The organism is Bacillus salipaludis (assembly GCF_004358205.1).
Genome location: NZ_SMYO01000009.1, coordinates 57,672 through 173,014, shown reverse-complemented (window position 1 = coordinate 173,014; position 115,343 = coordinate 57,672). Strand labels below are relative to the sequence as shown.

The following is a 115,343-nucleotide window of genomic DNA, read 5'->3' as shown; positions in this document are numbered from 1 at the left end:
TTCCCAAGATCCTAAGGTAATTAACACACTCAAACAGCAAAACTATGAGTTTCATTTGCAATTTTGCAATGCATTTAATGAAGAAATCTCTAATGAACAATTCTACCAAGAGTTTGAAGAATGGGTCATGACTGTTGCAAGGGACGAACAACATTTAAGGACGCCTATCCCATTTATTTTAAGGGAATTTTTTAGAGTCCAAGAGCAATACTTAGACTTAGTTCAAGAATTTATTCAGCTACACGAACATGAATATTCTGATGAAAATATAAATACTTGGAATCGTACCATTGTGAAGAATTTCAATCTGATCATCGCATGGTTTACACAAGAAAGCTATCAATATGCAGAGTTAAAACTGAAATCCCAACAAGAATTAATAAATGAACTTAGTTCTCCAGTCATTTGTTTAAATGACAACGTTGCTTTACTTCCGTTGATCGGTGATATTGATCGTGAAAGGGCAAAGTTTCTCCTTGAAAATACCTTAAAACAATGTACGAAACTTAACATTCATCACCTTTTGATTGATCTATCAGGGGTAGTGAAAGTTGATACCATGGTTGCCTTACAAATTTATCAATTGATTAAAGCACTGAGTTTAATAAACGTTGACAGTACCCTTTCAGGAATTAGACCTGAAATCGCAAAGACTGCTGTTCAACTTGGAATTGATTTTAATAAAATCCCGATTGTTTCTACACTTAAACGAGCCATTAAAGGTTTAGTGTAATCAGATACATTTTTTTTAAAGAACTGACTTAAAAGGTCGTTGAATGACGGCTCGTTTAAGTCAGTTTTTTATGTATAAATCGGCAAAAAGTGTTTAGGTCTCCTGGAAAGGGGTAGTTAAAATACCAAGGGTACCAAAGAAATAAGCAGCTGCAAATTCAGTTGAAAGCTAGAATGGAACAGCACCATTTTTTTAAAAAAGAGGAGGAGAGGAACATGGATAAAAATAAATATGGGCAAAAGAATATGGAAGATGCTGGTCATAGAGTGGGACTAGCCCCTTATTATCTCAATGATAGAGAAGTTGAGAAAGGCAAAAACGATGATGATCCCGCGCAAGATCGCACTGAAAGGGATGTTAAGGATTCGCTAGAACAGAATGGTTCGCGAGAAAGCGAAAAACAAAATGGTACATCTGGTTATAATATCGAATCTTTAAGCAGCGAGCGGAGTTAATGGGCTTGTTCAAATAAATGAGCGAGAGACATGACAAGTCTCTCGCTGTTTTAGTCCATGAAAAAGATAGATACATAGAACAAAAGGGGAGCTGAAGGAGGTAACCGAGAATGGAAAGAAATCATACGATGATGCAATTCTTTGAATGGCATATAAAACCGGAGGGTACTCATTGGAATCAATTAAAAGAAGCTGCACCACAATTAAAAGAGATAGGAATTGATTCGCTGTGAATTCCACCCGTTACAAAAGGGAAATCAGCAGAGGATGTTGGTTATGCTGTATATGACTTATATGATCTTGGTGAATTTAATCAAAAAGGAGCAATCCGTACAAAATATGGAACAAAACAAGAATTAGCAGATGCTGTTGCAGCCTGTCATAATTTAGGAATAAAAATGATTGCAGACATCGTTATGAATCATAAAGCAGGAGCAGATGATACTGAAGTATTTAAAGTCGTTGAAGTCAATCCACAAGATCGAACGAAAGAAATTTCCGAGCCATTTGAGATAGAGGGATGGACAAAATTCACTTTCCCAGGACGAAGGGACAAGTATTCCTCTTTTAAATGGAATTTCGAGCATTTTATTGGGATAGACTATGACGCTAAACAGGATAAATCGGGCATTTACCGAATCGTTGGAGAGAACAAAACGTGGAGTGACAAGGTAGATGATCAATTTGGCAATTATGATTTTTTAATGTTTGCGGATATTGACTATAATCATCCAGATGTAAGAGAAGAAATGATCCATTGGGGGAAATGGCTGGCCAATACCTTACATTGCAACGGTTATAGATTAGACGCGATTAAACATATTAATTATGATTTTATTAAAAGTTTTGTTGAAGAGGTACGTGTGGATCTTGGTAAAAACTTTTATATGGTTGCTGAGTATTGGAACCGTAATCTCTCAGATTGTCAGCAAGTTTTAGAGGATGTCGATTATACGATCGATTTATTTGACGTCCCGCTCCATTATAAATTACATGAAGCGTCAATAGCGGGGGCTGATTTTGATTTAACGACCATTTTCAATGAAACGCTCGTGAGCACCAACCCGACTCATGCAGTAACATTTGTCGATAATCATGATACACAACCAAATCAGTCTCTTGAATCTTGGGTAGATGACTGGTTTAAACAAATCGCTTATGCTCTTATCTTACTCCGAAAGGATGGTTTTCCCTGTGTCTTTTATGGCGATTATTTTGGCATTGGCGGGGAAAATCCGATTGAAGGAAAAAAAGAAGCGATTGATCCTCTTGTATATGCCCGGTACCATAAGGCATATGGAGAACAAGATGATTATTTTGATAACGCAAATCTAATTGGTTGGGTTCGAAGAGGGGTGAAGGAAGTTGAGCGGTCTGGCTGTGCAGTCCTAATCTCCAACAGTGGTGGGGGAGAAAAAAGAATGTTTGTAGGTAAAGAGCGTGCAGGAGAAGTTTGGGTAGACGTTACGGGAACAAGAGATGAAGAGCTTACGATTGAAGAGGATGGATTTGCATCTTTCCCGGTGAATGGAGGAAGTGTATCCGTATGGGCACAGCAGCATGAATGATAGGATGAGAGTTTTTGTATTCTGGTTATATTATTAATCCCCACAAAAAAAAACACCTTCAGCGTATCCTTACGGGTTTCCTTGTGGGGTGCAAAACGGTAATCGCTGACAAAATCAAATAGTAAATCACATAAACCTCACAGTATATTTCATTGTCAAAAATGCTTAGAGGAGAAAAGCATTATTTTAATTTTCCTTTTTTCACGAAACCACCCGTAAGTTATAAAAGTTCATTAGATGTTAAAGCGAGTTTGATAAATAAGCGGAAAAATTTCTGTTAATTAAGAAAAAGCACTGAAAATTCCGTAAATAGGCGGAAAAATTCCGACTATTTACGGAAAAAACGCGAAAATGGGTAATTTTGCTTTGCTTAATCGGAAAATCTCCTCTTATTTTAAAGATCACTGGTTACTAAATGAAGGATAAGACTTCCTATGTTTTAAAAAACAAGTAAACCTCAATTAGATGTGTTGAGGGGGAAGGTTAAAGCATCTGCGAGGTCTGTCTCCTCAGCCCCCTAATCCTGAATGTGTATACGTGCCCGTGTAAGGTACCCAAAAAAACTAAATCCAACATAATCCACACACTAAATCACAAAAAATTCACACACCCTCCATTAATTATTCCATGCCCTGCGGTTATAATAATAAACGATATTAATTTATTGCAAATCGATAAATTATAATTTAAAATGAATTTGTATTTAATTATGTGAGGTGCTTTTATGAAACAAATTCAAGTTACGACACTCTTTTTAAAAGTAACTGTTTTTATTATTGGAATCCTCGTTCTTGCCTTATGTATATTTTTAGTCCCCCATATGGCGAATTTCGCAGCTAAATTGTATCCAAATATTGCCCCAATGAAATCTCTCGTTTTCATCGTGATGTATGGAGCGGCTGTGCCTTTTTACTTTGCTCTCTATCAGGCTTTCAATCTTTTACGGTACATTGACGAGAACACAGCGTTCTCGGAATTATCTGTAAAGGCGTTAAGGAACATAAAGTGCTGTGCGATTACAATCAGTGGTTTGTATGTATTAGGTTTGCCACTCTTTCATTTTATAGCGAAGAAAGTTGACCCTCCTATTGGACTAATGGGACTCATTATCATTTTTGCTTCGTTGATTATCGCCGTTTTTGCTGCTATCCTCCAACGGCTTCTACAAGAAGCGATTAACATAAAATCAGAAAATGATTTGACGGTCTGAGGTGGAGGGATATGCCAATTATTATTAATATTGATGTGATGTTAGCAAAACGGAAAATGAGCGTAACGGAGCTTTCGAATAGGGTTGGAATTACTATGGCGAATCTGTCCATTCTGAAAAATGGGAAAGCAAAAGCGGTTCGTTTTTCAACATTAGAAGCGATATGTAGGACTTTGGATTGTCAGCCAGGTGATATTTTGGAGTACAAAAGCGATGAAGACACTCAATAAAAACAGATAACAAATTTATTTAACTAATGGGAGACGATAATTTAAGGGATAGCCATTAAGCTATCCCTTATTTGCGTTTATTGATGTTTTTAGCTCAGAGAATTCCATCAATTGCAGAAATTAGTGACAAAAAATATGATGTGTAATGTTTGCACCTTAAAAAGGGAACCCGTTAGAGTATTCCAAAAGGTGTTTTTGTTAAGTGTTCTTGTCATTCTTAACTGGTAATAAATTGCCCGACATTAATATGAATGATTTGTCCTGTCATATAGGAGGCATCGTTGGAAGCAAGTAAAACGTAACTTGGAGCCAGTTCTTCCGATTGGCCCGGACGGCCCATTGGAGTGTTTCTTCCAAAGTTTTGAACCTTTTCTTCGGGAAAGGTGGATGGGATAAAAGGGGTCCATATCGGCCCAGGGGCTACACCATTTACTCGTATTCCTTTTTTAACAAGAGATTGGCCAATGAACGAGTAAAGGAGACGATGGCCCCTTTCGTAGATGAATAATCGATTAACTGTTCGTTGCCCTCATAAGCTGTAACCGAATTCTGGGCGGGTAAGCCGGCTTTTCCTCAAAAATCGTAAATAACCGGATCCAGATACTGGAGGAAACTATGGAGTCCTTGATTAAAGATATAATAGAGCAATATGGATATTTTGGAATCTTTTTTTAATTGCATTAGAAAATGTTTTCCCCCCTATACCTTCAGAATTAATCCTTACTTTTGGCGGCTATATGACTTACGGAACAATCTTAGTGTTACAGGTGTTGTTATCTCATCAACGATAGGTTCGATTTTGGGAGCAATTTGTTTATATTGTCTCGGTTTGCTATTAAATGTAAAAAGATTAGAAAAAATCATCGAACGCTATGGACGTATATTACGGTTAACAAAAGAAGATATAAATCGTGCAGATTCGTGGTTTGATCAATATGGAAGTTGGACAGTATTATTCTGTCGGTTAATTCCCCTTATTCAAAACTTAATTTATATACCAGCTGGAATGGCAAAGATGAACTTCTGGTTATTTTTAATATTTTCAACAATTGGGACCCTTGTTTGGAATACCCTTCTAGTTAATCTTGGAGCTAGATTGGGAGCTAATTGGGAAAACGTAGTGTACTTTATGAATAGATTTTCCAATGTGATGTACCTAATTATTATTATTCTGTTTATAGCGCTAGTAGGTTGGTATATTAAGGAAAGAAAAGAAAAATAGTATGTGTTGTACGATTTTTTTCTTTGGAGCATGGAATTTTCCCTGTTAAGGAAGTGGATGGATGGATTTATTAACTTTTACTGAGGAATTTTTTAATTATATAAGGAAATTTTTACTTTTAAGATTTACACTATTTGCTTTGGTTCTTTTGACCTTTTCCTTTGTCACAAACCGTATTTTAGATTGGTTCTTTAGGAAGTCAAATTTTTTTGATGAAGAAGTTGAACAAACGATTCAAAGTGTAATTCGATCAATTTTTAGGTATGGAATTGCGATCAGCCTTTTTATTTATCTAATTAGTCAATTTGTAGACATAAAAGGAATTCTTGCAGGAGCAGGTATTGCCGGAGTCGTCGTCGGTTTTGCTGCACAACAGATGCTAAAAGACGTTATATTAGGGTTCGCGAGATTAACGGACAAAGAGTTTCGTGTCGGTGATTTTGTTACTTTCAACGGAACAATCTCAGGTACCATTGAGGAAATCAGTATTCGTTTTATGCAAATTCGTGAATGGTCGGGAAAACTACTTACAATCCCACATGGAGAGATTAGAACTATACAAAATTTTAATAAAGGCTGGATGCGTGTTATTGAACGGATCACAGTAAGTTATCAGGAAGATCCTAAAAGAATAAAGGAATTATTAGAAAAAGTATGTGAAATCTGCAATGAAAAATTTGAACAAAACTTATTTAGACTAGAGAACGGGGCTGTTGAACCATTTCAATATATTGGTATTACGGACTTAAATCCAAACATCAAATATGTTGGGTACGAATTTTGTATTGTAGGCATGGTGAGACCTGACGAATATTTTGAAACTTCCAGGCAACTTAGGTTTGAACTAATGTCTTTTTTCCATAAGAATCAAGTAGAAATGCCCACTGCGAACATGTTCGTTCATACTGATAAATTACAGGAGATTCTCGAAGAGCAGCCTTCACGAAGCAGGTAGAGAAAACTCGCTGATTGGAAAGCCTAGGTCGGTTTATGCTGCGTGGTCTCAAGCCGATCCGGGTCAGGGCGGGAACCCAGCAGCCATCATTAGTGAAATTGTGTGGGCTATTACATAGAATACAACCGAAATGATTGAATAATAAAACGAAGGCTGACTTAGAAGGTCGTTGAATGACGATGCTTTTAAGTCAGTTTTTTATTTTTTGGTAATTAATTGACCTAAATAACCTTTTATAGCCTTCCTTTTTATATGATGAAATAGGGTTCAATGAGGTAAGATTCATCATAAAAAGTGAAAATAAGGCATGAAAAAATTAGATTATACATAAATATTTTTGGAAAAAGGTTAGCCAAATAATGTTGAAGTAAAGGAAGGGGAAACTGATGAAACTAAACCATCTCAATTTGACCGTGACCGATGTAAAATTGGCAAAAGAGTTCTTGGAGAAATATTTCGATCTGCAAATAAAGCATACACGCAATGATTCGTTTGCTTTACTGAATGACGATCATGGGTTAGTGCTTTCCTTGATGAAAGGCAGTCAAGCAAGCTATCCAAAGACCTTTCATATCGGTTTTATCCAGCCCAATGATGATCAAGTGAACAAGATTTATCAACGGTTGAAGGATGATGGCTTTGATGTTAAACCTCCTCAAAGGGCACACGGGTGGACATTTTATGTTCAAGCACCGGGTGGATTTACTGTTGAGGTACTCTCATTTGAAAATCTTTAATAAAGCATTTATCTACACCCTGACCGATGGCAAGCCTAAGAATAAAATTGTATTTTCAATTGAAACATTCGTTTTGACTATTATGCATGTTTACCTTGGAATACTAAGCATCATATGAGTAAACTAAAGAAGGAAACTAAAAATCCATTTGTAGTTTCCCGGGTGTACAATGTTTCCAAATCAAAGGGGATCGCCTAGTGAGAAATAATCCACCTGAGCCGCTAATAAACCCAAGGATGGATTATTTTTTATGGTTAAATGACAGTATGGGTAGGATTAAAATAGAAAAAGCAATCGTAATCATTAATTTAAAAAACTGTTCATTCAGCATCCCTTTCTGATTAGGAGTGTGCCACCAATTCATTGCGACAATAAGAGATAAATATTCCTCACAATTTATTATTTTTCCCTCACAATGCTGGCCGAGATCCAGCCTTTGATCCCGTTAGCGGTTTGAACTTTTAGCCACTTAATTCCTTTGGAATCTACTTGTTCTTCATTCAAAAAGTGTATGATTTCCCCATTATCAATCGTATATAGCCGATCCGCGGTTAGTGCGGGAGCTACTCGAATATTTCCACCATCTTTATATTTTCTATTTAATATGAATTCTTTTGTTTCAGGAGACGCCGAACTGAATACTTGTTTTTGAACAGGTTCTTGATTTAACCAGGCCTCAGCATTTTTCCATTTTTGTGTATACCATTCATTTGGATTGTTCATGGTTGCTGCAGACAGCAATATCGCTAAAGCTGTGGCAAAATAGAAGGACCATCTTTTAATCCTTGCTTTATTCCTTTTCCGTTTCCTGAAAAGCTGAATCATTTTGTTGAAAAATCGATCGAACAAGGCAAACATTCCTTCAATGATATCAACCCAAAAAGGAATGTCCGTTTTTCTTGCTTCTCTCCGCCTTTTTAGGATTGTGCAAATTCCTGCCATGATGGGATAAGAAAGGAGATATAGCATTTTTTTCAACAACCTGCACATCAAGTTGACCAAGTGAGGAACAATGTACAACAAAATCGTTCTTGCGAGCAGCAGGAGCACAAAGAGAACCAAAAATATACGGAGCCATTCCGGAAGGAGAGAAACCGGTGCCCACAACCAAAACAGCTGATTTATAATGGATTCCACAGTCACTACTCTCCTTTATTTAAATAGGATGGAAGTCCTCTCCTTGGACTAGAAATCTGTTTTTGTCCATTTGCTTTTTCCAGTTCTATGGGAAGATAGGGGAATAGTTTCTTTAGTTTGGCTAATCTTTGTTCTGCCTGGAACTGGTCAATCGTGTGATCGTTGATCAAGTTTAAAAGTTGTTTGTTTACTTCGTATTTAAAGGTTTGATTTTGGATAAACTCTGATTCTACCAACCGCTTAGCCATTTCATTTTTTTCTCCCAGTTTCCCAGCCGTGATAAAATCACCTTCTTCAAGTGCTTCTTTAATCGAGGCAGAAATCCGGCGCGCTTCCTCCAAGTCATGAGCTTCTTGATAGGCAGATAGTTCTGCGTTCCTATCTAAATCAGCGATCGTCTCATCATGGCGCTGATCGCGAATACCTTGCCGGATTAAAACACGAGTATTTCGAACAACGATTCCAGCCTCTTTTAACACCTTGACTAATGGCGAGGTCTGAAAAAATTCTTCAATATGCCGGGCAAATCTCAGTTCCTCTTCAATAGGAAAAAACCTTGCTTCTGATTCTACCCAGAAGGGCAGATTATTATTAATCATGGTGCGAAACTCTCCTGCATTTTGTTGAACCAAGCGTTCCGGATGTTCGACTCCGATATCGATAAATAAATTGACAGAAAACCTTCTTCCTCTTGTTGCCGAAGGGACCTCCTCATTATAAGTGATGGTTTGCTGCTGCATATTGACGGTATAAACCCTATTATATTTACCGATCCGTAATTCACTGCGTGACAAACGTTCACCATTTTTAACGGCATAGTATTCATTGTTCTTATTTACATAAACAAATGCATAAGCCATAGACGACGCCGGCGGTTTATCCCAAAAACTAAATTTCACGTCTTTAACATCTTCAATAAATTGCATTAGGTCATTCCCTCCAATTTCACTATTTTCATTGAGAGATCACTCACCCTTGTCTACATTCTATGCAGACAATCGCAAGAAAAATCCCCATATCTTTTGATAAAGGTTTTTACATATCCCCTCACAGTCTTACTCCTTTTTATTGACATTGACAGTTTCTTAACAAAGGACCTTGGTACGGTTCTTGTGGTATTTTTATATTCTGTGATTTAAGAACTAATTCTTTTAATGTGTATTAATTGTTTTCTATATTTTTACAATTCTACGAACCTTTATTATTAAACTTTTTCATATTTTTTATATAAGACTTAACTAAATTTAAAGGGAATGGTACAATTTTCCTGTAGTTTGGGCTAGAGCCTAAAAAAGACCAGATTATCGGGCCAGTGAAATTAGACGATATTGAAACATATTTTTGTTGGATTACTGGAGATACGAGTTTTTAGAAATTGGAGCGCCGTGAGTTGACTGCCCATATTGCCTATAAACTAGACGTAGAAGCAGCGGGGGAAAAATATATTGAAAATTATCTCCGCGTAGAAGGAAACCTAGTATCCGGTCATGCATGACCAGACCTGCGAGGCTTTATAAGAGAATTCATCAAACAATTAAATCAATCATCTTATTAGCCGGATATTCATAAAGGTCCTAAGAAGCTGAACCCCAATTGTTCGTTACAACTAGCAATTGGAGGTGTATTTTTTTGACCAAATAATAGAATCAAATTAAAAGACAAACAAAGTCAACAAAAGACAAAAAAAACCGTTTTAATATTTTTACATTCAAGGTACAATTTGGTAAAAGGGTATAACGGGGTGATAGGATTGAAAGTAATAAAAAACAAGACAGTATTAATGATAATAACATTTATATTTGTGGCAACATTTGCTTATTTATCTCCAATGGGGAATGCATTCACCAAACCAAAACTTATTGAAGCCCAAACAACATCTAATGCATTAGAAGGAGAATTCCATTTAGATAATATTGTTAAAATCTACATACCGTCTACAAATGGGAGTGACCCGATTTCTACAGACGAGCATAACAAATGGGTAGATAATGCCATGTCTCACTTTTCTATTATGTTTGGAGGTGCTACATCTGTTGATGGAAATGGGGCTTGGGTTGATGATAAGGGAAATCTGATTAAAGAAAAGGTTACGATTGTGTATAGTTTTGCACAAAAATTAAATAACTCAAAAATTGATGATGTTGCAAATTACGCAAAACAAATTAAGGAGGAGTTACATCAATCTACTGTCTCCGTAGAAGTCAATGGAAAAATGTATTTCGTAGAATAATTGAAAAATAGCTCTTCCATTAATGGGAGAGTTATTTATTTGTAAGTTATCTTTCTACTAGAATTAAACTTCAAAATAGTCCATTCAAATTGTATCCTTCATAAAAAATGGAATCTTGAATCTTATGTTAAATAACAATATTACCAAAATATGGGTATATTGTAATTCCTTCTGAAATATATTTTTAATCGGGTTTTTAAGTCCTTCATACCACGTCGTTTCACTAGACATTCATGGGTTTGCTGGATGAGAAATGCCTAAACATTGTTAATCTCAGGAGGAATCACATGACTTCAACACTAGGAACACAATTTATCCCCATTGCAAAACAATCCATTACCATGAGCACTAACACAATCACTTCACTCACAAGTTCAAGCCAGGACCGATTACAGTATCACAAAGCCGTTCTAGAATCGGTGGGAATTACTTCCCTTTCATCCCTTGGAACACTTAACTTATCAGGAAATTTAATACCACAAGCAGGGCTAACAAGGCCTGATCCAAATTTGGCGGCCAGTCAGGTATACTTTCAGTCAGCATATAAATTAACGAACACGGCAACAACACCTGTACTTCAACCTGCTGGGGGCCAGGCTACTATACTTAAAGCCATTCCGTTACCATCGAAAACAGTAAGTGCTGCTTCTGTGTCAAGTCTTACAACCCAGATTAATGTAGATACCGCTTATTGGGTCGCCACCGAAATCAATTTACAGGACAATACGACCATTGTCCTCAAACAACCGCAGCATTATCTTATTTTAATTGCTGAAAAAATAACGGTTGGCCAAAATGTTACGTTTACATGGGAAAGGCCAAGTAAATTTAGTCCTGCTAAACCGATGAAACCACCAACACCTCCTCAAGCGCCAACTTCCACTACGCTTGTGGGCATTACAGGGACAAATGGAACACATGGTGTCAAAGGCGGCAGAGGCCCAGACGGAACGAGTGCTCCTGAATTAGAAGTATGGGTGCTTGATATGACTGGACGTCCTGCTTTTGATTTAAGAGGCCAGGATGGAACGACCGGTGGTGCTGGTCAGGATGGCGGGAATGGCGGCCAAGGAGGAAAAGGAAAACCTGCGCAATTAGATTGGTCAGGATTCTGCAAATCTGGGGCAGGTGCTGGCGGCAACGGAGGAACAGGTGGAAATGCAGGTTTGGGCGGAGATGGAGGAAATGGGGGAACTGGAGGGAAGCTTTCTCTATATGCCCCACAGAATGTGATCAATCAATACCTTCAAGGTTTTTACATAACCGTCGATGGTGGACGTGGAGGAGCAGGAGGTCTGCCTGGCGAAAGGGGTTCTGGTGGAGCTGGAGGACCTGTTGGAGATTCTCTTAAAGCTAACTTTGGAGCTGTTTGCGGGCCTGGATCCAGAACGGCAGGATCCAGAGGCCCCGATGGTGCATCTTCTGCTCAAGGTTATTCAGGCTACGAGGGAGGAAAACTTCCAGATCCGATCAGTATGCGTGCCATCGATCGAGAGGATTTCTTGATAAAACTGCTTGAACCAGTTATTTTTAAAGCAACTCCTGCTTATGCATATGCAGGGGAAAGCATCACATTAGAAGGCAAGCGTTATACGAAAACCGATGTTGTGCTTATCGATGGTTCGCCAGTGCCAACAAATGTATACAGTGATACGTCCCTGCAATTTTCCGCTCCTTTTATTAGAGGTGGGCAGCATACTATTCAGGTCAAACAGTCGGATGGAACATTATCTAACAAAGCCTCTTTGTATATTAAGCCTAAGGTCGATTCTGCCCAGCAGGATAACAAAGAAAATGAACATATGCGAGTGATTCCGGGGCGAAAAGTAACGTTAATCGGCAGTGGATTTTCCGAAAATGCCATCGTCCGGATCAATGATCAGGATATGCCGGATGTTACTTTATTAAGCCCAACCCAGCTTGAGTTCACCTTGATCAGACCTTCCACAGTTGAACAAAATCCATCAGGAGAGCATGTGACAGCACGCGTGATTCTATCAGACGGTACTCCATCTAACACCCTAAATTTGGTGTTGGATACCTTTCATATGCTCGTCCTTGGGGATTCTGTTTCCTGGGGTCAAGGTCTTTTCGAACAGGAAAAGCACTATTCCCTTGTCGGCAATGCTGTTAAAGCTCGGAATGGAAATATCGGATTCTATACCCAAGTACTTGCGCATTCAGGGGCGACCATTGGAGTAGATGATCATACAAACACTCCTGCAGTAGATGGAGAGGTTCCTGTTTCCTATCCGACGATTCTCCAACAGTGTGATTTATTTGTCGGTGATCCAGAGCAGGTAGATCTGATCATTATGGATGGCGGAATCAATGATGTGAATCTTCGAGTTGTCCTGAATCCATTTAATCAAGATGATTTGAGTGAACTTAATCGGACTCAATTCCTTGATAATAGTAAAACTTTATTTACTGAAGTGGGCAAAACCTTTCCAAATGCCAAAGTCATTGTAACGGGATACTATCCTCCTGTTTCTGAGCATAGCAATCTAAGTGCTGTAGAAGTATTACTTGTTGCGTTAGGTATTGCGACAGATGGAATACCAGGTGGTGTTGTGGCTGGGTTTTTGACGGAACATCATCTGCAGATCATACATGAAAGAAGCTTGCTGCTTGCGAACGAGTCCAAATTGTATCTCCAACAGGCTGTGGATGAAACCAATACTACTCCGGAAGGAAAAAACCGGTTTTTCTTTGCCGATCCTAATATTGGTGTAGAACACTCTGCTCTAACCAACGATCCTTATTTATTCGGGATTAATTTGGATATGTCTCCACAGGATTTTATCGCAGCTGAACGGCTGATCTCTTGTACAAAAGCTGGCTGTACGGGAATAGACTTCGAGATCTGCAAACGAGCTTCAATGGGCCATCCTAACCATAAAGGGGCAATTGCTTACGCAAATGCAATCTACCCATTTTTATAAGTAAGCAGAATCCACTGCGTTATAAAGAGAAAAATTTAGACCAAAACCTATCAACTGAAATGATCCCCTTAGGTTGGACTAATAATCCAACTTAGAGGGGTTTTAATTTGTTAAGTTTTCAACTGAATTTAGCAAAATGGTTGTTTTAGAGTATTTGAACTACTACATACCCTATTGATAATTTCAAAAACCCTCACTGAAAAATAACTAAAAAGGAATTAAAAATATGTTTGGGGAAATTGTAATAATATCACTATTACATATTTGAGAGGAAGTAGTATATAAGTGGAGAAAAAATTGTTAAACTTACTTACTGCACTATGCCTTGTTTCCTTACCCTTCCTATTCAGAGGATCAAAAATGAGGGAAAATTTAGTTATTTTTTTCTCAAAGGGAGTACTTGCAACTCTAGTTGATGCTTATGTTGTGGGTACCAAAAGAATTGATTACCCTGTTCGCCCTTTTCCTAAAATTTTTAAAACCAATATTATTTATGACATGTTGTTTTTCCCAATTTTAAGTGTTATCTGGGTTAAAATATCTTATAATGACAATTTGGTTAAAATTCTTTTAAAGAGTTTAATTTTTAGTGTACCAATGAGTATCGGCCAATGGTACTTTGAAAAGAATTCCAGGTTATTCAAATGGAAAAAATGGTCTCCATTCCATACCTTCGGAAGTGTAAACTTCACTTTATTTACAATTAGAGGATTTGTGGGATTAATAAAGAAATTGGATAATTTAAAAAGAACATAGTGGGAAGGTTCTTGTGGCTTTTTTAGTTCAAAAGTGGCCGCAAGAACCTTCCAACCGTCCATGTGGAAATCATTAATCGTTTTTCTCAAATGTCAAATCATGCTTTTTCGCCAATTCCTTTAATGCGTTTTGATAATCTCTCATTAATTTTCTTGCTTCTGTTAATTTATTATTTGCTTCGTTGATTTTATTAAGATCTTGTTCTTCGATCGCACTGACAATCATAATAAAAGCACTGTTTTGTAAATTGACTGCTTTCAGATAGATTTCATGGATATCACGGACTTCTTTTGTTTTAGGCCGGATGCTTTCTACTTCAGCAATATAATCGCGGTATTTGGGGATTACTTCTTTTACCATTGTGTTATAAGTGATATTGTCATTTGTATAATTTGCTCCCGTGACACTTTCATAAAGATTAATCACATCTTTTTCTTTTTTCGCGAGCGGCTTTGTTTGTTTGTTTACATAATTTTGTAAATCATCCTTAACTGGGTCATTTCCACAAGCAGTAAGAAGCGTCCCTATCATTAGAAAGAGTAGAATGATGATTCTCTTTTTGTTCAATCTGATCACCCCCACGGACACTATATGCACGGGAAGAAATGTCCAATAACCATTTTATGGATGAAGCATGGGAGTAACGGTTGAATAAAGAAATGGATATTACAAGGGTAAGTGAGTGGAGTCCAATGAGGGAAATTATTGTGGTTTCATAAAAAAGTGCCAGGTATTCCTTTAGCAGAAAGGTACCTGACACTTTTTTTAGAAGGGGTTTGATGTTTATTTGTCCTAGCAAATTTATTATAGATAAAATAGTTTAACAAAGTATGAACAAAACATTGCAATCGTATTAAAATTTTATTGGAATCACCCATCGATGGAACGTTTGTTCGTGTTTTATATACCATGTTTTTGAAACAAGTTATATGAATGAGGGTGAGGGAGAATCCCCTTCAAGCTTTTGAACTTTGCTATAATGACCACTATATAGATTTAATTTTGGCTATTCTAATGAACAATGTTGATTAGTAAACAAAGATGATTAAAGCGAATTGCCTGAAGCGGAAAGCAACAATCAGGTTTAACAAAGCCATAATTTTTAATATATAGGGGAGAGAAATATGGAAAATAACGTTTTTGAACAGATGGCAAGAAGATATGATACAGAGGAAAGAATTGAATTAGCTAATGTGATCGTTAAGGAAATAAGACCGGAATTACGAAATAATCAATCAAAATCTTTATTAGACTATGGGAGCGGTACTGGACTGGTTAGTTTAGAATTATCAGATTTAGTAGCTGATATTTTGTTGGTAGATTCATCAAAAGAAATGTTGGAGGTTGCGAAAACAAAAATTGCTCAAAAAGGAATCACCAACTCAAAAGTGCTTTATTCCGATTTTACTCAAGAAACCCCTAAACTTAAGGCAGACATCGTTTTAATGTCACTTGTCCTTCTTCATATTCCGGATACTAAAAAAATTTTACAAGAATTGTTCAACATTTTAAATGATGGTGGCAAGTTGATGATTATTGACTTTGACAAAAACGAAAAAATCCATCATCCGAAAGTTCATAACGGTTTTTCACATGACGATCTGAAAAACAGATTATCTGAAGTTGGATTTATATCAACTGAAATTAAGACATTCTATCAAGGCAATCGTATTTTTATGAATCAGGATGCCTCCATGTTTCTATCCAGTAGTATCAAGTGAGTTTATGCTTTTTCATTTCTTGCTTCACAACGTCTTTAAAAAATAACCATTCAAATCAAAGGGGGACTTTGGACCTTGTTAAATGTCATTAGTTCGCAGCTGTCTCTACGAGAGGAAAGAACTCGGTAACGATGTGGGAAACCAAGACATCAATGTTTCAGTCAGTACTTTAGGAAAAAAACCAAGTCTAGAATTTCCTTTTTTATAGGAAACTCAAGCATTCAACCCACTGATAAAGGGAAACCCAAAGGGCATACTAAGATTAGATATAAAGTGGGAGGATATAAATTTGAGTATGAACGAGAATGCATTATCTATCTTCGCCTTGGGCGGCTTGAATGAAATCGGGAAAAATATGTATGCAATCGAATATTCAAACGATATCGTGATTATCGACTGTGGCAATAAGTTTCCAGATGAAAGTTTATTAGGAATTGATCTGATTATTCCTGATATAGCTTACTTAGTAGAAAATAAAGATAAAGTTAGAGCTTTAATTGTCACACATGGACATGAAGATCATATTGGGGGGGTCCCGTTCTTCTTAAAAAAATTGAATGTACCCGTCTATGCCACACGCTTCACACTAGGATTAATTGAAATCAAATTAAAAGAACATAAACTTCTAAGAGAAAGCGATCTTGTTGAAATTAACTCAAACTCAACCTTGAAAATCGGAGAAATGAGTGTAAGTTTTTTCAAAGTGACCCATAGTATTCCTGATTGCTTGGGAATGGTCTTTCACACACCAGAGGGGAATATTGTACATACGGGGGACTTTAAGTTTGATTTAACCCCTGCGAATAATGAGCATTCGGATATTCATAAAATGGCTGAAATCGGCAATGAAGGGGTCTTGCTCCTATTGTCTGAGAGTACTAATGCAGAACGTCCTGGTTTGACCCCATCGGAACAAATAGTAGGTGAACATGTAGAAGCAGCTTTCATGAAAGCCGAAGGAAAAGTTATTTTTTCTACCTTTGCTTCAAATATTAGTCGCGTTCAGCAAGTCGTGAATGCAGCGCAAAAAACAAATCGAAAACTTGTGTTACTTGGACGAAGTATGGTTAAGGTCATAGCGGTTGCTATGGAACGTGGTTATTTAACAGTTCCTGGTGGAATGTTAATTGACCCACATGAAATCAATGAAATGGCTCCTGAAAGGATGGCTATTTTATGCACGGGGAGTCAAGGAGAACCATTGGCTGCTCTTGCCCGCCTGTCCACTGGAAACTTTCGCGGTGTTGACATTTTACCTAAAGATACGGTTATCATTGCAGCAGGTCCAATACCCGGGAATGAACGAAATGTCACAAGTATCGTCGACAACTTTTTTGGACTTGGAGCCAACGTAATTTATGGGTCAGGAAGTACATCCGGAATGCATGTTTCCGGCCATGGTTATCAAGAAGATTTAAAACTAATGCTAACATTAATGAAACCAAAATATTTTATTCCCATTCACGGTGAATTTAGAATGCTACACCATCACCGTTTGTTAGCTGAATCCGTTGGAGTAGAGCAAGGAAACACGTTTATCATCAGTAATGGCGATGTCATCGATATTGAACATACCATTGCCCGTCACACCCGGAGAATACCCGTTGGGAATACTTACGTAGACGGGGGAGATGTCGGTAATGTTGGGGAAATTGTGTTACGAGACCGCAAACAGCTTTCAGAAGATGGAATGCTCATGATTGTTTTAACTATGAGCAAAGCGGAAGGAAAACTGATTTCTGAACCCGATACCTTTTCTCGTGGATTTGTAGATAGAGATTTCTCGGAACTACGAAGTGACGTTAATCGACTTACTTCAAAAATTGTTAACGAGTTATTAGAAGCAAATAGAAACTCATGGAATGTAATGAAAAAACAAATAAAAAAATCAATACGACAATATGTATATACACATACTAAGAAAAAGCCAATGATTGTTCCTATACTTATTGAAATTTAATCGGAGGTAAGTTTTTAAAAAAAATGAATTAATTGATCTTTAACAATCGAGCTCGATTGTAGAAGAAGAATAAATAAATGTCGATTCCTTATTGTCTTAGGAAATCGGCTTTTTTGTGCTAGAGAAGACCTTGCCTTTTTGGAGAACCTCCAAAAGGAATCCTTCCTATAAACTATGTAGAATTCAATTTTAAATTTAATTTGTAAACTATGTAGACTAGTATAGCTAAATCATACGACCTACACTAAGAGAATGCTACATAGTTTACATTATGTTGTATTATTGGGTGGTTGGACATTAAGTCCCTAGCAAGACGGCTGCATCCATGCTGCGTAAGGTTGCAGCATGAAAATCAGTAATTATAGATTTAAAATAAAAGAATTGGTCGAAGAATTAAATGGAGGCAAAATCCGTCTTGTTATTTTATCTTCGAACATATACACAAGGAATTCAAAATGGGGGAAGCTCTTTTTAACTACTATGAGTGCAGTTGCTGAAATGGAACGAAACCTTATCAATGAAAAGCAACGGAATGGAATTGCTATTGCAAAAGAAAAAGGGAAGTACAAAGGAAGAGTTAAGAAATATCATTCTAAACACGCAGGAATGAAACATGCTCTAGACATGTATCACTCCCAGAATTATACTGTTAAGGAGATAACAGAAATAACCAGCGTTTCCAGATCAGCTTTGTATCGTGCTTTAAATGAAGAAAATGAAAATAGAGAGCCGACACAAGGAGGAATTTAAAAATGGCTGTAGACAATCATGCAATAGATTGTCTAAGACATTATTTTGATGCAGCCTACATGGACTTGGAAAACGAAAGGAAAAAATGAATATACAAACCTTTCTGACTGCCTTTCCTTTAAAACATGGATGGGTAACAGGTGCATTACTAGAACAACGGTAATGCTTTTTTCTTCCTTGAAATGAAAAGGTAAAGGAGTAAAAAATGATTATAAGGCAAATGATTGAAGAAGACATACCTCAACTTGAACAATTATATAAACAATTTTGGGGCGAAGAATCTTGTATTGAAACCATGTATAAGCAGTTTAATAAACTACATAAAAAGGATAGCCATATATTTATCAGTGCCATTGAAAATACTAAATTAATCGGTTCTGTTATGGGAGTAATATGTGAGGAACTATATGGGGATTGCAAGCCTTTTTTAGTCCTTGAAAACATGATAGTAGATAAAAACTATAGGGACAAAGGGATAGGGAAAGCTTTAATAACCGAACTTGAGAAAATTGCTGCCAAAAGGGGTTGCTCTCAAGTGATATTGGTAACTGAAAGAAACAGAGTTGACGCTGTAAAGTTCTATGAGTCAGCGGGATATAGTTCCCAAACTCATTTAGGTTTTAAAAAGAAGCTCACTTAAAGGGTTCTTATGTTGCAGAACAAGCTGTCAACAAAGGCAGACTTTATTATTCAGCTAACAGGTGCTTGAGTGAAAGATAGGGTTTTGAAGTGGAGGTAACCGAAAGATTGCTGCGGCGGTCTTTTTTGTTATTGAAGTAACGCGGGGATAGTTGTAGAAGACCTTTCGACGAAAAGGACATTCCTGGTAGTACAGAAATGTCCTTTTACTGCTTTGTTAGAATTTAAAGTCTAGAACCATCTTACTGGTTTCACCTGTAAACTTATAGTTATAAGACCCTTTCAAGCTCTCTAAGTCACCGGTAGCTTTGATGATTGTTGCTGGTGAATCTAAATTTCCTTTATCAAATATTCCTTGCTCTAAAGCAGTAAATGTCCCCTGTTTTCCTTTGTAAGTTCCTTCAAAATGTAGAAATCCGGAAATTTTAGAAGTGGCTAAGTGACCATCATCTATAGTAGAGTCTATATAAAGTAATAAATATTCAACAAAAGCTTTTCCTGTTAATTCACCCTCAATATCATATTCGACATGGGCAATATTTATAGGGAATTCTTTTCTAGTGTCGTCTACTGGTTTTTCATCCCATTTGCTTACTGTAAATGTTACCTCCATGGTAAATCTCCCTTCATCATTAAATAGTAATTCACCTCCAGTATAATATCCAAAAAGCACCATTATCAATAATAGAATAGGATTGCTTTTATTAATTTTCCTGCAAATTGGAAAAAAACACCGAAAATATGCGGAATATTTGATTCAAAGAGCTATAAAAAATGCGTCAATACCGACGCTTTCAAGTATGGAGGAACGAAAAAGTTGTATATCAATCTACACAATTAACTATTTATCTTAAGGTTAGAACATTCGTAACATAAAGGATATTAAGCCTGAAAAAAATGTATAAACTTATTCAAACTTGCAAATTTTAATTATTGTTGAGTTTTATTTTCCATTCCAAACCAAATTCATATACCTGGGAGGTATTTTCATGACACAACAAAACCAACAGCAACAACAGATGCAACAGGCTGTTCAATCTGCTCAACAAGCACAGCAAGCTGCTCAACAAGCGCAACAAGCTGTTCAATCTGCTCAAGCAAGTACAAACACACAACAGATTCAACAAGCTCAACAACAAGTCCAGCAAGCTCAACAAGAAGTTCAACAAGCCCAAGCTACAGCTAAATCGCAACAAAACAATTTACAATAGAACGAAAAAAGGATCTTCAACCGAAGATCCTTTTATGCTATTTAATCTGTCTCGTTTAATATCACGAATGTAAGAAGACATCGAATACCTAGAACAGATTAAGGGAGTTAATTTTTTCGGTTACGTCAAGCGATTGAACTTTAAAAAAGTCCCGATAAAGGGACTTTTTCCTGCTCTATTCATCTTATTACTACTAGTACATCATAAATGATGCACCAACAATGATAAGAAGGATGAACAATACTACGATTAACGCAAAACCAGAAGTAGCTCCGCCACTCATGTTTAAACACCTCCAGCCTAAAGGATTCATTCCGCTAGAACGTGTATTGGTTTATTAATAAAAACAAGCTGCACCAACAATAATTAGAAGGATAAACAATACTACGATTAACACGAAAGTGCTACCTCCGTAAAAGCCACCACCGTAGCCATAGCCTCCAAAGCACATATTTATCACCACCTGTTAAAATGTTCGAAATAAACCTTTCACTATGTATAATATTTCATAAGACAAGAATCGCTTGGACAAATATCATATTGAGTAGGTAAATATATGATTTGCCTAAAAATGCAAAGAAACGTCTGCTTTATAGGCAAACGCTCTTAAAAGAGAAGGTATGTGTAATATGCTGGTTTTACGCTGGTGTAATAATAGTATATGTACAAGATAATGAAATGGAAGGACAAGTGCTGATATATAATGAATTAATTCTTGGGGTTATGTTCTAAAAGATTACTCCAAATTAGGCTTATCCGATTGGGTACTCAAGTTAAACTGATGCATAGTCTAGAGTGTATCCGAAAAGCCTATTCTTGCTTAGCACATAGACTTGTCACAGACAGTCTCAATCACCAAAAGCCCCTTGTAGGGCTTTTTTGTATATATTTATCCATTTGACTAAATAAAGATTTCACTATGCATGGAATAGGGAGACAACCTAGGTGAAGGGGTTCAATTGCAGATAGTGCCCATTCCTTTTTTGATATTTTACATAGTTTATAGGTAACAGCTGAAAGGAGGTTGTGTATATGTCTGATGGTGTAGGTTTCGCAGGTGGTGGCTTTGCCTTACTCGTTGTTTTGTTTATCCTTCTTATTATTATTGGAGCGTCTTTTGTTGGTGGTTTTGTTTAAAAAATAACCTATTCCTTATGTACGTTAGGAAATTATAAAAACCGTTATTCTTCTTAAGGTTAAAGGAGAAAATGGTCTTTTTGCTTAAAAGTTGACATTTTATCTTAAAAATATTGTGATCCATCATTCACTATGATTTAGCCTTCAATAATAAGAACAGGGCTGTCATCAGTCCTGTTCTTATATATTTAAAGGAGATACTTTTATGTATGCAGTTTCCGTCACTCACTTTCTTAGTGCTCAGGGTTGATTATCATCACAAGACAATCCCTTGTTTGATGATTTCAACTTTTACATTCGTTTTAAACTGTACATTTTTAAAATATTCCTTCTTATCTAGCGTTTCCCAAGTTTTGGGGTGAAACGCGATCAATCTCCTCCCAATTCCAAATGCATCACAATTCGCGTCCTGTAATTTTGTAATAACCTTTTTTGCTTCCTCTGTAAACTCCTTTGATAATACCTTATTCAGTCGTTCGATATCTTTGGGGACATCCCCTTTAGGATATTCTTCTACATTTATCTTTAAATGCAATTTTAATTGAACAGAAACCTCACCATTTTTTACATCAACTTTCAATTTTCTTTTTAAGTTGCTGACATTCAAGGAAATATAATTTGATAATGTCTGCGGCTCGTCTTTATTCACTCGTTTGGTAAATCGTGCATATTCTCCTTTTTTATTATTCATTAAAAGAAGGAGGCATGAATCTTGCGGAGATAAATTTTTTCCCGAATATTCTGTATCATCCATTAGTGCTAGGCCGACGACTACTGCGCTTTTCTTTTTATTTATTTTAAGATAGGGGAGGACAATATCTTCTCCCGGATCAAGCAATTCTGAGGCCATTGTCTGGATGGTTTGAAACGGAATGATCGAATTTTCTTCAGCGCTAGTAAGAGCATCTTGTATATATTCACTAACGTTTGGCTCATGTTTTGGATTAATTTCAAGTAATTTCACCGCTTCTCCATCCACTACACCTATTGTGGCCCCCAGTGAATTTCTCGGATCTCTCCAAATGACATCCAATGGTGGATAAATACCTGCAGCCGCCATCCGCTCGCCGAACATAATCAGTTTGTTTTTAGATGTATCTAATATTCCAGATATTTCTCGATCGATTTTACGTCGACAATCCCTTGGTGTATAACCTTTTGAAGAAAATGTTTCACTTTTTACTCGGGCTTGCGGTCCGTTGGAGGACTCATCAATTATTGGAATGGAAACACCTAATAACATTTCGTCGTTATCTGCTACATCATAACTTAATATCTGTACCAATACTGCATTTTTCATGAGGTGCTGGTCCCAGCATCCAGTAAGTAATAAACATAGAAGGAAAATGACAGGCTTTTTGCTTTTCATATCTTTTTCATCACTTCTTTTTTCGATAAAACCCACGAGAGAATGAGTAAAAGTACAGGGATGATGCCGATAAAAATATAGTGCGTCGGCCCAAGGAAGTGATTAAAATTTTCAAAGTCTCTTCCTTGATCAGGTATGAGTGCCAAAATTAAATTAATTCCTGCAACAATGGGCAGCAAGCGGGCATAGTTTTTTTTTCTAAAAAGGCTGGCCAACCCCATTGCTGATAATAATAGCCAGTTCGCAATCGAAGTAGCAACAATTACAAGCCAGAGCGATAAGAAAAATAAATCCGTTCTTTCAAGAACCTGAAACGAATAGGCCTTAATCATATATAATAAGGGCTCTGGGGTTAGTCCGATATCTAAATTGGGCTCGAAATAGACAAGCGCTGCTACCACCAAAAAGGTATAAAAGAAGGTGACAAAAATGTTCGCTGTCGTAATGGCGACCAGTTTCTCATTTCCGGAAGATTCGACATGGGGATGGATAAAAAGAAACAGTTCAAATCCTAACATGGAAAAAGCAGCTTCTTTTGAACCTTTCAATATCGTTAGAATGCTATGGTTCCCTATTGGAAAAATATATAGGAAATTCGCATCCTTCAGGGCATACGCAATCAACACGAATAATACAAACAGAATTGGAGACTCCAGTACATAAAATCTCGCTATACTGGTTAAACTAGCACTGACGATGTAAATGCAGGTGAAGAGGATTAAAACCATTGTAATCCAATTAGGGGTACGGGGTAGAATCCATTTATCCAAGATATCACTATATCTTGCTAAAACTAAGCTACCTGTTATCATAAAATAGAGTGCATAACAGAGAATGAGGATCTTCCCGACCACTTTCCCCAGTAATTTAGGGATTATTTGATACAAAGACAACGATGGAAATCTTCTGCTTAGTCCCCAAAAGGCAAAAATAATACCTTGTGAGATGACTCCGGCTATTAGGGTGGAAATCCAGCCATCCTGTTTGGCTGCTAATGCTACATCATGGGGCAAGGATAATATTCCTACACCAATTTGGGCCTGGATGATCATAAAGACAAGCTGTTTGTTCGTAATTTTATTCTTGTTTTGTTTCATTACTTTCCCAGCCCCTTGCCAAAGATTGCTTTTTCAGGATGTTTGGTTTTGAATCAAGTGGACGTGTATTAAATTTCCAAAGGGGCAAACGGATAAACGTATCTTTAATGTCTTTTAATCGAAAAGGTGCCCAAGGTGCAAAGTAGGCTGTGCCAAATGATTCTAACCTGCATAAATGAGCTAAAGTAAACATAAACCCAAAGGTAATCCCTACAAATCCAAAGGTTGACGCCAAAATCATATGGGGAAAACGCAAAAATCGTACGGCATCACTCATTTCTGTGGTTGGAATACTGTAGGCTGCAATGGCCGTAATCGCTACAACCACAATCATGGTATTCGAAATAAGCCCTGCACGGACAACTGCATCACCAATAACCAAACCTCCAACAATACCGATGGTTTGGCCAATTCTTGATGGAAGGCGTACCCCCGCTTCCCGAATCAATTCAATGGTCAATTCCATTACAAGTGCTTCAATTAACGGAGGAAAAGGGATATTTTTAATAGAACTTTCAATAGGGAGAACTAAATCATCCGGCAGTACTTCAAAATGAAAACCAATCACTGCGATATAAATAGCGGGTAAATTAACCGCTATGAAAATGCTTACGAGTCTCAAGGTCCGGATAAAGGTTCCGATCATCCAGCGTGAATTATAATCATCAGGTGAATGGAAAAAGGCAAAAAAAGTCACAGGAATAATTAAACAAGCAGGGTACCCTTCCATCAACACCGCCACTCTTCCTTCATTCAGATGACCTATTACACGATCAACTCTTTCTGTATTTAAAATCTGGGGGAAGGGAGACCATGTGGAATCTTCGATCAATTCCTGAAGAGCTCCAGTACTAGGGATATGATCCATTGAAATATGCTGGACCCTCCGTTTGAATTCGTTAACCATTTCAAAATTGGCAAGGTCTTTCATATAAACCATGGCTATTTTGGATTGAACCTGGTCACCTAACATTATATGTTCCATAGTAAGATTTGCGGTTCTACACGATTTTCTAATTAAATGAAGATTGGTTGAAAGATTTTCGATAAAACCTTCATGAGATCCTTGAATGACTTGTTCATTACTAGGTTCTATAATGCTCCTGTCTTTGGAGAGGCCGACTTCCACCATATAGAATTCTTTAACACCATCCAAGAACAAAATACAGAATCCATTTAAAAGTGCTTCTTGAGCTTTAAATAAGTTATCTGATTTAAGAAAGTTAGAAAGAATTACAGCTTCGAACTGGGCACTCTCCGCTTCAGTTAAAGGTTTGAAAACATCTCTTTGAATCTTATCCTTATCTGCCATCGTATCTAAGAAAACCAAATTTCCCTGAATATTTCTTTCATTTAATTCCTTAATCACTAAATCAGCTGAATCAGAAAATGTTTGTTTAAAAAAGAAATATTTTCATCGATTGTATGGAATATCTCTTTAAACGATATAGAATCCATACTTGAAGTACCTGGTTGAATATCCCTTTTCATGAACTTTTTTAAGGCAGGGTAAATGAATTTCATTTTTTTACTCCATTATCAAAATGTTTCCATTATCATCCCCAAAATATGGTATACATATGTAATTGTTTGTATTGTTAAAAAAATAATTGGGTGAAATAAATTTCTTCAAAGTATAGAAAAATGGCAATAATTAAGAAGCCCCTGCTCAAAAACTAAGTGACCCTTTCTCTAATGGCCTTTGTTTGTCTCTAGCAATTAATTAATCTATTTTTTTTGAATAGGTAAATAAAAAAATCCGTTATTTTTCTTTTTGTTAAAGTTCGTAAATCATAAATAAAATGCCTATTATGGATAGACTCTTTTTTAGAGTCTGTTTTTATTTTCTTAGAAAAACAAATAACCCTCTCAAAAATGAGTAGGGTACTTGAAAACAGTAAATCAAATGGTTAAACCAATCTAGCATATAAATTGTGGATCTCCGAGAAATAGCCCAAGTGAGCTAAAGGAGCAGGCAAGGTGAAATTTTAACTTTTAATGATTTTATTCATGATAAAATATCATATGGAATATATATCCATATGATCGTCGGACAGATTTCCCTTAATAATACAAGAAAAGGAGTAAGGAAATATGATAATTAATGTCGTACAAGTAATTTTAGCGGTTTTTATTTTAGTAGGAGGTTTCATAAAACTTTTACGTATGCCGTTTCAGGTTGAACATTGGCGGCATTATCAATATCCATTATGGTTCATGTCTGTAATTGGATTGACTGAAATTATTGGTGCAATCGGTATGATTAGTGGTATCTGGATTAGCTACTTAACTGTTGGATTAAGTGTATTATTTGTGCTTCTCATGTTAGGAGCGATACATTCTCATATTTTTCGAGCCCATCAATCAATTGTAATGATTATCCCTGCAACAATCTGTTTAATATTATCTATTGTCTTGATTATTAAGAACATAACGTTTGCTTAATCCTGTTCACAATTTTGAGAAGTTTAATTAAAAACTTACATTTTACTTCCCTATAATAATACTATGTTAATAAAAGGTCTCTAGATAAAGGTGTTTAGTCCAAATCATTGCATCAATGTAATGGCTAATCCCAGATACGAATTCTTGGAACGTCTGCTGTTCTTAAATAATCCAATAACTGACCAGTATGAACGGATTCATGATAGGCAACACGTAAAAGCATGTCACCTAAATCTCTTATGTAACCACAATCGGAACGGTCAATCTTTATATTTTCTAAGTCTTCTTCAGTAAAGGACTTGATGGTATCTATGAATTCATTTCGAAATGGTTCTGTAAATTCCAATTCTGCTTCTACAGTAGTGAATGGTCTATTTTCGAAAGGGGAGTCGAAAACAGATAAACTCCCTCTATTTTTAATTGCCAGGTGGTAATAATATTCGCTTTCAAATACGTGTCTAATCATTTCTATGCAATTCATTGCTTCATCATCCGGCTTCCATTGGAGTTTTTCTTTAGGAATAGATGTCCAAACCTTTATGCTTCTTCTTCTAACTTCATTAAAGTTTAAAATAATTAAATCAATTGAGTTCAAAATAATTCCTCCTTTGGCAGGTAATCTTAATTATACACGAATAAATGTTCGTTCCAATATAAAAGAGGAAAAATTTACATATATATTCTAACAATTAATTTACGTTGCTTATTTAACGGATGCTGTAGCCTGAGGGTTTATGGAAACCTTCTGTTAGAATTATAATCTTTTCTAGATATGTATACTTTATAATTTTTTACTTAACACAAAGAAAAATTAGAAAATATGTTAAAATTTTCTTGTATCATTTATTATTTATAAGGTAAAGGGAGAGTGGAAATTTAGCTATGAGGAGTACAGCATTTATTGATTTAAGTCATACTATTGAAGATGGTCTTATAACTTATAAAGGGTTACCTGCTCCAATAATCTGTGATTATTTAAGTCGGGATGAATCTCGAAAGCATTATGAAAAAGGTACAGAATTTCAAATTGGAAAAATAGAAATGGTCTCTAATACAGGAACTTATGTTGATGTTCCATTCCATAGATATCCTGATGGGAAAGATCTTTCAGAAACGACCATTGATAAAATGGCAGGTTTAGAAGGAGTTATTGTCCATGTTGATGAAAACACCAAAGAAATTGATGAAGAATTATTTACTGACCTTGATGTAAAAGGAAAAGCCGTGTTAATTCATACAGGGTGGGACAAATATTGGAATACGGATCAGTATTTTGAAAATCATCCCTATTTAACTGAAAAAGCAGCCAAATATTTAGCATATAAACAAGCTGCATTAGTTGGAATTGATTCTGTAAATATAGACGACACGTCAGGAAAAGCTCGCCCCGTACATACCGTTTTACTAAGACAAGAAATACTAATTGTTGAACACTTGTGTAATTTAAAGGGACTTTCAAATAAGGACTTCTTATTTTATGCCGTATCTCCCAAAATTAAAGGCTTTGGAACTTTTCCTGTTCGAGCTTTTGCCGAAGTATTAACTAAATAATGTTAGGTGTGTAATAATGTTGTAGAGAATAAATCAATCGTAGTAAATTTTGCTTGTTCTGCAATCGGCACTATTATTGAAAGATATATGCATTGATAGAATAACAGTAGAAACTACCGAATTATTCCATTATAGGCTGCTAGAGTTGCAGATCAAGCTGTCATTTTGGCAGCTTTTATTATTGCATTAAAGGGGTTAGTTCAAAAAAAAGAGGCTGTCAAATAAAGGACTATTTGATGTAGGAATCTAATAGTTTGCAGCTGATATTTAGGTATTCATTTTAATCAAAGGTCAAATACTCCAATGCTTAAACTTCCACAGGTGGGTTAAGGAATCAATTATATAATAGTATTACAGGGGAGGCGTTGTTTATGATGCAGAAAACGATTTTACTTGTCGAAGATGATCCGGATATTAGTAATATGGTAAAAACATATTTAAATAATGAGACCTTTAATGTTAAATGTGTTTTTGATGGTGAGGAAGCAATGAATGCCTTTAAGGATGAGCATTATGATCTGGTTTTGTTAGACTTAATGTTGCCAAAGTTAAATGGTATGAACTTTCTTCAAATGGTACGGACTAGGAGTTACATTCCCGTAATTATTATGTCAGCGAAAGATAGCGAAGTGGATAAAGCATTAGGACTAGGTCTAGGAGCAGATGATTATATCACTAAACCATTTTCAATGGTCGAACTTACGGCAAGAGTGAAAGCGGCCATAAGAAGATCGACACAGTACATAGTCACTCAAATAGAACGAAATACATCAATAATCAAAGTACATGAGATTGAATTGGATACGGAGAATCTTAGTGCGACAAAGAACGGCATTCAGATCAACTTAACATCAAAGGAATGGAAGATTCTTTGTTTGTTTTTTGAAAACCAAAAGAAGGTCTTTACAAAAGAACAGATTTATCGGTCCGTCTGGGGCGACAATTACTATGGTGATGAAAATATTATAAACGTTCACATGAGTCGACTGAGAGAAAAAATTGAGAATACTCCATCGAAACCTGTCTATATAAAAACAATATGGGGGATCGGGTACAAGCTGGGAGAATTTTAAATGATTACTGTATTAAGCTGTATCATAATTTTCCTACTTATTTGTATTATCTATCAAAATCAATCAAATCATGGAAGAAAAAAGAATCTTGCTTATATAGCAAATAAACTAAAAGAGATCAATTCCGCACAATCAAGTGAGAGAATTCTCCTTGTAACGGATGATAAGCAACTCATTGAAATGTTAGATTATTTAAATCAAATTGTCGATGGTTATCAAGAAAATGTACGTCACTATAAAGAAATGAAAGTCTCGATGAAACGGATGTTGGCAAATGTCTCTCATGATCTTAAAACGCCGCTTACAGTGATAGCAGGATATATTGAAATGCTTCAAAATCAACCTAAACTTCATGAACAAGAAAGAATACGTTTGCTACAACAAGTACATAGTAAAACATTAGAACTCATTACGTTAATGAATACATTTTTTGACTTGGCTAAGTTAGAATCCGGTGATAAAGATATTCCGCTTGAAAAAGTTAATTTAACTGAGATCTGTAAAAATAATATTCTATTGTTCTATGAATGGATCCAAAACAAGGGATTTGAGGTGGTTATTGAGATACCAGAAAAGCCCGTTTTTGCACTTGGTAATGAAGAAGCATTAAACCGTGTTTTAAATAATTTGATTTCAAATGGTCTTCGTTATGGTGATGATGGCAAGATGATCGGTTTAAAGGTGTTTTATGATGAAACGAGGGTCTATGTCGAAGTTTTCGATAAAGGAAAAGGAATGAATGAAACCGAACAGGAGCGCGTGTTTGAACGAATGTTCACGCTTGAAGAATCAAGAAATAAAGCCTTCCAGGGTAGTGGTTTAGGTTTAACCATTACAAAAAGACTGGTTGAAGAAATGCAAGGAGACATTTCAATACAATCCATACCATTTGAAAAAACGTCATTTACATTTTCATTGAAACATTTTAATAAGTAGCTCACTTTTATCTTAAGATTTTTGTAAGAATTTAGACAGAAAAAAGCAAGGGTCGCTTGCTAGAATGAAAACAGTTAGAGAACGAGGAGGGTCATCATGAACTATGTTGTACAGACAAGAAATTTAACAAAAACTTTTCAAGGGCACGATGTTGTGTCACATGTAACGATGAATATTAGAAAAGGTGAGATTTATGGATTTCTCGGTCCAAATGGTGCAGGTAAGTCAACAATAATGAAGATGCTAACCAATATGATTAAGCCTTCATATGGCGAAATTACAATCTTCGGAAAGCTGCTTAAACACGACTGTTTCGATTACTTGAAGAGAATAGGCAGTATGATCGAATACCCCATTTTTTACGAGAAAATGACTGTTCTGGAAAATTTTGAACTGCATTGTGCTTATATGGGATACCATAGCAAGCAGGCGATTCGTGATGCTTTGGATCAGGTAGGTCTTGAAAATGTTGAAAATATGCTGCCAAAAGAACTTTCACTTGGGATGAGACAGCGTCTTAGTGTCGCCAGAGCGATTATTACAAAGCCGGAATTCTTAATTTTGGATGAGCCCATTAATGGACTGGATCCTGCTGGGATTAAGGCTATGAGAAAGTTATTCAAAATGCTTAATCAAGAGTACGGTATGACTCTTTTAATTTCCAGCCACATTATCGGTGAAATTGAGCAGATTGCAGACACGATTGGTGTCATTAAAGGAGGAAAACTGATTGAAGAGGCTTCAATAGCTACGATAAAGGCGAGAAATACAGAATATATAGAATTGGTAACACTCAGCCAAAGAAAAGCGACGATGGTACTGCATGATAAATTAGGCATTAATAACTTTAAGGTGGTTGATAACCAAACCATTCGCATCTATGCCACAGAAGTGCCTCAATCGACCATTTCTAAGACATTAATATTGGAAAATATCGATATTGAGTCTATTGATAAAAAACGAACCACATTGGAAGAGTATTTTATAAAAAAAGTTGAGTTAGACCAGGTCGTGAGTTAACTTTTCAACGAAAAGAATAGGCATGAATTAAGTAAGATATTAAAAGTCAAGGAGCCGATCATTTTGTTTCATTTAATAAGACTTGAATTAAATAAGACTAAATTAGGATGGTTTGTAAAAGGTGCTATTCTTGCGAATATTTCCATTCTAGGTTTACTATGTATAATTTCTGTGGTTGAAAAAAGTGAAGGGACCGAAATGTTAAAAGATGTGACAGGCATTTTTACGATAAGTGGAGCATGTGTTAGAGGGGTTTTTATAGTATTTGCAGCTGTACTTATTTCAAAAATGATTATTCAAGAGTTTAAAAATCGAACGATCCTCATCATGTTTTCCTATCCAATCAATCGTAAAAAAATTCTAAGTGCAAAATTGATTCTTATCGTTTGGATGACATTCATTGCAATGACAATTTCGCATACCTTGGTGCTTAGTGGTTTCATAGGAATGAATCAAATCTTTCATATGACTTCTGCAATGAATTTAACGTTAAGCGATTTTTTAGCGGAGGTAATAAAAGTAATCATGTTTGGATTTGCGAGCTCAGTAGCAGCACTCATACCGCTATATTTTGGAATGAGAAAATATTCGACTCCAGCAACGATAATTTCTTCACTTTTAATCGTTAGTGTGACATGCCAATCAATTGGTCCGAATTTCTCATTAGCCAGTATTATATATATTCCGCTTGCCTTGGCATTAATTGCTCTTGGTATTGTTGTGTTAGCAATTCGAAATATTAACCACATTGATTTAGATTAGAATCAAATCTTTCTTAACTTTATGAGTCTTAGAAATGTGCTAAAAGGAAGTTTAAAAGAATTCCTCAATTAGAATGGCTTTCCCAAGCATGTTTCAACAAATAGGTGACTAACAGTCAATCAGAAATATCTGGCTGACTTTATAATACGAACGGATGCAATAGTTAAAGAAGGGAAAGCTTCGGCAATCCCTTTTCTTGTTGTAGTTAAAGGGAGGCTTGTATAACAAGCAAAAGTGATACAATAATAAAATAAGTCTTGTTTTCACAGGAGGTAAAGCATGGACTACATTTCTCCGAAAGAAGCCGCATTAAAGGTTAAACGGTGGCCTAAAGATACCATAGCGGCGGGTCGTCGTCATACCGTTGGTCTTAAATCGGACGGAACGGTTACGGCTGTGGGCGATAATAAATATGGCCAATGTAATGTAAGCGGTTGGCTCGATATTGTGGCAGTCGCTGCTGGTAATGTTCATATGGCGACGAACACGGGTAACGCTCATACAATCGGTCTTAAATCGGATGGTTCGGTGGCGGCTGTAGGTTGGAATAAGCATAACCAATGCGATGTAAAAGACTGGCGCGATATTGTAGCGGTTGCAGCGGGTTGGCGTCGGACCATTGGTCTTAAATCGGACGGAACGGTTACAGCTGTGGGCCGAAATAATGATGGTGAATGCAATGTAAGCGGCTGGAGCGACATAGTGGCGGTTGCGGCTGGTGACTGGCATACCATTGGTCTTAAATTAGATGGCAGAGTGACGGCTGTGGGTAATAATCGGTATCGCCAATGCAATGTAAGCGACTGGCGCGGCATTGTAGCAGTTGCTGCAGGCTATCTTCATACTGTTGGGCTAAAATCGGATGGAACGGCGGTTGCTGTGGGTCATAATAAAGTTGGTCAATGTGATGTAAGCGACTGGCGCGATATTGTGGCGATCACGGCGGGAAGTAATCATACCATCGGTCTTAAATCTGACGGTACTTTGTCGGCTGTGGGCTGGAATAAGTATGGTCAATGCAAGGTAAGTGACTGGCGCGATATTGTAGCAGTAGCGGCGGGTTGCGCTCATACCATCGGCCTTAAATCGGACGGCTCGGTGGTTGCTGCGGGTGATAATGAATATGGCCAATGCGATGTAAGCGGCTGGCATGGCATCGAACTGCTCGGCAATTAGCTTTCGGGTAAAAAGAATACAGTTCCTGCAACGTATAAATCAAGTAAAGGATTAAACATAAAAAGTAAAAAATTCCTTTTTAGCTAAAGTGTGCGTTTGTATTATATGGTTAACTTGGATTTTTAATTTTCAGCTAACGGGCTGTTTGAGTTTAGGATGGATTGCTGATGTGATCCTTTTTTTGTTTCACTACGGGATAGGTAATTTGGAAGAAGGAAATCGACGCATTAATGTAGAAATATTTACCAACATAAAATTTTTAAGGTGTTAAGAATTTGTAGGAAGTATCCAGAATTATTATTAAATAAGAGGAAATAATCCAATAGATTTAATAAAGACATTGAAAGTTTTATAGTGATTTGGGAATTGTAGGATTTTTTTTAGAGGTTTTTTAAAGGCTAAAACCAATGTAGGTAAACACAGAGGTGTAAAATGATACGTGATATACATATATTGAATCAAATGATCCCATTTGAAGAAAAGAGACTTTCTGAATCGTTAATTCGGAGTTTGTACCGTGCAGGAATTACCACCGTTGAACAATTGGAGGAATATGTAGAAAAGGATAAATTTTCACTTCCAAGTCCACAACGCGCATCTCGTCGGTCCGAATGCTAAACCAGAAATCATGCTATTTCTTCAGGCCGCCAAGGATATAAATGACTTGGTTGAAATACCCATTCAAGATGAAGCCGTTCACCAATTTTTAGAAAAGTATAAAACGGTAATTATTGATAAGGTTGCAGAAAAAATTACGGATAAAATCGTAAAAGGTATTAAAATAGAATTATAATTCACCTTCTCCTTTTATTGTGTTTAATATATTAAAAGTTTATTTAGACAATGTTCTATGTACTTTGGGTAACACATTTAAGGGATTAAGTTTATGAGGTGTAGATTCACTCCAAGGGGGACAAAAATGCTTCAAATACTGAAAAAATCAGGTAATTTAATTGTTGTGATACACGAAATCTATGGCATTAATCAACATATAAAGGATTTTTGTGATTTATTATCAGAACAGGATTTTGATGTTATCTGTCCGAATTTATTAGAACGAGAACAACCATTTGATTATTCTGAAGAGGAGACTGCCTATCTCAATTTTATGGAGAATGTAGGGTTCTCTGATGCTGTACATAAAATAAAGAATTTATTATTAGGTGTTAAAAATAAATACCACAAAATATATATTATTGGATTTAGTGTTGGTGCAACTGTTGCTTGGTTGTGTAGTGAAGAAGAGTGCCTTGATGGGGTTGTGGGATACTATGGTTCGAGAATTAGGAATTTCACGCAAATAGTACCACTATGTCCTACACTTTTATTCTTTCCTCAAGAAGAACAATCCTTTAGTGTGGATGAGTTAATTTCAAATTTAGATAATAAGAATTTAGAGATATATAAATGTTTTGGACAACACGGATTTAGTGACCCATACTCTACCAAATTTAATGAAAAATCATCTCAAAACGCTTTCAATGAAATGCTAAACTTCTTAACGAAACATTGATTAAGAAACAAGGGTTTTTATTCAACTAACAGATTTAAGAGTTGAAGATCGAGCGGCCATTTTTGTGGCTTTTTCTTATTCAGCTAACTGGTAAGTTGAAGTAAATTATTTGCATCCAACCATGTAGTATTAAGCTATAAGCTAGAATAGGTAATTCTCATCATGCTTTTTAAACTTAAAACCCCTTCATTCATATCGTCTTTATGATGTTAGAGGTTTATGCCTCATCTAATTTAGAATAGCTTTCAACCGTTGTAACCGCATAAGCGACATAGTAAAGAGTGAAGAAAATAATAAAATCATATAAGGTGGACCAATTTTTAGCGTTATAAAAACCGATTGCCTTAAAGAAATTCATTCCTCCAAAAGCTGCAATTGCAGAGAATATGACTCCTTTTAACAAGGTATTCATTTTTGGCTTTATTTGTAGGGCGAGCATGACTGCAACTGGTGCTAAAGAGAAGTGATAAGGTAAAAATAGAAAGGGGGCTAGAGGAATGATTACCATTGGGTAAGACCACAACCCTAGAGATAAGGCTGCAAGATCTATTGTAAGTGACAATATGATGGTCAATAATCCTCCTAAAAGCAGGCGTCCTGTACTTTCTTTTTTTCTAAATATAATCCAAACAATCCATGGAACAATAAATAAGGCCAGTCCAAACCACCATTGCCATGTTGAGAGAAAATCTTCTCTCACTGTTTTAGCAAATAAAGAACTTACCTCAGTGAACTGGTTATAAGCTTTTTCTGATTGAGCGAGTCCTTCCTTAAATGCCATTTTGATTACATCTCCTTAAAGCCTAGTTATTACATTTTTTTCAGTTAAACAGACTTTTATTCGCTGTTGCCTTCTCCGATGAAGCAATTTCCACATTTCTCCTCTAATGTACTTTAGAAAAAGAGTTATTTAAATATATAATTATTCAAACTCCAATCCTATTTTGTCATTTTTCAATGTTTGTCCATGTCATTAAGGTAATTATTTCCATATACTTCTAGAAAGAATTTTTTCTGGAGTTGATGTTTATTATGAGTAAGAATGTACTAGTGATTGCGGCTCATCCTGATGATGAAATTCTTGGAAGCGGCGGGACGATAAAAAAATTAGTAAATAATGGGTACAGAGTCATTTCCGTCATTGCCGCCAAAGGACGAAAGGAAGAGGAGCATCACATCAAACCTCTTATGTTAAAAGCCAACAAACAAATGGGGGTGGAAGAGGTAATTTTTTTGGAGTTTCCTAATCTATTATTAGAAACCAAACCTCTTCATGAAATCAATAAAGCCATTGAAGCCTTATTGGATGAGTATGATCCATCTATTATTTTTACCCATCATTATGGTGACACCAATCGTGACCATCAAATTTTGTTTCAAGCGGTTTTAACGGCAGCACGGCCGCTGCCTGGAAAAAGGCCAGTGGAAATTTTATGTTTTGAAACCGTATCCTCGAGTGAATGGAGTCAGCATACCAATGACAAAGAATTTAAACCAAATTATTTTGTCGATATAACAGACACAATCGAAGAAAAAATTAAATCTCTAGAGCATTATGACATAGAAATGAGACCATTCCCTCATCCGCGCTCATATGACGGTGTAAAATATTTATCACGTGTACGGGGAATGACCGTCGGTGTAGAATACGCAGAAGCATTTGAAATCATTAGGAGAGTATGGAAATGAGCAAAGCTAAAGTGAGTGATTTGCCCCCATTGCCTGCTCATTTCCCATATCTAATCAAAGCCATGGATCAATATTACGGTGTAGCTTCAAATTTTGTCGATGAACCAATCATAAAGAAAGACAAGGCACCCGAAGGAAAAAAGGAAAACAAAAAGCTTCGAATCCTCATTACCACCTTTTGGGAATATCACGTTATTGGAGGTTTGCAAAACTATATTGCCAATCTTAAAGATGGATTGGAAAAATTAGGGTATCAGGTAGATGTTTTTTCACCAGAGAAGTTTCCAAGCGAAGGAACAAAAGGGATATATTCCGAAATACATGATCAATTCAAAAAATTTTTTCGAGAGCGCTACGGCACTGTAAGCAAAAAAATCCTTCACAATATATGCAATCTTTCTCTTTATAAAATGATGCTAATGGATGTGGATTTCAGTAAATATGATATCATTCATGCTCAGGATCGGTTCACGTGCAATGTATTAGGAACATTAAATGAGGCTTCTCAAAAACCGATTCTATTTACCCCGCATGGATTTATGACTCATTCCAAACTGAAGTTTAATTTAATTGAAAAGGGGTCAATCGAAGAACGTTATTTTACCACTATTGATGAACAAGCTATTAAAAATGCAAATCAACTGATAATTCTTAGTGATGCCTTTCGACCGATTTTAAAAAAATTAGGGGCCGATAACAGCAGCATGACCACGGTTTACACAGGAATCGATTTTGGGGTTAAGAAATTTCAGAATGGACAAAAAAAAATAATTATAACCTGTGTTTCACGCCTTCGCCCGCGTAAAGGGCATAAGTATCTATTCGAAGCGTTATCTCTTCTTAAAGACGATTTATATAATGTAGAGGTGCGGATTGTTGGTGATGGAGAGATGCGAGAAGAGCTTGAAAATCAAATTAAGAAGCTTAAATTAAAGAATGTTTACTTTTTAGGGAGCAGAAACGATATACCCAAATTGCTTAGTCAATCCGACATATTTGTTCAGCCAACCCTTAGTGATACACTACCAATCTCGATTATTGAGGCAATGTTTGCTAGGCAGGCCATTCTGGCAACCAATGTGGGGGGAATCCCGGAAATCATTCAAGACAATTATACCGGACTTATTATTGAACCTGCTAATCCTAAGCAGCTAGCCGAAAAATTGTTATTGCTCGTGCAGAATCAATTGTTAAGAGTAGTACTTGCTAAGCAAGCCAAGAATTTTGCTGATAAACAATTGACGGTCACGAATATGGTTAAAAAAATAGATAAAATCTACCGATCATTATTATGAAAGGAGAAGAATCCATGCGAAATGACATTCCTGCTGTTGTATTAGATTTGAGTGCAACGGGTATTGGTATAGTTCGAAGTCTTGCAAAACAAGGAATTCAGGTTTATGCGTATGATACGGAGGGAAAATATAAAATTGGTAAAACTCGATATGCCAGCTGTGGTATATGTCCAAGTCCTGTTTTGGAGGAAGATGATCTGCTAAAATTTTTAGCGAATTTGTCACGAACTCTGGGCAAAAAAGCGGTCTTGTATGCTGGTTCCGATGATTTTGTCTATTTTATTTCCAAGAATAGATACGTCTTATCACAATACTATAAATTTCTGTTGCCAGAACATTCACTAGTTGAAGCAGTTCTAGATAAACGATTAACGTATGAACTAGCCGTCAAATCAAACCTCCCCTGTCCTAAAACCTTCACTATCCAGGATGAAGAGCAACTTAAGCAAATCATCGACCAAATTACATTCCCTTGTATATTAAAGCCCGTTCATTCTTCCTATTTTCGTTCACAAATTGACAACCGATTGTATAAAAAAGCGATTGTAGTGGAACATGCCTCCAAACTATGGGAGGAGTATCTTTTTTACCGTTCCTTTGGGGAGTTAATGATTCAGGAGATAATTCCTGGAGAGGACAATAGCATTTATTCTATTAAAACGTTTTTTGATGATCAGATGAACTTAATTGGGTTATGGATGAACCAAAAATTACACCAATTTCCTCCGCACTATGGATCCTCCGCTCTTGTTCTAAGTAAACGAAACGAAGAAGTCATTCAGACAGCTATACCTTTTCTCAAAAAAATACAGTTTAAAGGCTTAGCGATTGCTGAATTTAAAAGAGATCCAAGAGATGGCCAATTAAAATTTATTGAAATAAATCCAAGAATTGGACTAACCCAAGCATTATCGAGTTCTGTAGGTGTTAATTTGGCGCATTTGTACTATTTATCGCTTACCGACCAAAATCCATCTCCTGTTCTAGAACAAAAAGAAGGAATTAAGTGGGTTTATTTCGTCCGAGATTTTCTATCCTTCCGTCAAAACAAAAGAAATGGTGAGATGACATTCTTTGGGTGGATGAAAAGTCTGTCCGGAAAGAAGGTAGAGGCGCTATTTTCCTTATATGATCCGCTTCCTTTTATTCGTAGTTTTATTTCCCACATTCGAAACCTATGGGGAAGACGTTGAAAAATCTAATAGTTAAAGGGGTAACGTACCATTGAATCATATAGAAGAAGTTGTGCTCCATTGGCAGCAATTCAAATGGGATAAAAAATTATCAAAAGCATTTGGTAAATCGGTCTATTTAATACATGATCAAATTGAAAACCTAAAAAATTCACGGGAAAAGACAAGTATTTGGAAGTTGGTAATGACAGATGGTTCTAAGTACATTCCAATTGTTCTAAAAATCTTCAAATTGCCGCTAAATGAAAATCATATGGTAGAAATCAATATGTATACAAAGGCTTATCCTGTTTACCATGAATATATGCCTAAATTGTATTGGCTTGAACAAAATGAAAGTAGTAAAGAAATTTGGATGGTTACTGAATTTGTTAAGCCGCTAAGGGGGCAAATAAAACTTGCTCCACATCATCTGGAACTAATTATTCCTACTATCGCAAAATTTCATGCCCAAACCTTTGGAAATCGTTCTTTGCAGCACTCAGACCTTATTGATATATCTCTGCCTCAATTTGATTCGGCAGATAAAAGAAAAGAGACAATGGAATATTTGGAGAAAACTAGAAAGTACCTCGATCAAGCAATGGTCGACCCAATATTAAAAGAATTAGTTGAACCAAAATATGATGCCATTCAAAAAATACTAAATAAAGGTCCTCTTTTCTTCCCAGAAATTATCGAAGCCGGACAGTGTCTTATTCACGGTGATCTCCACGTTCATAATATTTGTTGTAAAAACGCAAGTGACGATGGAGATTGGGATATTCAATTAATAGATTGGGAGTCAGTAAAATACGCGCCATGCTGGTATGATCTGGTGATTCTTGTTGAATTATTAATTGATTTTCGCTGGGATTGGCAAAAAAGGGAGGACGAAATCCGAACTCGTTGCGTGCGATTATATGCTGAGGAAATGGAAAAGCATGGAATCCTTTTTAATGAAGATCCATTAAGTCTTTTAAAAAAGGCGTATTTGCAAAGAACGTTAGAAAAAAAACTGGCAAAACATTTGCAAAGAGCACTAAACGGAAAAAAGAGTGCGCTTTTAAAAAGATATCTGGAGAAAGTAGTGGTTTGGGGAGAAGAACTTGGATTAGTTTAATTGCCCAAATAATACTCTAGTGGAGTTTAATCAACGAAAACGTGTGGATCGTCATAATGGTAATTGAAGATGCTGGATGTAAGTATAGGTGAAGATACTTGTAACAGGAGTAGAAGGATTCATCGGCTCACATGTAGTAGACTTATTAGTCCAATTAGGCTATGAACCGCTGGTAGTGGATAATTTATAATCGGGTAACCGTGAGGTGCTTCCACCTCAAGTCCACTTCTATCGTGTTGACATTACCTCACCACAAATAGAAGCAGTCTTTGAAAAGAAGAGGGGATAAGATTTGAACAATTTTGAGAAAATTGTTTCTAGAAACAATGGGTGGGTTTATCTTGAAGACTTAGTCGATTATAAAAAACTTGGGAAGGGGAGTGACGGGTCTATTTTTCAACTTACCCCTGAGAAATGTATAAAAATCTTTGAGAAGGAAGAAACGTGTCGAACTGAATTATTAGCCTACCAGGCAGGAAAGACGTCTTCCGTTATTCCGACGCTTTATGAGTATGGTCGGAACTATATTGTGATAGAGTATATTAACGGACCATCTCTCAGACATTATCTAAAAAAAGAAAACCAGCTATCCGAATCAACCGCCCAAAAACTTTTAATTATGCTGGATGAATTCAAAAGAATTGGTTTTACTCGACTTGACACGCAAATTCGTCATATTTTCGTCAATGAAGTAAGGGAAATAAAGGTAATTGATCATAAAAGAGCATTTAATAGAAAAACGAATATCCCTGTAAGATTGCTAAAGGATTTAAATAAGATTGGATATTTAGATGAATTTTTGAAGTATGTAAAAATTTTTCGTCCGTCTCTTTACAAAGAATGGAAGGACCTAACCGATTGATTACGTAATCATTTTTTTATCTTAACAGCCCATACAAGTATGTATCAAGGATAGGTGGAATCTAGTATATTGTTTCTTTTACAAAAGCTTATTACCAAAATCCAAGGATTTATTTGAAAATTGCTTAATTGAAGGAAGAAATATAAAGTGCACCTTGTGGTTTAACTACATTTAATATTATATGTTCACTTTTGGCATGGGACTCTAGGCCTTTATAACTTATTGTTAATAATAATAAGTTATAAAAATTCACGAGCCCATCCAGCTGTCACTCAGATTTACAGTTCATATAAAATTAGGGGCTTTTTGTAATTATTGAACCGAAAGCTTATAACTGAGTTTGTAAAGAGATGTACTTAAACTATAGGGTGCAAGAGTTAAGGAAAGTGATCGCTGTGGCGGTCTTTTTCTCGTTCTACTAACTGGCTAGTTTAATAAAACGTTTAATATTTTCTAAAAAGACTTATATTTTAAGTAAAATGAAAAATCCACTCCTATTTAAAGTAGAGTGGATTACATTCAAATAAAAAGTTACTCATTCGGATTTATTATCGCCAACACCTGATGGTCTTCCCATTTTCCATTTATTTTAACGTTACTCTTAGAAATTCCTTCTTTTTCAAAACCTGCCTTTTCTAATACTCTTATTGAACCAACGTTATGTGGCATAACACCAGCTTCAATTCTATGTAATTTAAGAGTTGAAAATGCATATTCTAAAACAAGTTTTAAGGCTTCTGTGGCATATCCTTTACCATTTTGATTCTTGCTTAAACTGTAACCAACGATTGCACTCTGTAATGGACCACGCAAAATGCGGAAAAGCCCAATAGTTCCTATAAGTTCACCATTATCTATTTTAAAAATCCCAAAATTGTATTCAATATCTTTATTTGCCTTTTCTATTTTTTGCTTAATTAGGTCTTTTTGAAATTCTATCGTGTAATAATCAGAAGATCGTTTCATTGTATATATTTGAAAAAATTCTTGATTATTCTTTTCTAACTGAAGTAAATCATTACCGTCATTTAATGTAAGTAACCTTATATATATATTCTGAGCTTTTAGCATAATTTTTCTCTCCATTATCCTGATTTTTCATTAATTTTAATCGTTTCACCTGTTTCATAACCAGATTCTCCATGTCCTGGTCCGAACAAATTCAAGATTATGACTCCTATAAGAATCAATATTATTCCTGTTATGGTGGCCATGTTAATTTTTTCTTTCCAAATTAAAACTGAAATGACCGTAGTCAAAACAAGACCCAAGCCTGACCAAATTGCATAAGCAGTATTTAAGGGAATTGTTTTCAGTGACAATGACAAAAAGAAAAAACAACCAACGAAAGCTATAATTACCCCAATGGTCGGATAGAATTTTGAAAAACCTTCAGATGCTTTTAATAAAGAGGACCCAATAAGTTCTCCCATAATTGCAAGCATTAAATATAGATACGACATTGCTATCCGTCCTCCATAATCTTGTGTATAAGTTAAGCAAAAACTTGCCCCGAATTACCGTTATTAACTAACTCTATCATACTTTCAATTTCATTACTTTTCCAATCTTTTACCTGCAAGTTTGTTAACAAATGAAGAAAGGGTCCAAGAGGTTAAGATGTGGGTTGCTGCGCTGATCTTTTTTTCTAGTTCTGAATTGGCCTGTTTAGTTCAACTAGAAAATCAACTATAATAAAATTAGTACATAAAAATAGGAGGATAAATAATGGAAAAGCTAACACCATTTTTAATGTTTCAAGATGGCAACGCAGAAGAGGCGATGAATTTTTATATTTCCATCTTTGAGGATTCTCGAATTACAAACATTGTTAGATATGGGGCTAATGAAGCTGGACCAGAAGGCACCGTAATGCAGGCCACTTTTACCTTGAAAGATCAAGAATTTATGTGTATTGACAGTTATGTAAAACATCAATTCTCTTTTACACCTTCTTTCTCAATCTTTGTTACTTGTAATACTGAAGAAGAACTTGACAATTTTTATGAGAAACTTAAGTATGGTGGACAAGAACTTATGCCTTTAAACAATTATGGTTTCAGTAAAAAGTTTGGTTGGGTAAATGACCGCTTCGGAGTATCGTGGCAACTAAATCTCCCTTTGTGAATATTTTAGGGGAAATTCTTAAAACTACATTAGGTAATGGGGTATTACTCTTAAAAGGGTAATACCTATTTTTATTTTAGAGCTTTATTTTTTTGAAACAGGAAGTTTTAGTTGAAAGAAAGATAAAGAAAACGCGCCAAAAATTTTGGAGTTTTTTAGATGGAGGAAAAAGTATGACGTAAATGATTCTGCGTAGTCTTTTTATACAAGTCATTAGGGTAATGTAATATTTTCATATAATTCTAAAATTTTAAAAATATCATTTACATAAATTTTCAAGTATGCTATATTCTGTAGAGTGTATAACAGTTTTACGCACAACCGTATTATAAATGTATGATTAGTAGTCATGAAGGGAGGATTAGCAGGAATTATTAAAGATTATATCTCATAAAAAGTATGTATCGTTAAATTAGTGAAACTTTTTAAAACGTTATAAAATGAGGTGATAGGATGGAACAAAAAATTCAAGAACTGCCTGTACAAAAAAATATCTCTTACGAAGAATTAATTCAAACGAAAGAATTCCAAGAATTGGTGCAAAGGAAAAAAACATTTATCCTCCCAACAACAATCTTTTTTCTTATCTTTTATTTTACACTACCTTTATTAGCGGCCTACACGAAGGTCCTGCACACAGAAATTATTGGACCGATTACAGGTGCATGGATTTTTGCCGGATTACAATTCTTACTAGTCTGGGTATGCGGTTTTATTTATGTTAAAAAATCAGAAAAGTATGATAATTTAGCGGAAGCTATTTTACATAAATATCGAGGGGAGCTTAGTGGATGAGTACACTTTCAATCTTGCTATTTATCGGAATTATTGCATTAACATTGGCTATTACTTATTTCTCTTCAAAGAAAACCAAAAGTACCAGTGATTTTTATACAGCTGGAGGAGGACTTACCGCAACACAAAATGGCCTAGCCATAGCTGGTGATTTTATGTCGGCAGCATCCTTTTTAGGAATAACCGGAGCGATTTCCTTAATTGGATTTGATGGGTTTTATATGAGTATTGGAAATTTATTGGGTTTTCTTTTCTTGCTTTATTTAGTTGCGGAACCGATGCGTAATTTAGGAAAATACACATTGGCCGATATGATTACCGCACGTTTTAAATCCAATAAGGTTCGTGGTATGTCAGCAGCTAGTACCCTCGTTATTTCAATTTTTTATATGATTGCCCAATTGGTCGGCGGCGGCGGACTGATTAGTTTAATGCTGGGGATCGATTACTGGCTTGCGGTCGTGATTGTTGGAGTCTTAATGACTATATATGTCATTTTTGGAGGGATGACAGCAACGAGCTGGGTACAAATTACAAAGGCCGTGCTTTTGCTTGGAGGCTCGTTGGTGTTAACCCTATTAGTATTTGCAAAGTTTGACTTCAGCATTATTCAAATGTTCCATCATATTAAATCGGCCAGTCCATTTGGTTCGGAATTGGCGAATCCGGGAAATAAGTACAGTAATGGATTGGACATGATCTCTCTTAACATGGCACTTGTTCTTGGAGTCGCAGGGCTGCCGCATCTGCTGATTCGCTTTTTTACTGTAAAAGATGCAGCAACAGCAAGAAAATCGGTGGTTTATTCCACTTGGATTATCGGAGCGTTCTTTCTAATGGTTGTCTTCCTCGGATTTGGTGCAACAGTTTTTGTCGGCTGGGACAAAATTGTGGCCGCTAATCCTGCGGGGAATTTGGCCGCGCCAATGTTAGCGCTTTCTGTAGGTGGAGACTTTCTATTCGCTTTTATTTCAGCTGTTGCTTTTGCAACCATTCTTGCCGTTGTTTCGGCTCTTGTTTTAACGTCTGCCTCTGCTTTTGCGCATGATATTTATGGGCAAATTATTAAAAAAGGAAAAATTACAGAAAAGCAACAAATGAAAGTAGCCCGTATTTCTTCTATTATTGTAGCCGTTGCCTCCATTCTTTTAGCATTAGTTGCAAAGAATTTAAATGTTGCGTTTTTATCCGTCCTGGCCCTAGGAATTGCGGCAAGCGCCAACCTGCCTGTTATGTTATGTACAATCTACTGGAAGCGATTTAATCAGACAGGTGCCCTAACAGGAATGGTAGTTGGATTAATTAGTTCGGTTGTGCTTGTTTTGTTAAGCCCAAATGTTTGGAACCCCGAAGCGGGTAAGGCGATTTTAACAGGAACGCCGTTATTTCCATTAGCTAACCCCACGATTATTACCGTTCCACTGGGTTTTATTGGTGCATATTTAGGAACCATCCTATCATCTAGGAAGAAAACGGAAAAAGGATCCTTTGAAGAAGTGTTATTTAAATCAAACACTGGATTTGGAATTAGCGTACCAAAAGAACATTAAAGGTAAGATTAACGGGTGCGTGTGTTTAACAAGAAAAATAGTTTAGATGTTCAACAATCGGGCACATAACTTGAACAGCCGGTCTGCTATAGCCGGCTGTTTGATCTTCCAACATAAGGTGCAGGTAAATTATATAAGATCACCAACAAGGTTGAAGGTCTTTAGCATCGTGATTTCTAATGAAGTAAATGCCGTAACTGTTCAGCCTGTCTTCGACTGTCATTAATTGTTTCATCGGCAATTTGTTTACTGCTTGAATCTAAATCACCTTTAATAAGCTCTGCTGAATAGTGGACTCCATATTTGTCTAAACCCTCAATAGCTTCCTCTATGATTCTTCTTTCATTATCAGGGATCATAAATTTATGCATAAAGCTAATCATTGATCCAGAGATACCCTCATCGTCAGCCGGAACTCCACCAAGATTCTGAATTCGTTCTGCTATCTTTTGGGCATTTTGCTTTTGCTCTTGCTGAATTTGTTGAAAGTTTCTTTTTACATCATGATTGTTTAACTTTTGGATATATTGTTCAAAACCATGTATTCCCATATATGTACCTCTTAATAATGTGTTTAATTCTTCTATAACGGTCTTATTTATCATAATCTCACATTCCTTTCTATATAGAGGGAGTTTAGTTTAAGTGTAATCATTCACAATCTGTATTTTTTTGTTTGCTACTGCAATTTTCCTCTACACAATTGAACCACTGCCGTTAGGTAAGGGACGGCATAGTGAACGTTTTAATAAAATTACTTCGTCGGCAGATCAAGTTTAATTTATAATTTTTTCCAAAAAGCGTAAACTACTAAAAATTGATAACCGTTGATAGAGCAGAACTTTTACCGCTGCATTAAAAGAGGGTGATTTGGTTGATCCAAAAGGTGATTCATTCTACACATATTTATATTCTTCTCTTCATGTCGACTGGATTTATGGTCCATGTTTTGCTGCATCCTGTGATTTTAACTTCATCCAAACGGGACTCATGGCTCTCTGTGATCGCTAGCGTGGTCCCTTTAATCCTTTGGACGGCGATGATTTATTATCTAAACAAAAAGTTCGAACAAAAAAACATGTTCTCATTGTTGATTTCATTGCATCCCTTGATTTCCTATCCGATTCGTATTCTGTTTGGTCTTTATTTTTTTCTTACAGCATTTATCACGTTCAAGTATACAGGCTTTTGGGCAAAAACAAATTACGCATTTGACATTCCTGGTTTCATCGTCGTAGTTCCATTTGCATCTCTATGTTATTATGCTTCACTGAAAGGAATTCGAACCATTGGTTCCTTATCAATTTTCTTATTGCCTTTGGTTTTAATGTTTGGATTTTTAGTAGGAATTGGAAATATAAAAAATAAGGATTACAGCATGCTGTTCCCCGTTTTTGAGCATGGAAATCAAGGATTTTTTTTCGGAATCATGTATACATGTGCCAGTTCATTTGAAATCATTTATTTTCTTTTTATCACGCCCTATATAAAAGACCGGATCAAAATCAAGCCGATGATATTTGTTAGTATCGGAATCTTCTTCTTAACACTAGGTCCCCTGGTAGGAGCGATCGCTGAATTTGGTGCGGAGGAGGCAGAAAAGTTGAAGGTTCCTGCCTATGAACAATGGAAATTGCTAACACTTGGCGTCCATATCACCCGCCTTGATTTTCTGTCGATCTTTCAGTGGTTTTCAGGGGCATTCATCCGGATCAGTTTAAGTATGTTTATCGTAAACCAGCTATTGGATCATTACCAAAAAAAGAAATGGATTCTTCCTGTTCTTTACACCCTGCTTATCGTCAGCGTGTTAATACCCTGGGATTTCAGTTCTTTTTTTTCGCATTTATATTCCGTTTATTTTCCTGCTAGCCTGGTGTTTCTGTTTTTTGCTTTTGGGCTGTTGTTTTTTCTTAGCCGAATTAAGGGGGATGCTTTGTGAAAAAAAAGAACCTATCGATACTAGAACTAAAAGAGTGGTTCCAACTTTCTTCCGATATTGTGCTGCAAACCAAATCCTATCAAGGCAGGATTTCTGGCCATTCTCTTGCCTTTTTATATTGTCCCAATTTAGTGGACACTAAGGTGATGAACGAAACCGTTCTCCCCAACATAAATGAAGCGATGGAAAAGGAGCAGACCCTGAAGCTAGAACACCTAAACTGTCTCTTGGGGATCACGAAGCTTGGTGATGCCGAAAATATCAAATATGAAATAGAACAAAGGCTTTTTTCCGGAGAATTGGTCATTTTGAATGAGGATTCAGCAGATGTCTATTTTATTCCCGTCTCCAATCCTCCTAAGAGAAGCCCGGAAGAAACCAATTTGGAACAATCTGTTCGGGGACCAAGAGACGGCTTTGTGGAAAATATCTCCGATAATATGGCGCTGATCCGTCAACGATTGAAAACATCTTCCTTTAAAAACATTGAATATACGATTGGTGAAAGAAGCAAAACAAAAGTTTTACTGCTTTATATAGAGGATATACTCAATCCCTCTATTTTGGATGACGTGCAAAGGCGGTTACAATCTTTTACCATCGATATTTTAAGCAGCAGCAATCAACTGGAAGAAATGCTCTATGACCATCCCTATTCCATTTTTCCGTTAATGGATTACGTCGGGAGACCCGATTTTCTTGTGGACGCCTTGAATCAAGGGAGATTTGCCATTTTGTTAGATGGAAGCCCTAGTGGTTTGATTGGACCGACAGCCCTTATGCAATTATCGTATTCTCCTGAAGATGCGCATACCAGTTTTTTTTACACTAGTTTCGTTCGTTTACTAAGGGTATTCGCTTTAGTCACGACCATTTTATTGCCGGGCTTTTACATTGCCTTAATCACATTTCAGACCGAGCAGATTCCTTATACCCTGCTTGCCACCATCTCCGTGTCAAGATCAGGGCTACCATTATCAGGATCTATGGAAGCGTTTATCATGTTAACCTTGTTTGAACTGTTTAAAGAAGCAGGGCTGAGACTTCCAAAAGCTGTCGGGCAAACCGTTGCCGTTTTAGGCGGGTTGATTATCGGCGATGCGGCAATCCGAGCCGGATTAACGTCTCCGTCCATGCTGGTGGTGATCTCGATTACTGTTATTTCAGGGTATACATTGGTCAACCAAAACTTGGCGGGCAATGTGACCATTCTTCGCTATTTCGTCCTTTTCCTCTCATCTATGCTCGGGATGTATGGATTTTTTCTATCATTTTTTATTATTATAGTCCTTGCTTTTTCGCTTGAAAGTTTCGGGCAACCCTATTTAACCGTATTTGCCTTTCCAAATATGTCAAACATCATAAAAAATTTTATTAAATTACCCTATAAACAGTTAAATAAACGCAATTCTTCTTATGAACCAAAGGACACAACTAGGCAAAAGGAGTAGTTTTCCATGAGGAACCTGATTTCTTTCATCATTGTAACGAGCCTTTTGTTTCTTTTGACAGGTTGTTTTGGGGCAAAGGAAATTGAAGCCGAGACTTATGTAACCGCTATTGGAATTGACTATAACAAGGGAAAATTTAAACTTTATATTCAGGGTCTAAATTTTGGGAATATTGCTAAACAAGAAGGAGCTTCTTTAGAACAACAGCCCATTTTAATAGGGGAAGCGAAAGGAGAAAGTATCTCGGCAGCAGCTGGGTTATTGGAACAAAGGTCCTCTTTGCCATTAAATTATGGACATGTTCATACCTTCATCCTGAGCAAAAATATAATAAAAGAAAAAATGGCGGATGTGATTGATCTTATCAGTCATGCGCCTTTATTGCGATACAACTTCTTCATTTTTGGCACAGAAGAGAATCTAAAATCGTTAATGCAAACTCAAAGCTTTTTTAATTATCCACAATTGTATTCGGTCATCCATCGACCAGAAAGGCTCATCCGATATAACTATTCACTCCCGGTCATGACATATAATCAATTTACTTCCCGTTATTACCGACCGGTTGGAACGATTTTAATCCCGTCGTTAACCATCGACAAAACCCATTTTTCAGAAGGAAAGGAAAAAGCACTCCCTGTGATTAACGGAGAATATTTGATTTCCAAGCAGCGGTTTAAAGGATGGTTGGGTAAAAAGGACTTAAGCGGATTAAGATGGATCAAGACAGGAATCCAAGATACCACTCTCCGGATAGGGACCGAAAGCATATCGGTAAGAGTAAAAAACCCTAAAACAAAAATTATGGTATTAAAAGGAAAGAATCCTACTTATAAGATTGTGGTAAAAGGGGAGGCTGTTCTGGTGCAAAATAGAAATAACAAACAACTCAAAGAAGTGGAAAACGTGTTAAATAAAAAAATAAAAAACGAAATTTTGTCGACTGTGAAGAAGGGTGACCAGCTGAATACAGATGTATTGAATATCAGTGAAAAACCATATAAATATGATTTGAATCATTGGAATATCGAGACAATCAGAAGATTTAACGTGCATTCAGTAAAAGAAGTACAGGTCAAGATACAAGTGGATCCAGGGAATTTCAAATATTAAAAGGTAATTTGGGGGATCGGAAATGTACAATCCGGAAATTGAGGCGATGAGTCGCACGGAATTGGAAGCATTACAATTTTTACGCCTTAAACAGACGATAAGAAAGGTTTATGAAAATGTGGCGCATTATAAGGGGAAATTTGAGGAATTGGGTATCACACCTCAAGATATCCAATCGTTGGACGATGTAAAAAAGCTACCTTTTACAAAAAAACAAGACTTGCGGGAACACTATCCATTTGGATTGTTTGCCGTTTCGATGGACGAAGTAAACCGAATCCACGGATCATCTGGAACGAGCGGAAAACCAACGGTTGTCGGATATACAAAAAATGATATAAAAAATTGGGCATCCATAGTTGCTCGCTCCATTGTTACAGCTGGGGGAAGAAAATCAGATGTTTTTCATAATGCTTATGGATATGGTCTTTTTACAGGCGGGCTTGGACTTCATTATGGGGCGGAAGAACTGGGGGCTGCCACTGTTCCTATTTCAGGGGGAAATACGGAAAGACAAATAACGATTATTAATGATTTTAAACCAAGAGGAATTTGTGGAACCCCATCCTATATTTTAAATATTGTTGAGCAAATGGAACGCATGGGAATGAATCCGCGTGAGACAAGTCTTGAATATGGAATCTTCGGTTCTGAACCGTGGACAGAGGAAATGCGGGCTACACTTGAGAGAAAACTGGACATTAAAGCGATTGATATTTACGGTTTAAGTGAGGTAATGGGCCCTGGGGTGGCCATTGAGTGTTATGAAGCTCAAGATGGTTTGCATATTGCTGAAGATCATTTTTTTGTGGAGGTTCTTAACCCTGAAACATTAGACCCGGTCGAAGATGGCCAAGATGGAGAGCTTGTGTTTACCACCTTAACAAAAGAAGCACTGCCAATTATTCGTTACCGAACGGGAGACATTACTTCCATCACCCGTGAAAAATGTAAATGCGGCAGAACACATACGCGTATGTCCCGGTTAAAAGGAAGGACAGATGACATGCTGATTATTCGCGGTGTAAATGTTTTTCCTTCAGAGATTGAGCGTGTTCTTTTACAAATTAAGGGGCTTGTTCCAAATTATCAAATTCATTTGATTAAAAAAGGGAGTTTAGACAGTGTAGAATTACACGTTGAAATTGAAAAACAGCTTTTTGAGGAAGTTGGAGAAGATTTAGGACATGCGACGATTCAAAAATTAAAAAAGAATATTCAGCATCAAATGAAATCAAGCTGTTTAGTGACAATGGATACGATTATCCAAAAACCAGGAAGCCTGCCTCGATCTGATGGAAAAGCAAAGAGAGTTTTAGACAAAAGAAATCTTGCGCAAGAAGTTTCATAAAGCTTTTACAAATATGGTTAAATGAAAGCCTTGCCCAGACCATTATTTGACAGCAAGCTTAGGTGTAATGGTCGAGAATACACGGTTAAAAACGTTCTATCTTATTCTTAATTTTCAATTATAAATGTGCCAATAAGGCACCAAAGGATTCGCTGGATTTTGGTGCGTTCATATTATGGAATTGTATTGAATTCGTTTACATAAAAATACCCCTCCTTAATGGGGAGGGGACAGGAAATTAGAATCCAAATGGTCCAGGTGGACAGCAAGGATTAACGGGGGCACCACACATCGTATGTGTTTCACAGCATTCATTTACACATGATTCTGTGTGTGGAAAAAAGTGTTGATGATTTACATGAAGCTTGTTGACAGTAGTGGTATGAGAAGGATGAATATGTTGTACGACTTTATTAAATAAATTGGTTTTCACATATTGTTGTCCAGGTGAAACAAGTGGCGGATCATACTGTGCAGGAAACGCTTGTGGCGGACAGTATATTGGTTGACATGGTGGTGGCGGACAGAATGGAGCTGGCATTTGTTGTACAGGAGCAACCTGATTTGGCATTGCATTTGATGGAAATCCACCAAATCCCATATTTCTATTCATAGTTATTTAACCTCCAGGTAAATTTGTCTTGTTACATCAATAGTCTATGCGAACTTTGTTCGTGCGGACTAGTTCTGATACCTATTTATGTCAAAACTTATCGCAGAAGATCCAGCCGTTATCACATAAAAAATGACATGACTGTAGGTTTTTTTTCATACAATATTTTTGGGGTGAAAAAATGCCGAGAGTAAATTACCGAAGCTCAGACGTTGACGTAATGGCAAGGATGATGCGAGCAGAAGCCGAAGGTGAAGGAAAACAGGGAATGTTGTATGTTGGAAATGTAATTGTGAATCGTCTTGCAGCAAATTGTTTAGATTTTAAAGGATTAAGAACAGTTCCCCAAGTTATTTTTCAAGTACAAGGAGGAAATTTCTCCTTTGAAGCCGTTCAAAAAGGGAATGTATTTTATCAAAGATCAAGAACTGCTGAAAGAAGATTAGCAAAACAGAATTTGGATTATTGGAGAGACCACCCAGCGAAATATGCCCTTTGGTATTTTAATCCACATGCGCCATGCCCTCCAACATGGTACGATCAACCTCAATCTGGTCAATTTAAACAACATTGTTTTTATGAGCCAAAAGCTGGAACATGTGATAGTGTATATAGCGGTTAAGCTTACTCTAGGAGTAAGCTTTTTTTCATAGTTAGAATATTTACATAATAAAAATATGTATAGTTATGCTTTACAGTACTTTAATCAATGGGGTCTTCCAATACATATTTACTTGTCTCCTAAGATTTTTTGTGTAATAAATCATACTAGGAAATAACGGCAAGGGGAGAGAATAATGGAATTTATAATAGGATATAGAGAAAATGCGGTACTGAGGAATAGCTTTAATGAGCTGGCAATGAAAACCTTTGGGATTGAATTTGAGGATTGGTACCAAGAGGGCTATTGGACAGATAAATACATACCTTATTCGCTGGTTGATCATGGGAAAGTGATTGCCAATGTTTCTGTTAACCTGCTTGAGTTGGATATTGGTGGCCAGAGGGTACCGGCTATTCAAATTGGTACCGTCATGACGGACCAAGAGTATCGAAATTGCGGGTATTCAAGGCTGCTCTTGGAAAAAGTGATCGAAGACTATAAGCATATTGAAGTTATGTATTTATTTGCGAACGACACAGTCCTCGACTTTTATCCGAAATTCGGTTTTGCAAGAATGGAAGAAACCTTGTTTAGTTTAGAAATTCAGCCTAAAAGCAACACTCTTCCACCAAAAATCCGAGATTTAAAGTTTATTTATGAAGCCGCTGCAAAGAGAAAACCAGCTACTCAATTCGGGACAGCAGGAACTGAAGAATTGCTGATTTTTTATGCTATGAAGGTGTTTACAGAGGATATTTACTATCTTGAACAGGAACAGGCTCTCGCTATTTGCCAACAAGAGGGAGAAACACTTCACCTATATGATGTCATCTCTGATCGACAGATCGATTTACTACATCTAATCAGCCAGTTGCGCAATAGTGAAACCACAAAAGTGGTCTTTCACTATACCCTTGAAATCGCTGAGGTTCAAATGGGAGAATGCCAAGGTTGGAATGTCTTGTTTGTCAGAAATACTGGCAATATTAAATTTCCTAAACATTTTAAACACCCAATCACCTCACAGGCGTAGTTTTAAAAGACCTAGGGGACGGTTCTGTGGCTTTTTAGTTCAAAAGTGGTCCCAAGAATTATGTCCATATGATATGCTTTTTGGTCATTCGTCGGCTTTATTTCTTAAAATGTTTTGCAGTCGATGGACCGAACAGGGAGCGATAAACCGTCCATTCATTGGAATAATATACATCATTTTGAAACATACTTTAAAAAATGACGTAAAATGGGGGTTTAAAGTGTTTAAGGTTAAGGAACCGTTAAGCTCATCCGAATTAGGGACGCTTTGGCTTACATACCAAGAAAAAACAATGATCCTAAGAATTTTTGAATACTTTTTAAAAAAATCAGATGACCAAGAAGCTAAAAATATCATGGGTATGTTGTGGCAAGAATTGGATTATTATGTAGAGTTGATAAAAGGGATTTTTGAACGTGAAGGGGCAGTTGTTCCTAAAGGATTTACCAAAGAAGATGTTAATTTAGATGCACCCAATTTATATGATCATGGATTTGACATTATGTTCCTGCGCATTTTAAAAGAAATCAGTATGGGTATGTATACCATTAATATGAATATGGCATACCGAATCGATGTTATGACCATTTATGAAGGTCTGACTAACGTTACTCATAAGTGTTATAAATTGGCAACTGTCTATTTACTAAAAAAAGGGATTCTTACACCTCCTCCAATTATTACCATGCCAAAAAGAACTGAATTCATTGAAAGTAAACGCTATATGAATGGATATAAACCATTTAGTGAAAAAAGGCCATTAAATGCTATTGAGTTGGGCTTTCTACATCATGGAATTGAAACGAATAACATTGGAATGCAACTTATTACTGGATTTGCTCAAAGTGCAAAGAACAAAGAAGTTAGACAATATTTTGAAAAAGGGAAAGAACTTGCCAAAAGGCAAATAAAAACATTTCAAGATTTACTCTTAGAAAATGATATTCAGTTTTCGACTGGGTCTGGATGTACGGTAACGAATTCAACAGTTGCTCCATTTTCAGACAAACTCATGATGTTTTGCATCGACTTACTGAATGGGTTCTGCATTGTTGGGGAAAGTTTCGGAACCTTTTTCACATTAAGAAATGATATATCTTTAAAAACCGCGTTACTTGCCAAAGATGTGTATTTTTACGGTCAAGAAGGACTTGAAATTATGTTTAAACACGGATGGTATGAAGAACCGCCACAAACAGAAGATCGAAATCATTTAATAAATAAAAATGAATCATAAAAAAGGTCATTAGACAGATACTAACATTAGTGTTAAATTTAACACTAATTTTCAATGTGGAGGATATACTATGAATATTCTTTTTAGCTTATTATCAGCCTTAATTACTTTGTTAGTTAAAGCTACATTCATAATGGAAAAGATGGATTCTAGATTAAAATCTTTTTTAAGAATGCCCATCTTAACAAAAGCATAGAGATTTCATCAAGTATGATCTCATTCACATTGTGATAAGAAAAAGGTAAGCATTAATGCTTGCCTTTTTTATATGCTAGTGATTTCTTTTGACATATCATACAATCTCCTTATTGAGCGAATTAATACTCTCCAACACTTCTCCATTTATATGACTTTTTCCGAAAATATAGATGACTTTTAATATGACTATCCTCACTATTTGTTGTGATCTACAGGCTTTACACTAATTCTAGTTGGGAAATGTTTCTAGGTCTCTGGTCGTAGGAAATATTACAACACCCGCCCGAGGCTTATGGATTAGTCGAAACCCTATAATAAAAAAGGAAACTGGTGAAAAGTGGAAGATTATACAACCATTAACGGAGGGGAAAGAAGTTATGCAGTCGTGGATCAAATTTTCTTTAAAAAACGCCGGGGTTATTTTTATCGCTATGCTATTGGTGATCGTGGGTGGGATTTATTCCGTCAAAACGATGAAGATGGAGTCGATGCCGAATGTCGACATACCTTATATCATCGTACAAGTTCCATATGTTGGAGCTACGCCTGAACAAGGATTAGAAGATATAGGGAAGCCGCTTGAGACGACGCTGTCGGGGATCAAGCAACTGGATAATCTCTACATTGAAGCACACAGCAATATGGTTGTCGGGATTCTTGAGTTTGAAATGAGCAAGAACATGGAAGAGGCCGAAAAGGATGTAACAACTGCTATCGCAACGGTCAAGCTGCCGGAAGGTGCTGAGAAACCTCAAATCCTAAAGGATGGTCCTTCTGCCATGCCAGTCTTTCAGTTTGCGCTTTCTTCAGAAACAGCAGGGCAATCTGACTTGACACAATATATCAATGAACACATTAAGCCGGCCTTATCTGGAATTGACGGTGCAGGGTCCATTGAGATCAATGGCGAGACTGAAAAAGAAGTGGCCGTCAAACTTGATTCCAAAAAGATGAAGAATTACGGGATTTCTTATGAGACCGTCAAACAAACATTTTTATCGCATCATTTTTCGTTTCCTGCCGGGCAGGTCAATATTGATGATAAAACCTTGAACGTTCAGGCAGATTTCAAGCTGGATTCTGTACAAGATGTGAAGAAAATTCAAATTTTGGCTCAAGGTCCTGCTGGTGTCGAGAACGTGAAATTATCAAAGATTGCTGATGTTTCATATACCAATAAAAAGGAACAGGTTTACACCCGATTAAATGAGAAGCCGGCCGTTTTGGTCGAAATGAAGGCACAGCCGGGTTCTAATACCGTTGAAGTGGTCAGTAAAGCAAAGGAAGCACTGGAAAAATTAGATCTTCCATCTGGTTATACTTTAACTAAATTATATGATACCTCCAAAGAAGTCAAAACATCTGTCGATGGGATGCTTCGCGAGGTGTTGCTAGGTACGTTGTTTGCGATTATTGTGACGTTTTTGTTTTTGCGGAATATAAGAGCAACCATTGTTGCCGTACTTTCGATTCCATTATCCATCTTAGCCTCAATGGTGACGATGAAATATTTTGGTTACAGCTTAAATATGATGACCTTGGCTGGAATAGCCGTCGCTGTTGGCCGGGTGATTGATGACTCGATTGTAGTGATTGAAAATGTCTACCGCCGGACCCTGACTAGTCCTAAACGGGATGAGCGGTTGGTGTTGACGGCTGCCAAAGAAGTGGGTGGAGCAATTACCTCATCCACTTTGACAACGATTGCCGTGTTCGGACCGCTTTCGTTTGTTCCAGGGATTATTGGCCGATTTTTTGCGCCGTTCGGCATTACAGTCATCGTTGCGCTCGCGTTTTCTTTGATTGTATCTTTAACGGTTGTACCATTATTAGCGAAGTTATTTTTACTGCGGATCAAACCTAAAGAGGAGAAGGAAACTTGGTTCGAAAAAGCCTATAAACATACTTTGTCTTGGGTGTTGACTCGTCGTGCTGTGACGATTGTGTTGGCGGTGGTAATGTTTGCCGGATCGCTCGCCTTGGTTCCGATGATACCGAAGAACTTTTTACCGCAGGAAAAAGCCGTCTCCTACCGGTTAACCGGGGAATTACCGGCTGGCACTTCATTGGAAAAGGCTAATGAGTTAGCCATTAAAGTAGAAAAGATTTTAGCTGATGAACAGCATATTAAAAATGCGCAAACAGTTGTGGGCGGCGACTTTATTCGTTTTTTCATCGATTTAAAGGAGGATGTGACGAAAGAAGAAACAAATGATTTCGAAAAGAATGTCCGATCTAAGGTGGAAAAATTGGACACTCAGATGCAGGTGGCACTTGCTCCTGTAGGGATTGTTGGAACCAGCGGTCTGGCCCTGATTGTGGAGGGTGGCAATGTCAAAGATTTAGCTACCGCCGGGAAGCTGATCGTTGATAAAATTAAGGATATCGATGGATTGGAAAATGTCGAATCAAATCTTTCAGGAGTAAAGGAACAGCTGCAGTTATCGATTGATGATCAGAAAGCTGCTGAAAAAGGGTTGAGCCCGATCATGGTGGCCGGCTTTGTAAGAGAGCTGATTGCAGGCAATCATGTGGGAGATATGCAGGTTGAAGGAAAAACAACAAGTGTTAATCTGTTGTTGAATAGTGGGTCCAATGACTCTATTAAAGATGTTTTGAGTCAGAAAATGACGAATCCGATGGGGCAGCAAGTGACTCTTTCTGAAGTCGCATCCCTTTCGAAGCAGCCTAGTCCTTCGGCATTGTACCGGTTAAATCAGCAGCAATATGTACAGGTTACCGGCCGGATTACAACAGATAATTCTTCGGGCGTGCAAGCTGAAGTAGAAAAACGGCTTAAAACGCTAGATTTGCCAAAAGGGATAACCTATCATTCCGAAGGCCAGGCACAAGCAATGAATGAAGGATTCACTAATATGACGATTGCGATGGCGGTTGCGATTGTGCTTGTGTTTATCGTGATGTTAGTGGCGTTTGGAAATATGGTCATGCCTGTTGCGATTCTATCCTCTCTACCGTTCATGTTCTCTGGCGGATTGCTTGGACTGTATCTGACAGGGCAGGCTCTTGGGATGCCGGCGCTGGTTGGATTCTTGATGTTAATTGGAATCGTTGTGACAAATGCGATTGTGTTAATGGAACGAGTAAAGCAGAACGAGAAGAAGGGCATGGCAATCAATGCTGCATTGCTTGAGGCAGGGAAGACCCGTCTTCGCCCGATTTTGATGACGGCGCTTGCGACGATTGGTGCGCTGCTGCCTTTGGCTCTGTCCAGTGATGGTGGATTAATTTCGAGGTCTTTGGCGATTGTCGTGATCTCGGGGCTACTGACTTCGACTTTGTTAACCTTAGTGATTGTACCAACAACATATCATATTTTGAGATCAACTAAGGCGAGATTTAATAGGAAGAAGGAAACAGTCGAGTCTACCATAACAAGAGGTGTGTCGTAGAATTTTAATTGTGGAGTGAAATAGGAGGGAGAAGTGTTTGATTGCACTTCTCTTTTTTTGTTTTTCTTTATAGATTTTTTGTGAAACTAGAATTGGACTTTATAGTTTTATTTTTAAAAGATGAAAGAGTCTCCATACAGAAACCCATAGGAAGGTTCTTCTAGAGGCTTTTTAGCCAATGGAACATCTCCGTAGCGTCATCCAAGCATAAAAGTAAGACCTATAAAATCCGCATTTTAACTGATTCACTTGTCCATTCAAAAGTTTTTCGAATTAATATGATAAATTATCATCTCAATTTTAATAGATTTTCTAATATAAAAATATGTTTCAATCCATATCTAGCATCAAGCAAGAAAAGACTTATTGACATTAATAATGAATAATAAGAGTTACCATTTTTGTTATTTTCTAAAGATTAGTACGGATTAGTAAAAAATATTGCGAAGTAAAAGGAGGTTGACAATGTTAGAAAGTAAGAATTTGGATCGTCGAATTTGTGATATTGAATCGGAGTCCAAAAATACACAAACCTACCGAGAATTTATGAAACAAAGTGAAGATGAGTTTGGTTTAAGACCAAGAAATTTAGATAATATGAGTAATGAGCAATTGACTGAGTATTTAGATTTCCTGGATTTCTTGTGGGGAAAGTAATCCAAGTAATAGCGTCAATAAAAGAGGGACCTTATTCAACTAACAAGTGCAGTTTAGTTCAACAAGAAATAGGTATTATTTCCAATTATATGCCTTGCTTACTAAGCAAGGCATATGTCATTTTGTTTTATAAATCGAGTAATAGTATCTTGGAAATGAATGAATCACATTGTTTTAAGAGTAGAGATAAAGATACATATTAAACGATTATTTCGTTAATTGATTCCGATCCTCAATCTGTGGAGGTTCTTCCATCCAGCCATTTTTTATCATTAGTTTTCCTCCCTCTTGAGCAAAACTAAAAATATCTTTTGAAAGTAGAGACATTTTTGCAGGTAAGTCATTTCGTAAACTAAATGCCCCTCCTAATGCATTACTTCCTAACCCAAATGAAGTTAATAAACCGGTGTTATACATCATTATTTTATCGGAAAATGGTGAAATTTTTGACGTAGTTGCTTTACCAGCATGTGTCGCTGGTGGTTCAATAAAACTTTGGCGTAAAAAATCACCAAGCTCCATTTCAATTTTTTTGGACAATTTCATTCCCTTTACAAGGTAATCTTGAACTTCCTTATTCTCGGCAACTTGGGCAAATCCAATCATTAGTTGCATTCCTACAAGGTTTGTTTCAACGGCATGGTGGATCAGAGATACTTCAATCGTATTTAGTGACCTGGTTTCACGGAAGGGATTGAGGCCGCCCCTATACTTTTTATCCTCTACAAAATGCACTTCTTTAGGCATTGATACGAAAGGCGGACGCACCAAAACTCCTTTTTCTAAAAGGTGTTGAGCTGCTTTGTAGTTCATCGTTTGGGCTTCTGCTGCTATATTGATAAAAAACTCATTAATATCTTTCCGATAAGACATACCACAATACAGCGAAAAAAGACTCATTTCCATTTTCGTCATCATATTCAAATAAAAGATATCGTAGAGAAAATCAAATAATTTTGGGGCCCCTTTATTTACATCACTTTCAGTAAAACCAATAGGAATCACTGCACCCTCGTTTTCGAATATCCCTGTAATATATTCGATGGCTTTAGCGGCAGCATCATAATGAGCTTGTAACAGTTGTTTTTCTTCATGATCAGCATGTTCTATAAAATGCTCCATGATTCTCATGATCATGGTTTTTTCTTGATAGGTCATCCATAAATTTGCTAATTCTGATGAAGTAATGGGAACTCCGCTCATTTTCTAACCCCTCTATGTTTTTTATGTAAATTTTTTTTACTTATCCTTATTATGTCCAATCAAAACTTTAAAATCCTTAAGCCTAGTTATTGAGAGTGAGTGGAAGTTGAACTTAAATTACGGGTTAAGAGTAAAAGAGGGGGATTGAAATCGTAAATTGGAATTTTCAATCAATCATTTTAAGACGACTCAAAAAGGTGATTTATTTTTAAAACATTTTTAATCTAAGTGCATAACTTTTTACTTTTAAATGATAATTAATTAAAATAGTTAGCATACTTATATTTAGTAAATCGAAATAAAATGGAGGCGAAAGTAAATGTGGATTCGGCTCATTCCCGTTGTTTTTTTTAGTATATCAGCCTTATCATTATTAACATTTCAATCAATTGAAATTATACATGCATTTTTTGATTTCATTTCTAATAACCCAAATAAAATTAGTAAATATTAAATGTATATAAGGAACAACCCCTTCTCAGTGAGAAGGGGTTTTTTCAACACAATAAATTTTGGAATATTAAACGATCGGCACCGTTAGCTTAATAATGTTGAATACTTTTGTTTAGAGAAAAATGATAGACGAGGTGATAATATGAAGATACTCCTAATTTTAGGTAGTATTGTTATCCCCATTTTTATGATCATACTTCAAAGAAAATGGGTCAAGATCCAGAATCTTTATAATTTAGTTGCAATCATTTCAGCACTTATCTTTGGTAATATTGCTTCTATCGGAATACTTAATATAATCAATGATGGTACAGTATTTATGACCAATATTCATGCCCTTTTTTTAAATCCTTTTTTCTTAATGACAGGGGGGTACTTAGGAGTCTATTTGCTTTATTTAATTGTATTACGAGCATTGAATGATTATAAATAAGCAAGGACTGGGGAAATTAAGATGAATACCTGAAAAGTGAAATTTCTTTAGTGAAAGGATGGACTAAATTAATTGGAACAAAATTATAATCCTGGACAAATCGTCTATGTAATCATTCGTAACCCACATGCACAGGATGTAGCTAATGTTCAAGAAGCTGCTGTTGTTCAGCATCCTGAATCACCAGGTCAATTAGCTCTGTTCCTTTATGAAACCTACTATCCATTAAATGATGCGGTTGCTGTTTATACAAGTGCAAATGAGGCCGAAATGGCTTATCAAGAAGCATTTGGCTTAACAGAGATAGAGGATTATTATGGTTAAGCCATTTATCCCTCAACTCGTCTATGTTGAACCCGGTGCATTGGACTATCCACTTGGAAAAGAGTTGGTTACCAAATTTGAGGATATGGGGGTCGAAGTGAGAGAAACGACTTCACATAATCAGATTCGTAACTTACCAGGGGATACTGATTTTCAAAGATATCGGATTGCGAAATCTACACTGGTTATAGGGGTTAGGAAAACCTTGAAGTTCGATACCTCGAAGCCTTCTGCGGAATATGCCATTCCCTTTGTAACAGGATGTATGGGGCATTGTCATTACTGCTATCTGCAAACAACGATGGGGTCCAAACCTTATATCCGTACATATGTAAATCTCGATGATATTTTTGAAGCAGCAGAAAACTATATGAAAGAACGTGCCCCAGATCCAACCAGATTTGAAGCTTCTTGTACATCAGATGTCGTGGGTGTTGATCATTTAACCCATACATTAAAAAAAGCAATTGAATTTTTTGGTCAAACAGAATATGGAAAATTACGTTTTGTAACAAAATTTGCTCATGTAGATCATTTACTTGATGCCAAGCATAATGGCCGGACCCGCTTTCGATTTAGTATGAATGACGATTATATTATCAAAACCTTTGAACCTGGCACATCAAGACAGAACGAAAGAATTGAAGCTGCAGGAAAGGTGGCAGAAGCAGGCTACCCCTTGGGTTTCATAATTGCTCCTATTTATCTGCATGATGGCTGGAAACAGGGGTATAAAGAGATGTTTGAAAAGTTAGAATCTGAGCTTTCTAATACAGCGAAAAAAGATTTAACCTTTGAAATGATCCAACATCGCTTTACAAAGCCAGCTAAACGCGTTATCGAAAAGAATTATCCCATGACAAAATTAGAACTCGATGAATCAAAGAGGAAATGGAAATGGGGGCGATATGGAATTGGTAAGTATGTCTATACTGATGAGGAGCAAGAAGATATAAAAGATACTCTTGGAAGCTATATTAGTACATTTTTTCCACAAGCTAAGATTGAGTACTTCACCTAAAATAAAAAATTCAGTTGATTAAGCCCTTCGAATAGAAGGGCTATTTATATTTATGCTTTGTCTCTGAGAAAAGAATTTTTGATGTAAGGGTAATTGAATTTAAATACTGATTCTGAGTCCCATAATCGTTTATTTGATTCATTTCTGCGTTATTAATAGGAAATGTATAAAGATTGGGGAATTGAATGACATTCTATCCCCCTTTGTAACGACTGCTTTTAGAATATGGAAATAAAAAACAGAAGGTACGGGACTTAATCCAATGTTAAAAGTAAATTTGTCCATTTCATCTATTTTTTACATACAACTGGAAACAGGTGAAGAAATTAAAATTAATGAAAGCTCTAATGGGAGGGGAAAAACATGAGGGATGGGGTACAAGCAGGGCTAACCTCAGCGGAGGCTACTACCCTATGGGGGGCATACATAAACGATAGTGCCATAAAGTGTAAGTTTGAACATTTTTTATCGAAAATGGAAGATATTGAAATAAAGCCACTTATGCAGCACGCATTAGATATAGCTAATGGAAATCTTAAAACTCTAAGAGAAATCTTGAATAAAGAAAATTATCCTATCCCTTATGGATTTAACACAGATCATGATGTAGATATTTCAGCACCAAGATTATATTCAGATGTATACGTTTTGAATTACCTCCATAATGCCTCACAAATTGCTTTACAAGGGTATAGCATCAATTTATCATTCGCAGTTAGGGCTGATGTTTATAGTTATTTTAATGAATGTATTACCCAACTAACAAAGTTTTTAAGGGAAGTAAAAGAACTTCTGTTATTGAAAGGTCTTTATATAAGGTCTCCGTATTTACCTATTCCAAATAATATCGAATTTATAGACAATGAAAATTTCCTTACAGGCTTCTTTGGGAAGAAAAGGCCATTAGTTGGTCCTGAAATCACGAATCTTTTTGCTAATTATCAAAGAAATGCTTTTGGGGTATCGACTTTAATTGGATTTAGTCAAGTTGCCCAATCAGAAGAAGTAGTTAAATATCTATTTAGGGGTATAGGAATTGCTAAAAAGCATTGCGAAGTATTTGGGGATATATTAAAACAGGATGATCTTCCTGTTCCCACTAGCTGGGACTCTGAAGTAACAACCTCTACAACCTTTACCTTTTCTGACAAGTTAATGATGTTTTACACTACATCTTTAAATGCACTTAGTGTTGGATTTTATGGAATGAGCATGGCAACGAGTCCAAGAAGAGATATTGGCCTTCATTACATAAGATTATCTGCCGAAATTATGAGTTTCGCAGAGGATGGAGCAAAAATCATGATAAAAAATGGGTGGTTAGAAAAACCGCAAATGGCTCCTAATAGAAAAGAATTAGCTTTTAAAGATTTTGAATAAAAAATTAAATAATAACATGAAATTTTCCGTTTAGTGATTAATTGGTAGGCACCCCTCTTAAAATTGTAATCCTTTTTGAAAAGAATATTAAAGGTATCAAAAAAAGAAGAAACTAAAACAGCGGAGGTTAGAACAACAGACACGAATAAGTCAAATTCTCTTCCACTAATCCTGTCTGTTGTGGCTCTTATCCTTTCGTTAGTTGCTCTTGGACTTGGATTCCGTAATAAAAATACTAATCAATAGTTGACCTATTCATTTTTCGAATAGGTCATTTTTGGATTATAGGTGAAAGTTTAAAACCAAACGAGTTTATTTTACTTTTATAACAAACGGTACGGTCAAAATATGCCCATTGACGTTGAATTGACCCCACGCTTTGTAAACCCCACTCGTAGGAAAATAGGGGCATGAAGACCACATTAGGGCCTTTCCGAAATTTCTATGAAAACTGGTTAAAATTTTGTTATTTTTTGCATTTGAAAAGTCGGGAATGGCTTTATTCAACTAAAAAAAAAGATTGTGAAAAAATGTACTGTGCGAAACGTTTCCTTATATGTGCCAAAGCACGAAAATGGAATTTTTACATTTTTACTTGAATATATACTAGGAAAAACTATAGATGGAGGACTATTTATGGCATTCGTTTCAATCTATACTGTTGGCAGGCTAAATCACCCGCATAGCCACTCTGCCTCTCGTGAATTTTTTCAAGTGGGAAATGAAGTATATCGTCAAGCAACTAAATCAGGTCTTATAGAGGCGTTTTCACCTGAAGGAGTCTCTTTCCCTGAAGATACCGTAAAAGGAAAGGGTTCTCCTATTCTTACACTAACCGTATGGAGAAGCCTTCAATCTTTATATCGCTTTACTTATTCAGGAAAGCATATGCAAGCATTGCATGATAGAAGTAGATGGATAGAGTCTTATCCAGAGAAACATCCTTCTTATGTAGTTTGGTGGACAGAAATGGTGCGGGATGTTTCATGGGAGGAGGCATTCAGGAGATACAACCATTATATTCAGCATGGTTCCACTCCTTATGCATTTGATTTTAAGAATGCATTTGATGAAAAAGGGGAGACGTTATTGATTAAATAGCAGGACATTTTATTTCCAAATTATCGTTTAGAGTTCTCTTACCTTATAGGTTTATTTTTTATAACAACTATTTGGGTATTTAAAATAACGTACGGTAGCTTCCTAAAGTACTTAACATTAAATGCTGTACTAGATTATCTTCTCGCATTCCCTATTGCAAAACTTTTCGCTAAAGTTGGAGTATTCCAATTCAAGAAAATGCGACCAAAACATTTTACATATTGTCAGTTGTAACAGCAATCGTTATTTATATATATCAATTAATGGGTGGAACGAACTATTGTAAAAGAGGTAAAGAAATATTAGAAGATGTAATGGTATTTGTACCCCTTATAAAACATAAGGCATGATTTTAGGATACTATTCATTACTTAAATATCAGGCTGCCATTTTGGTGGCTTTTTTTATTGAACGATATGGCAGGTAAGTTGAAGAAAATGTGGTATTTTATAAATAATTGAAGAAAGGAGACTAGATATGGAGGCTAAAGAGAAAATCTACTACGAACGAAGTACGGATGAACTAAGGTTGAAAAATATAATTGCCCATAAACTTGTTCAAGAGTTTAACAATTGTCCAATCGAAGATTCAGAAAGAAAAGAGGAAATTATTAGGGAATTGTTCGGAGGTGTCGGTGGAAATCCGAGTATTGAGCATAATTTCCACTGTGACTTAGGATACAACATCCACATTGGAGACAACTTCTATGCTGGATATAATTGCACTATATTAGATATGGCAGAAGTAAGGATTGGTGACAACTGTATGATTGGTCCTAACGTTGGACTATATACGGCGGGTCATTCAATTGAACCTAAAGATAGAAACAAGAGTGGTTATGCGATTCCAATAACAATAGGCAATGATGTGTGGATTGGTGGCAGTTGTGTTATCTTACCTGGAATCACGATCGGTAATAATTCAATTATTGCTGCTGGTTCTGTTGTTACGAAGGATGTACCTACTAATTCAATAGTGGGGGGAAATCCAGCGAAAGTAATAAAAAGTATATAAATGTCTAAAGTACCAAGAAAGATTGTGAAACATTGGACTTAAAGGAACTGATGATTATGTTGAGCTACCGGGGAGTAAGAGCTCCTAACTTATAAACTAGACAGGCTTTAGCGAGAACTAAACGGCATATTATTTCAACAAGAAGAAGAGTGGCGACAAAGCCACTCTTTTTTTTCTATAGTAAAATACTTATCGAATGTTTGTGGTAGTTGTAAAATACAATTCTCCCAGAATTTCATTCACTTGATAACTATTTGGTGATAGTTCCTTGTTAATAAAATTGTTAATATCCAATTTATCAACATCATACATCACTTCAATTTCTTTAGAAAACAGAAGCTTCTCGTTTTCAAGCAAGTTAGAAAGGGGTGGCTGTTGTTTTTGTTGTGGTTCTTCTGTATTTAGAACTTGCTTTAGCCCAGCAACATAGTTTTCTAAAGGGCGTGCACCAACAATTTTTACCCCTTTGTTTTCTGCATTTACGATGATAATGGTTGGGAATCCACGAACACCTAGGCTTGCAGCAATCTTGAAATCCTCATTTAATAATTGCTGACCGATTAGTTGTTCAGCTTCCTTTACAATTGCCTTTCCATCAAGTCCAAGATTATTTACAATATCGATCAAAACGGATCCTTCTGAAATATTTTGATTAAATGCAAAAAGAGCTTCCCTTGCACGACGTAAATATTCATTGGCTAATGCGTCATTATGATTTTTTTGAATCACTTTAAATACTCGAGAAGGAGGATAGGAAGATTGCACTGGATTATCAAACATAAGAGTCCCATCAATTGGCATGCGGGAATATTCTCCCACTTCTCTCCAATGCCCAGCGACGTCAGCAGGCTTATAGATACCATTTGCAGGATCAATTGGTCCATCATGCCATTTTTCCAGCAACCCACCCATAACCGTATGGAAGTTGAAATAGTGGCTAAACTGTTCTACAAAACGGCGAAGTACTGGTTCGAGTGCCCAGCAATGTGAGCAAATAGGGTCTGTCACATAATATAAATCGACGGTTTTCTTTGGCTGGTGGAAATCAATAATCTCCATCTCTTCCTCCCCGGCTACACCACATACACCTGTTTCTAAATCACAAATCATTTTATTGTTTTCATTCATATGAAAATACCACCTTTATGTTTGTTTAAATGAAAAGAAGGCACATAGAGTTGCCCATTTAGAATTGATTTCCTTTTTGTTGTACAATTGCATTGTAGTACATAACGAAACATACTAATACCGATAGATAATTGGATTTATCGTATATACAACACATTTCATAAATTGTCGTAAAAGTAGGAGTGACTTTGTAATGAATCAAGAAAAAACGGACCCTCGAATTCTTCGGACACGTAAATTAATCATGGATTCTTTTATTGAACTTTCAGGTAAAAAAGAATTCAAGGATATTACCATTAAAGATATTACAACAGAGGCTATGGTCAATCGTGCGACGTTTTATTATCATTTCGAGGATAAATATGACTTATTAGAAAAGGTATTATCAGAGGTCCTGTTGATTAATTTGAATTCTGATCAAGTTGAGCAAGATGAACTAAATGAAGAAGCAATTGTGAGGGTCTTTTTAGCCATTACGAATTTTCAAAATTCCTTATCCAATCGTTGCCATAGCGGGTACGAAGATACTATAGCTCGCATTATAAGAGAACAACTAGAAATTATTTTTTACAAAATGTTGTTAAAAAGACATTCAATTGACGAAAATCAAGCACGAAAGAGAACTGCTGTCATGTTAAGTTGGGGACTCTACGGAGCATCTGTAGAATGGAGAAGAGATACAGGAGTACCACCGGAAGAATTTATTAAATCACTAATCCCTTTTATTATGTATGGGATTGATTTTGAGCCTTTAAATCGATTATGATTACAAAAAAATTGAACAGGTTCCATTTATATTGAAGAGGAAAAGGGTGCTGATACAGCCTTTCCTTTTTAATGGTCGCTGCGGCGGTCTTTTTTCTTGTTGAGCTAAAGGGGCAGGGTAATGGAAAAGGCAACTATTTAGGCAAATTATGATAACTTAGGTCATTTTCAACAAGGTTGAGTATTTCTCACAAAGGAGATATATGCCAAATGGAAAAATCACTATCAGCGACTTTTTATGTGATTCGCCGCACATTTTTTTCATTTCCACCATTGCCACCATTTCTTTTGCTGGGCGGCTGCAATCTGTAATCTGACTTCTTCCTCCATCAGCTTACTTCGTTCTACCATCAGTTGCTCTGAACGATCTACAAACCTTGCAATTTGGTTTATCTTTTCTTCGAGATAAGCTTCCCGTACGGCTTTCTCTTTTAAAAGTTTAATTAAATCAAGGTTTATTCGCTCTAAATGTTCAATTCTTTCCAATAGCTCATAGTGGTTTCGAGCCAGCTCTATATCTCGCTCATCTGTTTTCTGAACCGATTCTGTTTGGCTTTCCGCTCTATTTTCTTCAGAAGATCTTGCTATCTCTTCTTCAGACATCACTAAAAGCTCGTTAGGATCTTCTAGATCATTCGTGATTTCTACTGGTCCTGATACTGTATCCGATTTTTTTTGTTCAGAAACAGACGCCATCGCTGCTTCAACAGAATGTTCCAAAGTCATATCTTCCTGCTTACTGAATTCAATTAATTGACGGAGTATGTTAACATCTTGATCAAAAAATCCCCTGTGACCTCTAGTATTACGATGAATATGATACCCATGCTTTTCCAAGATATTAGCGTACTTGCGTAAAGTACTGCTATTTATTTTAAGCATTTTTTGTGCATCTCTGGGCGAATACATTTCACTCATAACCTTACACCTCCGCAATAGTTTAGCATCTTAATCCTATAACTTTTAGTAAGATAACACTCTATTATTTAAGTATATAAAGAAAACTATGATAAAATTGTCGAACCAACAGAGTGTAACCACAATGTAAATAGATTGTTAGATTAATGAAAGAAACAGTTAATTTATTTGATTTGAATGCTAGAAATATAGTCTTTTAAACTTGAAAGAAATTTGGAATAGAAAGTGTAACTTACTCGTAGATTTTAAAAGAACTTGTAGTTTACCTCTAATAAAAATTTTTCGTAAGGAGTATTACTATATGAATCGAGCGAATCTACGTATTATTGATTTAAGTGTCTCTCTAGATAATGCTGCAAAGGAACCATTTCCACCGGAAATTCACTATGGATCACATGAGGAAGGGGCACAACAAGCAGCACATGTTTTGGGGTTGAAACCTAGCGATTTTCCAGACAGTGCAGCATGGGCAGTAGAAACGGTTACCTTAACTACACACACAGGTACTCATGTTGACGCCCCTTGGCACTATGCTTCAACTACTGCGGGTGAGCCTTCTAGAACCATTGATGAACTGCCTCTTGAATGGTTCTACGGCCATGGAGTTCTGTTCGATTTTAGTGATAAACCACCAGGCTATGAGATTGGAATGGCAGATTTTGAAAAACAATTAGAAGCGATGAACTATCAATTGCAGCCATACGATATAATTCTTGTCCGAACGGATGCAGATAAAAAATATTATCAGGAAAATTATGCAGGTGTTCATGCAGGTGTTTCGGCTGAGGCAACTAGGTGGCTGATTCAAAAGGGGATTAAGGTGATGGGCACGGATGGATGGGGGTGGGATATTCCGCTTTACAAACAAGCTGAGGATTTTAAAAAGAACCCTCGCGAAGGTGTCCTTTGGGCCGCACATTATGTTGGAAAAGAAGCGGAGTATTGCCAAATTGAAAAACTGGCCAACTTAGATTTACTGCCAAAAAGAATTGGTTTTAAAGTGGCTGTTTTTCCTGTAAAGATCAAAGGAGCAAGTGCAGGATGGGCACGCCCTGTAGCTATTTTTGAGTAAAGAAATGTAATCAACAAGACTTTTGTACTACCAAAATTTACAGCTAGCTTCCAAATTGGTTAGATGTTATATTGTTAATAGTCCAACAAGGACACTAAGAACGGGTCAGGGCGGGAACGCAGCAGCCATAATTCGTGAAATTGTGTGGACTATTACATAATCAGAACACAAGAACCGATAAACCTCTAAAAGTAAACCCCCTTAAGATGGACTAATGAAATCCAGCTTAGGGGGTTTTTGTATAGTTAAGGTTTCTTTAAAAGGTTGATGAAGGCCAAATCCCTTTGAGAAAACAGGGAAAGTGGTCTTCATAAAGACGATGAGGGCCAAATCGCTTCGAAAAAACAAAGAAAGTGGTCTTCATAAAGTCTTCATAAAGGCGATGAAGGCCGAATCCCTTTGAAAAAACAGAAAAATGGTCTTCAGAAAACAGATGAAGACCAAATCCTTTTTAGTAAAACAAAGAAAGTGGTCTTCGTATCGTAAAAGAGTTTATGTAATCTCTTGCGGAACCAAGATAACAAGGACTATAAGTATGTTAACACAATGTGCTAGTCCAAACCGCAATTATTGTGCTCCTATAAATCGATAAAGTGCTCATGAAATGGCTATAAGCCAGGTTTTGTACTCCCATACTGCAAACGGCAGCAAGCCTCGTACAGGAAGTAGTAGTCATATAACTATCGATCTAAGACCGATTCATCCGTTAGGTTCATTTCCCGCAGGATGATGCCCCTACCTAAATTTGGGTTGCTCGCTCGTGGGGTTTACCCGTTCCACCTTTTCCGTTTCCAGAAAAGTCTCGTCACTGTGGCACTTTCAGGTTATTCTCAGCATATCCAGATGGACTTAGCATGATTTCACCGCCGTCAGTCGAACATGTGCGACTGCCCACTCTTGCGAATGGCACGAACACTACAGGCATCTCAGCACTGTGCGAGCCTGGACTTTCCTCAGCTCCTGTAAAAGGAACCGCGACTACTCACCATTTCATGTTTATCCATTTTTTCAAAAGCGACAATATCTACTATATCATTATAAATAGTAAAAATCGTTAGTAGGTTCTTTCCATTGTTTCCAACCATAGTTTATAACGAACTTAAAAACGTATTATATATAGAAGATACCCACAATATTTATCGAAATGCACAGGACTTTTGAACTACCAGAATTTACAGCTAGCTTCCAATTCAGATGGATGATATAGTTACTCTTGTAAGTTCTTAACGGAACTTATGCGAAAGGTTTTTTTACAGAGAAGTACTCAAGAGGCTGAAGAGGCGCCCCTGCTAAGGGTGTAGGTCGAGTAACCGGCGCGAGGGTTCAAATCCCTTCTTCTCTGCCATTCTATTATGGGAATGTCTTGGTATCGACAGGGATCGTTTGAGCTTATATGGCGAGTCGAGGGCATCGGCCTCGTAAAAACGATAAAGCCTAATAACTGGCAAACAAAATAATAACTTCGCTTTCGCTGCTTAATAACAGACGATAGCGGTTCCACCTTTCATCGTCCATGTGGCAGGGTAAGGGACTCATTCAAAGTGGACTACGCCGAATTCCACCGTCTGAGGATAAAGGAAGAGAATAACCAGACTAGCTGCTTCCATGCCTGTCAGTAGGCTAACGAAGTGAGCGATAACTAATTTTACTGACTACACTCGTAGATGTATAAGTGTCAAGATCTTTGCACACGGGTTCAACTCCCGTCATTTCCACTAAAATTTATTTGAAAAAGCAAATAACATAGCATTTTTCCGCAGTAGCTCAGTGGTAGAGCTATCGGCTGTTAACCGATCGGTCGTAGGTTCGAGTCCTACCTGCGGAGTTATAGTCCAACAAAGACACTAAGAACGGGTCAGGGCGGGAACGCAGCAGCCATAATTCGTGAAATTGTGTGGGCTATTACATAAACAGAACAAAATAACGCTAAACTCCCATATGGAGTTTAGCGTTTTTATTTGTCCTAAAAGTAGTTTTTTGATTGTTACAAGCGTAGTTTGTAAGTTAAGCTTTAAAACTATCTTGCCATTTCAGTAAACGATTTTCTAACAAGCGGACAACGGAATCCGATATTTTTCCTGCAAGGGCAAAAATAATGATTCCTACAAAAACCGTGTCAGTCTGCATAAAAGAACGTGCATCTTGAATCATGAAACCCACCCCTCGATCTGCACCTAACAATTCAGCGACCACCAAGCACATCCAAGCCGCACTTAAAGCTAAGCGTATCCCAAGTAAGATATTAGGCAAAGAGGCTGGAATCATCAGCTTTGTTATTTGCTGGGTTCGGCTGTATTCTAGGATTCGAGCAACCTCGTAGAGTTTTTTATCGACATTGCGAATGCCTAAAAAGGTTTGTAAATAGAGAGGAAAAAAGGCACCTAAAGCAATGAGCAAGATTTTCGATAATTCACCAAAACCGAACCACATGATAAAAAGTGGAGTAATCACAAGCAATGGGACAGTCCGCAGCATTTGAAAACTCGGGTTTAAATATTCCTCCGATTTTTTGTTCATTCCCACGATGACACCCATCAATAGACCGAAAAATCCTCCTAAAACGAAGCCGAGAAGTGCTCGGGTTAAGCTGATTTGTAAATGCTTTGCCATCTCTCCTGATTGAACCAGTTCAATAAAGCGAGAAACAATTAAAAACGGTGACGAAAATAATTGTGCTGGCAAGATCCCGAATGTACTTAAAATCTGCCATAAAATCACTACTAATATAGGGAGAAATATTCCCCGCCAAACAGCAGTATTTTTTGATAATTTGGCTTTCTTTTTCTTCATCGAAATAGCTTTGTTCTGGGTAATCGTTTGTGTCGACATTTCCATCATCCTTTCTAAGTTTTGAGTTAAATGCTCCAATCTTCTAATTCATTGACATGGTGGTCAAGGGATTTCAATATTACGGTTCTATATTCTTGGAATGACTTATTGGTCCTTGTTCTTGGATAAGGCAGATCAATCGAAACGATTCCCTTTATCCTTCCAGGCTTAGCATCCATAACAACGACTTTAGACGATAAAAAAACCGCCTCATCAATATCATGGGTTACTAACACCATGGTGGTTTGATTTTCCTTCCATATTTCCAACAAGGCTTCTTGAAGATGGTTGCGGGTAAAAGCATCTAGTGCCCCAAAAGGTTCGTCTAACAATAAGACTTCAGGATTCCTCAGCAAAGCCCTGGCAATGGCCACACGCTGAGACATTCCTCCAGATAATTGGCGTGGATACGCTTTTTCAAATCCTTTCAGTTTAACAAGTGAGAGTAATTGGTCTACCTTTGAACGGATATTTGGATTTTTTAATGAAAGGTTTCCTGAGATATTCTGTTCTACATTTAACCAAGGAAATAATCGATGCTCTTGAAAAATAAAGCCGCGATCCTTAGAAGGACCATTCACGAATTTTTCACCTATCCTAATCTGACCTTCAAAATCCAAATCCAGCCCGGCAATTAATTTTAATAGGGTACTTTTACCGCAGCCGCTGGGACCAATAATGGTTAAAAACTCACCTTGTTTAATGGAGAGATCAAAATCCTCTAAAACATGAATCCTTTCCTGGTCATTCCTAAATGTTTTTCTTACGTGGTCAATCTTCACAGCTGACACCATTATCATCATCCATCCTTTCTGAAATAAAAAAGAGATTCAGCGAAAAGACATTTCTGTCCTTTTGCTGAATCTCTAGAAGACTAGTCGATTCATGCGAATGACTTAATTTACAAAATACCTTATCATGGAATTTATTTGAACGCAACACTTTAAAACCAACTAAATTTATAGGAATAATAAATTTTTAATTGACAGATTATTTTGTTTCCTGTTAAGATGCATTCATATACAAACGACTTACCAATTTAATCCATAGTGATAGGAATCCACTAGGCGACTAGAGATTCAACAAAGAGAAGTGTCAACACTCTCTTCGTTGGATCTCTTTTTTATTTATTATAAAGCCGACTATCCCACTAGGTTAAATTAGGTATGGAGTGATAGGAGGAGATGAAAGAAGGTAAAAACGTTTTTATGTTGCTTGGACCGAATAGCAAAGTACTTATTTGAAAAAAAATCTAACAAAATATTGATTTGGAGGAAAAGATAATGACAAATCTTCAAGCAAAACAAATAAAAGTAGTACCGGTAGCAGGGAGAATTGGTGCAGAAATTCAGGGTGTACAACTAAGCGGGGATTTGGAACCAGGTATTTTAAACGAAATCAAACAAGCGCTAAATGAATACAAGGTCGTATTTTTCAAAGGTCAAAATCATTTAACTGATGGAAATCAGGAAGCATTTGCGAAGTTATTAGGAGAGCCATATGTTCATCCCACAGTTCCCGTGAAAAATAATACCAACTATATCTTTGAATTAGACTCTCAAGTAGGGGCAAAAGCGAACCATTGGCATACGGATGTCACGTTTGTCCCAGAAGTTCCTAAATACTCCATCTTAAGAGGGGTGACGATCCCAGAAGTTGGCGGAGATACGGTGTGGGCCAATACCAATACAGCGTATGAAGATCTTCCAGAAGGATTGAGAAAATTAGCAGATACGTTGTGGGGAATCCATTCAAATGAATATGATTATGCCCAATTCAAACGGAGTGATAGTGAGGTTAATGAGGTTACAAGGAAATATCGTGCTGTTTTTGAATCAACGGTTTTTAAAACAAGACATCCAGTTGTTCATGTTCACGCGGAAACAGGGAAAAAGCATTTGTTACTAGGCGGATTTGCCGGAAAATTAGAAGGCTATTCAACAAGTGAATCTGAAAGACTATTAAGTATCTTTGATTCTTATGTGAGTCGCTTGGAAAATACTGTCCGCTGGAAATGGGCGGAGGGCGATGTGGTTATTTGGGATAACTTGGCCACCCAACACTATGCGGTTGCAGACTATGGAGATTCCCATCGAGTGGTACGGCGCGTAACCGTTGGAAAAAATGTTCCAGTTAATCAAGAAAATGAAATAAGCAGATTAATTATTAAGAAATAATACTCTACTGTTTTTGAAAAAAGAATCACGGGAGGTTCCAGTAAGGGCTCCACACCTTACTGAATCTCTTTTTTATCATCGTTTGCTACATACGAGGAGGAATTGAGATGGAAAAATATCGTAAGCATGTATTTGGATTTGTATTGACTATTCTTATCATTTTCTTATTAGCAGGATGCAGTTCATCCATAGGAAAAACAAACGCCCAAAACAAAAATGAACCAGTAGAGGTGAATATTGCGTTAAATGGGAAAATGGGACCATTGGCGATTGCCCGCGAAAAAGGGTGGTTTGAAGAAGAGTTCAAGGCCTTAAATGCGAAAGTGAAATGGAGTGAATTCACAAGCGGGCCGCCGCTATTAGAATCGCTTGCATCGAATCGTGTTGATTTATCGTTTTTAGGAGATGGCGCGTTAATCGCGGGTATTGATAAAAATCTGCCATTCGAGGTGATTGGGCAAACCGGTACGGGAGAATCGAACGTACGAATTTTAGTTCAAAAGAATGGGGACATCAAGAACGTCAATGATTTAAAGGGGAAAACGGTTGGTGTTCCACTTGGTACAACTGCCCAAGTGTATTTAATTAAGGCTTTAAAAGCAAATGGTTTAACGATTAATGATGTAAAACTGATTAATCTTCAACCGGATGATGCCCAAGCAGCCTTTCAATCAAAAAAATTAGATGCTTGGGCCGCCTGGAATCCCTACTATTTAAATAATGTGGAAAATGGTAATGCGGTCGCTCTTGATGTGAACAAAAAAATATTTGCCCCGGGTGCCATCATTGCCCGCAATGATTTTGCGAAAGAACATCCTGATCTTGTTCAAGCATATTTACGAGTTTACAAAAAAGCTGCTGATTGGCAAATTGCTAACCCGAATGAAGCATCTAAGATTTATTCTGCTCAAACAAAACTTCCAGCGGATCTTATTTATAAGATCATCACAGCAGAAAAACCATCGATATTTTTTACAGAAGAGTCTATCAACGCACAACAAGAATCCATTAATACCTTGGCTGCTGCCGGTTACATCAAAAAATCATTTAATTATAAAGATCAAATCCACAATGAATTTATTGATAAAGCATTTAAAAAATAACACCAATAAAAGATGAACAAAAAATGCTAAACTCTAACTTATTTGAGTTTAGCGTTTTTCGATTTTCGTTCAAAATGTATTCCATAGGGTACAATCGATCTAAAGGAGATGTTCCGACATGACCGATAGAGAACTTTGGATTAGATCAAGGGTTGCAAGAGGTAAGAGGGGATATTATTGGATTAGACCAAGGATTAAAAGAAGTCAAAAGGGATATTGTTAGTCTAGACAAAAGGTTAGAGGTCCAAAATGAAATACTTAGGACATTTAAATATGATATTGATTTTATTAATGAAAAATAAGCAAAACAGGATTTAAAAATAAATCGAATTAGTAAACAACTCGAAGTCAGAAAATAGAGACCTCGAGTTGCTGTGTGTATCAATTATAAATAATAAAAAAATCGTTTAAAAATCATGAAAGAACTTCTGCTGCTATTAGTTTATAGGACTCAATCCGGTCCCGCGGAGAGTCTGTAATTGTCACAATCATAATTTCATCCACTTTATATTTAGCTTGTAACTCAATCAGTTTGTTTTTACACTCCTTTGGATTGCCTATAATCATATTTTGTTTCATTTTGGCCAATTTTTCAATTTCTTTCCCATCTAGTTCATATTCCTTGGCTTCTTGAATGGAAGGGATATATTGTCCTTCACCTTTTTCTTTTTGTAAGGCCCAAATCAGATTACTCAAGGCAATCTCTTCCGCTTCTTCTGAAGTTTCCGCACAAATCACAGTTACAGTTAGCAATACTTCCGGAACCTCACCTTGTTTCCTAGGTTGAAAGGCATTCAGATATTGTTCAATAATCGCTGCTCCATCATTTTCACTCATGAATTGACCAAATGCATAGGACAAGCCATTTTCTGCGGCAAGTAATGCACTTTTTTTACTTGTGCCAAGAATCCATGGCATTGGGGTTGTATCTGGTATTGGCGCGGCAGCAACAGTTGCGTACTTATGGTCTTTAGGAAAATCATGATCGAAAAAATGAATTAATTCTTCTACTAAGTTTGGCATTTTATATACCTGTTGTAAGAAGTTATCAGATAAAGCATTTGTGACCTCAGCTGAACCGCCTGGTGCACGGCCAATGCCAATATCGATGCGATTTGGAAACAACGTAGCCAGCATATTGTATACTTCTGCTACTTTATAAGGTTTATAATGCGGCAATAATACTGCCCCTGAGCCGATTCTAATCTTTTTCGTATGTGCTCCAATATAACTTAGCATCACTTCAGGTGCCGAACAGGCAAGGCCTGGTAAATCATGATGTTCGGCAATCCAATACCGAGTATACCCAAGCGATTCCCCAGCTTGCGCAAGCTTCATCGATTCAATTAACGCATCTTGCGCGGTTTGGTTGGAGGAAATCGGTGATTGATCTAATATGCTTAATTTCACCACATCATGCCACCTTTCCTAATTCTTCACTTCAAGTAAAGATAATTGAAACTCTCCAACTTGTCCTTTTTCATAAAGGTTTGTAATAGAAGTAGAATATTGCTGAATCTTTCCTTTAAACGATAAGTCCTTTTCAGGAACTTTCACATCAAAGATTCCATTGTATAATAGAGTTGTAATGTCATGATATTCCTCACTATTCACTTTAAAATCAATGAAAATTTTATGTGAACCGTGCTCTGTCTCTTCTTTATATTTTCAACATGGATCACTGTATCATATAAGATTATTTCTTTAATCAAAAACTCATCCCCCTGAATAAGATGTATGAAAAATAAATTCCAAAACCATAAAATAACAGTTGACGAAATGAACTGTAACAATTAAATTTACAGTATAGATCTTTTGCAAATGAGTTGCTTGAGAGGAAATTATATAATCTTTGTTGTTAAACTGTAAAGTTTTTTATTACATTTTATAGTCCTGTAGCGTGAAAAAAAATAAATTAATGGAGCGTGAAAAATGATGGTGACTTTGTATACAACAACGAGCTGTGCTTCTTGCCGAAAAGCAAAAGCTTGGCTTGAGGAACATCATATTGATTTTGAAGAAAGAAACTTATTATCTAAGCCACTTACAGTTGATGAAATTAAATCGATTCTTCGTCTGACAGAAGAGGGTACGAGCGAAATTGTTTCAACAAATTCAAAAACCTTCCAGGAATTGAATATAAATATTGAAACTCTCCCGCTTAATGAATTTTATCAATTAATCATTGAGAACCCTAAAATGTTACGCCGGCCTATTATCATGGACGAAAAAAGATTACAGGTTGGATATAATGACGAAGAAATTCGAAGTTTTCTGCCTCGTAAACTTCGCACATTTTTGAACAACGAAATGCAAAAAATGGCTAATTGATTTAAAACATTAAGTAAAAATTAAATATTTGACAATTCAATCTGTAACGATTAGTATTACAGTACGAAAATGAATGAAAAATAGTTGTGATTGTTTCTTAGGAGGCAGACCATGAACAGTGATTTTACACTCGCCATCCATAGTTTAACTTTTCTTGCGCTGCAGCCGGATCGGATGTCAACCAGTGATGCTATTTCTGAAAGTGCCGGAGTTCACCCGGTACGAATCCGTAAAGTGCTAAGTTTATTAAAAAAACATGGATTTATAAAATCGAAAGAGGGAACGGGCGGCGGCTTTCTTTTTGCTCTCGATTTAAGTGATATTAATCTTTGGGATATATATAAGATTACATCTGAAGGCGCCCTGCAGCCTAAATGTCCTGAATCAAATGCAAAATGTATTGTTGGCGCCAATATGCAAAATGTCCTATGTAGTATTTTTTGGGGAGCAGAAGTACATCTGGGTGAATATCTTAAGGACTACACCATTAAAGAAATAGTAGATCTTATTAATAAAGAAAAATAAGTGGCATCCTTGCAGACTTATTTTTCATTTAAATGTAATAAAAAATATTACAGTTTGTCAAAATAATTGAAGAAGGTGAGATAGATGTTATCCAATAATAAGGCAATTTTAAAAACAGGTGATTGGATTAAAGGAAAAGCTCGGGATGGGGAATTATTCATTGGTTATATTGAATCACTGTCGCTAGAAATTATGGAAGAAGTAGTTAAGGTAACAGTAGTCACAAGTGATAACAATGAAATGATTGGAAAAACTATTCCTATTTTAAGGAAGCGGGTTAATAAACTGCCGATTTCTAAAGCGATTAACAAGGAACAGATCCGATTTCTTATTGACCTGGCTTTATCGACAGGGGATGAGGAATGGTTTTTGGAGCTTTCTTCTAAATTAACCTCAATAAAGCAGCTAGTAAATGAAGTATATTAAAATCGGTATATTTGATTCATTAAACCAAACGGAATAGTTCTAATAATTCATTGTAAAATAGCATTTTCCATCGGGGAAAATGCTATTCATATTTAACCTCTATTATAGTCTAGCAAAACGTTTACCGTATACCTTTATCACAGTTATCATAAAATAATGACAAAATAAAGGATCAAATAAAACATAACCATATTGGAGGTATTTCTTTTGAGGATTTTTAGTAAGGAAAAAGAAACACCTTAACCTCTGCAGAAGTTTCCGCTCTTTGGCTTCAATATATGGGTGATAGCATGGCTATATGTGTATATAAATATTTTCTTAAAATCGTTGAAGACCGTGAGATCAAACGCATTATAGAATACTCATTACAGTTATCTGAGAGCCAAATCACAAAAATTAGCGAATTCCTGAAGAGTGCAAATTTCCAAGTCCCTATCGGTTTTACAGAGAATGATGTGAATCTGGATGCTCCGCGTTTGTTTACTGACTCATTTTTACTTTTTTACTCCAAAATTATGACCATTCATGGGTTAAACGCATATAGCTTGGCGTTTACAAACTCAGAGCGAAACGATATTCAAAATTATTTTTTGAATGTCAAGTGACATCCAAAGAATTGTTTCAAAAATTTTAGTGATTTGCCTGCGATTTTTATTGAGATTTTAAGTTTTGCACCTCAACTGTAAACCCGTTACTTTTCTATTGGTACGTTATTTTTAAATTATTTTAGCTTATTGTTAGGAGCTTAAATTAGTCGCCAGACAAACAGATAATAAAGACCAAATACAAGAAAAACAAGGATTAAAGAAAAGGATAGGTAAATAACCATTAATTTTGAAAATCTAAATGTTTGATTATTAATTTCCTTTCCTTTTTTAAAATAAGAAATGGTTGTAATGATTAATGCAATGATTCCAACGACAATAGAAGCTAAACCAATCACTCTAGCTAAGGTATCTGCCATATTTATTTTGATCGTAAGCGTTGAAAAATGCAGATTAGTGATTAAGAAACCTACTCCCATGATGGTAATACTTGTTCTAATCCATGCAAGATAGGTTCTTTCATTTGCCAAATGCTGCTGAATATATTTTGAATCAATAGATTGCTTTTCTATATTTTCTGAATTGATCGAACTTTTACGTGCTTCATTCATATTTATACCTCAGTATTTAGATATCGATCTTTTGAAAATCCTTTCATTCTGCGAACAGTCATTAATAATACAATGGAAATCACCTGTGAAAGTCTTAAATGACTTGTTAACATTAAGCTGTAAGTTCTCATTCCCTCGATAAAGAACATGCCAATTGAATACCAGATAGGATAAGTAAAGAACATCTCGCACGGCGAAAATTAACCTTTCTTAATGAAATTAAGAGAATGTACGCTTATTGGTCTTAAATGAAAAGCAATGAGATTTAAGGGATAAATTTAGTTTGCACAATAAAAAAATCCTCCTTAAATTTTTTAAAACTTCCAGTCAAAATTTATTATAACATCCATAAAGAGCTTTAACAGAATATGAAGAAAAGTTAATACTTGACAAAAAAGTGGTAGAAGGTATTTGGAATGGATTAATGAGATAGAAAAGATACTAATTTTGAATGAAGGGGGATTAAAATTTACATAAAATAAAAATCAGGAAGGAAAATGTTGATGTTTGATTATACAGTTGCTACAGATAAAAATGTGGAAGAAGCAATTCAAAGCCTGGAGGAAAACCTAAAGCAAGAGAACTTTGGTGTTTTATGGAAGTTTGATATTAAAGAAAAGCTTCAGGATAAGGGTTTAGACTTTGATAAAGAGTTTAAAGTGTTGGAAGTATGTAACCCACAAGAAGCTCAAAGAGTATTAAATGAAAACGAAATGGCGGGATACTTCCTGCCTTGTAAAATAGTTGTTTTTGAAGATCATGGAAAAACGAAAATGGGGATGCCAAAACCAACAGCACTTATTAGTCTTCTGAATGATGAAAAGATGAAGCAATTAGCACAGGACATTGAAGATCGGCTAATTAGTTGTATAAATAGCAGTATTTAATTAAAGCATGCAAAGAAATGAGCATACAACCAATATGCTCATTTTTATCTATTTTAATAAACGGAAAGAAAACGTAAAAATACAGTTGACAATATACCCTTATGGGTATAATATATAACTTGTCAATGCTGTTCCTTTCACTGTTAAAGGAAGTTTTAGGTGACATTTCTAGTTGGATGTACAATTGTTATACTATATTTTTCATTTAAAAGATATTTTCCCGTGTTTGGTGTTCATAATATTCATTTTAAGGATCTTGAATTGGATAAAATAAGATTATAGATGTAAGAGATTACAACGAATCTTTTAAGGAACCAATCGAAGGTGTAATAAATTTACCGATTGCCTATCTGAAAAGAAATCACATTGAAATTCCAGATAGTGATTTACATTTAGTTGTATCAAGTTTACTTGAAAAAAATATTGGAATACGTTTTTTAAGGAAAAAGGGATTTAAAGTACTTGGATATTCGATTATTAAGCCAAACACACTATTGCTGAAGGAAAATAAATTAAAAATAGAAATTAATAGTTGAAGGAGGTAAAAAACATGGATTACAATGAACAAGTCAAAAATAGAGTGAAACGTATTGAAGGGCAGCTAAGAGGAATTCTAAGGATGATGGAAGAAAATAAGGATTGCAAAGAAGTCATCACCCAGTTATCTGCTGCAAGAACGGCTATTGATCGCACTATTGGTGTGGTAGTAAGTTCTAACTTAGTGGAGTGTGTTCAAAAAGCTAATGATACTGGAGAAAAAAGTATGGAAGAATTAGTAAAAGAAGCTGTTAATTTGCTTGTAAAAAGTCGATAAAAAAGGGTTGACACCCTCTTTTATTTTTAATAATATTATACCCGTAGGGGTAATGGTAATAAAAAAGGAGGATACAAACAATGAATATTGTGAAAGTATTAGATGCAAAAGGTTTAGCATGTCCAATGCCAATTGTAAAAACAAAAAAGGCAATAAATGAAATTGGATCTGGTGAAGTTTTAGAAATTCATACAACAGATAAAGGAGCAAAAAATGATTTGTCTGCCTGGGCAAAATCAGGAGGTCATGAGTTATTAAAATTTGAAGAAGAAAATGGAATTTTAAAGTTTTGGATTAAAAAAGGATAATTTTTTTTACAAGCATAATACCCTAATAGGTATAAAACATCAGGAGGTTACTACATGACAGAAAATAAGAAAACAACGATTGTTTTATTTAGTGGAGATTACGATAAGGCTATGGCAGCCTATATTATTGCGAATGGTGCAGCTGCTTATGACCATGAAGTAACCATTTTTCATACATTTTGGGGATTAAATGCCCTTCGTAAAAATGAATATGTTCCCGTGAAAAAAGGATTTATGGAGAAAATGTTTGGAAAAATGATGCCAAGAGGCGCGGATAAAATGGGTCTTTCAAAAATGAACTTTGCCGGATTCGGTCCTAAAATGATTAAGGATGTTATGAAAAAACATAACGCATTGTCACTGCCACAATTAATCGAAATGGCGCAGGAACAGGATGTAAAATTAGTAGCATGTACCATGACAATGGATTTGTTAGGTCTTAAACAGGAAGAGTTATTAGAATCAATCGAATATGCAGGTGTTGCTGCGTATTTAGCAGATGCAGAGGAAGGTAATGTAAATCTGTTTATATAAAACTAATTGATAGGGGGATTTCCCCTACATACAAGGAGGATCGAAAATGGAATATGTAAATTATCTTGTTATTGCGGCAATTCTATTCTTTATGATTAAACGCTTTTTGCCAACTAAAGGTGTTAACAACATTTCGACAATAGAATTGAAGGCAGAATTGAAAGAAAAGAATAAACAATTTGTTGATGTCCGCACACCCGGAGAGTTTAAAGGAAACCATATTAGAGGTTTTAAAAATATCCCTCTTAACCTACTTGCAGGGAAAGCAGAAAAAGAACTTTCAAAGGATCAGGAAGTTATTGTTATTTGTCAAAGTGGTATGAGAAGTGGGCAGGCTAGTAAAATTCTTAAAAAATTAGGATTCTCAAAAGTAACAAATGTCAAGGGCGGCATGAGCACGTGGTCTTAAACAAGACAGAAGGAGGACTTTAAAATGAAACAAATGACAGCAAATGAAGTTGAAACATTATTAAGCGGTGGAAAGAAATTAAATATCATCGATGTACGTGAAGTGGACGAAGTTGCAGCTGGCAAAATCCCAGGTGCTGTAAACATTCCATTAGGATTAGTTGAGTTTCGCATGCATGAATTAGATAAATCAGAAGAGTATATCATGGTATGCCGTTCAGGAGGCAGAAGTGGTCGTGCCACGCAATTTCTTGAAAGTTATGGATTTAATGTGATTAACATGGCTGGTGGAATGCTTGCTTGGGAAGGTAAAATTGAATAAATTTTTTTAAGAAAAATAATACCCTTATAGGTATTGAGGAGGATATTCAAATGGAAAACTTGAAATCAAACGTAATTTTAGATGCCAAAGGATTAGCATGTCCGATGCCTATTGTTAGAACAAAAAAAGCAATGAATAACCTGGGGGCTGGACAAGTGTTAGAAGTTCTAGCAACAGATAAAGGATCCAAAGCGGACATGAAAGCGTGGGCTGAAAGTACAGGTCATCAATATTTGGGAACGATTGAAGAAGGCGAAGTATTGAAACATTATCTTCGCAAATCTTCTAACGACGAAGTTAATGAAAAGAAGCACCCGAATGTGATCAATAATGAAGAACTTGAGAAAAAACTTGTAGCAAATGAAAACATCGTCATGATCGATGTTAGAGAAGCTGCAGAATATGCCTTTAGCCATATTCCAAGTGCGATCTCTATTCCACTAGCTGAATTGGAAGAAAGAATAAATGAATTAAATAAACACGAAGAAATTTTTGTAGTTTGTCGCACAGGAAACCGCAGCGATCTAGCTGCACAAAAATTATCGGATATTGGTTTTACTAACGTAATTAATGTTGTACCAGGAATGAGCGGGTGGACTGGTACAACAACAGGTATCAATAAATAAGAATGTTTGTCACTATAAAATTAGGAGGAATAAATAATGACTAAAAAAGTAGCAATTATTGCAAGTAATGGTGGACTATTCGATGCTTATAAAGTATTTAATATCGCAACTGCTGCAGCAGCAACTGATCAAGAGGTAGCTATATTCTTCACATTTGAAGGATTAAATTTAATTCATAAAGAAGCTCAGCAACAACTTCCAATGCCAGAAGGGAAGGAGCATTTTGCGGATGGTTTTGCAAAAGCAAATGTGCCTTCCATTCCGGAATTAGCTGAAATGGCGAAAGAAATGGGAGTTAAATTTATCGGATGTCAAATGACAATGGATGTAATGGGATTAGAAAAAGAAGACTTTGTTGATGGAATTGAAGTAGGCGGCGCTGTAACCTTTTTAGAGTTCGCCAAAGATGCGGATGTTACATTAACTTTTTAATTAGCATATTTTTTAAACTTTATAAATACCATAGGGGGTAACTATAGGATGGCTGTTAACGTAATGACTTCAAAAGAAGTAACGAAAAAAGTAATTAATAAAGAAGAGTTATTTATTCTAGATGTTCGAAATGAAAGTGATTTTAACGATTGGAAAATCGAAGGAGAAAACTTTGAGTATTTAAATGTTCCCTATTTTGAATTGCTTGATGGTGTAGAAGAAATCATTGAAAAAATCCCTACTGATAAACAGGTTCTTGTGGTTTGTGCAAAAGAAGGTTCTTCCGTTATGGTAGCTGAAATGCTTTCTGAAGCAGGTTTAACCGTCTCTTACCTTAAAGATGGAATGAAAGCGTGGAGTGAGCATTTAGAACCGGTTAAAGTGGGAGACCTAAATGATGGCGGTGAAATTTATCAATTTGTTCGAATCGGTAAAGGATGCTTATCTTACATGGTGGTTTCAAATGGTGAGGCAGCGCTGATTGATGCGACACGTATGACCGAAATCTATCTGGATTTTGCCGCAAGCATTGGTGCAAAAATTACACACATTTTTGATACGCACCTTCATGCGGACCATATTTCAGGGGGACGTCTAATCGCTGAAAAAACGGGTGCCACTTATTGGCTGCCGCCTAAAGATGCAACAGAAGTAACCTTTGAATACCAACCATTAGAAGACGGAAATGACGTAAAAATCGGAAACACTCTAATTATAATTCACGCATTGTATTCTCCAGGTCACACGATTGGTTCCACTTCATTTGTAGTAGATGAAAAGTTCTTGCTATCAGGCGATATTTTATTCATTGATTCGATCGGAAGACCGGACCTTGCAGGTATGGCGGAAGACTGGGTTGGAGATTTAAGAGAAACTCTTTATAAACGTTACAGAGAATTGTCTGAAGAGCTTATCGTTCTTCCAGCACACTTTATGATTATTGATGAGTTAAATGATGATGGCAGTGTGGCAGAAAAACTAGGAACACTATTTGCGGAAAATCATGGTCTAAATATCGACGACGAAAATGCATTCAGAAAATTGGTAACAGAAAACTTACCACCACAGCCAAATGCGTATCAAGAAATTCGTCAAACGAATATGGGTAAAATCAATCCAGACATTGATCAGCAACGAGAAATGGAAATTGGACCAAACCGCTGTGCCGTGCGATAAATTTTGGACTGAAAAAGTTATAAATTATAGGGAACCAGTAAAGGTTCCCTTTTTTAAAAAAGGAGGACACCATGGATATTAGCTTTATCATAACGATCTTCCTAATTGGATTTGTTGGATCATTTATTTCAGGAATGTTAGGTATTGGTGGTGCGATCATCAATTTTCCAATGTTATTGTACATTCCAGTTTTACTGGGGGTAGGTCATTTTACGGCTCATGAAGTTTCAGGGATTACTGCTATCCAAGTTTTCTTTGCGACAATGGGCGGTGTTATGGCTTACCGTAAAGGTGGGTTTTTAAATAAAACGCTAATTGCTTACATGGGAATAAGTATTTTGATTGGCAGCTTTATAGGAGGATTCAGCTCTACACATATGCCGGAAAGCGGGATCAACATAGTATATGGAATTTTAGCATTGATTGCAGTTATCATGATGTTTGTTCCGAAAAGGGGTATTGATGATATTCCTTTAGATCAAGTTAAATTTAACAAATGGCTTGCTGCACTATTTGCTTTTATTGTTGGGATTGGAGCTGGTATCGTTGGTGCAGGAGGTGCATTCCTTTTGGTGCCCATTATGCTTACGGTGTTAAAGATACCGACAAGAATGACCATTGCTTCATCCTTAGCTATTACACTTATTTCATCAATTGGAGCGGTTACTGGAAAAATTTCAACCGGACAAGTGGCAATCCTTCCTTCGATTATTATGGTAGTGGCAAGTTTAATCGCTTCACCGATAGGAGCTAATGCTGGGAAAAAAGTAAATACGAAAGTTTTACAAATCATTATGGGGATTTTAATTTTTGCAACAGCAGTCAAAACATGGTTGGAAATACTATAAGCTCTATTTAGCTAACGATTTTTTGTTGTTTCGATTAACAACTATATAAATATAGGTTAGGAGCATAAAAATATGGAGAATAAGTGCTTAAAGAATGCAAGATGAACAGGATGGTCTCCGGATTATGTTAATTTTTTAAATTTATATAGATAGGAATTCCAAGAAGCAATAAACAGCCTGACTGTTTTAGCCAGGCTGTTCTATCTCTAAAATGTATTGAAATCGGCCACCAGTACTTAAGCCTGCTGCTTCAATTTGATCCGATCGTTCGGTAAAAAAGCAGCAATAATAGAACCAGCGAGCGGAAGAAGGGAAAGAATGGTAAACACGGTCGCAACTCCAAAAATATCCGAGATCCCTCCCATGAAGACAGAGCCAATTCCTCCGGCACCAACACCGAAACCGATTGAAAGCCCTGAGGCCATCCCAATATTCTCAGGCAACATTTGCTGCATATAAACGACGCTGACAGAGAAGGAGGAAAGAACACTAAACCCAAAACAGAGCAGGTCGATCACCGCTAACACACCATGTACATAAGGAAAAATCAGGGCAAAAGGTGTCGCAATCAGCATCGAAATAACAAGTAAACGTTTCATACCGATTTTATCTGCCCAAAGCCCGCCCAAGAAGGTTCCGAGTGCACCTGCACCGACAAAGACAAAGCTTAGAATTTCTGATTGTTGAACGGTCAGATTGTTCAAATAAAAAGGTAAAAAGACAACCACTCCTATTTGGCACCATGACCTTAGGATAATGACACAGGAGAGCAGACTTGCCCCAAGTATATTGTTCGTACCTTTCAATACCTTTTTTCGATTCAGTTTGGCAGACTCTAATTTTTGACCTAACCATGGCAAAATTTGTACGGTCAGCAAAAGGGATAAAAATGCAACGGGAATCAACCATAGAAGTCCACGAATCCCTGAGTGTGTGATATAAAGTGAAACGAATAGTGGACCAAAAGCCTGCCCTGAATTTCCGCCTACTTGAAAAATGGCTTGGCCCAGTGCTTTTTTAGAACCTGAAGCAAGATGGGTACCTCTTGAGGCCTCTGGATGAAAGGCACCAGAACCTAATCCGGAAATGGAAATAAACAGGAGAAGCCATGGCAAGGATGGTGCAAGTCCTGTTAAAGCAAGACCTATGATGGAGCAAAACACTCCTGCTGGATAAAGCCAAATCCGAGGCTTGCGATCTGCAAACATTCCAAAAAGTGGCTGCGAAACAGAGGATGTTAAATAGGACATTAACACGACCAAAGTGGACTGGGTATAGTTAAGATGAAAAGCATGTTTGTATAATACAACTAAAGCCGGAACCATCCCTGTGGTTACCAGATCATTTAAAAAATGCGAACCGCTAAAAGTAAATACCGCCCGACGAAATAGCGGATCTTTAACTTTCGGCTTCGCTATTAATTGTGGGTTTGTTGCCAACGATGTCACCTTCTCTTTTACTAGATTAATTGTTTTTTGCATTATTAATAGTAGCGTAACTGAATTAAATTGTCATGTCCTAAATCTATTTTTAAGAAGGATTTTCTATTAAATGGGAACTGGTAAATTTTGAAGATAAGATATATTAACTAACTATTGTATCGCATTGGCAGGGTAGTGAGCGAAACAAAGCAAGAAAAATTTACTCGTATGAATGATCTCAGAAACAAAAAGCAGCAGAAAACAATTGAAAAAGCTTTAGCCGAACGTCTAGAATCAATTGACTTTGGGTGAAGCAATTATTACGCAAGTAACTTGGGAAGTAAACCAATGAACTTAAAAACATCCAAGAATTAATTTTAAGGAGATTCACTTCGCAAGTAGGGGGATTCTTGTCGCTGGACAAACGATTAGAGCAAGAAGGATGTTAATGTTTTGTCGTTCTTATTATTACGTAAAATATAAATTTGACGAATTAATTCATATAAGGTAAAATATAGAAGTGAGGTGTTTTTATGGTAAATCCGGCAAAACAACAAAATTTTCAAAAATTGCAAGCTTTATTGAATGAACTCCCTTGGTATGTTGATGAATATATCAATCATAAGCTTAGAAAATTATCGGCCGCATCCTTGTTTAATTACTGTCATGATTATAAGATTTTCTTTAATTGGATGATCAGTGAACAGCTTTGGACCGGCAGCATGAAAGATATCCCGTTAGAACGGCTTGAAAGATTGACGGTTTTGGAAGTTGAAGGATTTTTAAACTTCCTTCATTATCAATTAAATAACAAAGAATTAACGGTTAACCGTAAATTATCAGCTTTAAAATCGCTTTTCAATTATCTTCAAAATATTGCGGAAACACAGGATTTACAAGCCTATATCAACCGAAATGTAATGGCCAAAATTGAATTTAATGAGATTAAAGAAACAATGGAAACGCGGGCAAATAAAATGGAAGGTAAAATTTTGCTTGGTGATGAATATGAGCAGTTTCGGCTGTTTGTTGCTCAAGGTTTTGGCGAATTAAACAAAGATAATAAGAAAATCTACAACTTTTATAAAATGAATCAACAACGTGATACAGCGATTATTTCATTAATTCTAGGTTCCGGACTCCGTCTTTCTGAGCTGGTTGGATTGGACCTTGATGATATCGACTTTAGCAAGTATTGTGCCCGGGTGATTCGTAAAGGAAATAAGGAACAATTTGTTTTTTTTAGTCAGGTGGCGATGGCTGATTTGCAGGAGTATCTTACCATAAGGACTGAAAAGTATCAGGTGGATAAAACTAATAAGGCCTTGTTTGTTTCTGCTCCAATGGGTCCAAAAGGAAAATCAAGAAGACTTACCGCCAGGTCGGTTGAAAAACTGGTTGAAAAGTATGCTGCAGCATTCGGGAAACCATCATTATCTGTACATAAATTACGACATTCGTTTGCTACCAGATATCATTCAGAAATCAATGATGTGCCGAAATTACGCAGACAATTGGGTCATTCATCAATTCAAACCACCATGATTTATACCCATATTCGTAATGAGGATTTAAAAAGCGCTGTTGATAAAATGGATATGCCAAAAGATTAGGCTGTTACTAATTGGGTAACAGCCATTTTTTAGTTTTTATCAGTTTACATAATATAATTATAGTTAAATTTATATAAAAAATAAACTTTGTCTCAATACCTAAGTATACTTAAGAAAATGAGACAGAGAAGAAAAATTTCTTTTTTTTCGGTTCAAATTCTACTATGAACTATCCACGAAAAATTAACAAAAAAAGCGCCTAGATCAACTAAGCGCTCTGGATTTATTATCACCCTGCCATCGCATTTCCGCCAGCAAACTGACTATTATAAAGTTCTGCATAAAATCCGCCTTTTTCAAGTAGTTCAGTGTGATTTCCTTTTTCAATCACTGTACCATGATTCATAACCAAAATCAGATCAGCATCACGAATGGTTGAAAGTCGATGAGCAATAATGAAGCTGGTCCTCCCTTTCATCAATCGGTCCATTGCTTTTTGAATTTGTACCTCTGTTCTTGTATCCACAGAACTAGTAGCTTCGTCGAGAATGAGAATGGCCGGATCTGCCAATATCGCACGAGCAATTGTCAATAATTGCTTTTGTCCTTGTGAGATATTAGAGGCTTCTTCATTTAATATCGTATCATAGCCCTCTGGTAAAGTTCGGATAAAATGGTCGGCAAAAGCAGCTTCCGATGCCGCGATAATTTCATCCTCTCCTGCCCCCTCTTTTCCATAACCAATATTATCACGAATTGTACTATTAAATAGCCATGTATCCTGCAAAACCATGCCAAACATACTTCTTAAATGCTCCCGTTTTAAGTCGCGAATATCTACACTATCGATTAAAATCCGACCGTTTTGAATCTCGTAGAATCGCATCAATAGATTAATTAACGTCGTCTTACCCGCACCAGTTGGTCCGACAATCGCAACTCTTTGACCTGGTTTTACCTCAATATTCATATCCTCAATTAACGGTTCATTTTCGTTATATCCGAAGGAAACATGATCAAAGATTACTTCCCCTTTTGGTGATAAAATCATTTTGGCATTTTCCGCTTCTGGAACCTCTTCTATTTCATCTAAGATTTCAAAAACACGTTCTGCACTGGCAATCGTTGATTGGATCACATTGGCAATCATTGCAGTTTGCGTGATGGGCTGAGAAAATTGTCTTGCATATTGAATAAACGCTTGAATATCACCAATTTCAATTGCCCTTTTCGTTACCAATATACCGCCGGCAACAGAAACAAGAACATAGCCAATATTACTAACAAAGGACATCAGCGGCATAATCATACCGGAAACGAATTGAGCCTTCCATCCTGTTTGATAAAGGGTTTCATTGATTTCATCGAATTTTTCAATTGATTTTTTCTCACGTCCAAACACTTTTACCACCTTGTGGCCTGTATACATTTCTTCCACATGGCCGTTAAGCTCTCCGAGTGCTTTTTGCTGTCCTTTAAAAAACTTTTGTGATTTTTTTGCTATACCTGCAGTAGCTGCAAAGCTAAGCGGTAATGTAACGACGACAATAAGTGTCATTAATGGGCTAATCGTAAGCATCATGACGATAATACCAATAATGGTAACAACGGACGTGATTAGTTGTGTTAAACTTTGCTGTAAGGTCGTGCTTATGTTATCGACATCATTTACCGCACGGCTTAGAATTTCTCCGTGTGTCCTAGCATCAAAGTATTTCAATGGAAGTCGATTGAGTTTTTCCTCCACCTCTTTACGTAAATGGTATACCGTCTTTTGAGCGACACCTGCCATGATATATTGCTGGATATAGGCGAAAATCGCACTTAAAATATATAATCCGATTAAAAGCAAGATGATATTTCCTATATAGTCAAAATCAATTTTGGCTCCAGGAACCCCTCTAAGCTTCATCATCAATCCTTCAAAAAGCCGTGTAGTCGCTTTTCCCATAATCTTTGGACTGACAATCGAAAAAATCGTACTAATGATAGCGGTTATGAGCACAGCTAAAAGTTGGAATTTATGTGGTTTCAAGTAGCTGACTAGTCTTTTTAAGGTTCCTTTAAAATCTTTTGCTTTTTGGACAGGCATCATCCCGCCGCGAAAGCCGAATCCACCACCGCCTGGTCCACCTGGCCTTTGGGGTCCACCTGACCTTTGGGAATGAGTCTCTTTGCTCATGCGATTTCCTCCTCAGATAGCTGCGACATTACAATCTCACGATAAACCTCATTTGTTTCCAAAAGTTCGCGGTGCTTTCCAATTCCGGCAATTTGGCCGTTATCTAAAACAATGATTTGGTCTGCATCGATTATGGTACTAACTCGTTGTGCAACAATTAATACAGTTGATTCAACTGTTTCTTCTTTTAATGCAGCACGAAGCTTCGCGTCTGTTTTAAAATCCAAAGCGGAGAAGCTATCGTCGAAAATATAGATTTCTGGTTTTCTAACAAGTGCCCTTGCGATGGATAAACGCTGTTTTTGTCCTCCCGAAACATTTGTTCCCCCCTGGGCAATCACCGAATTGTATCCATCTGGCATGTTTGTAATAAATTCTGTCGCTTGGGCAATTTTTGCTGCGTGCTGTACTTCTTCATCTGTTGCATGTTCTTTGCCGAAACGAATATTTTCGGCAATACTTCCAGTAAAAAGAACAGCCATTTGCGGAACAAAGCCAATTTTTTCTCTTAACTCTTCTTGTTTCATTTTGCGGACATCAACACCGTCAATAAGGACTCTTCCACTGTCAACATCGTAAAAACGAGGAATCAAGTTTATAAGCGTTGATTTACCCGAGCCTGTTCCACCAATTACGGCAGTCACTTCCCCTGGTCTCATTGAAAAAGAGATATCGGAAATCGCTGGCATTTCAGCTCCAGGGTAACTAAAGGAAACATTTTCGAATTCTACAAGTCCTTTTTTACCATCGGTTGTCGCAGCTTCCGTTGGATCCTTTATATCTGCAATCGTTTCAAGGACTTCATTTATTCTTGCTGCAGAGACAGATGCACGCGGAACCATGACAAACATCATCGACAGCATGATAAATGAAAACATGATTTGCATAGCATATTGAATAAAAGCCATCATATCCCCGACTTCCATATGACCATTGCTGATCCGAATCCCTCCAAACCATACGATTGCGACGGATGTAAGGTTTAGAACCATCATCATAATGGGCATCATAGCAGCCATGATTTTATTTACTTTAATTGCCGTATTCGTTAAATCAAGGTTTGCCGTATCAAATCGTTTCTTTTCGTGCTCTACCTTGTTAAAAGAACGAATGACCCGAATTCCAGTTAGATTTTCGCGAAGAACTCGATTCAGCGTGTCTAATTTTACCTGCATAGCCTTAAAAAGCGGAATTCCGCTTCTTGCGATGATCACAATAGCAATGATTAAAATAGGTAATGAAACTGCTAGGACTAATGTTAACTTTGCATCTTTAGATAATGCCATGATTAGTCCGCCAATACACATCATTGGGGCCATAACCATCATTCTAAGCATCATGACTAAAACTTGTTGAACCTGCGTAATATCATTGGTAGTTCTAGTAATCAGTGAGGCGGTGCCAATTTTATCAAACTCATGAAGTGAAAAATCCCCTACATGTGCAAATAATTTCCTACGAAGGGACTTTCCAAATCCAGAGGCTACCTTTGCTGAAAAAAAGCTTGCTGTGACGGAGCATACCATTCCACCTGCTGCTACAAGCAGCATAAATCCGCCTATTTTCCAAATATAATGGGTATCCCCGGTGACCACACCTTTATCCACTATATCTGACATCAAGGTTGGCAAATAAAGCTCAGATAATGATTGCAAAAGGACTAATATAAGTACGGCCAACACAGATAGTCCAAATGGTTTTAAAAATTTTCTTAATTTGATCAAGTTTGGTCACTCCATTCCGGTCAACGATTCAAATGATTGTTAAAGTAAGCCATCACTTTGGAGAGTAATTCCGCCAATTTTTCGCTATCATCCTCCCCCAAATGATCAATTAACCCACTAAAAGTTTCAAAGAAGGCTTTTCTTGCCTCGATCACAGCACTTTCACCCTTTGATGTAAGGTTAATTTTAACGGCTCGTCTGTCATCTGGATCAATCCTCCGTTCAACCAATCCATCCTTTTCTAGTGTATTAATGATTTGTGTGACGGTCGGCGATGTAACGTGTAATTTCTGACTGATTTCTGAAACCTTCATATCCGCCTTTTTGTTGTTTCCTTCACGGTAAATGGCCGCTAAGACCTTGAATTCACTTGGGTTGTAACCAGCAATTTTCCGTTCGTGCCAACCGATCCTTCTGAATTGCATAAATGCTTTTAAAAGCTTTTGTGCTGTGGCACCTTCCATGTCTGCCATTTTTTTCACCTCATTTTTATTAAGGATACAAATAGTTAGGTTACTTATCTATTAGTAAGCCTAAGTATATTCTCTGGTCATTTATACGTCAAATTAGAATTTAATTAGAATGCAATGAAGTATTAAGGCTATTAGTATTTGAAACGCAATAGTGCAAAGGGAATCTTCAACTTTCCAGGAAAAATAAAAGAGACGGCTATCCATATTCAGCCGTCTCTCTAATATATTCATTATTCCCCAGTGTTTTCAGGTGCAACTACTTTCCATATTGAGTTGACCTTACCATTTTCGCCTTCATCAAGGATAAACGACCCGTTTGAATAACGGTCACTTGAACGAATCTCTTCTGCGGTAATACTTTCTGTGTGCCCTTTTTCTGTTTGAATAAAAATCTTGTCATGTTCATTTGTTGTCACAAAGCCAATGACTCGATGTGGATTTGATTTTAGCTCCCTAAGGATGACAAGCCCTCGCTTTGCCCGCGATGCTTTTTCAAATTCCTTCAATTTCATCTTCTTAACAGATCCTCGCTGTGTCACGATGGTGATAGACTTATTACTATTTGGAGCGATCACCTTTCCTCCAACAACAAAGTCGTTGTCTTTTAGGTTAATCCCTTTTACACCCGCTGCGCGTGCCCCGACAATACTAATTTCTTCTTCAGCAAACCAAAGAGAATATCCAAGATGGGTGATTAGGAAGACATCCAGCGTACCATCTGTTAGATGAACATCAATGACTTGATCTTCCTCTTTTAGATTGATGCCGACTAGCGGCTTGGAGTAGCGCTGTGCTTTGTATGCTTTCAGTTCAGTTTTCTTCACCATACCATTTTTGGTTATAAAGACTAAATACGCATCCGCTTCGAAATCTTTTACTGGTATCGCCTTAATTATTTCTTCATCACGCTCAATTGGAATAATATTGGCGACATGCTGTCCAAGGTCCTTCCAGCGGATATCCGGAAGTTCATGAACAGGGCAGAATAGATAATTTCCCTTATTGGTGAAGAGAAGTAAAACATCTTTTGTGTTCATATCGAGCTGTGCTAATAAGCGGTCGGTATCCTTCATGGCCAAATCCTGCCCGTTTGATGCAGCATAAGAACGCTGGCTTGTCCGTTTCACATAGCCTTGTTTCGTAACGGTGACAATAACATCTTCGCTAGGAACCATAACTTCCAGATTAATTTTCAATTCTTCGATTTCCGCTTCAATTTTTGAACGGCGCTCATCAGCAAAGCGTTTTTTCACGTCTTTTAATTCCTTTTTAATCACGGAAAGGAGTTTTTTCTCGCTCGCCAAAATCGCTGTCCACTCCTCAATTTTCTTGGCTAGCTCTTCTGCTTCGCTTTGGAGTGCTGTAATATCTGTATTTGTTAAACGATAGAGCTGTAAAGAAACAATGGCTTCTGATTGCGGTTCGGTAAAGGCAAATTTTGCGATTAAGTTATCCTTCGCATCCCGCTTATCCTTTGATGCACGGATGGTGGCAATCACTTCATCGAGAATTGATAAAGCCTTCATTAAGCCTTCAACAATGTGCTGACGCTCCTTCGCCTTATTGAGCTCGAACTCAGTCCGTCTTGTCACCACTTCTTTTTGGTGTTCAATATAGGCATCCAGCAGTTCACGAAGGCCCATTTGTTTTGGCCGCTTATTATAAATCGCAACCATGTTAAAGTTATAGGTAACTTGCAAATCACTATTTTTATATAAGTAGTTTAATACGCCCTCTGCGTCTGCATCCTTTTTTAATTCAATGACAATTCTTAGCCCGGTACGGTCTGTTTCATCCCGAACCTCGGAAATTCCTTCAACTTTTCGGTCCAATCGAAACTCATCAATTTTTTTCACGAGATTTGCTTTATTGACTTCATACGGAATTTCCGTGATAACAATTTGCTGCTTGCCGCCGCGTATTTCCTCAATTTCGGCTTTACTGCGGACGATAATTTTTCCTTTACCAGTTTCATAGGCTTTTTTAATACCGTCAATCCCTTGAATAATTCCGCCGGTTGGAAAATCAGGCCCCTTGATGACGGTCATCAAATCCTCAACCGATACATCAGGCTGATCCATTTTCATAATAACACCATCAATGACTTCTCCAAGATGGTGTGGCGGTATTTCCGTTGCATATCCTGCAGAAATACCGGTTGACCCGTTTACGAGCAGGTTAGGAAACATGGCAGGTAATACGGTTGGTTCTTTTGACGTATCATCAAAGTTCGGAATAAACTCGACGGTGTGTTTTTCGATATCACGCAGGAGTTCCGCCGCAATGGCTGATAATCTTGCTTCAGTATAACGCATCGCTGCAGGCGGGTCGCCGTCGACGCTTCCGTTATTTCCATGCATTTCGACAAGGACATTGCGAACCTTCCAGTCCTGACTCATCCGCACCATTGCTTCATAAACAGAAGAATCACCATGAGGATGATAGTTACCGATGACGTTACCAACTGTTTTCGCTGATTTTCGAAATCCTTTATCGTGTGTATTGCCTTCCACATGCATGGCATAAAGAATTCTTCGTTGTACCGGTTTTAAACCATCACGTGCATCCGGCAGGGCACGCTCTTGAATAATGTACTTACTATATCTGCCAAAACGATCACCAAGTACATCTTCTAAAGGCAAGTCACGAAATTTTTCAGTTGCGCTCATCTTCAGTTTCCCCCTCAGCGACCATGATGTTTTCATTTTCTAGTATCGTGTCTTGCTCATCTAAGGTAAACGCCACATTGCTTTCAATCCATTTCCGGCGCGGTTCTACCTTGTCACCCATAAGTGTAGTCACACGGCGTTCTGCTCTGGCAAAATCGTCGATTTTCACTCGGATTAATGTTCGGGTCTCAGGGTCCATTGTTGTTTCCCAAAGCTGGTCTGCATTCATTTCACCAAGACCTTTATAGCGCTGGATAATATAGCCGCGGCCCACTTTTTTGATGGCTGTCTGTAGTTCATCCTCGTTCCATGCGTATTCGATTACTTCTTTTTTTCCAGTTCCTCTGCTCACTTTATATAATGGCGGAAGGGCAATAAACACTTTACCCGCCTCTAGAAGCGGCTTCATATAACGATAAAAGAAGGTCAGTAAAAGTACCTGAATATGCGCCCCGTCTGTATCGGCATCAGTCATGATGACGATTTTATCGTAGTTAATGTCCTCTACGTTAAAATCAGCACCCACACCGCCGCCAACCGCATGGATAATTGTATTGATTTCCTCATTTTTAAAAATATCAGCTAGTTTTGCCTTTTCGGTATTGATGACTTTACCTCGTAAAGGAAGTACTGCTTGGAAACGGCGGTCGCGACCTTGTTTAGCGGAACCGCCAGCAGAGTCACCCTCGACCAAATAAAGCTCATTTCTTTGGGGATTCCTTGATTGTGCAGGAGTAAGTTTACCGGAAAGCACGGCTTCTGAGCGCTTGCGCTTTTTCCCGCTTCTAGCATCTTCCCGGGCCTTTCTTGCTGCTTCTCGAGCCTGGTAGGCTTTAATTGATTTCTTAATAAGTAATGAGCTGATATCAGGATTTTCTTCTAGAAAATAAGAAAGATGTTCTGATACAACACCATCAACTGCGGACCTTGCTTCACTCGTCCCCAATTTTCCTTTGGTTTGTCCTTCAAACTGCAAAAGTTCCTCTGGAATGCGGACCGAGATAATCGCTGAAAGACCCTCGCGAATATCAGCACCGTCAAGATTTTTGTCCTTTTCCTTCAATAGTGCAACCTTGCGCGCATAATCATTGAACACACGGGTCATAGCCGTCTTTGACCCTGCTTCATGGGTGCCGCCATCTTTTGTTCGAACATTATTGACAAACGAAAGTACGTTTTCGGAATAGCCATCGTTAAATTGAAAGGCAAATTCGACTTCAATCCCGTTTTGGGCACCTTCAAAGCTGACGACAGGATGCAGAACATCCTTTTCCTCGTTTAAATATTCAACAAACGCTTCAATTCCATTTTCGTAATGAAATATTTCGTGGACATCATGGCGTTCATCATGAATTTCTATTTTTAAACCTTTTAAAAGAAAGGCTGATTCTCTTAACCTCTCACATAATATTTCAAAATTATAAGTAGTAGTCGAAAAGATAGTTGGATCCGGCTTAAAGTGAATGGTCGTACCCGTCTGATTGGTTTTACCGATTTTCTCAAGCGTGGTAACCGGCTTTCCTCCATGTTCAAAACGCTGTTCATAAACAAAACCGTCACGTTTGATCGTTACGGTTAACCATTCTGACAAAGCGTTTACGACGGAAGCGCCTACTCCGTGTAGCCCGCCGCTCGTTTTATAACCGCCTTGACCGAATTTTCCTCCGGCATGCAGGACCGTTAAGATAACCTCAGGTGTTGGCTTCCCCATTTTATGCATTCCTGTTGGCATCCCGCGTCCTTTATCTACAACACTGATGGAATTATCTTTGTGTATTTTAACGATGATTTGATCACCAAAGCCGCCAAGTGCTTCATCGACGGAGTTATCGACAATCTCATAAACGAGATGGTGCAGACCTCGGGAATCCGTACTGCCGATATACATACCGGGACGTTTCCGGACAGCCTCCAAACCTTCTAGCACTTGTATGGCATCATCATTATAATCAAAAGCTTGCTGAGTTCTTGCCACTAAAATACCCCTTTCATCCCTTACAAAAGAAAACATAATTCTGTTTGCATATCTAATTAGTAAATGAATCATTCGTTTAAAAGAATTAAAAATCCTTTAAAAATTTTAAAATAGAACGAATGTTTGCCGACTTTATTTTATCACATTTCTTGCGGCGTCTATGCTTAATTGTAGCGATTTATTTCGATTTGGCAAATACGTTCTCTAAAAGAACATTATTTTATCATCCATATTTGACAATTTCCTTGGAAAATAAAAATAAAAAAACTGCTGTTTTTTAGCAGTTTTTAAAGTCACCTTTATTATTTTGTTAACGCATGCTCAACCTTAATACAGCGGTCCATGATGACGGTATAACCCTTTTCCTTTAAAAATTGATAGGCTTCTTCATTCATGCATCCCTGCTGTGCCCAAAAGATATCGCTGTCAATTTCGTCAAATTCCTTGGCAACCTCCAATAATTGCTCAGAACGACGGAAGACATTGACAATATCAACATGTCCTTCGATATCCTTTAAGGAAGCTACCGCTTTTACACCAAGCGCTTCATCAATTGTTGGATTGACAGGAATGATCTCATACCCCGCCTTTTGCATGGCTTCGGATACCATGTATGAGGTACGATCCGGATTATTACTTAATCCAACCACTGCAATTCTCTTTGCTTTTTTTAATAGTGCGCCTAATTCTGCCCGGCTTGGATTTTCAATTGTCATTCATGCCACTTCCTTCATCTTTTTCTTTATTTTACCTCTTTCTCATGCGAAATCCAAAAAACAATGCTTATTTTTTCGTGTGTGTCTTGCATTTTGTAAGTTTTTCATATTGAGAATCACTTGAACCCATTCTTGAAGTGATTTTTGGAATGGAAAGTCGATATCGGGTTCCTTCACCGAAAGTGTCAGCAGTAATAGAACCATTCATGTTTTCAAGAATGACCTTGGTAATGTATAAGCCGAGTTTCGTATCCACGGACCAATTGGAATCACTTGCATCAAACATTTTTGATAGGAGTTCTGGTTCTGGTCCACCGGCATTATCCATGATTTCGGCGACAAGATGGTCGGTAGTTTCATTGATCGTGATAAATAATTTTCGATCTTTTATTTCATTATTTACAAATGTATCTCTTATATTGGTTAAGAGATTGAGGACCACCTGGCTAAATTCGTTAGAATATCCATAGGCCTTTTGCTGCTCCCGATACTCAAAGTAAACACGAATCTCGTGTTTTTTTAGAAAAAAGGAGAATATGGACAATGCTGCCTCAATCGATTCTGCTAGTGAAAACGCACATTTTTCTTTACTTTGACGATAAAATTTTCGAAAATCTTGAATCGTGCCTGCCAGAAAATCAATTAATATCATACTCTCATTGGTAAATTGGTCCATGTATTGGGCGTTCATTTCCCCAAATCTTTGTGCATCTCTTATGTCTTTGATTAAAAGTGACAAGTGGTTAAGGGGCTGGCGCCATTGATGCCCAATGCTTGCAAGGATTTCGCCCATCGCTGCATGTTTTGCTTGTTGAATCAGCATTTGGTCCTTTTGTCTGTTTTTTGTAATCTCATCTTGAATTCGGTTTTCTAACATTTGAATCATTGACTCATACTTTTCGGTTAGTTCTTGATAGGCATCATCACGATTCTCTAGCTTTTTCATAAACTACCACCGCCTTCATTGGTTGTTGATTATATGCAACAAACCGACCATTCCTTATGTCGAATTGGCCGGCTCTAATCTTTGAATTTTCCTTTTAATGGTTACTTAAATTATATTTTGGGATGTTGTTGCAAGCAATAAAGAATCAAATCTTTTGAAAAATCTCCATATTTTCGTAATGAAATTGCCTTTAATTGTTCTTTTTTGATTAGTTGCAGAGGTGATTTACGCTACAGGCACAAGCGGTTCGTGGGCGTTCCGGGGAGCCTCCTCGTCGCTTATGTGCCTGCGGGGTCTCCCCAGTTCCGTACTCCCACAGGACACTGAATTTGCTTCCTTGAATCCGCCAACGCTCGAAGAAAATGCGTTAGCATTTTCGAGGAGTCTTCGTGCCTTCCACTCTAATCATTATTGAACTTTAAAATAGCCTTTAATAAAAAATAACCAGCATTATGCCGGTTATTTTTTGGTGATGGATTTGTTTGTGTTCATGTTTAAGGCAACCCATGCATCTTTGTCTGCAAAGAATCTGGACCAGCTGGCGACACCTGCTAGGTCATATTTGGCTGCTAGGTCAGCCCGTTTTTTTAATGAAAGTTCATCCTCAATCCAAATTTTATACCTTATTTCCTCTTTTGCATCGTAGTATTCCGCATAGTTTTGACCGCTTTCCTCATCATAATTTGGCTTCAATTTCTTTTCCTTCAGCCATGAATTTACACGGTCCATTGTTAGTGCCTTTGCAGAAATCTTCTCAGTTCCATCCTTTTCCGTTTCAATCATCCATAGCCTAGCATATAAAGGCAAACCGAGAATCAACCGTTCATTCGGAAGCTCGGTTAATAATGACTGCAAATTCTTTTCAACCCACGGTAGACTGGCAACACTGCCCGCCCCCGAAGCTGCTCCCCAATGTTCGTCATATGCCATGACAATCAAATAATCAGCTAATTTGGAAAGCTTTTTTCGTTCATAAAAGGAGGACCAGTTGTTATTAACGCCTGCTGAGAAGGTAATATCCATAGAAACGATCAGCCCTGCTTCGTGCAAATAGGGGGCGGCTTCTCGCATCAATTGCGTGACCAATGGTCCATCTTCGCTATTAACATTTTCAATATCAAAATTAATTCCCTGCAGCTTGTACATTTTACTGAATAGCAGCAGTTGGCGGATGATTTTTTGACGAGTTTCATAGTCTTTTAGTGCATCATGGGTTAGTTCCGGGTCAAAGCCATTAGAAAACAATCCCCAAACCTGATAACCTTTTGATTTTGCCCATTTACTGTAGGCAAGGGAGGCAAGATTTTTAATCGACCCACCTTTGTCTTCAAGTGAAAACCATGTTGGTGAAACGACATTCACCCCTGCCATATCAGGAATATGCGATGGGTTAGGATTTTTTGCATAGACTGCTTCCCATGTTAATTGGACCGGTCCGTTTATTTTCTTAGGAGGTACCTGTTTACTTTCCCGATTAATTCTAATGGTTACCGTTTCCTGTTTATGGACAAAGTCTTTTTTGATATAGCCACTAATACCTGATTGGTTGCGAACGAGATAATATCCGTCTCTCTCTCCCTCTATCCAAACAGGTTCCTGTTTTTTCATTTGTACGGTATAGGGTGCCTTTAGTGATGGCTTTGTTCTAAGTCTTAGTTTTTCCTCGTTGGTATCGTCGGATATGAGTTGACCTTTTACCAGTTTCTCACCATTCCTTTGAATCCAGATAGCGTCACTATCTTGCAGTTTTCGATATTGGATCGGATATAAAAATAAGATAGGATCAAGAGCAACGAAAATTTCTCCATCATCTGTTTTAATCGGTGACATTTGCAGCTTAACCGGTTTCTGATTCACGAAATAGGTTAAGGAATCCGTAGGCATTTGTATGACTTTATCTGCCGTTGTGATAATGACCGAATGCGACTTTTCATCGTAGACAATGCTTTTATCGATATTTTCCTGTAATAAAGAAAGTGGAATATAAACAGTGGTCCCTTCAAGTAAGGCATTTCCCTCCTGCTGTTTATTAAATAGAATCGGATATGTACCATGAAAATAGGCCGTTTTTTCTTTCGATGCGAAAGGATAAAGGATTAAGAGAATCGAAGAAATAATCAGCAAAATGGCGATAACCAATCCACCTATCATCCATTTCGGTGATAATTTTTGATTCTTATAGTATTCAACGCGTGCCATGTTTCTTTTTCCCCCTTATGACTATCGTAAAGTATCGAAATGGAATTGAGAAGGTACTTTTTCCTTTTTCTGATAGAACTTTATCGGAAATCTACATTTTCGCTCTTAAAATAAAGGAAGGATGGCGTTTTCGTAAATCCATGATAAAATAAATACACTGGATCTATTTGTAGAAGGAGATAAAAGTAAATGGTTCAAATTATTTTGTGCATGATCCTTGCTTATTTGCTGGGCTCGATTCCGTCCGGGTTAATCATCGGAAAAGTATTCTATAAGACAGATATTCGTGAGCACGGCAGCGGTAATTTAGGTGGAACGAATACCTTTCGAACACTGGGTGTAAAAGCTGGACTGGCTGTGACACTTGCAGATATATTAAAAGGCACCCTAGCAGCCTACCTGCCGCATATTTTTGGTCTTGATTTAAATGTATTAATCTTTGGGATTTTTGCGATTATCGGTCATACCTATCCGATTTTCGCCGGCTTCCGCGGCGGAAAAGCAGTGGCCACATCAGCCGGTGTCCTGTTATGCTATGCTCCGCTTCTATTTTTAACGGTATTGGTTGTCTTTTTTATCAGTTTGTATATCACAAAATATGTTTCACTTTCATCAATGATTGCAGGTGTGTGCGCAGTGATTTATGCAATTTTTCTTAAGGACATTCCTTTAATAATTGTCGTCATTTTTATGGCCACGTTTGTTATTTATCGTCATCGGGCAAATATTAAACGGATTATCAATAAAACAGAGCCGAAAGTGAAATGGCTGTCACGTAATCATTGAACAAGAGCACAAAGCTCTTGTTTTTTTCATAAAATCTTCAAATTCGCTGCCATAAAAATGATAGGAACTACGATAAGATAGATGTAAGGGCTATCATATTATGGAGGGATTTTTATGCAGAGTGTGAAAGAACTGATTAGTTTTTCAACAACAATTTCAGAAAGTACAGACCCAAACGAGTTTTTAATTCAATTTTCCTCCTGTGAATCTTTTAATGAGCGCGAAAAGCCGATTAAGCTGACAAAAAACTTTGATGAATTAATTGATTTTCTTGAAGAACTGGAACAATGAAAAAAGTGGAGCGTTTATGCTCCACTTTAAATTTTTAATAGTTGAAAACGGTTTTTTCCAAGTACATCTTTGACATAATCAAGCTTTGTATGATCAAAGTAGACATAATCTTTTTCATGAATAAGGATTTTTAAATCGTCAAATGTAAACAATTGGTCACCTTGTATTTTCCGCTCTTCCAGAGACAGATTAAGCTTTGGACCCCCTCAGCCAATTCCCATTGTTAAGCGAACGAACAGCTCTTCATCAGGCGTCTGTTTTTCGGACTCTACAATCTTCTGTAAAACTTGCCCGGCACTGCCAGTGATTTTAAACATCGTCACAACTCCTAAGTTTTTATTTAATAATTCGACAAAAAACTGTAAAATAATACATATATATTATCTCAATCAGTATATTTTTAAAACGAATATGCTTAATTCCACATAGTAAGGAGCAAGTATGAAAAAGAAAACACCTATTTTATCGATTTTTATTATTATTTTCTGCGTTTGCATCGCCGCCGTTCTTGTGATTCAGCAACGCCAAAATCAAAAAGCTGATGCAAAGGTTCATCTGACAAACCTAAATTCTCTCCGGTCACAGCCTGTGTTGGGGCGCAGTGTTAGTGAGAAAATAACCATTGGGGCTATCGGCGATATACTGATGCACGATCGAGTCTATCAGTATACGTACAATGGGCACCGATACAATTTTGACCCGCTATTTTCAGATGTGAAAAGTTTACTTCAAAAGCCTGACATATTGACAGCCAATCAAGAAAGTACATTGGGCGGGCTAAAACTTGGACTCTCAAGCTACCCAACATTTAATAGTCCGCATGAGGTTGCCGATGCGCTTGTACATACTGGTGTTGATATTGTTTCCACTGCGAATAACCATTCCTTAGATAAGGGTGAAAGAGGAATTGACTCGGAAGCGAAATATTTAAACAGTATTGGTCTTCCGCATGTTGGCAGCTTTATTGACGAAGAGGACCGCCAAAAATTAAGAATTCTTGATAAAAATGGAATCAAAATTGCGTTTCTTGCTTATACCTACGGGACAAACGGGATTCCTATTCCGGATGATAAGGATTTTCTTGTGAATCTTATTAATCGCGATCTAATGAAAGACGAAATCCATCGGGCGAAAAAAATAGCCGATGTTGTAGTAATGAGCATTCATTGGGGGAATGAATATCAACGCTTTCCTACTGACGAGCAAAAGAATTTAGCTCAATTTCTGGCAGACGAAGGTGCAGACATTATTTTCGGTTCCCATCCACATGTCTTGCAGCCAATGGATTGGATTAAAACAAAGGACGGGCGGAAGGCATTTGTCGTTTACTCATTAGGTAATTTTATTTCCGGCCAATCCAAAGATTACAAAGACATCGGGGGTCTAGCCACCATTGATATTTCTAAACAGGTTTCGGAAGAAGGCACTTCCATCACCTTATCAAATCCGCGCTTTTACCCAACCTTTGTATCAAAAAAGAAACATTATAAAGTTTATCCAATGGAAAAAGCCGGCCCATTCGGTCTCTCCAATCCCGAAGCAAAATATAAAGAAATCCAAAATCATATGTTTCAATGGCTCCGTTAATTCGGAGTCTTTTATTTTTTGAGAAGGTATTTTACTCGATTTCTGTGAAGAATAGCAATATAATGTGTGGTATGGATTTAGAAAGGAGTTTCACATGAATATTCAAATTAGCAAGGAAGCGGCGGCTTGGTATAAAGAGGAACTCGGCTTAGCAAATGGTGATTATCTACGGTTTTTTGCTCGTTATGGCGGGTGCAGCAACGTACAAAGCGGTTTCTCATTAGGAGTTTCCAATGAAGAACCGATTAATTTAGCTGTAAAAAAAGAGGCTGAAGGGATTACCTTTTATATTGAAGAAAAAGATGAATGGTATTTCGATGAGCATGACCTAGTCGTTGAACTTCCAGCTGGATCTGATGAGCCTGTGATTGATTACAAAAAGGCTACACTTTAATTTTTTAGGGAAGAACGTAATTGAGGTATATCCGTCCGAGATTTTGGAAGGACTCTATTATTGGATTGTTAGTGAATTTTGTCCTTCCAGGATAGTTGGAAGGACACTTTTTTTGATATTCAAGAGATTTTTGTCTTTCCAGGATTGCCGGAAGGACACTTTTTTTGATATTCAAGAGATTTTTGTCTTTCCAATATTGCCGGAAGGACACTTTTTTTATATTCAAGAGATTTTTGTCTTTCCAGGGTTGCCGGAAGGACACTTTTTATAAATTCCAGCAAATTTTGTCCTTCCGCTCCAAGGATAAAATTCACTCCCAAATATGATCAAGCAGGCCTTCTGCTTGGAGTATTTCCTTTTGCCGCTTGCCAAGCAGGTCAAAATGGGAATAGCCATCCTTTCGGTGATCAATCCATTCCTTTTTAAGTCCGTATTTACTACCCCATTCTGCTAATTTTTCCAGATCATTACAGCCTACTTTGGTAACGGTTTTGTATTCTGGGAAGCGCTCATCAAGCCAATAATGGGTCAAAAAAGCAATTTCACCGTGATCAATTTTCCGTTTCCACTCATTCAGTTCGTCTCTTCTAATCCCAAACGCCATCCCTGCTCACCCCAGTTACAGATTACTTTTTCTTAATTTCCTCGTATTTCAAAAACCATTCCGGAAATGCCTTCTTAAAAGAAGTTGGCCGGAAATTCTCTTTTTTAACAATGATATGGGTGGTGGTGCCAGTTGCACAAACTTCTTCTTCCCCATTTACAATCGAATATCCGTATACGGTTTTAATGCCATCGTTCAATTCCACCCATGTTTTCACAAACCCCTTATCTCCATAGCGGAGAGGTTTTTTATAGGTACACTGAACATCATAAACAGGAGCAAAATAACCGGCTTCCTCCATAGCAACATAGTTATAGCCAAGGTCTTCAATGATGCCTGTCCGGCCAAGCTCAAAAAATTTTAGGTAATTTGCGTGATAGATGACTCCCATGGCATCTGTATCCGCATAGTAAAGCTGAATTTCTCTTGTTGAAACAAAATATTGATCCACTTTCAACCATTCCTTTTATTTAATTTCTATTTTTTTTAAGGCGACCGTTACATCTTCAGGCGTAATAAAATTGACCTGGTCCGCTAGTTCTTCAACTAATCGTTCCTTCATCAGCCTTAGTGCCTGAGCTTGAATCATTTCATCTACCAAGTTTGTTGCAAAACGCCCATTACCATTGAATTTTTTCGCATCAAGAGTATCTTTTAATAATTCACGAGCTTCACTTATGATTTGATATTGAAACCCTTCTGCATAGGCGTCCATGATTGCTAACAGTTCTTCCGGTGAATAATCAGGGAAAAGAAAGAACTTCTTAAATCTTGACCTTAGTCCTGGATTACTTTCGAGGAGATGGTCCATTTCATTCGGGTAACCTGCCAGAACCACCACAAGATTTTCGTTTTGCTTCGTCATTTCGTCCACCAGTGTATCGATGACTTCTTTTCCAAAATCCTGGCTAGAGTGCCCTAGCAAGGAGTAAGCTTCATCAATAAAAAGAACTCCCCCTAATGCTTCTCTGATTTTCTTTTTCGTTTTACTAGCCGTTTGTCCCACGTATCCGGCCACAAAATCTGCCCGGCTGGCAACGATTAAATGGCCTCTTTTTAAAATGCCGCAATCCCGTAAGAGTTCAGCATAGATTTGTGCTACCGTGGTTTTACCTGTTCCGGGATTTCCGGTAAAAACTGCATGTAGCTGAATAGGAACGGTTGGAAGCTTTTGCTTTCTTCGATATTGCTGCATTTTAACAAAGGAGATGAGGGATTGAATCTCATCTTTTAATGATTCCAGTCCAATTAAACGGCCTAATTTATCATAGGGGGAAACCATATTCTCCGTTTTTTCAATTAAGAAGTCTTCTTTTCCCAGGATCATGAAATGAAAAAATTCCGGAATATTTTCTTTGGAGCCCTTTTTAAAAATAGCATCTAAAACTATGTTGCGGACGGTCCTGGCGTTCCCAAAAGTATCATCCACCCTTTCTTTCTCCAGCCGATGCTGAATCTCGATTTTGGCGTCTTCAGTCAGAATATAGTCATTCTCATCCGCAATTTTTTCAGCAATCATCACTAACTCTTCATTTGAATAGTTTGGTAAGTGGAGAAGATTGGATTGTGGAAAGCGGCTTCGTAATCCAGGATTGGCATCTAAAAACGAGCGCATCTCTTCCGGATAGCCGGCTAAAATAACGGCAAATCTTCCGCCAAATTCCTGCCCTGTCATAAGTGAAACGAGCGTGTCAATCGCTGTTTGACCATAGTCATTTCCAGCCTGCCCGTCGCGTTTCAAGCTATAAGCTTCGTCAATAAAAAGCACTCCGCCAATCGCCCGTTCCACAACTGCCCGGACATTTTCTTCCGTTTGACCAACATAGGAGCCTACTAATTGTGCACGGTCCACTTCGATTACTTCCTCCCTCGGTAAAACTCCGAGCTCGTGATAGATCCTGGCAAGTAGTCGAGCAATGGTTGTTTTACCGGTTCCGGGATTTCCGGTTAAGACCATATTAAGAATTAACTCATCCTTTATGTGAAAGCCATGTTCTTTGCGGTGTTTTTGATATTTCAAAAACCGGTAAAAATCATTTACTCGTTTTTTCACTTGTTCCATGCCAATCATTTCATTTAATTGGTCAAGTGCATTTTTTTCAAGTTTTCTTTCCTGCGGTTCTTTCTCGAGGAAAACTGTCTGCCACCGCTTTTTTAAATCTTCTAATGCGGATAATTGGGTTTTTAATTCCTCGTAATAGGTGGATGTATGAAAGACTCCTGTAATCGATTGATCGTATTCTATTGCTGCTTTGTGGAGGTCTCCAACGATTTTAACGGCTTCTTGAAGATATTCGGAAAGTAATTGGTACTTTTCATAGAGCTCTATGTTATCAATTGTTGAAGCAATGTCCCTATTGTTTTCGAGTTCTTTTAGATGCTCATCCGTTTCTTCTAAAAAAACTGTGCAAATATGTATATATTCTTCTGCAATTTTCTTTTTAGCTGTCCGATTATCTGTTTCTCTAATGGAGGGAAAGGAAAGTGGGATAAATAAATGCTCTTTCTTTTTCCATTCAAATTGGATGAAAAATTCTTTTGCTTGTGAATTGGTTGGATCTAATTCAAGAGCTTTCTCCATCATGAGGACAGTAAGAGTTTGCTGCTTTTTGCGGCCAATCCGTGAAAGAGCAGTAAGGGTAAGCAGTTTTGAAAGAAGCTGTGGATTGCTTTCCTTATGTAATGCCTCGATTAGTTGGCTTTCCTCTGCAACATAGCCTTTATTACTCAGCTCGGTTTCCCAGTTTACCATTTCTTGTTGAATCACCTTCATCACTTCTTTTTCCTAATTTCCTTTTCTATATTACCATAAGCACTAATGATTCAGGAAATTAAAAAGAAAGACCTGCCGCAAAGGACAGGTCTCCGATTATTGATTGATTTCATCCTGAATTTCAGATTTAAATGATTGAATACTTTCACGGCGGCGATCATTTTTTGCTTCGATTTGCTGGCGTTGTGTTTCGCTGTCGGTAAATTGTAGGGATTCTTCTGCTTGATGGATATTTTGTTCTGTGTCTGCAATCATCTTTTGTAATTTTTCAGCGTTATCGCTGCGATCATCTGGTTTTGGCTGGTTGTTATAAGTCATTTTTAATTCCTCCAATTAAAGTTGTTCGTGATACAGATATAGTTTGTAACGAAGCGCGAAAAATATCACAAAAAATTTAAAACAAAAAAAGACCCGCTGCTAAGTAGTTAGCGACGAGTCTCGATTTCATTATTCGCCTTTTGTTTGGATTACCTGGGCGTGTTTGCCAGATGTATCCTGCATTTTTTTTCCTTTGTTTCCGCCAAAGCCACGTGATTGTGTACCAATATGGTTAGGAACAAAATGTTCACCTTTTCCATTTGCATTCGTCATTTATATCCCTCCTCATATACAGTTTAACCTGTTTAGAGGAGTTCATAATTGGTAATGACTGAAAGTTTACTCAGCTTTTCCGAGGCGTTTTGCTTCAATTCGTTCTTCGATTTTTTCCAATGCAGCATGGTCCTTCATTAATTGATTTTTATTTTCAGAGACAAGCTCTGCAAAGGAGCGTTTTCTAGGTTTTCTCATGTCTTTCACCTTCCTTACTCACTATTCTATCAGGTATTATTCCCGAAAACCGATGAAATTATTACAACTTTTTGAAAATTTTATTTTTTAAAACAGCTAAAAGAAAAACATTGGCTAGTTGGCCAATGTTTTAATGTAACTTATTTGCAAATTGTTTCATTTGGGCTAATTCCATTCCACCGGTAAATTTATTTTCAATTATTCCTTTTCTGTTAATAAAATACGTTGTGGGTATTGATAAAATTTGATATGTCTCATTTACATGATCGTCCGCATCAAGAAGAATCGGGAACGTAATTTTATTTTTATTAACAAAACCTTTGACATCTAATTGCGGATCAATATTAACGGCAAGAATAACAAGGTCTTTATCTTTTTCTTTATAGAATTTTTCCATAGCAGGCATTTCTGCTTTACAAGGAGGGCACCAGGTTGCCCAGAAATTTAGCATGACTTTCTTTCCTCTTAAATCAGAAAGCTTAATTTTATCACCTGTAAGGGTTTTTAATTCAAAATCAGGTGCTTGTGCCCCGACTTTCAGTCCATCTTGAGCAGTTGTTTGTGTTGTTGTGCTTTCGGGTTCTGACTTTTTATCCATCGCTTGAACAATTGCTACTGTAAGCAAAGTGATTAATACGACTGCGGCAATTACTTTTTTAACCATCCCCGAAACCTCCTTTGTCCCAATGTTGTGCTATTTCGATTTTACACTATAAACTCTGTTGAAACAAAGATTGGATATGCCAAATCTGTGAACATTTCCTGTTCAAAAGAAAAAGCAAGCTCAGGTGGCTTGCTTTAATTCTGTATTTTTAAAGCTTCTATCACATTTTTCGATACCTTTTCAACAATCAAATTTAAATCATGTTCAGATAATGTGTATTCTACACCCTTTGATTTTTTAATGGCGTGGGAACCTTCAGGAGCGTCAGAACCAATTGGTGTTTCGCCCATGATTCCCATTGCCCTTTTCATATCCACAAGTCTCTGTACGTGCTTTTTCGAAAGTTCACGATCACCACTAATTTGTTTACTAATCCAATTTATTTTTGCGCTAAATTCAAGTGATTCCATCAAATAATAGGCATGCTCTAAACTTGTTCCCCATGTCAGGGCGCCGTGATTTTCGAGGAGCACCCCTTGATGGGTATGCACATGCTTTTTAACGGCATTTGGGATTTCCTCCGTTGATGGTGTACCATATTCCGCAATCGGAATCTTCCCTAAGTAAACAACCGATTCGGGCATAATGGCTTGATCAAGCGGGATTCCGGCAATCGCAAATGCGGTTGCATAAGGTGGGTGAACATGAACAACAGAATGAATATCTGGACGTTCTCGATAGACTAGCAGATGCATTTTCATTTCGGAAGTGGGTTTAAAATCCCCTTCAAGAACATTACCCTGACCATCGACCTTCACAATCATTTCCGGTGTCATATACCCTTTACTCATCCCGGTAGGTGTAATGAGGAATTCGTTCTCGCTGATACGAGTGGAAATGTTGCCGTCATTGGCGGCAACAAAGCCTTTTTGATAAACCCTTTTTCCAATTTCACATATTTGCTGCCTAAATTTAATTTCCGTAATCATCGGCATCCTGCCTTCCATTCTTTATCATTGAAAAAGTTTTGGAAGCTCTCCTTCGTAGTTACCTGATAGTATGCCCTTTTCTGTAATAATAGCTGTAACGAATTCGTGCGGGGTCACATCAAATGCCGGGTTGAATACTTTTACACCCTCAGGAGCAGTTCTTTTCCCAAATCCCTCAGTAATTTCTGATGCATCCCTTTCTTCGATTGGAATATCAGCACCTGTTTTCGTTTCTAAGTCGATGGTTGAAATCGGAGCAGCAACATAAAAAGGTATATTATGTGCCTTTGCCAGCAAGGCAACTCCATACGTACCAATTTTATTCGCGACATCACCATTTGCAGCTACACGGTCACAGCCGACGATTACCGCCTGTACCCAGCCTTTTTGCATGACCATTGCCGCCATATTATCAGTTATTAAGGTTACATCAATTCCTGCTTGCATCAGTTCCCATGCTGTTAAACGTGCGCCTTGCAGAAGTGGGCGAGTTTCATCGGCGAATACTTTTATATCCCAGCCTTGTTCTTTTGCTAAATAAAGCGGCGCTAGTGCTGTACCGTACCTTGCTGTGGCAATTCCTCCTGCATTACAGTGGGTAAGGATGCCCATCCCGTCATGTAAAAGGGTTAGTGCATTCTCACCAATGGTCCGGCAAACTTCTTCATCTTCGTTTCGAATGAAGTGTGCTTCTTGTTCAAGTGCTTCCTTTATTTGTGCTACAGGATGTGCTTTTTCCTTTTGAACCCTCTCATTCATCCTTTTAAGCGCCCAGAATAAATTCACTGCCGTTGGTCTTGAGGTCGCCAGGTAATCTGATTGCTTTTTAAAAACAGTATAAAAAACATCAAATGAATGATCTGGGGCATTCTTTATTCCGAGCAATAAACCATACGCAGCGGCAATCCCAATGGCAGGTGCTCCGCGAACCTTTAATTGCTTTATGGCATCCCAGGCATCCTCGATTTTTGTAATCTCTAGAAATTCCGTTACATTAGGAATTTTTGTTTGGTCAAGTATTTTCAATACACCATTTTCGAAGAAAACTGATTGTATAAATGTTTCTGTCATGTTTAACCCATCTCCTCTTTAATCTAAACAAATACTCGAATTTCATGAATGATTGCTTCCATTGTAATTTTATCAATATCTTCGATAGATGCAAGACTTTTCATTATCGTGGAAATTAACCGAAAATTATAATCCCTTTATAGACAATATCGTGTCTGAGAGGATCAATCATCTATGGTATAGGACTTTATAGACAAATCACTACCAAAACCAGAAAAACTATCTATAATTGATTGGTTAAGCGCTTTTTTTGTGCAATGAGCTCTTTGAACTCCCGGTCTAATACAAAATAGTTCGGGTGTTTTTGATCAAGCAGCGATAATTCCCCAAGAACGGTGGCGAGCCGATTTTCAATCACCATTAATTCCTCTTTAATGCTGACATTTGGATTTGATTTTTCCTTATTTAAATATTCTTCTGGCTTCATTTCCATCCGCTTGATTTTATGATTTTCAAACACCAAAAGCTTATCACAAATCTTATTAAGAAAATAATAGTCATGAGATACTGTAATAATTGTTCCTGTAAACTCATTCAAAGTATTTTCTAATTGCTCCCTGCTTGGCAAGTCAAGATGATTGGTTGGCTCATCGAGGATAAGGACATCATATTCCTTCATTAACATATCAACTAATTTCACTCTTGTTCTTTCTCCTAAACTGAGTGTACCGATTGGCTTGGTAATGAGCTCCTCTTTTAACCCAAGGTTGGCTAATAGGGTTCTCGCACGAAAGATATCCTCCCGTTCCGTAAAACCTAATGCATCAATGGCTGTTGTTTCTTCTTGCAGATCATGAACATCTTGACTAAGATAAGCAATTTTAATGGATTGACTTTTCCAAAGTGTCCCTTTCGTGGGCGGTTCTTGGCCTAATACCATGCGAAGTAACGTGGTTTTACCGCAGCCATTTTCTCCCAACAAACCGATCCTTTCCCCATAGTTTATATAAAATTTAGCGTCCTGGAATAGGTTACGGTTGTCATAGGTTTTCGTTAAGTCCTTCGCCTCAATAATTCGCTTCCCTCTTTTTCCATCGGCTTCAAACTGAAAGCTGACCACTGCTTCCTCTGAAGGTTTATCAATTTTATTTTTATTTAGTTCATTTTGGAGTCGTTTATTTTTTGATTTGACCTGACTATCGCGCTTTTTTGCTTTAACACGGTGATATTCTTTAGTCCCAAAATCTCTACCCTGTTTTGTTGAATTCTGGTGCGCTTTATCAGACCAGGACTTTAATTGTTCCATCTGCCCTTCAATTTCTTCCTGCTTTTTCTTCTGGACAGTATATTTGTGAAGCTGGTCCTCAGTCCGTTTTTGTTTTTCTTTGCGAAACTCACTATAATTCGCGTTATAAAAATGAAGTTTTTTATTTTCAATTTCAAAAATTCGATTGATGGTTTCATCTAAAAAGTAGCGGTCGTGCGAGATGATCAAAATCGGTCCTGGGAACTTTTTTAATTCCGAAATTAACCACTTAATTCCTTTAAAATCTAAATGATTTGTTGGCTCATCGAGTATTAAAAAATCAGGTTTGCTGGACCAAATAAGGGAAAGAGCAAGCTTTAATTTCTCGCCTCCACTTAAATGCTGCAACCGATGTTCCTCCCAATCATAAACCTTTTCAAGGCCAAGCTGACTAGTGTGTTCTAATAAATCCTTTTTATCTACAATAGCCTCGACAAAATTTGTAAATTCATAATCAATCGATTGTGTTAAATAACCAATCTTACATTCCTTTATATATTCAACCGTTCCACTATCAGGTTTTAACCGGCCCATAATGAGATTCGCCAAGGTGGTCTTTCCAGTGCCATTGTAGCCAACTAAACCAATTCTTTCTCCCATCTTTATATCAAAATGAACATTGTCTAATATTTTTCTTAATTCAAAGCTTTTTTCTAATCCAGTTACCTTTAAAACGGTCAAAGATTCTTTAACCATAAAAAAACTCCCTTCCTTGAACCTGAAGAGAGTTTTGTCGCAATCATTAGAATTTCCCTAAAATGCACATTAAATAACCTTTAAGGCATAAAAAGGTAAAATCAAATTATGGACGTAAAAAGGACAGACTAATCCTATTCTTCAGGTTCATCATTTTCGTTTATTCGAAATATGAGCTGAATCATAAGATTAATACTTCATTTCCTCTTTATCATTCCTTTTCGTTTAGTACATCTATAATATGGTATTCTCTTTGAAATTGTCAATCAATTTCTTCTGTAAAAAAACACCATGCTAATAAAAGCATGGTGTTTTTGAAATATAATTACGCTTCTTGTAATTTTTCACGTAATACCATTTGTAGGATACCGCCGTGACGATAGTAGTCGATTTCAACTTCAGAGTCGAAACGTACAACTACTTCGAATTCTTTCTTGTTACCAGCTTCGTCAGTCGCAGTAACTTTTAGAAGATCACGTGGTTTTACGTTTTCGTCTACTTGCACTTCGAATGTTTCTTTACCAGTTAGACCAAGAGTTTCAGCGTTGTCGCCCTCTTTAAATTGAAGTGGAAGTACGCCCATTAACACAAGGTTAGAACGGTGAATACGTTCAAAGCTTTCAGCAAGAACTGTTTTGATGCCTAAAAGATTCGTACCTTTGGCAGCCCAGTCACGTGAAGAGCCCATTCCGTAATCTTTACCAGCAATAACCATTAAGCCAGTGCCGTTTTCTTTGTATTTCATGCAAGCATCGTAGATTGATGTAACTTCGCCAGTTGGCCAGTAAGTTGTGAAGCCGCCTTCTGTGCCAGGAGCAATTTGGTTACGAATACGGATGTTCGCAAATGTTCCGCGCATCATCACTTCATGGTTACCACGGCGAGAACCGTAAGAGTTAAAGTCACGTGGCTGAACGCCTTTTTCTAATAGATATTTACCAGCTGGAGTATTTTTACCAATAGCTCCTGCAGGTGAAATATGGTCAGTTGTTACAGAATCGCCGAACTTACCAACAATACGAAGACCTGTTAAAGGTTCTACTTTGCCAGGCTCTGGTGATAATCCCTCAAAGAATGGAGGATTTGCAATATAAGTAGAATCTTCATCCCAAGTATATAATGGCTCATTGCTTGTTTTGATTTCGTTCCAACGTTCGTTGTCACCAAAGACATTTTCA

116 protein-coding genes, 2 tRNA genes, 4 other RNA genes and 5 pseudogenes (2 of these 127 cut by a window edge) are annotated in these 115,343 nt (G+C 37.1%); 79 read left to right on the top strand and 48 right to left on the bottom strand.

Features of this window, described 5'->3' with window-relative positions:
• The 5 genes and pseudogenes from E2K98_RS19650 to E2K98_RS19630 all read left to right on the top strand — a co-directional run.
• Positions 1–733, top strand: partial view of an STAS domain-containing protein gene (locus E2K98_RS19650; protein WP_133337080.1) — the 3' portion only. 104 nt of this gene lie to the left of the window's left edge; the window shows 733 of its 837 coding nt (coding positions 105–837); its start codon lies off the left edge, out of view; it ends in the stop codon at positions 731–733.
• Positions 734–948: 215 nt separating this feature from the next.
• The gene (locus E2K98_RS19645) at positions 949–1,188 is read left to right on the top strand and encodes a hypothetical protein (RefSeq protein ID WP_133337078.1); all 240 of its coding nucleotides are present in this window, start codon (positions 949–951) and stop codon (positions 1,186–1,188) included.
• 110 nt (positions 1,189–1,298) lie between these two features.
• Positions 1,299–2,756, top strand: a pseudogene (locus E2K98_RS19640) (alpha-amylase).
• A gap of 724 nt (positions 2,757–3,480) precedes the next feature.
• A complete protein-coding gene (locus E2K98_RS19635) occupies positions 3,481–3,966 on the top strand; it encodes a DUF2975 domain-containing protein (RefSeq protein WP_133337076.1) in 486 nt (161 codons plus the stop codon).
• Positions 3,967–3,977: 11 nt separating this feature from the next.
• Positions 3,978–4,196, top strand: coding sequence for a helix-turn-helix domain-containing protein (locus E2K98_RS19630; protein WP_133337074.1), 219 nt, complete (start codon positions 3,978–3,980; stop codon positions 4,194–4,196).
• A 217-nt stretch (positions 4,197–4,413) separates the two neighbouring features.
• On the opposite strand, the pseudogene E2K98_RS19625 reads toward E2K98_RS19630, so the two are convergent.
• Positions 4,414–4,742 (bottom strand): annotated as a pseudogene (locus E2K98_RS19625) (SDR family oxidoreductase); the annotation flags it as partial.
• 69 nt (positions 4,743–4,811) lie between these two features.
• On the opposite strand from E2K98_RS19625, the pseudogene E2K98_RS19620 reads away from it, so the two are divergent.
• The 3 genes and pseudogenes from E2K98_RS19620 (at position 4,812) to E2K98_RS19610 (ending at position 7,110) form a co-directional block, all read left to right on the top strand.
• Positions 4,812–5,418 (top strand): annotated as a pseudogene (locus E2K98_RS19620) (DedA family protein).
• A 61-nt stretch (positions 5,419–5,479) separates the two neighbouring features.
• Positions 5,480–6,373: a mechanosensitive ion channel family protein gene (locus E2K98_RS19615; protein ID WP_133337072.1), complete on the top strand. Its 894-nt coding sequence runs from the start codon at positions 5,480–5,482 to the stop codon at positions 6,371–6,373.
• A 386-nt stretch (positions 6,374–6,759) separates the two neighbouring features.
• Positions 6,760–7,110, top strand: coding sequence for a VOC family protein (locus E2K98_RS19610; RefSeq protein ID WP_133337070.1), 351 nt, complete (start codon positions 6,760–6,762; stop codon positions 7,108–7,110).
• A 399-nt stretch (positions 7,111–7,509) separates the two neighbouring features.
• Here E2K98_RS19610 and E2K98_RS19605 read toward each other — a convergent pair whose 3' ends face one another.
• Positions 7,510–8,247 (bottom strand): SH3 domain-containing protein, encoded by a 738-nt coding sequence (locus E2K98_RS19605; protein ID WP_133337068.1) that lies wholly within the window; start codon positions 8,245–8,247, stop codon positions 7,510–7,512.
• Between the two features lie 5 nt (positions 8,248–8,252).
• Positions 8,253–9,173, bottom strand: coding sequence for a hypothetical protein (locus E2K98_RS19600; RefSeq protein WP_133337066.1), 921 nt, complete (start codon positions 9,171–9,173; stop codon positions 8,253–8,255).
• An 824-nt stretch (positions 9,174–9,997) separates the two neighbouring features.
• Here E2K98_RS19600 and E2K98_RS31760 point away from each other — a divergent pair.
• The 3 genes from E2K98_RS31760 (at position 9,998) to E2K98_RS19585 (ending at position 14,178) form a co-directional block, all read left to right on the top strand.
• A complete protein-coding gene (locus E2K98_RS31760; RefSeq protein WP_235824871.1) occupies positions 9,998–10,477 on the top strand; it encodes a DUF3574 domain-containing protein in 480 nt (159 codons plus the stop codon).
• Positions 10,478–10,764: 287 nt separating this feature from the next.
• Positions 10,765–13,422, top strand: a complete 2,658-nt coding sequence (locus tag E2K98_RS19590) for an SGNH/GDSL hydrolase family protein (RefSeq protein ID WP_133337064.1) — start codon at positions 10,765–10,767, stop codon at positions 13,420–13,422.
• Positions 13,423–13,707: 285 nt separating this feature from the next.
• Positions 13,708–14,178 (top strand): CBO0543 family protein, encoded by a 471-nt coding sequence (locus E2K98_RS19585; RefSeq protein WP_133337062.1) that lies wholly within the window; start codon positions 13,708–13,710, stop codon positions 14,176–14,178.
• A gap of 72 nt (positions 14,179–14,250) precedes the next feature.
• Here E2K98_RS19585 and E2K98_RS19580 read toward each other — a convergent pair whose 3' ends face one another.
• Positions 14,251–14,745: a hypothetical protein gene (locus E2K98_RS19580; RefSeq protein ID WP_235824870.1), complete on the bottom strand. Its 495-nt coding sequence runs from the start codon at positions 14,743–14,745 to the stop codon at positions 14,251–14,253.
• A gap of 557 nt (positions 14,746–15,302) precedes the next feature.
• On the opposite strand from E2K98_RS19580, the gene E2K98_RS19575 reads away from it, so the two are divergent.
• From E2K98_RS19575 to E2K98_RS19560, 4 genes are all read left to right on the top strand, one after another.
• Positions 15,303–15,899, top strand: a complete 597-nt coding sequence (locus E2K98_RS19575; protein ID WP_133337060.1) for a class I SAM-dependent methyltransferase — start codon at positions 15,303–15,305, stop codon at positions 15,897–15,899.
• Between the two features lie 289 nt (positions 15,900–16,188).
• Positions 16,189–17,859, top strand: coding sequence for a ribonuclease J (locus E2K98_RS19570; protein ID WP_133337058.1), 1,671 nt, complete (start codon positions 16,189–16,191; stop codon positions 17,857–17,859).
• Between the two features lie 345 nt (positions 17,860–18,204).
• Positions 18,205–18,609 (top strand): recombinase family protein, encoded by a 405-nt coding sequence (locus E2K98_RS19565; RefSeq protein WP_133337056.1) that lies wholly within the window; start codon positions 18,205–18,207, stop codon positions 18,607–18,609.
• Between the two features lie 205 nt (positions 18,610–18,814).
• On the top strand, positions 18,815–19,249 hold the full coding sequence (locus E2K98_RS19560; RefSeq protein ID WP_133337054.1) for a GNAT family N-acetyltransferase: 435 nt from the start codon (positions 18,815–18,817) through the stop codon (positions 19,247–19,249).
• Between the two features lie 216 nt (positions 19,250–19,465).
• Here the strand turns inward: E2K98_RS19560 and E2K98_RS19555 are convergent, their stop codons facing one another.
• The gene (locus tag E2K98_RS19555) at positions 19,466–19,861 is read right to left on the bottom strand and encodes a DUF3224 domain-containing protein (RefSeq protein ID WP_133337052.1); all 396 of its coding nucleotides are present in this window, start codon (positions 19,859–19,861) and stop codon (positions 19,466–19,468) included.
• 376 nt (positions 19,862–20,237) lie between these two features.
• Between E2K98_RS19555 and E2K98_RS19550 the strand changes: the two genes are divergently transcribed.
• Positions 20,238–20,459: a hypothetical protein gene (locus tag E2K98_RS19550; RefSeq protein ID WP_208025392.1), complete on the top strand. Its 222-nt coding sequence runs from the start codon at positions 20,238–20,240 to the stop codon at positions 20,457–20,459.
• 193 nt (positions 20,460–20,652) lie between these two features.
• Here E2K98_RS19550 and E2K98_RS19545 read toward each other — a convergent pair whose 3' ends face one another.
• Together E2K98_RS19545 and E2K98_RS19540 are read right to left on the bottom strand one after the other, a co-directional pair.
• Positions 20,653–20,772 carry a YjcZ family sporulation protein gene (locus E2K98_RS19545; RefSeq protein WP_208025391.1) on the bottom strand — a complete coding sequence of 40 codons (120 nt, stop codon included), beginning with the start codon at positions 20,770–20,772 and terminating at the stop codon, positions 20,653–20,655.
• A gap of 24 nt (positions 20,773–20,796) precedes the next feature.
• Positions 20,797–20,910 (bottom strand): YjcZ family sporulation protein, encoded by a 114-nt coding sequence (locus tag E2K98_RS19540; RefSeq protein ID WP_133337050.1) that lies wholly within the window; start codon positions 20,908–20,910, stop codon positions 20,797–20,799.
• A gap of 581 nt (positions 20,911–21,491) precedes the next feature.
• On the opposite strand from E2K98_RS19540, the gene E2K98_RS19535 reads away from it, so the two are divergent.
• Entirely contained in the window at positions 21,492–21,596 is a 105-nt protein-coding gene (locus E2K98_RS19535) for a YjcZ family sporulation protein (RefSeq protein WP_083402448.1), read from the top strand.
• 256 nt (positions 21,597–21,852) lie between these two features.
• On the opposite strand, the gene E2K98_RS19530 is transcribed toward E2K98_RS19535, so the two are convergent.
• The 4 genes from E2K98_RS19530 to E2K98_RS31085 are packed head-to-tail and all read right to left on the bottom strand — an operon-like array spanning position 21,853 to position 25,586.
• On the bottom strand, positions 21,853–22,965 hold the full coding sequence (locus E2K98_RS19530; RefSeq protein ID WP_133337049.1) for a Ger(x)C family spore germination protein: 1,113 nt from the start codon (positions 22,963–22,965) through the stop codon (positions 21,853–21,855).
• The gene (locus tag E2K98_RS19525; protein WP_133337047.1) at positions 22,962–24,062 is read right to left on the bottom strand and encodes a GerAB/ArcD/ProY family transporter; all 1,101 of its coding nucleotides are present in this window, start codon (positions 24,060–24,062) and stop codon (positions 22,962–22,964) included. Before E2K98_RS19525 ends, E2K98_RS19530 begins: the two co-directional genes overlap by 4 nt.
• Positions 24,043–25,431: a spore germination protein gene (locus E2K98_RS19520; RefSeq protein WP_133337044.1), complete on the bottom strand. Its 1,389-nt coding sequence runs from the start codon at positions 25,429–25,431 to the stop codon at positions 24,043–24,045. Before E2K98_RS19520 ends, E2K98_RS19525 begins: the two co-directional genes overlap by 20 nt.
• Complete coding sequence (locus E2K98_RS31085) at positions 25,431–25,586, bottom strand: hypothetical protein (RefSeq protein WP_165976323.1); 156 nt, start codon at positions 25,584–25,586, stop codon at positions 25,431–25,433. The genes E2K98_RS19520 and E2K98_RS31085 overlap by 1 nt, the downstream gene beginning before the upstream one ends.
• A gap of 570 nt (positions 25,587–26,156) precedes the next feature.
• On the opposite strand from E2K98_RS31085, the gene E2K98_RS19515 reads away from it, so the two are divergent.
• A complete protein-coding gene (locus E2K98_RS19515) occupies positions 26,157–26,507 on the top strand; it encodes a DoxX family protein (RefSeq protein ID WP_133337042.1) in 351 nt (116 codons plus the stop codon).
• A gap of 124 nt (positions 26,508–26,631) precedes the next feature.
• Here E2K98_RS19515 and E2K98_RS19510 read toward each other — a convergent pair whose 3' ends face one another.
• The gene (locus E2K98_RS19510; RefSeq protein WP_133337040.1) at positions 26,632–27,102 is read right to left on the bottom strand and encodes a DinB family protein; all 471 of its coding nucleotides are present in this window, start codon (positions 27,100–27,102) and stop codon (positions 26,632–26,634) included.
• A 287-nt stretch (positions 27,103–27,389) separates the two neighbouring features.
• Here E2K98_RS19510 and E2K98_RS19505 point away from each other — a divergent pair, with 287 nt between their 5' ends.
• The 9 genes from E2K98_RS19505 to E2K98_RS19470 all read left to right on the top strand — a co-directional run bounded on the left by E2K98_RS19505 (position 27,390) and on the right by E2K98_RS19470 (position 34,538).
• On the top strand, positions 27,390–28,058 hold the full coding sequence (locus tag E2K98_RS19505; protein WP_133337038.1) for a cyclase family protein: 669 nt from the start codon (positions 27,390–27,392) through the stop codon (positions 28,056–28,058).
• A gap of 374 nt (positions 28,059–28,432) precedes the next feature.
• Positions 28,433–29,131 carry a response regulator transcription factor gene (locus E2K98_RS19500; protein ID WP_133337246.1) on the top strand — a complete coding sequence of 233 codons (699 nt, stop codon included), beginning with the start codon at positions 28,433–28,435 and terminating at the stop codon, positions 29,129–29,131.
• On the top strand, positions 29,132–30,067 hold the full coding sequence (locus tag E2K98_RS19495) for a sensor histidine kinase (protein WP_133337036.1): 936 nt from the start codon (positions 29,132–29,134) through the stop codon (positions 30,065–30,067).
• Between the two features lie 96 nt (positions 30,068–30,163).
• A complete protein-coding gene (locus E2K98_RS19490) occupies positions 30,164–31,087 on the top strand; it encodes an ATP-binding cassette domain-containing protein (protein ID WP_133337034.1) in 924 nt (307 codons plus the stop codon).
• 63 nt (positions 31,088–31,150) lie between these two features.
• Positions 31,151–31,849, top strand: coding sequence for an ABC transporter permease (locus E2K98_RS19485; RefSeq protein WP_165976322.1), 699 nt, complete (start codon positions 31,151–31,153; stop codon positions 31,847–31,849).
• 279 nt (positions 31,850–32,128) lie between these two features.
• The gene (locus E2K98_RS19480; RefSeq protein ID WP_133337030.1) at positions 32,129–33,025 is read left to right on the top strand and encodes an RCC1 domain-containing protein; all 897 of its coding nucleotides are present in this window, start codon (positions 32,129–32,131) and stop codon (positions 33,023–33,025) included.
• Positions 33,026–33,457: 432 nt separating this feature from the next.
• The gene (locus E2K98_RS19475) at positions 33,458–33,643 is read left to right on the top strand and encodes a hypothetical protein (RefSeq protein ID WP_133337028.1); all 186 of its coding nucleotides are present in this window, start codon (positions 33,458–33,460) and stop codon (positions 33,641–33,643) included.
• A gap of 46 nt (positions 33,644–33,689) precedes the next feature.
• Positions 33,690–33,818: a hypothetical protein gene (locus tag E2K98_RS32105; RefSeq protein ID WP_268884119.1), complete on the top strand. Its 129-nt coding sequence runs from the start codon at positions 33,690–33,692 to the stop codon at positions 33,816–33,818.
• A 126-nt stretch (positions 33,819–33,944) separates the two neighbouring features.
• Positions 33,945–34,538, top strand: coding sequence for a dienelactone hydrolase family protein (locus tag E2K98_RS19470; protein ID WP_133337026.1), 594 nt, complete (start codon positions 33,945–33,947; stop codon positions 34,536–34,538).
• Between the two features lie 217 nt (positions 34,539–34,755).
• Here the strand turns inward: E2K98_RS19470 and E2K98_RS19465 are convergent, their stop codons facing one another.
• A complete protein-coding gene (locus tag E2K98_RS19465; RefSeq protein WP_133337024.1) occupies positions 34,756–35,319 on the bottom strand; it encodes a CBO0543 family protein in 564 nt (187 codons plus the stop codon).
• Between the two features lie 251 nt (positions 35,320–35,570).
• Between E2K98_RS19465 and E2K98_RS19460 the strand changes: the two genes are divergently transcribed.
• From E2K98_RS19460 to E2K98_RS19435, 6 genes are all read left to right on the top strand, one after another.
• The gene (locus E2K98_RS19460; RefSeq protein ID WP_133337022.1) at positions 35,571–36,227 is read left to right on the top strand and encodes a PIG-L deacetylase family protein; all 657 of its coding nucleotides are present in this window, start codon (positions 35,571–35,573) and stop codon (positions 36,225–36,227) included.
• Positions 36,224–37,522 (top strand): glycosyltransferase family 4 protein, encoded by a 1,299-nt coding sequence (locus tag E2K98_RS19455; protein WP_165976321.1) that lies wholly within the window; start codon positions 36,224–36,226, stop codon positions 37,520–37,522. The genes E2K98_RS19460 and E2K98_RS19455 overlap by 4 nt, the downstream gene beginning before the upstream one ends.
• Before the next feature lie 14 nt (positions 37,523–37,536).
• Complete coding sequence (locus E2K98_RS19450; RefSeq protein WP_133337018.1) at positions 37,537–38,715, top strand: carboxylate--amine ligase; 1,179 nt, start codon at positions 37,537–37,539, stop codon at positions 38,713–38,715.
• Between the two features lie 31 nt (positions 38,716–38,746).
• Positions 38,747–39,817 carry an aminoglycoside phosphotransferase family protein gene (locus E2K98_RS19445; protein ID WP_133337016.1) on the top strand — a complete coding sequence of 357 codons (1,071 nt, stop codon included), beginning with the start codon at positions 38,747–38,749 and terminating at the stop codon, positions 39,815–39,817.
• An 88-nt stretch (positions 39,818–39,905) separates the two neighbouring features.
• Positions 39,906–40,007, top strand: coding sequence for an NAD-dependent epimerase/dehydratase family protein (locus tag E2K98_RS19440; protein ID WP_133337014.1), 102 nt, complete (start codon positions 39,906–39,908; stop codon positions 40,005–40,007).
• Between the two features lie 102 nt (positions 40,008–40,109).
• Entirely contained in the window at positions 40,110–40,679 is a 570-nt protein-coding gene (locus E2K98_RS19435; RefSeq protein WP_235824869.1) for a kinase, read from the top strand.
• A gap of 531 nt (positions 40,680–41,210) precedes the next feature.
• Here E2K98_RS19435 and E2K98_RS19430 read toward each other — a convergent pair.
• Both E2K98_RS19430 and qacH read right to left on the bottom strand, forming a co-directional pair.
• Positions 41,211–41,750 (bottom strand): GNAT family N-acetyltransferase, encoded by a 540-nt coding sequence (locus tag E2K98_RS19430; RefSeq protein WP_133337012.1) that lies wholly within the window; start codon positions 41,748–41,750, stop codon positions 41,211–41,213.
• Positions 41,751–41,764: 14 nt separating this feature from the next.
• Entirely contained in the window at positions 41,765–42,142 is a 378-nt protein-coding gene (gene qacH, locus E2K98_RS19425; RefSeq protein WP_133337010.1) for a quaternary ammonium compound efflux SMR transporter QacH, read from the bottom strand.
• Between the two features lie 265 nt (positions 42,143–42,407).
• On the opposite strand from qacH, the gene E2K98_RS19420 reads away from it, so the two are divergent.
• The 3 genes from E2K98_RS19420 (at position 42,408) to E2K98_RS19410 (ending at position 45,151) form a co-directional block, all read left to right on the top strand.
• Entirely contained in the window at positions 42,408–42,806 is a 399-nt protein-coding gene (locus E2K98_RS19420; protein ID WP_133337008.1) for a VOC family protein, read from the top strand.
• Between the two features lie 453 nt (positions 42,807–43,259).
• Positions 43,260–43,601: a DUF485 domain-containing protein gene (locus E2K98_RS19415; RefSeq protein ID WP_133337006.1), complete on the top strand. Its 342-nt coding sequence runs from the start codon at positions 43,260–43,262 to the stop codon at positions 43,599–43,601.
• Complete coding sequence (locus tag E2K98_RS19410; RefSeq protein ID WP_133337004.1) at positions 43,598–45,151, top strand: solute symporter family protein; 1,554 nt, start codon at positions 43,598–43,600, stop codon at positions 45,149–45,151. Before E2K98_RS19415 ends, E2K98_RS19410 begins: the two co-directional genes overlap by 4 nt.
• 176 nt (positions 45,152–45,327) lie before the next feature.
• Here E2K98_RS19410 and E2K98_RS19405 read toward each other — a convergent pair whose 3' ends face one another.
• On the bottom strand, positions 45,328–45,756 hold the full coding sequence (locus tag E2K98_RS19405) for a DUF2383 domain-containing protein (protein WP_268884118.1): 429 nt from the start codon (positions 45,754–45,756) through the stop codon (positions 45,328–45,330).
• Between the two features lie 269 nt (positions 45,757–46,025).
• Here E2K98_RS19405 and E2K98_RS19400 point away from each other — a divergent pair, with 269 nt between their 5' ends.
• From E2K98_RS19400 to paaK, 4 genes are read left to right on the top strand one after another with little or no spacing between them, the layout of a single operon-like run.
• The gene (locus tag E2K98_RS19400) at positions 46,026–47,093 is read left to right on the top strand and encodes an endospore germination permease (RefSeq protein ID WP_133337000.1); all 1,068 of its coding nucleotides are present in this window, start codon (positions 46,026–46,028) and stop codon (positions 47,091–47,093) included.
• Complete coding sequence (locus E2K98_RS19395; RefSeq protein ID WP_133336998.1) at positions 47,090–48,544, top strand: spore germination protein; 1,455 nt, start codon at positions 47,090–47,092, stop codon at positions 48,542–48,544. The genes E2K98_RS19400 and E2K98_RS19395 overlap by 4 nt, the downstream gene beginning before the upstream one ends.
• A gap of 6 nt (positions 48,545–48,550) precedes the next feature.
• On the top strand, positions 48,551–49,657 hold the full coding sequence (locus E2K98_RS19390; RefSeq protein ID WP_133336996.1) for a Ger(x)C family spore germination protein: 1,107 nt from the start codon (positions 48,551–48,553) through the stop codon (positions 49,655–49,657).
• Positions 49,658–49,679: 22 nt separating this feature from the next.
• A complete protein-coding gene (gene paaK / locus E2K98_RS19385; RefSeq protein ID WP_133336994.1) occupies positions 49,680–51,008 on the top strand; it encodes a phenylacetate--CoA ligase PaaK in 1,329 nt (442 codons plus the stop codon).
• A 238-nt stretch (positions 51,009–51,246) separates the two neighbouring features.
• Here the strand turns inward: paaK and E2K98_RS19380 are convergent, their stop codons facing one another.
• Positions 51,247–51,621, bottom strand: coding sequence for a CotD family spore coat protein (locus E2K98_RS19380; RefSeq protein ID WP_235824867.1), 375 nt, complete (start codon positions 51,619–51,621; stop codon positions 51,247–51,249).
• Between the two features lie 181 nt (positions 51,622–51,802).
• Here E2K98_RS19380 and E2K98_RS19375 point away from each other — a divergent pair, with 181 nt between their 5' ends.
• From E2K98_RS19375 to E2K98_RS19355, 5 genes are all read left to right on the top strand, one after another.
• Positions 51,803–52,243: a cell wall hydrolase gene (locus tag E2K98_RS19375; RefSeq protein ID WP_026572891.1), complete on the top strand. Its 441-nt coding sequence runs from the start codon at positions 51,803–51,805 to the stop codon at positions 52,241–52,243.
• Between the two features lie 175 nt (positions 52,244–52,418).
• On the top strand, positions 52,419–53,258 hold the full coding sequence (locus E2K98_RS19370) for a GNAT family N-acetyltransferase (protein ID WP_133336992.1): 840 nt from the start codon (positions 52,419–52,421) through the stop codon (positions 53,256–53,258).
• Positions 53,191–54,495: a DUF3231 family protein gene (locus E2K98_RS19365; RefSeq protein WP_328591986.1), complete on the top strand. Its 1,305-nt coding sequence runs from the start codon at positions 53,191–53,193 to the stop codon at positions 54,493–54,495. Before E2K98_RS19370 ends, E2K98_RS19365 begins: the two co-directional genes overlap by 68 nt.
• Before the next feature lie 575 nt (positions 54,496–55,070).
• On the top strand, positions 55,071–58,106 hold the full coding sequence (locus E2K98_RS19360) for an efflux RND transporter permease subunit (RefSeq protein ID WP_133336990.1): 3,036 nt from the start codon (positions 55,071–55,073) through the stop codon (positions 58,104–58,106).
• Positions 58,107–58,571: 465 nt separating this feature from the next.
• Positions 58,572–58,763 (top strand): hypothetical protein, encoded by a 192-nt coding sequence (locus tag E2K98_RS19355; protein ID WP_133336988.1) that lies wholly within the window; start codon positions 58,572–58,574, stop codon positions 58,761–58,763.
• A gap of 207 nt (positions 58,764–58,970) precedes the next feature.
• Here the strand turns inward: E2K98_RS19355 and E2K98_RS19350 are convergent, their stop codons facing one another.
• Entirely contained in the window at positions 58,971–59,966 is a 996-nt protein-coding gene (locus E2K98_RS19350) for a DUF3231 family protein (protein ID WP_133336986.1), read from the bottom strand.
• A 595-nt stretch (positions 59,967–60,561) separates the two neighbouring features.
• On the opposite strand from E2K98_RS19350, the gene E2K98_RS19345 reads away from it, so the two are divergent.
• The 6 genes from E2K98_RS19345 to E2K98_RS19320 all read left to right on the top strand — a co-directional run bounded on the left by E2K98_RS19345 (position 60,562) and on the right by E2K98_RS19320 (position 65,692).
• Positions 60,562–60,852, top strand: a complete 291-nt coding sequence (locus tag E2K98_RS19345) for a transposase (protein ID WP_133336984.1) — start codon at positions 60,562–60,564, stop codon at positions 60,850–60,852.
• A gap of 72 nt (positions 60,853–60,924) precedes the next feature.
• Entirely contained in the window at positions 60,925–61,176 is a 252-nt protein-coding gene (locus E2K98_RS19340; RefSeq protein ID WP_133336982.1) for a transcriptional regulator SplA domain-containing protein, read from the top strand.
• Positions 61,169–62,197: a spore photoproduct lyase gene (splB, locus tag E2K98_RS19335; RefSeq protein ID WP_133336980.1), complete on the top strand. Its 1,029-nt coding sequence runs from the start codon at positions 61,169–61,171 to the stop codon at positions 62,195–62,197. The genes E2K98_RS19340 and splB overlap by 8 nt, the downstream gene beginning before the upstream one ends.
• 363 nt (positions 62,198–62,560) lie before the next feature.
• Positions 62,561–63,577, top strand: coding sequence for a DUF3231 family protein (locus tag E2K98_RS19330; protein WP_133336978.1), 1,017 nt, complete (start codon positions 62,561–62,563; stop codon positions 63,575–63,577).
• A 636-nt stretch (positions 63,578–64,213) separates the two neighbouring features.
• On the top strand, positions 64,214–64,678 hold the full coding sequence (locus E2K98_RS19325) for a DUF3291 domain-containing protein (RefSeq protein WP_133336976.1): 465 nt from the start codon (positions 64,214–64,216) through the stop codon (positions 64,676–64,678).
• A 477-nt stretch (positions 64,679–65,155) separates the two neighbouring features.
• Positions 65,156–65,692 (top strand): sugar O-acetyltransferase, encoded by a 537-nt coding sequence (locus tag E2K98_RS19320; protein WP_133336974.1) that lies wholly within the window; start codon positions 65,156–65,158, stop codon positions 65,690–65,692.
• Positions 65,693–65,881: 189 nt separating this feature from the next.
• Here the strand turns inward: E2K98_RS19320 and E2K98_RS19315 are convergent, their stop codons facing one another.
• A complete protein-coding gene (locus E2K98_RS19315; protein WP_133336973.1) occupies positions 65,882–66,820 on the bottom strand; it encodes a DsbA family oxidoreductase in 939 nt (312 codons plus the stop codon).
• A gap of 193 nt (positions 66,821–67,013) precedes the next feature.
• Here E2K98_RS19315 and E2K98_RS19310 point away from each other — a divergent pair, with 193 nt between their 5' ends.
• Positions 67,014–67,586: a TetR/AcrR family transcriptional regulator gene (locus E2K98_RS19310; protein WP_133336971.1), complete on the top strand. Its 573-nt coding sequence runs from the start codon at positions 67,014–67,016 to the stop codon at positions 67,584–67,586.
• 260 nt (positions 67,587–67,846) lie between these two features.
• Here the strand turns inward: E2K98_RS19310 and E2K98_RS19305 are convergent, their stop codons facing one another.
• Positions 67,847–68,503 (bottom strand): MerR family transcriptional regulator, encoded by a 657-nt coding sequence (locus E2K98_RS19305; RefSeq protein ID WP_133336969.1) that lies wholly within the window; start codon positions 68,501–68,503, stop codon positions 67,847–67,849.
• 301 nt (positions 68,504–68,804) lie between these two features.
• Here E2K98_RS19305 and E2K98_RS19300 point away from each other — a divergent pair, with 301 nt between their 5' ends.
• Together E2K98_RS19300 and ffs (E2K98_RS19295) are read left to right on the top strand one after the other, a co-directional pair.
• A complete protein-coding gene (locus E2K98_RS19300; RefSeq protein WP_133336967.1) occupies positions 68,805–69,575 on the top strand; it encodes a cyclase family protein in 771 nt (256 codons plus the stop codon).
• A gap of 69 nt (positions 69,576–69,644) precedes the next feature.
• An RNA gene (gene ffs, locus E2K98_RS19295) (signal recognition particle sRNA small type) lies at positions 69,645–69,738 on the top strand.
• A 443-nt stretch (positions 69,739–70,181) separates the two neighbouring features.
• Here the strand turns inward: ffs (E2K98_RS19295) and rnpB are convergent.
• Positions 70,182–70,565, bottom strand: an RNA gene (gene rnpB, locus E2K98_RS19290) — RNase P RNA component class B.
• A gap of 264 nt (positions 70,566–70,829) precedes the next feature.
• On the opposite strand from rnpB, the gene E2K98_RS19285 reads away from it, so the two are divergent.
• From E2K98_RS19285 to ffs (E2K98_RS19270), 4 genes are all read left to right on the top strand, one after another.
• Positions 70,830–70,920: transfer RNA gene (locus E2K98_RS19285), tRNA-Ser, on the top strand.
• A gap of 9 nt (positions 70,921–70,929) precedes the next feature.
• Positions 70,930–71,293: a transfer-messenger RNA gene (gene ssrA / locus E2K98_RS19280) on the top strand.
• A gap of 35 nt (positions 71,294–71,328) precedes the next feature.
• Positions 71,329–71,400, top strand: a tRNA-Asn gene (locus tag E2K98_RS19275).
• Positions 71,400–71,484: signal recognition particle sRNA small type (gene ffs, locus E2K98_RS19270), an RNA gene on the top strand. The genes E2K98_RS19275 and ffs (E2K98_RS19270) overlap by 1 nt, the downstream gene beginning before the upstream one ends.
• Before the next feature lie 95 nt (positions 71,485–71,579).
• Here ffs (E2K98_RS19270) and E2K98_RS19265 read toward each other — a convergent pair.
• Positions 71,580–72,404, bottom strand: coding sequence for an ABC transporter permease (locus tag E2K98_RS19265; RefSeq protein WP_407921220.1), 825 nt, complete (start codon positions 72,402–72,404; stop codon positions 71,580–71,582).
• A gap of 26 nt (positions 72,405–72,430) precedes the next feature.
• Positions 72,431–73,198, bottom strand: coding sequence for an ABC transporter ATP-binding protein (locus E2K98_RS19260; RefSeq protein WP_133336965.1), 768 nt, complete (start codon positions 73,196–73,198; stop codon positions 72,431–72,433).
• A gap of 489 nt (positions 73,199–73,687) precedes the next feature.
• On the opposite strand from E2K98_RS19260, the gene E2K98_RS19255 reads away from it, so the two are divergent.
• Together E2K98_RS19255 and E2K98_RS19250 are read left to right on the top strand one after the other, a co-directional pair.
• A complete protein-coding gene (locus tag E2K98_RS19255; RefSeq protein ID WP_133336963.1) occupies positions 73,688–74,581 on the top strand; it encodes a TauD/TfdA dioxygenase family protein in 894 nt (297 codons plus the stop codon).
• Between the two features lie 107 nt (positions 74,582–74,688).
• Entirely contained in the window at positions 74,689–75,684 is a 996-nt protein-coding gene (locus E2K98_RS19250; RefSeq protein WP_133336961.1) for an ABC transporter substrate-binding protein, read from the top strand.
• Positions 75,685–76,098: 414 nt separating this feature from the next.
• Here E2K98_RS19250 and E2K98_RS19245 read toward each other — a convergent pair whose 3' ends face one another.
• Both E2K98_RS19245 and E2K98_RS19240 read right to left on the bottom strand, forming a co-directional pair.
• Positions 76,099–77,094: an LLM class flavin-dependent oxidoreductase gene (locus E2K98_RS19245; protein WP_133336959.1), complete on the bottom strand. Its 996-nt coding sequence runs from the start codon at positions 77,092–77,094 to the stop codon at positions 76,099–76,101.
• 18 nt (positions 77,095–77,112) lie between these two features.
• Positions 77,113–77,396: pseudogene (locus E2K98_RS19240) on the bottom strand (DUF3219 family protein).
• Positions 77,397–77,619: 223 nt separating this feature from the next.
• Between E2K98_RS19240 and spxA the strand changes: the two are divergent.
• The 4 genes from spxA (at position 77,620) to E2K98_RS19220 (ending at position 79,571) form a co-directional block, all read left to right on the top strand.
• Positions 77,620–78,015 (top strand): transcriptional regulator SpxA, encoded by a 396-nt coding sequence (gene spxA, locus E2K98_RS19235; protein WP_026572912.1) that lies wholly within the window; start codon positions 77,620–77,622, stop codon positions 78,013–78,015.
• A 111-nt stretch (positions 78,016–78,126) separates the two neighbouring features.
• A complete protein-coding gene (locus tag E2K98_RS19230; protein ID WP_026572913.1) occupies positions 78,127–78,540 on the top strand; it encodes an RrF2 family transcriptional regulator in 414 nt (137 codons plus the stop codon).
• A gap of 84 nt (positions 78,541–78,624) precedes the next feature.
• Positions 78,625–78,966, top strand: a complete 342-nt coding sequence (locus E2K98_RS19225) for an IDEAL domain-containing protein (protein WP_133336957.1) — start codon at positions 78,625–78,627, stop codon at positions 78,964–78,966.
• A 278-nt stretch (positions 78,967–79,244) separates the two neighbouring features.
• The gene (locus E2K98_RS19220; protein ID WP_328591985.1) at positions 79,245–79,571 is read left to right on the top strand and encodes a DUF3231 family protein; all 327 of its coding nucleotides are present in this window, start codon (positions 79,245–79,247) and stop codon (positions 79,569–79,571) included.
• Positions 79,572–79,711: 140 nt separating this feature from the next.
• Here E2K98_RS19220 and E2K98_RS19215 read toward each other — a convergent pair whose 3' ends face one another.
• Entirely contained in the window at positions 79,712–80,122 is a 411-nt protein-coding gene (locus tag E2K98_RS19215) for a YidH family protein (protein ID WP_133336955.1), read from the bottom strand.
• Positions 80,123–80,124: 2 nt separating this feature from the next.
• Positions 80,125–80,351, bottom strand: a pseudogene (locus tag E2K98_RS19210) (prolipoprotein diacylglyceryl transferase family protein); the annotation flags it as partial.
• A gap of 274 nt (positions 80,352–80,625) precedes the next feature.
• Between E2K98_RS19210 and E2K98_RS19205 the strand changes: the two are divergent.
• The 10 genes from E2K98_RS19205 (at position 80,626) to E2K98_RS19155 (ending at position 86,477) form a co-directional block, all read left to right on the top strand.
• Positions 80,626–81,009, top strand: a complete 384-nt coding sequence (locus E2K98_RS19205; protein ID WP_133336951.1) for a DUF302 domain-containing protein — start codon at positions 80,626–80,628, stop codon at positions 81,007–81,009.
• Positions 81,010–81,559: 550 nt separating this feature from the next.
• A complete protein-coding gene (locus E2K98_RS19195; protein ID WP_133336948.1) occupies positions 81,560–81,823 on the top strand; it encodes a metal-sensitive transcriptional regulator in 264 nt (87 codons plus the stop codon).
• A gap of 80 nt (positions 81,824–81,903) precedes the next feature.
• Positions 81,904–82,131 (top strand): sulfurtransferase TusA family protein, encoded by a 228-nt coding sequence (locus E2K98_RS19190; RefSeq protein ID WP_133336946.1) that lies wholly within the window; start codon positions 81,904–81,906, stop codon positions 82,129–82,131.
• 54 nt (positions 82,132–82,185) lie between these two features.
• Positions 82,186–82,665: a DsrE/DsrF/DrsH-like family protein gene (locus E2K98_RS19185; protein WP_133336944.1), complete on the top strand. Its 480-nt coding sequence runs from the start codon at positions 82,186–82,188 to the stop codon at positions 82,663–82,665.
• 46 nt (positions 82,666–82,711) lie between these two features.
• Complete coding sequence (locus E2K98_RS19180) at positions 82,712–83,074, top strand: rhodanese-like domain-containing protein (RefSeq protein WP_133336942.1); 363 nt, start codon at positions 82,712–82,714, stop codon at positions 83,072–83,074.
• A gap of 24 nt (positions 83,075–83,098) precedes the next feature.
• Positions 83,099–83,395, top strand: a complete 297-nt coding sequence (locus tag E2K98_RS19175) for a rhodanese-like domain-containing protein (protein WP_133336940.1) — start codon at positions 83,099–83,101, stop codon at positions 83,393–83,395.
• Positions 83,396–83,445: 50 nt separating this feature from the next.
• Positions 83,446–84,021 (top strand): sulfurtransferase TusA family protein, encoded by a 576-nt coding sequence (locus tag E2K98_RS19170; protein WP_133336938.1) that lies wholly within the window; start codon positions 83,446–83,448, stop codon positions 84,019–84,021.
• Positions 84,022–84,057: 36 nt separating this feature from the next.
• Positions 84,058–84,453 carry a DsrE/DsrF/DrsH-like family protein gene (locus tag E2K98_RS19165; protein ID WP_133336936.1) on the top strand — a complete coding sequence of 132 codons (396 nt, stop codon included), beginning with the start codon at positions 84,058–84,060 and terminating at the stop codon, positions 84,451–84,453.
• A 48-nt stretch (positions 84,454–84,501) separates the two neighbouring features.
• The gene (locus E2K98_RS19160; protein ID WP_133336934.1) at positions 84,502–85,629 is read left to right on the top strand and encodes an MBL fold metallo-hydrolase; all 1,128 of its coding nucleotides are present in this window, start codon (positions 84,502–84,504) and stop codon (positions 85,627–85,629) included.
• A 71-nt stretch (positions 85,630–85,700) separates the two neighbouring features.
• A complete protein-coding gene (locus E2K98_RS19155; protein ID WP_133336932.1) occupies positions 85,701–86,477 on the top strand; it encodes a sulfite exporter TauE/SafE family protein in 777 nt (258 codons plus the stop codon).
• A gap of 236 nt (positions 86,478–86,713) precedes the next feature.
• On the opposite strand, the gene E2K98_RS19150 is transcribed toward E2K98_RS19155, so the two are convergent.
• Positions 86,714–87,916 (bottom strand): MFS transporter, encoded by a 1,203-nt coding sequence (locus E2K98_RS19150; RefSeq protein WP_235824865.1) that lies wholly within the window; start codon positions 87,914–87,916, stop codon positions 86,714–86,716.
• A 515-nt stretch (positions 87,917–88,431) separates the two neighbouring features.
• Here E2K98_RS19150 and xerS point away from each other — a divergent pair.
• Positions 88,432–89,511, top strand: a complete 1,080-nt coding sequence (gene xerS, locus E2K98_RS19145; RefSeq protein WP_133336928.1) for a tyrosine recombinase XerS — start codon at positions 88,432–88,434, stop codon at positions 89,509–89,511.
• A gap of 229 nt (positions 89,512–89,740) precedes the next feature.
• Here the strand turns inward: xerS and E2K98_RS19140 are convergent, their stop codons facing one another.
• The 8 genes from E2K98_RS19140 to E2K98_RS19105 all read right to left on the bottom strand — a co-directional run bounded on the left by E2K98_RS19140 (position 89,741) and on the right by E2K98_RS19105 (position 102,335).
• Positions 89,741–91,633: an ABC transporter ATP-binding protein gene (locus E2K98_RS19140; protein WP_133336926.1), complete on the bottom strand. Its 1,893-nt coding sequence runs from the start codon at positions 91,631–91,633 to the stop codon at positions 89,741–89,743.
• Positions 91,630–93,357: an ABC transporter ATP-binding protein gene (locus tag E2K98_RS19135; protein ID WP_133336924.1), complete on the bottom strand. Its 1,728-nt coding sequence runs from the start codon at positions 93,355–93,357 to the stop codon at positions 91,630–91,632. Before E2K98_RS19135 ends, E2K98_RS19140 begins: the two co-directional genes overlap by 4 nt.
• A gap of 20 nt (positions 93,358–93,377) precedes the next feature.
• Positions 93,378–93,830 (bottom strand): MarR family winged helix-turn-helix transcriptional regulator, encoded by a 453-nt coding sequence (locus E2K98_RS19130; protein WP_235824864.1) that lies wholly within the window; start codon positions 93,828–93,830, stop codon positions 93,378–93,380.
• A 230-nt stretch (positions 93,831–94,060) separates the two neighbouring features.
• Entirely contained in the window at positions 94,061–96,499 is a 2,439-nt protein-coding gene (parC, locus tag E2K98_RS19125; protein WP_133336922.1) for a DNA topoisomerase IV subunit A, read from the bottom strand.
• On the bottom strand, positions 96,486–98,474 hold the full coding sequence (parE, locus tag E2K98_RS19120) for a DNA topoisomerase IV subunit B (protein ID WP_133336920.1): 1,989 nt from the start codon (positions 98,472–98,474) through the stop codon (positions 96,486–96,488). Before parE ends, parC begins: the two co-directional genes overlap by 14 nt.
• Positions 98,475–98,776: 302 nt before the next feature.
• Positions 98,777–99,190 (bottom strand): CoA-binding protein, encoded by a 414-nt coding sequence (locus tag E2K98_RS19115; RefSeq protein WP_133336918.1) that lies wholly within the window; start codon positions 99,188–99,190, stop codon positions 98,777–98,779.
• Between the two features lie 67 nt (positions 99,191–99,257).
• Positions 99,258–100,136, bottom strand: a complete 879-nt coding sequence (locus E2K98_RS19110) for a sensor histidine kinase (protein ID WP_133336915.1) — start codon at positions 100,134–100,136, stop codon at positions 99,258–99,260.
• A gap of 459 nt (positions 100,137–100,595) precedes the next feature.
• Positions 100,596–102,335 (bottom strand): glycosyl hydrolase family 18 protein, encoded by a 1,740-nt coding sequence (locus tag E2K98_RS19105; protein WP_133336913.1) that lies wholly within the window; start codon positions 102,333–102,335, stop codon positions 100,596–100,598.
• Between the two features lie 189 nt (positions 102,336–102,524).
• On the opposite strand from E2K98_RS19105, the gene plsY reads away from it, so the two are divergent.
• A complete protein-coding gene (gene plsY, locus E2K98_RS19100; protein ID WP_133336911.1) occupies positions 102,525–103,121 on the top strand; it encodes a glycerol-3-phosphate 1-O-acyltransferase PlsY in 597 nt (198 codons plus the stop codon).
• Between the two features lie 114 nt (positions 103,122–103,235).
• Positions 103,236–103,412, top strand: coding sequence for a hypothetical protein (locus tag E2K98_RS31080; RefSeq protein WP_165976320.1), 177 nt, complete (start codon positions 103,236–103,238; stop codon positions 103,410–103,412).
• A gap of 26 nt (positions 103,413–103,438) precedes the next feature.
• On the opposite strand, the gene E2K98_RS32100 is transcribed toward E2K98_RS31080, so the two are convergent.
• Positions 103,439–103,564 carry a hypothetical protein gene (locus E2K98_RS32100; RefSeq protein ID WP_268884115.1) on the bottom strand — a complete coding sequence of 42 codons (126 nt, stop codon included), beginning with the start codon at positions 103,562–103,564 and terminating at the stop codon, positions 103,439–103,441.
• Positions 103,565–103,853: 289 nt separating this feature from the next.
• Here E2K98_RS32100 and E2K98_RS19095 point away from each other — a divergent pair, with 289 nt between their 5' ends.
• Positions 103,854–104,999, top strand: coding sequence for a CapA family protein (locus E2K98_RS19095; protein ID WP_133336909.1), 1,146 nt, complete (start codon positions 103,854–103,856; stop codon positions 104,997–104,999).
• Between the two features lie 94 nt (positions 105,000–105,093).
• Positions 105,094–105,393, top strand: coding sequence for a HesB/YadR/YfhF family protein (locus E2K98_RS19090; protein ID WP_133336907.1), 300 nt, complete (start codon positions 105,094–105,096; stop codon positions 105,391–105,393).
• 310 nt (positions 105,394–105,703) lie between these two features.
• Here the strand turns inward: E2K98_RS19090 and E2K98_RS19085 are convergent, their stop codons facing one another.
• The 11 genes from E2K98_RS19085 to acnA form a co-directional block, all read right to left on the bottom strand.
• On the bottom strand, positions 105,704–105,997 hold the full coding sequence (locus E2K98_RS19085) for a hypothetical protein (RefSeq protein ID WP_133336905.1): 294 nt from the start codon (positions 105,995–105,997) through the stop codon (positions 105,704–105,706).
• A 22-nt stretch (positions 105,998–106,019) separates the two neighbouring features.
• Positions 106,020–106,448: an acyl-CoA thioesterase gene (locus E2K98_RS19080; RefSeq protein WP_035424694.1), complete on the bottom strand. Its 429-nt coding sequence runs from the start codon at positions 106,446–106,448 to the stop codon at positions 106,020–106,022.
• Between the two features lie 15 nt (positions 106,449–106,463).
• The gene (locus E2K98_RS19075) at positions 106,464–108,770 is read right to left on the bottom strand and encodes an AAA family ATPase (RefSeq protein WP_133336903.1); all 2,307 of its coding nucleotides are present in this window, start codon (positions 108,768–108,770) and stop codon (positions 106,464–106,466) included.
• Positions 108,771–108,866: 96 nt separating this feature from the next.
• Positions 108,867–109,088: a small acid-soluble spore protein Tlp gene (tlp, locus tag E2K98_RS19070; protein ID WP_026576410.1), complete on the bottom strand. Its 222-nt coding sequence runs from the start codon at positions 109,086–109,088 to the stop codon at positions 108,867–108,869.
• 129 nt (positions 109,089–109,217) lie between these two features.
• Positions 109,218–109,361 (bottom strand): acid-soluble spore protein N, encoded by a 144-nt coding sequence (locus E2K98_RS19065; RefSeq protein WP_026576411.1) that lies wholly within the window; start codon positions 109,359–109,361, stop codon positions 109,218–109,220.
• A 66-nt stretch (positions 109,362–109,427) separates the two neighbouring features.
• Positions 109,428–109,559: an FbpB family small basic protein gene (locus E2K98_RS19060; protein ID WP_026576412.1), complete on the bottom strand. Its 132-nt coding sequence runs from the start codon at positions 109,557–109,559 to the stop codon at positions 109,428–109,430.
• Between the two features lie 130 nt (positions 109,560–109,689).
• Positions 109,690–110,223: a redoxin domain-containing protein gene (locus E2K98_RS19055; RefSeq protein WP_133336901.1), complete on the bottom strand. Its 534-nt coding sequence runs from the start codon at positions 110,221–110,223 to the stop codon at positions 109,690–109,692.
• 134 nt (positions 110,224–110,357) lie between these two features.
• Positions 110,358–111,152, bottom strand: a complete 795-nt coding sequence (locus E2K98_RS19050; RefSeq protein ID WP_133337234.1) for a class II aldolase/adducin family protein — start codon at positions 111,150–111,152, stop codon at positions 110,358–110,360.
• A 24-nt stretch (positions 111,153–111,176) separates the two neighbouring features.
• Positions 111,177–112,223 carry an S-methyl-5-thioribose-1-phosphate isomerase gene (gene mtnA / locus E2K98_RS19045; RefSeq protein ID WP_133336899.1) on the bottom strand — a complete coding sequence of 349 codons (1,047 nt, stop codon included), beginning with the start codon at positions 112,221–112,223 and terminating at the stop codon, positions 111,177–111,179.
• 223 nt (positions 112,224–112,446) lie between these two features.
• A complete protein-coding gene (abc-f, locus tag E2K98_RS19040) occupies positions 112,447–114,165 on the bottom strand; it encodes a ribosomal protection-like ABC-F family protein (RefSeq protein WP_133336897.1) in 1,719 nt (572 codons plus the stop codon).
• 325 nt (positions 114,166–114,490) lie between these two features.
• On the bottom strand, positions 114,491–115,343 hold the 3' portion of the coding sequence (gene acnA, locus E2K98_RS19035) for an aconitate hydratase AcnA (protein WP_133336895.1). Its footprint extends 1,856 nt past the window's final position; only the last 853 of its 2,709 coding nucleotides appear in the window; its start codon lies off the right edge, out of view; its stop codon occupies positions 114,491–114,493.

Coding starts and splice junctions, on each gene's coding strand:
- E2K98_RS19370 (WP_133336992.1), top strand. CDS start 52,419: ATGGAATTTATAATAGGATATAGAGAAAATGCGGTACTGAGGAATAGC.
- abc-f (WP_133336897.1), bottom strand. CDS start 114,165: ATGGTTAAAGAATCTTTGACCGTTTTAAAGGTAACTGGATTAGAAAAA.
- E2K98_RS19310 (WP_133336971.1), top strand. CDS start 67,014: ATGAATCAAGAAAAAACGGACCCTCGAATTCTTCGGACACGTAAATTA.
- E2K98_RS19555 (WP_133337052.1), bottom strand. CDS start 19,861: ATGGAGGTAACATTTACAGTAAGCAAATGGGATGAAAAACCAGTAGAC.
- E2K98_RS19540 (WP_133337050.1), bottom strand. CDS start 20,910: ATGTGCTTTGGAGGCTATGGCTACGGTGGTGGCTTTTACGGAGGTAGC.
- plsY (WP_133336911.1), top strand. CDS start 102,525: ATGGTTCAAATTATTTTGTGCATGATCCTTGCTTATTTGCTGGGCTCG.
- E2K98_RS19110 (WP_133336915.1), bottom strand. CDS start 100,136: ATGAAAAAGCTAGAGAATCGTGATGATGCCTATCAAGAACTAACCGAA.
- E2K98_RS19345 (WP_133336984.1), top strand. CDS start 60,562: ATGAAGATACTCCTAATTTTAGGTAGTATTGTTATCCCCATTTTTATG.
- E2K98_RS19460 (WP_133337022.1), top strand. CDS start 35,571: ATGAGTAAGAATGTACTAGTGATTGCGGCTCATCCTGATGATGAAATT.
- E2K98_RS19130 (WP_235824864.1), bottom strand. CDS start 93,830: ATGGCAGACATGGAAGGTGCCACAGCACAAAAGCTTTTAAAAGCATTT.
- E2K98_RS19230 (WP_026572913.1), top strand. CDS start 78,127: ATGAACAGTGATTTTACACTCGCCATCCATAGTTTAACTTTTCTTGCG.
- E2K98_RS19480 (WP_133337030.1), top strand. CDS start 32,129: ATGGACTACATTTCTCCGAAAGAAGCCGCATTAAAGGTTAAACGGTGG.
- mtnA (WP_133336899.1), bottom strand. CDS start 112,223: ATGACAGAAACATTTATACAATCAGTTTTCTTCGAAAATGGTGTATTG.
- E2K98_RS19590 (WP_133337064.1), top strand. CDS start 10,765: ATGACTTCAACACTAGGAACACAATTTATCCCCATTGCAAAACAATCC.
- E2K98_RS19085 (WP_133336905.1), bottom strand. CDS start 105,997: ATGGCGTTTGGGATTAGAAGAGACGAACTGAATGAGTGGAAACGGAAA.
- E2K98_RS19470 (WP_133337026.1), top strand. CDS start 33,945: ATGCTTCAAATACTGAAAAAATCAGGTAATTTAATTGTTGTGATACAC.
- E2K98_RS19380 (WP_235824867.1), bottom strand. CDS start 51,621: ATGAATAGAAATATGGGATTTGGTGGATTTCCATCAAATGCAATGCCA.
- E2K98_RS19325 (WP_133336976.1), top strand. CDS start 64,214: ATGGCATTCGTTTCAATCTATACTGTTGGCAGGCTAAATCACCCGCAT.
- E2K98_RS19405 (WP_268884118.1), bottom strand. CDS start 45,756: ATGATAAATAAGACCGTTATAGAAGAATTAAACACATTATTAAGAGGT.
- E2K98_RS31080 (WP_165976320.1), top strand. CDS start 103,236: ATGCAGAGTGTGAAAGAACTGATTAGTTTTTCAACAACAATTTCAGAA.
- E2K98_RS19635 (WP_133337076.1), top strand. CDS start 3,481: ATGAAACAAATTCAAGTTACGACACTCTTTTTAAAAGTAACTGTTTTT.
- E2K98_RS19495 (WP_133337036.1), top strand. CDS start 29,132: ATGATTACTGTATTAAGCTGTATCATAATTTTCCTACTTATTTGTATT.
- spxA (WP_026572912.1), top strand. CDS start 77,620: ATGGTGACTTTGTATACAACAACGAGCTGTGCTTCTTGCCGAAAAGCA.
- E2K98_RS19565 (WP_133337056.1), top strand. CDS start 18,205: ATGAAAATCAGTAATTATAGATTTAAAATAAAAGAATTGGTCGAAGAA.
- E2K98_RS19455 (WP_165976321.1), top strand. CDS start 36,224: ATGAGCAAAGCTAAAGTGAGTGATTTGCCCCCATTGCCTGCTCATTTC.
- E2K98_RS19630 (WP_133337074.1), top strand. CDS start 3,978: ATGCCAATTATTATTAATATTGATGTGATGTTAGCAAAACGGAAAATG.
- E2K98_RS19465 (WP_133337024.1), bottom strand. CDS start 35,319: ATGGCATTTAAGGAAGGACTCGCTCAATCAGAAAAAGCTTATAACCAG.
- E2K98_RS19170 (WP_133336938.1), top strand. CDS start 83,446: ATGGAAAACTTGAAATCAAACGTAATTTTAGATGCCAAAGGATTAGCA.
- E2K98_RS19180 (WP_133336942.1), top strand. CDS start 82,712: ATGGAATATGTAAATTATCTTGTTATTGCGGCAATTCTATTCTTTATG.
- E2K98_RS19320 (WP_133336974.1), top strand. CDS start 65,156: ATGGAGGCTAAAGAGAAAATCTACTACGAACGAAGTACGGATGAACTA.
- E2K98_RS19355 (WP_133336988.1), top strand. CDS start 58,572: ATGTTAGAAAGTAAGAATTTGGATCGTCGAATTTGTGATATTGAATCG.
- E2K98_RS19205 (WP_133336951.1), top strand. CDS start 80,626: ATGTTTGATTATACAGTTGCTACAGATAAAAATGTGGAAGAAGCAATT.
- E2K98_RS19190 (WP_133336946.1), top strand. CDS start 81,904: ATGAATATTGTGAAAGTATTAGATGCAAAAGGTTTAGCATGTCCAATG.
- qacH (WP_133337010.1), bottom strand. CDS start 42,142: ATGTCGTATCTATATTTAATGCTTGCAATTATGGGAGAACTTATTGGG.
- E2K98_RS19090 (WP_133336907.1), top strand. CDS start 105,094: ATGAATATTCAAATTAGCAAGGAAGCGGCGGCTTGGTATAAAGAGGAA.
- E2K98_RS19500 (WP_133337246.1), top strand. CDS start 28,433: ATGCAGAAAACGATTTTACTTGTCGAAGATGATCCGGATATTAGTAAT.
- E2K98_RS19410 (WP_133337004.1), top strand. CDS start 43,598: ATGAGTACACTTTCAATCTTGCTATTTATCGGAATTATTGCATTAACA.
- E2K98_RS19545 (WP_208025391.1), bottom strand. CDS start 20,772: ATGAATCCTTTAGGCTGGAGGTGTTTAAACATGAGTGGCGGAGCTACT.
- E2K98_RS19165 (WP_133336936.1), top strand. CDS start 84,058: ATGACTAAAAAAGTAGCAATTATTGCAAGTAATGGTGGACTATTCGAT.
- E2K98_RS19225 (WP_133336957.1), top strand. CDS start 78,625: ATGTTATCCAATAATAAGGCAATTTTAAAAACAGGTGATTGGATTAAA.
- E2K98_RS19215 (WP_133336955.1), bottom strand. CDS start 80,122: ATGAATGAAGCACGTAAAAGTTCGATCAATTCAGAAAATATAGAAAAG.
- E2K98_RS19645 (WP_133337078.1), top strand. CDS start 949: ATGGATAAAAATAAATATGGGCAAAAGAATATGGAAGATGCTGGTCAT.
- E2K98_RS19075 (WP_133336903.1), bottom strand. CDS start 108,770: ATGAAGGTGATTCAACAAGAAATGGTAAACTGGGAAACCGAGCTGAGT.
- E2K98_RS19300 (WP_133336967.1), top strand. CDS start 68,805: ATGAATCGAGCGAATCTACGTATTATTGATTTAAGTGTCTCTCTAGAT.
- E2K98_RS19220 (WP_328591985.1), top strand. CDS start 79,245: ATGGGTGATAGCATGGCTATATGTGTATATAAATATTTTCTTAAAATC.
- E2K98_RS19330 (WP_133336978.1), top strand. CDS start 62,561: ATGAGGGATGGGGTACAAGCAGGGCTAACCTCAGCGGAGGCTACTACC.
- E2K98_RS19195 (WP_133336948.1), top strand. CDS start 81,560: ATGGATTACAATGAACAAGTCAAAAATAGAGTGAAACGTATTGAAGGG.
- E2K98_RS19530 (WP_133337049.1), bottom strand. CDS start 22,965: ATGAAAAGCAAAAAGCCTGTCATTTTCCTTCTATGTTTATTACTTACT.
- tlp (WP_026576410.1), bottom strand. CDS start 109,088: ATGACTTATAACAACCAGCCAAAACCAGATGATCGCAGCGATAACGCT.
- E2K98_RS19515 (WP_133337042.1), top strand. CDS start 26,157: ATGATAATTAATGTCGTACAAGTAATTTTAGCGGTTTTTATTTTAGTA.
- E2K98_RS19525 (WP_133337047.1), bottom strand. CDS start 24,062: ATGAAACAAAACAAGAATAAAATTACGAACAAACAGCTTGTCTTTATG.
- E2K98_RS19105 (WP_133336913.1), bottom strand. CDS start 102,335: ATGGCACGCGTTGAATACTATAAGAATCAAAAATTATCACCGAAATGG.
- E2K98_RS19050 (WP_133337234.1), bottom strand. CDS start 111,152: ATGATTACGGAAATTAAATTTAGGCAGCAAATATGTGAAATTGGAAAA.
- E2K98_RS19505 (WP_133337038.1), top strand. CDS start 27,390: ATGAGGAGTACAGCATTTATTGATTTAAGTCATACTATTGAAGATGGT.
- E2K98_RS19475 (WP_133337028.1), top strand. CDS start 33,458: ATGATACGTGATATACATATATTGAATCAAATGATCCCATTTGAAGAA.
- E2K98_RS19535 (WP_083402448.1), top strand. CDS start 21,492: ATGTCTGATGGTGTAGGTTTCGCAGGTGGTGGCTTTGCCTTACTCGTT.
- E2K98_RS19095 (WP_133336909.1), top strand. CDS start 103,854: ATGAAAAAGAAAACACCTATTTTATCGATTTTTATTATTATTTTCTGC.
- E2K98_RS19315 (WP_133336973.1), bottom strand. CDS start 66,820: ATGAATGAAAACAATAAAATGATTTGTGATTTAGAAACAGGTGTATGT.
- E2K98_RS19055 (WP_133336901.1), bottom strand. CDS start 110,223: ATGGTTAAAAAAGTAATTGCCGCAGTCGTATTAATCACTTTGCTTACA.
- xerS (WP_133336928.1), top strand. CDS start 88,432: ATGGTAAATCCGGCAAAACAACAAAATTTTCAAAAATTGCAAGCTTTA.
- E2K98_RS19430 (WP_133337012.1), bottom strand. CDS start 41,750: ATGCTAAAAGCTCAGAATATATATATAAGGTTACTTACATTAAATGAC.
- E2K98_RS19490 (WP_133337034.1), top strand. CDS start 30,164: ATGAACTATGTTGTACAGACAAGAAATTTAACAAAAACTTTTCAAGGG.
- parC (WP_133336922.1), bottom strand. CDS start 96,499: ATGAGCGCAACTGAAAAATTTCGTGACTTGCCTTTAGAAGATGTACTT.
- splB (WP_133336980.1), top strand. CDS start 61,169: ATGGTTAAGCCATTTATCCCTCAACTCGTCTATGTTGAACCCGGTGCA.
- E2K98_RS19185 (WP_133336944.1), top strand. CDS start 82,186: ATGACAGAAAATAAGAAAACAACGATTGTTTTATTTAGTGGAGATTAC.
- E2K98_RS19575 (WP_133337060.1), top strand. CDS start 15,303: ATGGAAAATAACGTTTTTGAACAGATGGCAAGAAGATATGATACAGAG.
- E2K98_RS19360 (WP_133336990.1), top strand. CDS start 55,071: ATGCAGTCGTGGATCAAATTTTCTTTAAAAAACGCCGGGGTTATTTTT.
- E2K98_RS19255 (WP_133336963.1), top strand. CDS start 73,688: ATGACAAATCTTCAAGCAAAACAAATAAAAGTAGTACCGGTAGCAGGG.
- E2K98_RS19155 (WP_133336932.1), top strand. CDS start 85,701: ATGGATATTAGCTTTATCATAACGATCTTCCTAATTGGATTTGTTGGA.
- E2K98_RS19615 (WP_133337072.1), top strand. CDS start 5,480: ATGGATTTATTAACTTTTACTGAGGAATTTTTTAATTATATAAGGAAA.
- E2K98_RS19175 (WP_133336940.1), top strand. CDS start 83,099: ATGAAACAAATGACAGCAAATGAAGTTGAAACATTATTAAGCGGTGGA.
- E2K98_RS31085 (WP_165976323.1), bottom strand. CDS start 25,586: ATGAAATTCATTTACCCTGCCTTAAAAAAGTTCATGAAAAGGGATATT.
- E2K98_RS19115 (WP_133336918.1), bottom strand. CDS start 99,190: ATGACAATTGAAAATCCAAGCCGGGCAGAATTAGGCGCACTATTAAAA.
- paaK (WP_133336994.1), top strand. CDS start 49,680: ATGTACAATCCGGAAATTGAGGCGATGAGTCGCACGGAATTGGAAGCA.
- E2K98_RS19600 (WP_133337066.1), bottom strand. CDS start 9,173: ATGCAATTTATTGAAGATGTTAAAGACGTGAAATTTAGTTTTTGGGAT.
- E2K98_RS19375 (WP_026572891.1), top strand. CDS start 51,803: ATGCCGAGAGTAAATTACCGAAGCTCAGACGTTGACGTAATGGCAAGG.
- E2K98_RS19160 (WP_133336934.1), top strand. CDS start 84,502: ATGGCTGTTAACGTAATGACTTCAAAAGAAGTAACGAAAAAAGTAATT.
- E2K98_RS19420 (WP_133337008.1), top strand. CDS start 42,408: ATGGAAAAGCTAACACCATTTTTAATGTTTCAAGATGGCAACGCAGAA.
- E2K98_RS19140 (WP_133336926.1), bottom strand. CDS start 91,633: ATGAGCAAAGAGACTCATTCCCAAAGGTCAGGTGGACCCCAAAGGCCA.
- E2K98_RS19415 (WP_133337006.1), top strand. CDS start 43,260: ATGGAACAAAAAATTCAAGAACTGCCTGTACAAAAAAATATCTCTTAC.
- E2K98_RS19610 (WP_133337070.1), top strand. CDS start 6,760: ATGAAACTAAACCATCTCAATTTGACCGTGACCGATGTAAAATTGGCA.
- E2K98_RS19260 (WP_133336965.1), bottom strand. CDS start 73,198: ATGGTGTCAGCTGTGAAGATTGACCACGTAAGAAAAACATTTAGGAAT.
- E2K98_RS19390 (WP_133336996.1), top strand. CDS start 48,551: ATGAGGAACCTGATTTCTTTCATCATTGTAACGAGCCTTTTGTTTCTT.
- E2K98_RS19065 (WP_026576411.1), bottom strand. CDS start 109,361: ATGACGAATGCAAATGGAAAAGGTGAACATTTTGTTCCTAACCATATT.
- E2K98_RS19265 (WP_407921220.1), bottom strand. CDS start 72,404: ATGTCGACACAAACGATTACCCAGAACAAAGCTATTTCGATGAAGAAA.
- E2K98_RS19450 (WP_133337018.1), top strand. CDS start 37,537: ATGCGAAATGACATTCCTGCTGTTGTATTAGATTTGAGTGCAACGGGT.
- E2K98_RS19550 (WP_208025392.1), top strand. CDS start 20,238: ATGACACAACAAAACCAACAGCAACAACAGATGCAACAGGCTGTTCAA.
- E2K98_RS19060 (WP_026576412.1), bottom strand. CDS start 109,559: ATGAGAAAACCTAGAAAACGCTCCTTTGCAGAGCTTGTCTCTGAAAAT.
- E2K98_RS19250 (WP_133336961.1), top strand. CDS start 74,689: ATGGAAAAATATCGTAAGCATGTATTTGGATTTGTATTGACTATTCTT.
- E2K98_RS19350 (WP_133336986.1), bottom strand. CDS start 59,966: ATGAGCGGAGTTCCCATTACTTCATCAGAATTAGCAAATTTATGGATG.
- E2K98_RS19560 (WP_133337054.1), top strand. CDS start 18,815: ATGATTATAAGGCAAATGATTGAAGAAGACATACCTCAACTTGAACAA.
- E2K98_RS19305 (WP_133336969.1), bottom strand. CDS start 68,503: ATGAGTGAAATGTATTCGCCCAGAGATGCACAAAAAATGCTTAAAATA.